The organism is Rhodovibrio salinarum DSM 9154 (assembly GCF_000515255.1).
GTDB lineage: Bacteria > Pseudomonadota > Alphaproteobacteria > Kiloniellales > Rhodovibrionaceae > Rhodovibrio > Rhodovibrio salinarum.
Window position 1 is genome coordinate 1844476 of sequence record NZ_KI911559.1, and the last position, 112460, is coordinate 1956935.

Genomic DNA, 112460 nt, shown 5'->3' on the forward strand with positions numbered 1-112460 from the left:
ACGGCGCGTCCTTCGTCGAATGGTTCGCCGAGGAAGCCAAGCGGATCTATGGCGACACCATCCCGCCGCATCAGTCGGACAAGCGCATTGTCGTGACCAAGGAGCCGATCGGCGTCTCCGCGGCGATTACGCCCTGGAACTTCCCGATCGCGATGATCACCCGCAAGTGCGCGCCGGCGCTGGCGGCCGGCTGCCCGGTTGTGGTCAAGCCGGCGGAGCAGACGCCCTATTGCGCGCTGGCGCTCGCCGAGCTGGCGGAACGTGCGGGGCTCCCGGCCGGGGTGTTCAACGTCGTCACCGGCGATGCCGAGGCCGTAGGCGGCGAACTCACCTCCAACGCCACGGTGCGCAAGCTGTCGTTCACGGGCTCCACGGCCGTGGGCAAGCTGCTGATGCGCCAGTGCGCCGATACGGTGAAGAAGGTTAGCCTGGAGCTTGGCGGCAACGCGCCCTTCATCGTGTTCGAGGACGCCGATCTGGACGCTGCGGTCGAAGGCGCGATCGGCTCCAAGTTCCGCAACACCGGCCAGACCTGCGTCTGCGCCAACCGCATCCTGGTACAGGACAGCATCTACGAGGCGTTCGCCGCCAAGATGGCGGAGAAGGTCGGAGAGATGAAGGTTGGTTCCGGCTTCGACCAGGGCATCAATCTAGGTCCGCTGATTGATGAGGACGGCCTCAAGAAGGTCGAGGACCACGTCCGGGACGCCACCAGCAAGGGCGCCAAGATCGCTGTCGGCGGCGCCCGGCACGAGCTGGGCGGCACCTTCTTCCAGCCGACCGTGCTGACCGACGTCACCACCGACATGAAGGTGACCAACGAGGAAACCTTCGGTCCGGTCGCGCCGTTGTTCCGCTTCGGAAGCGAGGATGAGGCGGTGCGCATGGCCAACGATACGCCGTTCGGCCTGGCCGCCTACTTCTACTCGCAGAACCTGGGCCGTTGCTGGCGTGTCGGCGCCGCGCTGGAGTACGGCATCGTCGGCATCAACACCGGCATCATTTCCACCGAGGTCGCGCCCTTCGGTGGCGTCAAGGAAAGCGGCATCGGCCGGGAGGGCTCCAAGTACGGCATCGAGGAGTACTTGGAGATCAAGTACATGTGCATGGGCGGGCTGTAAGCCCCCTTTGCTGCGGGCGGGCGCAGGGTTAGGGTCAGCGACCCGGCCGAAGGCGCCCGCCCTGCGGCCCGGTTTTTCCGCGCAATCGCCGTCCGTTTGAGGAGACCGACGCATGGCTGCTTCCGCCGCCAACCCAGCATATGACTACGACCTCTTTGTCATCGGCGGCGGGTCCGGCGGGGTGCGGGCCGCGCGGATGGCGGCGATGCAGGGCAAGCGCGTGGGCCTGGCGGAAATGAGCCGCTTCGGCGGCACCTGCGTGATCCGTGGCTGCGTGCCCAAGAAGCTGCTGTCCTACGCCGCGCATGTGAGCGAGGAAATCGCGGACGCGCATGGCTATGGCTGGTCGATCCCGGCGGGGGAGTTCGATTGGCCTACGCTGATCGCCAACAAGGACCGCGAGATCGATCGGCTGGAGGGCATCTACCAGAAGCTGCTGGACAACGCCGGTGTGGAAGCGGTGCGCGCCCAGGCCCGGGTGATCGACGCCCACACGGTCAGCCTGTTCGACATCGAGGGCGGCGAGCGCGGGAGCGTCACCGCGGAAACGCTGTTGATCGCGGTTGGCGGCCACCCGGTGATTCCGGACATTCCTGGCCACGAGCACGGCATCACCAGCAACGAGGCCTTTCACCTGGAACAGCTTCCGAGCCACGTCACGATCGTGGGCGGTGGCTACATCGCGGTCGAGTTCGCCGGCATCTTCAACGGGCTGGGCGCCAAGGTAACGCAGCTTTACCGCGGCGAGCAGATCCTGCGCGGTTTCGATGATGACGTCCGCGCGACGGTGGCGCATGAGATCGTCAAGAAAGGGGTCGACCTGCGCACCCATAGCGATCCCGCCCGGATCACCGAGACCAACGATGGCCGCTACCGCGTCACGCTCAGGGACGGCAGCGGCTTCGACACCGATCTGGTGATGTTCGCCACTGGCCGGCGGCCGAACACCACCGGCCTGGGCCTGGAGCGTGCGGGCGTCAAGCTCGGCCACGGCGGCGCGGTATTGGTGGATGGCTATTCCCGCACGAACGTCGAGAATGTCTATGCCTTGGGCGACGTGACCGACCGGGTCAATCTGACCCCGGTCGCCATCGAGGAGGCGATGGCACTTGTGGACACGCTCTACAAGCAACGTCCGCGTGAAATGGACCACAATAACGTGCCGGCCGCCGTGTTCAGTCAGCCGCCGGTCGGCAAGGTCGGGCTGAGCGAAGCGGAAGCCGCGGCGCAGGGCCGCCGGTTGGAAATCTATCAGGCGAGCTTCCGTGCCATGAAGTACACGCTCTCCGGCCGGGACGAGAAAACCATGATGAAGCTGGTGGTCGATGCCGACACGCGCGCCGTTCTGGGGGTGCATATGGTGGGCGTGGATGCGCCCGAAATCGTCCAGGGCATGGCGGTCGCGGTGAAGTGCGGCGCCACCAAGGAAGACTTCGACGCCACCGTAGGCATCCACCCGACCAGCGCGGAGGAGTTCGTCACTATGCGCGAGCCGGCGCGCACGGTCGAGAAGCAGGCGGCGGAATAGGTTGCGAGCCAGCGTTTTATTCGGCCGCTCTTGGCCCCGCGGGCTTTACAAACCGCACCGCTGTGGAGTTTTCTCGCGCCAGCATGACCAACAGTTAAGAAATGACGGACCGGTAGAGCGATGACGCAGCACACCTGGAGCCCCGACAGCTGGCGCCAGAAGCCCGTGCGGCAGGTGCCCACCTATCCCGACAGCCAGCGGCTGAGCGAGGTGGAGCAACTGCTGTCCGGCTTTCCGCCGTTGGTGTTCGCCGGCGAGGCGCGGCAACTGAAGGACCAGTTGGCCGAGGTCGCCAACGGCAAGGCCTTCCTGTTGCAAGGCGGCGACTGTGCGGAGAGCTTCGCGGAGTTTAACGGCAACAACATCCGCGACACCTTCAAGGTGCTGCTGCAGATGGCCGTCGTGCTGACCTTTGGCGCCGCTTGTCCGGTGGTGAAGGTGGGCCGCATGGCCGGACAGTTCGCCAAGCCGCGCTCGTCGGATACCGAAACGCAGGGCAACGTCGAGTTGCCGGCTTACCGGGGCGACATCGTCAACGCGATCGAGTTCGACGAAGCTGCGCGCAGTCCCGATCCGGATCGTCTGCTGCGCGCCTACAACCAGGCGGCGGCGACCCTGAACCTGCTGCGTGCTTTCGCCCAGGGTGGCTTGGCCGACCTGAACCAGGTGCACCGCTGGAACCTGCAGTTCGTCTCCGGCAGCCCGCAGGGCGAGCGTTACGACGAACTGGCCCAGCGGATCGACGAGAGCCTTGCTTTCATGCGCGCTTGCGGCATCACCAGCGATAAGGTGCCGCAGATGCAGGAGACCGACTTCTACACCTCGCATGAGGCGTTGCTGCTGAACTACGAGCAGGCGTTCACGCGCGTCGATAGCTTGTCGGGCGATTGGTACGACTGCTCGGCGCACATGGTCTGGATCGGCGACCGTACCCGTGACCTCGACGAGGCGCATGTCGAATTCATGCGCGGAATCAACAACCCGATCGGCTTGAAGTGTGGGCCGAGCATGGAGCCGGATGAGCTGCTCAAGCTCCTGGACAAGCTGAACCCACGGAACGAGCCGGGACGGATCACCCTGATCAGCCGTATGGGGGCGGATAAGGTTCAGGAGCGTTTGCCCCAGTTGGTCCGGGCGGTGCAGAAATCCGGCCACAGCGTGGTCTGGTCGTGCGACCCGATGCACGGCAATACGCTCAAGGCCGGTAGCGGCTTCAAGACCCGCCCGTTCGACAAGATCCTGTCGGAGGTGAAGTCCTTCTTCGCCGTCCACCGGGCAGAAGGCTCTTACGCCGGCGGCGTCCATTTCGAGATGACCGGTCAGGACGTTACCGAGTGCATCGGCGGCGCGCAGGCGATCAGCGAGGATCGGCTGGGTGATCGCTACAACACCTATTGCGACCCGCGTTTGAACGCCAATCAGGCGCTCGAGCTTGCCTTCCTGACCGCGCAGGAGTTGAAGGCCGACCGGGAAGCCAAGAACGGCGGCGGCCTGGCCGCGGCCTCCTAGGTCGGGCGGCTGCTGGACGGCCACGGACAAGCCGTTCGGCAGGTGCTTACCGTATTGGGACCGGCGCTGCGCCGTGGCAGAAGCGGGCAGCGATCTTGAAGTTTGGGGGATAGCTGCGTGGCCGAGGACGCAGGCATGCCGGGAAACGGCCCGCGCGATGGGCGCACGGACGAGCCGGATACGCCGGCAGGCACCGGATCGCAAACGGTTGACGTGGCGCGCAGCCCGGCGCGCGGCTGGCCGAAGGACGACCAGGGCATCGCCGACTGGACCGACGTTTACTTCAAGCGCACGAAGGAGGCGGTGCAGCACTTCGGCGACTGTGAGGTGACGTACGCCGTGTTCATGCGCCGGCCCGTAATCTCCGCGCCGCGGCTGGCGCTTGACTGGCTGCACGATGTGGCTGAACGCCGAGGGTTCGAAGTCGAGCTCGACGTGCGCCATCCGGAAGGTACCTGGGTCGGCGCGGGCGAGCCTATTCTCTACCTGACCGGCCCGCTCAGCCATCTGGTCGATCTGGAGACGATCCTGTTGGGCAAGCTGGGGCCGCCGTGCGTGGCGGCTTACAACGCCTATACGATGTGCTCCGACCTGCCGCAGGTTGCCTTCCTGGCGATGGACGCGCGCCACTGCGCGGGTACGGAGATGGCCGATCTGATGGCCTATGCCGCCCACGTCGGCTCCGAACGGGCCCACCGGGAAGTCGGGGCGACCGGTTTCGTCGCCAACGCCACCGACGCGACCGCGCATTATTTCGGGCAGGCGGCCGGCAAGGGAACCATGCCCCATGCCTTTATCGGCTACGCCGGCTCGACCGTGCGTGCGGCCGAATTGTTCGTCGGCGCCTTTCCGAAGGAGCCGCTGGTCGTCTTGGTCGATTACTATGGCCGGGAGATCACGGACACGCTCGACGTCTGCCGCCGCTTCCCGGAGAAAGCAAAGGCCGGCGAGATTTCGATCCGTATCGACGTCGCCGGCAGCCGATTCATGGAGGGCATGGACCCCGCCACCTCCTACGCGGTGCTTGAGCGGAACTGTCCGCAGTGCATCCGTGGCTACCGCACGGAAGATGAGTTGCGCTATCTGGTCGGTGCGGGCACCAGTGCGGCGGCGATCTGGCGGATGCGTGAGGTGCTGGACCAGCACGGCTTTAGCCAAGTGAAGATCGTCGCGTCTTCGGGGTTCGGCCCGGCCAAGTGCCGGGTCATGGCCGCCGCCAATGCCCCGATCGACGTGATCGGCACGGGGAGTTATCTGCCGGAAAAGTGGACCGAGACCTACGCCACCGCCGACGTCGTCGAATACGATGGCAAGCCGAGCGTCAAGCTGGGTCGCGAGTTCCTGCTGCGGAAATAACCTTTGGGCTCGCTCTAAGCGGGCGTGGACTGCCGGGTTCAACGCACGAAGTCGTGTACGCCAGTGGCATGACAGCCGAACCAATCTCCGGTATGATTTGGAATGGAAACGCTCGGCGCGATGCCGTGTTTTTTACGGTACTGAGTCGAACCGCGGCTGGGAAAACACCTCAGACGGCAATATCGTGACCGGCCGAAGCCAGCTTGGCGATTCCGGTGCCAACGGCACGCTCAGGCAGAAACGACAACGACCAGGCACCGACGCAGAACGGGGAGGAAAGCACGATGGCGCGTGAAGCGACCATGCCGCTTGAAGATGCCCGCGAGCACCAGCGTGTGTTCGTTCGTCAGATTACCCGTGACGATCTGCGCGACGCGCTGGACAAGGGGGCGCACGACTTCTTCCAGAAGCCCACCCATGTGGTCTTCCTGGTGGCGATCTATCCCATCGTAGCGCTGGTGCTCAGTCGGCTCACTTTCGGATACGAGATCCTGCCGATCCTGTTCCCGCTGGCAGCTGGCTTCGCCTTGCTGGGACCGGTAGCGGCGATCGGCCTGTACGAATTGAGCCGCCGGCGCGAGAAGGGCGAGCAGCCGTCCTGGTACGACGCCTTCAAGGTCCTGCAATCGCCCGCACTCAAAAGCATCATCGGTCTTGGCGCGATCCTGGCGGTCGTCTTCGTCCTTTGGCTTGCTGTCGCTTGGCTGATCTTTGCGGCGACGCTGGGGGCTGCGCCACCATCGGTGACCGGCTTCCTAGGTGTGGTCTTCACCACCGCCGAAGGCTGGACCATGATGATCATCGGTAATTTGGTGGGGGCGCTGTTCGCCTTCGTCGTGCTGGTGATCAGCTGGATCTCCTTTCCGATGATTATCGACCAGCACGTCGACGTGGCCACGGCCGTGAAGACATCGCTGCGCGCGGTGGTCGGGAACCCGGTGCCGGCGATCACCTGGGGACTGATCGTGGTTGCCGGGCTGGTCCTGGGGTCGCTGCCGCTGTTCGTTGGCTTGGCCATCACCCTGCCGGTGCTGGGGCACGCCACTTGGCACGTCTACCGCAAGCTGGTCAGCTTCTAAGCGCTCTACCCGCAGATCGGTCTGCGATGCCACCACGGCTCACCAGGGCAGCGGGGTACCATCGTGGTTGAAAAAGCCCCCGCTGTCCGCGCTTTCCAATCGATCGATCACGTTGAGAAGGCGTGTCGCTGTCTCTGCCGAAGACCGTACGGTTAGGCCGGTCTTGCTGAAAGGCTCGGACAAGGCGGTGTCCGTCGTTCCCGGGTGGATCGCCACGCACAGCGTCTCCCCCTGTCGGCGCGACAGCTCGATCGCGGCGGTGCGCACCAACTGATTCAACGCCGCTTTGGAAGCGCGGTAGGAATACCAACCGCCGAAATGGTTATCAGTAATCGACCCGACCTTGGCCGATAGGGTCGCGAAGGCGGCTTTGCCGGTCCGGGGTAACAGCGGCAGGATGTGCTTCATCATCATCGCCGGCCCGATCGCGTTGACCGCGAAGGCGTGGGCCATATGCGCGGGGTCGAGCCGTCGGTAGCTCTTCTCCGGGCCGCCGTGGTCGCGATCGTGCAGGAAGCCGGTGCAGTCCAGCACCAGACGGATTGGCAGGTCGTCGGCCTGCACCCATTCGACGGCGGCCTGGATGCTTGTCTCATCGGTAATGTCGATTGGCGGGTTACTGCGCCGGGAAAGCGCGTGCACGATCTTGAAACGGCCGCTGGCCCTGAGCGCGTCGACGCTGGCATGGCCGATCCCGCCGCTCGCCCCGATCACAACTGCAATGCCGTCGTCGGGAAAGCTGGAGAGGTTGGGAAACTGCGCTATCATGCAGGAGTAGCTAGGGCTTTTCGATTGCGTGTCCACGCAAGCCAGTGGGTGCGGCACGTCCATGACGACCGACTCACCGCAGATTCACGACCTTAAGTCCTCTTTAAGTGAACGGCGGGTTACACTTTCGACTGAATCCTATACGAGAGACGGGCGTGAAATTATGCACGCGGCGGGGCAGGGCTTGATCGGCCTAAGCGGCTTGGTGGACTGGATCACACGCGGGTTGCCGGCGGTCGTGGTGGTGATCGGGATCGCCTCGGCCACGTTGCTCGCCCGTGAACTCGACACCCGCGCCAACCAGCGCGCTGCCGCCGAATTCCAGCTGGAAACCGAGCGTGTCACGGCGCTGCTCAGTCTACAGGCCGACCGGCTGGAACAGCTCCTGCGCGGCACGGCCGCCTTCCTGGCAACCGATAGCACGGTCACGGCCGGCGCCTTTCACAATTACGTCGATAGCCTGGATCTGGTCGAACGCTTCCCCGGGGTGCGTGCGCTCGCCTTTAACCGCCGCATGCGTCCGGCAGATGAAACGGCGTTGCGCCGCCAACTTGTGAGCGATCCGACTCGCGCGGAGCTATCGTACCCGGCGTTCGAGGTCTGGCCCGAGACGGAGCAGAAGGTCCGCTTCCCCGCGATCTTGGTCGAACCGCAGCTCGGTAACAGTCAGGTGTTTGGGTATGACATCTGGAGCGATCCCGACCGGCGGGCGGCGGCTTGGCAGGCGCTTGCCACCGGTCGACTTCAGGCGACGGCACCGGTGGTGCTATCGCAGGACGCCGGGCAAAGCCGTGTCAGCCAGGTGCTCGTGATGCCGGTGATCCGGCTCGCCAGCCTTGCGGAAACCGGGGCTGCGAGCGTACCGCAGTTCATCGGGTTCATAACCTCGGGCGTCAGCGTCGATGCGATGGTGTCCGGCGCTCCGGCCGCCGATCTGTTTCGGCGCACGGGCCTGAGCGTGTATGACGCCGGTCCACTCGACGTGCCCGAGGCGCAGCGCCCGCCCGCGCAACCGTTGGCGTTGTTCGACGCCACCGCAAAGGCCGAGGGCGCCCCGGAGCATACCAGCGAGATCACGTTCGCAGGTCGGCGCTGGGTGCTCAGCTTTAACGGCGAGGAGGCCTTCCACACACCTGTTCAGGAAGCGCTGACCTACGGCACTTTTCTGGGCGGCTCGGCGTTGAGCCTGCTGCTGGCTTTGCTCATCCAGCGCCTGACGAGCGAACGTCGGCGGCTGCGTGCCCAGGTGGCCGTCCGAGCGGCGGAATTACGGGGCGTCAACGCCGAGCTGCGCCACCGACTGGAAGAGATGAATGCGGCAATCCACGCCAAGTCACAGTTCCTTGCCAGCGTGAGCCACGAACTGCGCACCCCACTGAACGCAATCATCGGCTTTTCCGAGATGTTGCAGTCGGAAGTGTTCGGGGCGTTGGGCAGCGCCAAGAATCGCGAATACGTGGATGACATCCACGCCGCTGGCGGGCGGCTGCTTTCCCAGGTCAATCAGTTGCTGGATCTGTCGCGGATCGAAGCGGGAGGGCGTGAGCTTCAGGACCAACCAGTCGACGTCGCCGCCGCGCTGTATCGTTGCCGTCAGTTGGTCACCCACATGAGCCATGGCGCTGGTCCTGCCGCCGAGCGGGCCAAGGTCCATGTGGAGGTTCCCCCCGACAAGCCGATGCTGCGCGCGGACGCGGATTCGATCGACCAGATCCTGCTCAACCTGGCGAGTAACGCGGTCAAGTTCTCGCCGCCCGGTGCGCTGGTACGGCTGGTTGCGGACTATGACGACGACGGCGGTATCCGGTTGCGGGTGATCGATCAGGGGCCCGGCATTCCGGCCGATCATCAAGCCAAGATCACCGAACCATTCTATCAGGTCGCCGACCAGCATTCGCGCGCGACCGAGGGCAGCGGCTTGGGGCTGACGATCGTCGACCGGCTGGCCCGGGCGCACGGCGCGCGCTTACTGACCGACAGTGTCCTAGGGCAGGGCACATCCATAAGCGTGCATTTCCCGTCGGACCGGACGATCCGGGAGACGCGGGACACTGCGCATCTGGCCACGGGGTGAACCGACCGTTCGCCAAACTTGGTCTTCCGACTCCAATCCCCATACGATATGGCAGCGTGTCGACAATGGGGTCGATGGGCGAGCCCCTCGTGATCGATGAAAAGGAGGCGCACGGCGTCGTGGCGAGCTATATCGGGCAGGAAATCATGCCGGTCGGCGTGGTGGTGGAGCGTCGGGCGAGCGATCATCCCTGGCTTGACTACAGCTGGCACGCGGTCTCCGTGATCCCCAAGGCACCGGCGCTGGATCCCAAGGGCGACTGGCGCGGCCTGGTCGATGACGGTGCGGTCGCGCAATTCCATGCCGGTACGCTGGATCTCAGCCTGTTCCGGAAGGAGACCGAGGGGTACAAGCTGAACCTTTCGCAGCATCCCCCGCGGCTTTGGGTCGTGCTGCGCCGTGAGACGGAAGGCGAATGTCCGCACGAGGTGCTACCGTTCCACGTCACCGCCGATCCGATGGAAGCGCAGATCTATCTGGACACCGGCGACGACCTGGTCGATCCGGTGGTGATGCCCGATGTTATCGCGGCCTGGATGAAGGACTATGTGGACCGCCATCATGTCGACCGGCCGTTCCATAAACGCAAGCGCACCCCTCACCCGGACAAGCAGGGCGGGGGCCACGGCTTCGAGCCGACGACTGGCAGCAGACGGGGATCTGGTAAGGCCCCCGGAAGCGGATGACTGGTGCGGGTGCGAGAGGTGAGGAGGTCGGCTATGGCGGACAGTCGTGATGAAGGGTTCCTGACCCGTTGGGCGCGCCGTAAGCAGCGCGCCGCCCAGGCACCGGCGGCCAAGCCGGGGGCGCCCGAAACCCCGGCGGAGCCGGTCCCGAGCGCAACGGAGCGTACCGAGACCGAAGCCGCACGTCAGGAATGGATCGATAGCCTGCCCGAGCCGGAACAGCTGGGTCCAGAGGACGATTATGCGCAGTTCCTACAGGACGGCGTGCCGGACGAGCTGCGTCAGCGCGCCCTGCGTCGCCTTTGGAGCTCCAATCCGGTGTTCGCCAACCTGGATGGTCTGAACGACTATGACCTGGACTACACCGACGCGGCGACGGTGGTGGAGAACCTCAAGACCGCTTTCCAGGCCGGTCGCGGTATGGTGACCAAGGAGGAGCGGGAAGCCGAAGCGGCCGCCTCTGCCGCCCCTGGTGAGGAACTTGCCGAGGAAGCGACGTCTGCGGAGACCGCAAACGAGCCCTCGGACGCGCTTTCGGCAGAGGCGGACACCGCGCCCTCAGAGGAAGACAGCGTTTCGATGGCCGGGGAGGGGGCCCCATCCCCGCGGGAACGCTATCGGCCGAGATCAGACGGGCAGAGTCGGGTGAAGGGTGCGGCGGCGCAGCGGCGATGGGGGAGTTAGATATCCCTGCCGTGTATCATGCGTCGTTCTACACATCTCGCTAGTTGTATGTAGGGACTCGATCCCAGATGACCGGATCGATCTGAATACCAAGTATAATGGTTCCTGACATGATTTAGGGTAAGTTACCCTTTCTTAAGTATATGAATCTGGACCTTGGAAGTCGGAATTTCTGCCGCTTGCACTTGGCCGTGCGAAACCTTCGCGGATGCAGCATCAGATTTTGTTGACACCTTGGGTGACAGACGGGCTAATGTGTTCTAGAGACGTTCAAAACAAGGTCTGCGACAAGCGGACGCACCAAGCCGGATTCGGGGCGTAGCCTCACCTAAAACCATAACCGGCTGGAATGAGTTTGCACACGAAGGGCGCCCTGGTTGGGCAGGATGGCGCGCTTCCCTATTGCCTGCTGGCGACGGCACGAGGTGCGCCCGCAGACGATTGAGAAGTGGCTGAGACGCCTCCCTCACCAGCCAGATCAGGTGCTATGAGGAGGTAAGTGCCGTGTCCGACGGCCCGCCCGATTCCGGCAGTCTGGCAGAAGAAGACCAGCTGCGCGCCAACGTGTATATCTTGTTGGCGCAGTTGCTTGCGCGCGCGCCCCAGGCGGACCTGTTGCAGCAGGTGGCTGGCTTGCAGGGTGACGACAGCCCGTTTGGCGAGGCTATGCGCGCGCTCGCGCATCAGGCCCAGCGCGCTACCCCGGATCAGATTGCGGACGAGCACTTCAACCTGTTCATCGGGGTCGGCGAGAGTGAGCTGGTCCCCTATGGCTCCTATTACCTGACCGGTTTCCTGAACGAAAAGCCGCTTGCCCGGTTGCGGGCCGACATGGCCGAGCTTGGTATCGCGCGCGCCGACGGCGTGCACGAGAGCGAGGACCACATCGCTGCGCTGTGCGAGATCATGGCCGGCCTGATCACGGGGGCGTTCGGCGATGCGGCGGATTTGAGCCAGCAACGGCGCTTCTTTCAGCAGCACATCGGGTGCTGGGCTCCGCGTTTCTTCGAAGACCTGGAAGCGGCCGCAGGCGCCGCTTTTTACATGCCGGTGGGAAGTATTGGCCGGCTGTTCATGGAGGTCGAGAGCGAGGCCTTCGAGATGGCCGCTTAACGCGGCGGTCCGTCGGCTGTGTCGCGCAGGAGCGCACGACTTGCCGATGCCCGCGCCCATAGCGCCCACGGGAACCGCCCGTCCGGTCCGGACGCTGGCAAGAGAGGAGAGCACGATGAGCAGGAAGCAGCACAAGACCGGGGCGGATGCCCAAGCCGATCAGCCTGACGCCGCGCGGCGGAAATTCGTGCGTTCGGCCGGCCTTGGCCTCGGCGCGGCCGGGGCGGCGGCGGTCTATTTCGGCCGTGGCGGCAGTGACGAAGCGCAAGCCGCACAGCCGGAGAAAGCTGGCGGCCAAGGCAAGACGCAGGCCGGCTATCAGGAAACCGACCACGTCCGTCGCTATTACCAGTTGGCGCGGTTCTAGGGCGCTTGGCCGACTAAGTCTCCGGCGTCAGCAGGGCCTGAGCCCCGAACCGGGATTGCAGCCCCCGCGCCGAGCCATCTGGCCAAGGGTCTGCCAGCAGATCGCAAGTTGAGGAGTCGAGCGATGCTCACCAAGAAATCCAGCGGCACGACCCGCAGCTCCCGCCTGTCCAAGGCGGCCGTCGGTTTCACCGGCGGGGCGATGGACCGCCGCGCCTTTCTGAAGCGCTCGGGCCTGACCGCCGGCGGTGTGGCTGTCGCCTCCACCATGGACTTCGGGATGGTGAAGAAGGCGCAGGCGCAGTCCGGCGTGGACCCGAAGGCCAAGATCCAGATCAAGAAGTCGGTCTGCAGTCACTGCTCGGTCGGTTGCACGGTGATGGCTGAGGTGCAGAACGGCGTCTGGGTCGGGCAGGAGCCCGGCTGGGACAGCCCGTTTAACCTGGGCACGCACTGCGCCAAGGGCGCGTCGGTCCGCGAGCACGCGCACGGCGAGCGCCGCCTGAAGACTCCGATCAAGATGGAAGGCGGCAAGTGGAAAAAGCTCTCCTGGGAGCAGGCGATCGACGAGATCGGCGACAAGCTGCTGCAGATCCGTGAGGAGAGCGGGCCGGACTCGGTCTACTGGCTGGGCTCGGCGAAGCACAACAACGAGCAGTCCTATCTGTTCCGCAAGTTCGCCGCCTTCTGGGGCACCAACAACGTCGACCACCAGGCGCGCATCTGCCACTCGACCACGGTCGCGGGCGTAGCCAATACCTGGGGCTACGGCGCGATGACCAACAGCTACAACGACATCCATAACTCGGCGGCGATCTTCCTGATCGGCGGCAATCCGGCCGAGGCCCACCCGGTGTCGATGCAGCATCTGCTCAAGGCCAAGGAACAGAACAACGCGCCGCTGATCGTCTGCGACCCGCGCTTCACGCGCACGGCCGCGCACGCCGACGAGTACGTCCGGCTGCGTCCGGGGACCGACGTCGCGTTGGTCTGGGGTCTCCTGTGGCACGTCTTCCAGAACGGCTGGGAAGACAAGACCTACATCCGCCAGCGTGTCTGGGGCATGGACCAGATTCGCGACGAGGTCGCGCAGTGGACCCCGGAAGAGGTGGAGCGCGTTACCGGCGTGCCCGGCAGCCAGCTCGAGCGCGTCGCGCGCACGCTGGCGAACAACCGGCCGTTCACGATCATCTGGTGCATGGGCGGCACGCAGCACACCAACGGCAACAACAACACCCGCGCCTACTGCATCCTGGGGCTGGCGTTGGGCGTGATCGGCAAGTCTGGCGGCGGCACCAACATCTTCCGCGGCCACGACAACGTGCAGGGCGCCACCGACCTGGGTGTGCTGTGCCACACCTTGCCTGGCTACTACGGCCTGTCGGAGGGGGCGTGGAAGCACTGGTCGCGCGTCTGGGACGTCGATTACGACTATCTGCAGGGCCGGTTCCATAACAAGGAGATGATGGAATCGCCGGGCGTGCCGGTCTCGCGCTGGTTCGACCTAGCCCTGGAGGATGCCGAGAACATCGAGCAGCCCAATCCGCTGCGCGCGATGATCTTCGACGGGCACGCGCCGAACAGCCAGACCCGCCTTCCCGACATGAAGAAGGCGATGGAAAAGCTGGATATGCTGGTCGTCATCGACCCCTATCCGACGATGACCGCGGTGATGCAGGACCGCACCGAGGGCACGTATCTGCTGCCCGCCTGCACGCAGTTCGAGACCTACGGCTCGGTCACCGCGTCGAACCGCTCGATCCAGTGGCGCCAGCAGGTCGTCGAGCCGATCTTCGAGAGCAAGCCCGACCAGGAGATCCTGTACCGGATCGCCGAGAAGGTCGGCATAGCCGATCAGCTGTTCAAGCACATCAAGGTTGAGAACAAGCAGCCGGTCATCGAGGACCTGACCCGCGAGTTCAACCGCGGCATGTGGACGATCGGCTACACCGGCCAGTCGCCGGAGCGCATGAAACTCCACATGGCCAACCAGCACACCTTCGATAAGACCACGCTGAAGGCCGTCGGCGGCCCGGCGGACGGCGACTACTACGGCATGCCCTGGCCGGCCTGGGGCACGCCGGAGATGAAGCACCCCGGCACGCCCAACCTGTACGACACCTCCAAGCCGGTGGCCGAGGGCGGCCTGTGCTTCCGCGCCCGCTTCGGCGTGGAGCGCGACGGGCAGAACCTGCTCGCCGAGGGCTCCTATCCGGTCGGCTCGGAGATTCAGGACGGCTATCCCGAGTTCACGATGGCGATGCTCAAGAAGCTCGGCTGGGACAAGGATCTGACCGAGGACGAGCGCAGCACGATCGAGAACATCGCGGGCGACAAGACCAACTGGAAGACCGACCTGTCGGGCGGCATCCAGCGCGTCGCGATCAAGCACGGCTGCGCACCGTTCGGCAACGCCAAGGCGCGCTGCGTGGTCTGGAACTTCCCGGACCCGGTGCCGGCCCACCGCGAGCCGCTGTACACCGCGCGGCGCGACCTGGTAGCCGACTACCCGACCTACGAGGACCGGCGGATGTACCGTCTGCCGATCATGTACAAGTCGATCCAGGCGCAGGACTACTCGCAGGATTTCCCGTTGATCCTGACCTCCGGACGGCTGGTCGAGTACGAGGGCGGCGGCGAGGAAACCCGCTCCAACCCGTGGCTTGCCGAACTGCAGCAGGACATGTTCATCGAGATCACCGCGTTCGACGCCAACAACCTCGGCGTGCGCGACGGGGCGATGGTCTGGGTGCACTCGCCCGAAGGCTCGAAGATCAAGGTCAAGGCCATGGTCACCGAACGCGTGGGCCGTGGCGTGGTGTTCATGCCGTTCCACTTCGGCGGCTGGTGGCAGGGCGAGAGCCTGCGCGACAAGTACCCCAAGGGCACCGATCCGTACGTCCTGGGCGAGGCGTCCAACACGGCGCAGACCTACGGCTACGACTCGGTCACCAACATGCAGGAAACCAAGGCCACGCTGTGCCGCGTGGCGCCGGCGTAACGCGCCGGTTGTCACCGCACGCGGCCGACAGCGGACCTAGGGAGTAGAGATCAATGGCACGCATGAAATTCCTTTGCGACGCCGAGCGCTGCATCGAGTGCAACGCCTGTGTCACCGCCTGCAAGAACGAGAACGAGGTGCCCTGGGGCGTGAACCGCCGGCGCGTCGTCACCATCAACGACGGCAAGCCGGGCGAACGCTCGATCTCGGTGGCCTGCATGCACTGTTCGGATGCGCCGTGCATGGCCGTCTGTCCGGTAGACTGCTTCTACATGACCGAAGAGGGCGTGGTGCTCTGGTCGAAGGACCTGTGCATCGGCTGTGGCTACTGCTTCTACGCCTGCCCCTTCGGCGCCCCGCAGTACCCGCAGGCGGGCAACTTCGGCTCGCGCGGCAAGATGGACAAGTGCACCTTCTGCGCTGGCGGCCCGGAGGAGGACAACTCCGCCGACGAGTTCGCCAAATACGGCTCTAACCGCTTGGCCGAGGGCAAGCTGCCGCTGTGCGCGGAGATGTGCTCGACCAAGGCGCTGCTCGCCGGCGACGGCGACACGGTCGCCGACATCTACCGCGAGCGTGTGGTCGCGCGCGGCTTCGGCTCCGGCGCCTGGGGCTGGGGCACGGCCTACGAGCAGAAGGCTGGCTAGACCGGGAAGGTGTTGGGCGCCCGCCATGGTCTGGATACGCCCCGCTGGCTCGGGCCAGCGGGGCCGTCCTGCGGGTGGGCGTCGGTGCTATGGCGTTGTCACCCACTCTCCGGCCCACGAGATGACGAAAGCCGTATTCAACAGATGATCAGGTCATTCGCCCGTCTGCTGACGCTCGCCATGCTCGGCGGGACCTTGCTGGTTGCGGCCGGCTGCAAGGAAGCGGAGCAGAACCGCGTGCTGTTCCATGAGCCCGGCGTCTACAAGGGGCAGAAGGACCAGGGAATCAGCGACGAAACCTATCAGGAACTGCGCCAGCGCGCCCGCCGGCAGGCGGGTTAGGCGCGCACCTGAGGGCAAGCGTCCGCCGGTTGCCGCTTGGTTGAGCGACCTGCGGTTGGTTGGACGCAACGCTGCCGCATATGACGGGCATATACTGCGGTCTTGCGGGCGTCAGGCGTCCTGCAGATGCGTAAGACCGCCGAATTGAGGTGAGGAACCAGGACACGATGTCCAGTCAGCGCACGCAGTCGGTCGCGCGCCGGCAAGACGCCGGCGGGTGGTTGTTTCCGCTGCTGGCGACTTTGATCGTCGCCGTCTTTCTGACGCTAGCCGCGAGTTCGCCCGCGTGGGCGCAGTCCGGCACCGCGGACCCGTCCGTGACCGCGGAACAGCCGACGCGCGGTCAGATCCCCGGCAACGCGTTGGGCGGCACCAACGACACCGAATTTTGGAAGATGATTCGTCAAGGCCAATCGGGCACGGTGTCGCAGCCGGATAAGAAGCTCGGCGTGCTCGTGGACTCCAGCGGGGAGAACTGGCGCGCAATCCTGAACGGTCCGGTGAAGGTCTATGGCGCCTGGCTGATCCTCGGCGTGTTGGCGCTGTTGGCGCTGTTCTATGCCCTGCGCGGACGTGTTCCGGTGGACGGCGGCTTTTCCGGCAAGACGGTCGAGCGTTTCACCACCCTTGACCGTTTCGCGCACTGGCTGTCGGCGACCTCCTTTGTGATCCTGGCGTTCACCGGCCTGAACCTCGTTTACGGCAAGTACTTTCTGCTGCCGCTGATCGGCCCGTCCGCTTTCTCCTGGATCACGCAGGCCGGCAAGTACGCGCACAACTTCGTCGCCTTCGCCTTCATGGCCGGCGTGATCATGATGTTTCTGCTGTGGGTGCGCTTCAACATCCCGAAGAAGCACGACCTGACCTGGCTGGCGAAGGGCGGCGGCATCTTCGATTCCAAGGTCCATGCACCCTCCGAGCGGTTCAATGCGGGCCAGAAGGGGGTCTTCTGGCTGGCCTGCCTGGGCGGGCTCAGCCTGTCGATGTCGGGGATCGCGCTGCTGTTCCCCTTCGAGTTCGGTTTCTTCGGCAAGACCTTTGCCGCGCTGAACGGTCTCGGTCTGGATTTGCCGGCCCAACTCAGCCCGCTGCAAGAGCAGCAGCTCAATCAGATTTGGCATTCGATCCTGGCGTTCGTGCTGATCGCGGTCATGCTGGCCCACGTCTATATCGGTTCGGTCGGCATGCAGGGGGCCTTCTCGGCGATGGGCTCCGGCCAGGTCGACGTGAACTGGGCGGAAGAGCACCACAACATGTGGTATGCGCGCTTGGTGGAGGAAGGCCGGGCGCCGCCGTCCAACCAAATTCATCCGGCCGAGTGACTGATATGCCGTGTCCAACCTGCCGTCGCGCCGGCCTTCTCGCCGGCGTGGCCGCCGCCCTGCTGCTCGCCGTCAGCCTGCCAGCCAGCGCGGCGCTCGACCGGGCAGACCTCGAACAGCGCGTCGAGAAGGCCTTCCAAGCCCGGGTCCTCAAGATTCGGGAGGGGACGTTGCAGGGCCGCGCGGTTTTGTTCGTCACCATGATGCGCGAGCAGGCCAACTCGAACGCCGCCTTCAAGGTCGATACGCTGGCCTTCGATCCGGAAACGGGGGCGGCGTTGCGGGGGCGTGTGCCGGACGTGCGCAACGACGCAGCCGTGCCCAAGCGCGAGACCCAGATGATCGATCGGCGTCCGGACGTGCTGCGCGGACGGCCCTGGCGCTGAGATGGTGGGACCGGCGGTGGCAGCGCTGGCGCGCGTGTCCCGACGGTTCCGACGATGGGCGACTGCGCTTGCACTCGCCGCCGCGTTTGCCGGCACGTCCATGGCGACGGCCGGCCTAAGCGGCCACGGCGGTCCGGTCACGGCCATCGCGATCTCACCGGACGGTCGGCTCGCCTTGACGGCGTCGTTCGACTACACCCTCAAGCTTTGGGATCTCGATCGACAGGTGCCGCTGCAAACGCTGCGCGGACACACCGGCGCGGTCACCACCGTCGCCTTCCTGCCCGACAGTCGGCAGGCGCTCTCCGGCGGCGACGACGGTAAGCTGCGCTTGTGGGATGCCGCCTATGGCCAGGAATTGCACGTGTTCGACGCGCATCGCGGCAAGGTGGCCGACCTCGCCGTGTCGCCGGATGGCATGCGCGCGGTCAGTGCCGGTTGGGATGGGCAGGTGCGGCTTTGGGACCTGACGGCGCGCCGGTCACTGCGCACGTTGGACGCGGACGCCGGCATGGTGAACGCGGTCGCCTTCACCGCCGACGGCCAGCAGATGGTTGCGGTCGGGGCGCAGGGACATGCCCAGCTGCATGCGCTGGCTCGCGGCGGGCGGTCGAGGGAACTGCCGGGCCAAGGGCTCGGGATCAACACCCTCGCGCTGACAGGGGACGGTCGGGCGCTTGCCGGTGGGGTCGACGGTCGGCTGCACGTCTGGTCCCTCGACAGTGGCACGCGGATCGGCGCGTTGGATGCGCACGACGGGCCGCTCAGCGCCGTCGCCGTTACGGGCGATGGGGCGACGGTGGCGACCGCCGGCACCGACGGTTTGATCCGACTCTGGACGCTGGGGTCGCGGAGGCTGCGCCATACCTTGAGCGCCGTCGCGGCGCCGGTCTGGGATCTGGCCTTCACGCCCGACGGGACGCGCCTGCTTGCAGCGGGTGGGGATGGTACGGCGCGCCTGTTCGACGTCGCAACCGGCAAGCCGATTGGCGGGCAGGTGCGCGGTGTCGACACCCGCCTGCCGGAGCCGGACAGCCGCGGGGCGGCGCTCTTCCGCAAGTGCGCGGCCTGTCACACTCTGACCCGGGACGGGGGCAACCGCGCGGGGCCGACGCTCTACAAGCTGTTCGGCCGCAAGGCCGGTACTGTGCCGGGCTACGACTATTCCCGGGCTTTGGCGCGTGCGGATCTGGTCTGGACGAAGGAGACGGTGAGCCGCCTGTTCGCCCAGGGCCCGCACGTGGTGACGCCGGGTAGCAAGATGCCGATCCAACGCATGCCGGACGCCGATGACCGGCGCGCGTTGATCGCCTATATCGAACGTCACGCGATGCCGGATGGGGCGGCACCCACCGGCTCAGGGACCAGGGAGTAGAAGAGCGATGCGTGCTTTCATCACCGCCGTGGCCGCGCTGCTGGTGCTGTCCGTGGGCGCCGGCGCGATCATGACCGCCGCGAACCCGACGACGACGCAGGAATACGCCACCGACAACGTCCGTCTCGGCGATTAGGCGCAATCGTTATCTCACGCCCGCACGCGTTGTTTTCGCGCCCTCGGGGATGCCGTAGAGCTTCTTGGCGCGGTCGGCGAAAGAGGTGATGACCGTGTTGAAGGTCTGGTTGAAGTAGCGCTCCGCCAATTGGCGCAGCGGGATGTTGCGCAGGCGGTAGCGGGCGTGGGCGATCACCTCGCAGCCGCCGTCGTCCAGGGGGCGGAACTGCCAGCGCAGCACGAAGTACTGGAACGGCCGACCGTTGGCGGAAATGCGCAGGTAGGTTGGCCGTGTGAAGCGGGCATCCGTGTCGAAGCGGAAGCGGATGCCCTTGTCCGCGATCACCTGGTCGACGTGCAGCCAGCCGCGCGCGCGATCTCCGGTGCGTTTGGTGATCCGCACCGCCCGCCAGCCCGGCACGAACTGGGGATAGTGCTCGATGTCGACGACAAGGTCGAACATCTGCTCGGCGGAATAGGGGACTTTGAGCCGTTGATAGACGGTCGCCATGGCACCTCGTCAGTGTCAGGGGCGTTCGGGGCCTTTAAGCTGCGAGCGCGCAGCCGGTGAGCCAGACCGTGCCGGCGTTGTGCGCCAGCATGCTGAACTTGATTCCGCCCGTCATCGCGTCCGGGTCATTCACCTTCGGTAGGCCGCGGGTGGCGAAGGGGGCGATCACGGCAATCGCCACCGGCAGCAGCGGCGTCCAGATCGGGAGCAGCCCGACCAGTGCGGCGACGCTCGTGGCGATGGCGGCGACGGTGTGGACCGCGAGGTAGGCCATATGCGTGCCCTTCGGTCCCAGGCGCACCGCCAACGTGCGTTTGCCGGCCTGACCATCCGAGCGTATATCCGGGATCTCGTTTCCCAGCAGGATGTTGACCACCCAGCAGGCGACCGGCAGCGAGATCAGCACGGCTGCCCAGCTGATCAGTCCGGTTTGCAGCCAATAGGCCCCGACCACAGGCAACAGACCGAAGGCGGTGCCGACCGTCAGCTCGCCCAGTCCGCGGTTGGCGAAGTGCAGCGGCGGCATCGAATAGGCCAGCGCCAGGCCCAGGCCGATCGCGCCGAACGCCAGAACCTCGATCCCGGCGAGCGCGGTCAGGAGCAGACCCAGCACGACCGAGGCGCCGGCCAGCGTGGCGCCCCAGCGCGCCATCTGGTATCGGCTCATCACACCGTTCTGGATGAACCGGGAGCCCCCGGTGAAGGGGTGTAGGCGACTGTCGTTGTCCGGGTCCGTGCCGGAGATGTCGTCGTAGACGTCGTTCAACACGTTGGCCGCGGCGGTGACCAGCAGCGTTGCGGCCATCGCCAGCAGGAACGCAACGCCGGCGAAGCCAAGCGCATGTTGTGCGCCGTAGGCCGTGCCCAACAGGACCGGCAGTGCCGAGGCGGACATGAACGGTGGACGGGTGGCAAGCAGCAACCGCTTGGCGACCTGATGCGGCCGGTCGCCGCCCAGGGCTTCCCACGAGGGTTCGATGGCCAACGCTGTGATTCCCCCAAAGATGGTGTCGGCATGGATGCGGCCGCCTGTCCAGTCGGCGCCACACCGCTAACCTGCCCTTATCTAACCAATGAGGTAAGTCCCGGAATTGCTCCAAATCAGTTTGGGATAGGAAGGATTAAAATCCAGCTATGCCGTGAACGCGGCGTTTCAGGCAGCCTTGCGGGGCGCACCTGGCATCCGGGCGAGCGCCCAGATCAACAGGCCAAGCACGATGGCGTTGAGCACATGCCACATGAAGTGCGTGCCGAACGGGGTGGCGCCGCACAGCGGTTGATCAAGCGTGCGTAGGGTGATCGATGCAACGAACACCCCCGCGGCCACCAGCAGCCAACGTCCCGCCGACACCCCGCGCGCCAGCAACCAGCCGCCGGCGATCACGAGCGCGGCGAGCGCGGGCAAATAGCCGCTGGAGCCGCCCAGCGCGTCACCTAGCAGCCGCTCGACCCCGGCTTCGAAGCCCATGCTGGCGGGCAGGAAGGCGAGTGTGAGGCCACCGGCCCAGACCCAGTTCAGATGGAAGCCACGGCGTAGCGTAAGCGCCAGGTACGCCAGGATGAACAGCATGATCGGCAGCACATCGGCCAGCGCCGCCCAACGGGTCGCCACCGTGTGGAACAGGAAGGAGCCGATCCCGATCGTCGTCAGCAGGACGAGCAGGAGGCCCGTACCAGCCTCCAGCCGCCCGTCACGGCGCAGGCTGGCGAATACCAGCGCGGCCGCGATCAGGAAAGCCGCGTTGGTCAGCGCGTTGACCGGTTCGGCCCAGAAGGTCGGACCCATCCGCTCGCAATAGATGTCAATCTGCTGAGACCACCCGTCCACGTGCGCGCTCCCGCTGTGTGTCCGTGGGTGAGCTACGGTGCACAGGGGCGGGCGTCAAGGTGACGGGCAGGTAGGTAGCGGACGCCAGGCCGGGCTCGACCTACGCCAACGGGACTTGCCCCGCCTTTGGCCTACTCCGCCGCCTGTTTCTCCTTATCCAGCTCGATCCGGGCGGCGCAGAACTTGAACTCGGGGATCTTGCCATCCGGGTCGATCTGCGGATTGGTCAGGACGTTGGCGGCGGCTTCGGCGTAGGCGAAGGGGATGAAGATCATGCCTGATGGCACTTCCCGGTCGGCGCGCAGCACGAGCGCGATCGAGCCGCGACGGGTGGTGACGCGCACCCGCTGGCCGGCGCGCCAGCCGCGCTTGCCGATTTCGCGCGGGTGCATCGAGACGATCGCCTCCGGCTCCAGGTGGTCGAGCACACGCGCCCGGCGGGTCATCGCGCCGGTGTGCCAGTGTTCGAGCTGCCGGCCGGTGGTCAGTACCAGCGGATAGTCCTGGTCGGGCAACTCGGCTGGCGGGGTGATGTCGACCGGCTTCATGCCGCCGCGTCCGCTCGGTGTCGGGAAGCCTTCGGAGAACACGATCGGTTCGCCCGGATGGTCCGGGGCCGGGCAGGGGTAGGTGACCGACCCCTCGCGCTCCAGCCGGTCCCAGGTGATGTTGGCGAGCGACGGCATGATACCGGCCATTTCGGCGTAGACCTCGCGCACCTGGGCGAAGCCGAAGTCGTGGCCCATTCGCCGGGCGATCTCGTGGGTGATCCACCAGTCCTGGCGCGCCTCGCCGGGCAGCGAAATCGCCGGGCGGCCCAACTGCACCTGCCGGTTGGTGTTGGTGTAGGTGCCGGTTTTCTCCTGCTGGGCGGAAGCGGGCAGGACCACGTCGGCGTGGAAGGCCGTTTCGGTCAGGAAGATCTCCTGCACCACCAGATGCTCCAGCTTGGCGAGCGCGGCGCGGGCGTGCGTCTGGTCCGGGTCGGACATCGCCGGGTTTTCGCCCATGACGTACATGCCCTTGATCTCGCCGTCGTGGGCCGCGTTGACGATCTCCACGACCGTCAGACCCTTCTGCCCGTCCAGTTCGGTGCCCCAGTAGTCCTCGAACTGCTGCTTGAAGTCGGCGTTGGTGACCGGCTTGTAGTCCGGGAAGACCATCGGGATCATCCCGGCATCCGAGGCGCCCTGGACGTTGTTCTGCCCGCGCAGCGGATGCAGGCCGGTTCCCTTGCGCCCGATCTGGCCGGTCGACAGCGCCAGGTTGATCAGGCTGCGGGAATTGTCGGTGCCGTGGACGTGCTGGCTCACCCCCATGCCCCAGAAGATGATCGAGGCGTTGGAGGTCGCGTAGGCGCGCGCACACTCCTTGATCGTCTGGGCGTCGACGCCGACCAGTTCCGCCATCTCTTTCGGCGGGAAGTCCTTGACCTTCTCGCGCAGCGCCTCGACGCCGTCGGCATGCGCCTGGATGTACTGCGTGTCCTCCAGCCCCTCGGCGAAGATGGTGTGCAGCATGGCGTTCAACAGCGCCACATCCTGGCCTGGCTTGAACTGCACGTTGCGCCAGGCGTAGCGGCCGAGCTGCACCTGATAGCGTGGGTCCATCACGATCAGCTTGGCGCCGTTCTTGGCGGCCTGTTTCAGGTAGCTCGCCGCGACCGGATGGTTTTCGGTTGGGCGGGCGCCGATCACGATGATGCACTCGGCGTCGCTGGCCGCGTTGAACGGTGCGGAGACGCCGCCGGAGCCGAGGTTCTCCATCAGCGCCGCGACCGAGGAGGCGTGGCACAGCCGGGTGCAGTGGTCGACGTTGTTGGTGCCGAAGGCGACCCGCACCGTCTTCTGGAACAGGTAGGCTTCCTCGTTCGTGCCCTTGGCGGAGCCGAAGCCGGCCAGCGCGCCCGATCCGTCGCGGTCGCGGATGCGTTGCAGGCCGCCCGCCGCGACCTCCAGCGCTTCCTCCCAGCTGGCTTCGCGGAAGTGGGTCCAGGGGTTGGCGGGATCGACCTTGTCGTCGCCGCGCTTGGGCGCGTCCGCCCGGCGGATCATCGGCACCTGCAGGCGATGCGGATGGCGGCTGTAGTCGGTGCCGAAACGGCCCTTCACGCACAGCCGCTGTTCGTTGGACGGACCGTTGCGCCCGTCGACCGAGATGATCCGGTCGTCCTTGACGTTGTAGGTAACCTGGCAGCCGACCCCGCAGAAGGGGCAGACGCTCTCGACCTGCGTGTCGGGCCATTCGGTGCGGGTCTGCTGCTCGTCCAACAGCGCGCTTTCCATCAGCGCGCCGGTTGGGCAGGCCTGCACGCACTCCCCGCAGGCCACGCAGGTGCTCTCGCCCATCGGGTCGTCGAAGTCGAACACCACCTTGGCGTCGTGACCGCGGTGGGCGAGGCCGATCACGTCGTTGACCTGGACCTCGCGGCAGGCCCGGACGCACAGGTTGCAATGGATGCAGGCGTCCAGGTTGACCGCCATCGCCGGATGGCTGGTATCCGGCTGCCACTGCTCGCGCTCGGGAAAGCGGGACTGCGCGACGCCGACCTGGTCGGCCCAGTGCCAGAACTGGCTGGTCGGGTCGTGGCTGGTCTCCCGCGCGGGCTGGTCAGAAACCAGCAACTCGAACACCAGCTCGCGGGCCCGGCTGGGGCGGTCCCCAGCCACGGACACTTTCATGCCCTCGCTTGGCTTTCGGATGCAGGAAGCGGCCAGCGCGCGCTCGCCTTCCACCTGCACCATGCAGGCCCGGCAGTTACCGTCCGGCCGGTAGCCGGGCTCCGGGCGGTGGCACAGGTGGGGAATCTCGATGCCTTCGCGCTTGGCGACCGTCCAGATGGTCTCACCGGGCGCGGCCTCGACCGTCCGGCCGTCGATCTCGAATCGGATGGTGTCGGTCATGTTTCGAGATCCTCAGGGAAGTACTTGAAGACGCAGTCGATCGGGTTCGGAGCTGCCTGGCCAAGGCCACAGATCGAGGCATCACGCATGACCTGCGACAGGTCGGCGAGCAGTTCCTGGTCCCAGCGGTCGCGTTCCAACAGCTTGACCGCCTTCTCGGTGCCGTTGCGACACGGCGTGCACTGACCGCAGCTTTCGGCCTTGAAGAAGCGCATCAGATTGCGCGCGGCGGCCTTGATGTCGTCCTGGTCGCTCAGGATCACGATCGCCGCGGAGCCGATGAAGCAGCCGTATTCGTCCAGCGACCCGAAATCGAGCGGGATGTCGCTCTTGCTGGCCGGCAGGATGCCGCCGGACGCGCCGCCCGGCAGGTAGGCCTTGAAGCTGTGCCCCTCGGCCATGCCGCCGCAGTACTCGTCGATCAGCTCGCGCACCGTGATCCCGGCCGGGGCGTGCTTGACGCCCGGCTCCTTCACCCGGCCGGAGACGGAGAAGAGACGTAGGCCCGAGCGCCCGTTGCGGCCCTTGCCGGCGAACCATTGCGGGCCGTGCTGGATGATGTCGCGCACCCAGTACAGCGTCTCGACGTTGTTGGTCAGGGTCGGCTGGCCGAACAGGCCGACCTCGGCGGCGAACGGCGGCTTGTGCCGGGGGAGGCCGCGCTTGCCCTCGATCGATTCCAGCATCGCCGATTCTTCGCCGCAGATGTAGGCGCCTGCGCCACGGCGCAGGTAGACCGGGCAGATGCGGTCGATGTAGCCAGCGCGCGCGACCCGGTCCAACGCCTCCTGCAGCAGGCGGTTCACTTTCGGATATTCGTCGCGCAGATAGATGTAGCAGGCATCGGCCTGTACCGCGGCGCTCGCGATCAGCGCGCCCTCCAGGAAGCGGTGCGGGTCGCGCTCCATGCACCAGCGGTCCTTGAAGGTGCCGGGTTCGCCCTCGTCGGCATTGATCGCGACGTAGTGGGGATGCGGCTGCTGGCGGACGATTCCCCACTTCTTGCCGGCCGGGAAGCCGGCGCCGCCCAGGCCGCGCAGATTGGCGTCGGACAGCGCGCCGACGATGCTGTCAAACGTGCGTCGTCCGTCCAGCAACTCCTGCAGTACGGTATAGCCGCCGTGGGCGACGTAGGTCTCGTAGTCGACCGGCGTGGGCTCGTGCAGCTCCATCGGTCCGCCGGCCGCCGCGATCGCCAAGCTGGAGAGGGTGGCGTGGTGCATGTGCCCCTGATGGCCGATTTCGGCCACCGGGGCGGTGTCGCAGCGGCCCATGCATGGGCCCGAAAGCACCCGGATCTTGTCGCTGACCGCTTGCGGCAGCTTGGCCAGCAACTCCTGGGCGCCGGCCATCTCGCACGCGATGCCGTCGCACACGCGGATGGTCAGATCCGGTGGCGGTGTCTCGCCGTCATCGACGATGTCGAAATGGGCGTAGAAGCTGGCCACCTCGTAGACCACCGCCATCGGCAGGCGCATCTCCTCCGCCAGCGCATGCAGGTGGCGGGCGTGCAGGCAGCCGAAGTGGTCCTGTAGCAGGTGCAGATGCTCGATCAGCAGATCGCGTTGACGGGAGCGGTCGCCCAGCAGTGCACGCACCGCGTCAGCGGCTTCAGGGTCGAGCTGCCGGCCCTTGGGGGTCGGCGGTGCGTTACGCCGCCCAGATCCGGGGGCGATCTGACGCTCTAGGGGGCGCTGCGGGGGAGGTGGGTTGCCGTCGGCCATGGGGTTGGCCTCATCCTTCTGGCGGTAGTGGGCGTGACCCGGGCAGCTTGTCGCGTCTCGTTGCGGGCCGCAGCCGGGCTCCCGGTTCGGGCAAGCTGGCTCAGTCGGCGTTGGCGTCGATGACGTCCAGACGGGCGTGGGTCATATCGATCAGCTGTTTGCCCTGGTGCTCGAAGTTGACGGTTACGCGGGCGCCGATCACCGATTGGACCTGACCGAGCCCCCAGTCCGGGGCGTCCGGGTTGCGCACCAGCATGCCGGGCGCGAGATGGTCGTCGGTCATGTTGGCTCCTCCTATTTGCTACTCTACGCGCCTCAAGGGTGCGACAATCTGACCAAGAACGACACCGATAGGGGTTGATGCGACACACACCACAACGCACAACGGGGCCAGTCAGCCGCCGCGCGTCCGTCTTCCGAGGCTTCCGAACGCCTCATCCAGGGAGGAACCGATGCAGGATATCCAGATCGATCTTCGGGTCGCCGAGTTGTTGGCCTCGCGGCTGTGCCATGACTTGGTCTCGCCAGTGGGGGCGGTAAATAACGGCCTGGAGTTGATGGCCGAGGATTTGGACCCGGAGATGATGCAGGACGCGCTCGCGCTGGCCGATAAGTCGGCCAAGCAGGCCTCGTCGACCGTCCAGTTTTTCCGGCTTGCCTATGGCCAGGCCGGGCGGCAGGTCGACATGGGCCCGGCGGAGTTGAGGCGTCTGGCCGAGAGCTTTTTGAGCACACACAAGGCCGAGCTTTCCTGGGATGCGGACGCGTTGGTCCTGAACGGACCCGACGGCGGCGGTAAGCTGCTATTGAATTTGATCGCGCTTGCGCTCGAGACGCTGCAGCGCAGTGGCACGATCCGGGCGGACGTATCGTCCGCCGGCACGGCGATCCGTGTGACTGGGAGCGGGGCCAAAGCGCGTCTGCGTGATGAGACCCGGGCGGCAATGTCCGACGACGTTGACGTCGCCGAACTCAGTCCCCGCGCGGTCCAGGGCTATTTCACTCGGCTGATCGCCCGGCGGATGGGCGGCGATCTTGGGGTGCACGAAGAGCCGGACGCCGTGACGTTCGAGGTGACGGTCCGCGCGGACTGACCGTCGGTTATGGCGGTGAGTTGATCGGTATTCTTGTACTGAACGAGAGCGGCTAGATTATTTCGAGGTGGTTTGAAGCTGACGTCGTAGCGTTTCGACCATAAAGGGCACCTCAGTCGCCGTCAGACGCCCGTGGTGCGTTAGAAACGCCTCGATATCCCGGTCCGTGTAGCGGCCGACGAGCTTGTCATCTTGTATGAACAGCTTCAGCCGGGCCAGTTCATAGGCACGGTCATGGCAAATGCGGCACTTGTCTTCGAACAGTCCATGGCCGCGGTTAATCGCGGCCAGATGATCCAAGATAATGTCAGTTTCTTCTGTGTTCAAACCGCCGTGGCCGCTTTTAAGAAACATTTCTAGCTTTAAGCCATTTTGACTGACAAGCGCGCCGTCATCGTCCAGTGAGAGCTTCTTCTCCACGAATTCACGGGCATGTTCTTCGTGGCAGCGGCCACAGCTTCGCTCATAGAGCTGATGCGGATCGAGGTTTTGCGCCATCCCCCGGACTGGAAGCAAAGCGAGAACCATGAGGAGCAGGGCACACGCGATGCGCAGCCGATACAGCATTCGTAAGATTCCGACCAACGTCGCTCATGTGGCTCGATATGAGGAGATCTGGATTGTACGAGAATCCCCATTGAGAAGGTATGTCAGAATTCTCGATCCGGCCCAATCAGGAGGACGCCTGCATCGAACAGCCGGGCCACGAACCTAACTTCTTTGTCCACTTATCGTCGTAGTAGCTACATGGGATCGCCGGCACTGCGATCACGCCCTGCAGGTGGGGTGAAACCGTCGGCATACAGCCGTTTCTCGAAGCATTGAGGCGGAACGCCGCACCCTGCGATATTGCAAGTGAAAATCATTTGCATTACTAGAGAGGCAGTGTGGCGCTACGGTTGTCCTGCCCGGCGCCATCTTGACGCGCGACCTGTGAAGGGCGCGACCACCTGACCGAGGGAGACACGCAGATCATGCGCGCATATGCGATCACCGCAGCGGCCGCCACGCTCGCCGCCGGACTTGCGGTCACCAGCGCCGCCCACGCGCAAGGCGAGGTGAATATCTATTCCGCCCGCCACTATCAGACCGACCAGCGGCTCTACGACGAGTTCGAAAAGCGCACGGGCATCGAGGTGAACCGCCTGCAGGGCAAATCCGATGCCCTGATCCAGCGGATCAAGAGCGAGGGGCGCAACACCCCTGCTGACGTTCTGGTCACGGTCGATGCCGGCCGCTTGTGGCGCGCCGAGCATGAAGGTCTGTTCGCCCAGATCGACAGCGAGGTGCTGAACGACCGTATTCCGGCCAATCTGCGTCACCCGGACGGCGAATGGTTCGGCTTCTCCAGCCGCGCGCGGATCATCCTGTACAACAAGGATCGTTTCGAGGAGCCGCCGGTCACGACCTACGAGGGGTTGGCGGATGACAAGCTTGAGGGCGAGGTCTGCATCCGGTCGTCTTCCAACATCTACAACCAGTCGCTGCTGGCCAGCCTGATCGAGCATCACGGTGCCGAGGGCGCACAGGAGTGGGCCGCGAACGTGGTCGACAACTTCGCCCGTGAGCCGGAAGGCGGGGACACCGACCAGATCATGGGCGTTGCCGCTGGCGAGTGCGGCGTGGCCGTCGCCAACCATTATTACTTCGTGCGCGTGCTGCAGAATCAGCCCGAGGCGGTCGAGAACGTGGGCTACGTCTTCCCGAACCAGGACGGGCGGGGCACACACGTCAATATTTCCGGCGCTGGCGTGATCAAGAACAGCCCGCACCGCGAGAACGCCGTGCGCTTCCTGGAGTTCCTGGCCAGTGACTTCGCCCAGCGCTACTTCGCGGACGGCAACAACGAGTACCCGACCGTGCCCGAGGTCGCGCCGAATACCAAGCTGAAGAAGCTGGGCGACTTCAAGATCGACGACATCAACGTCTCCGCCTATGGCGAGAACCAGCCAGAAGCCCAGCGAATCTTCGACCGCGTCGGCTGGAAGTAGCACCCTCCCTCTAGCCGGCCCGCACGCCCGCCCGGAGAGGCCCATCCGGGCGGGCGTTTTTCGTATTCAAGTCGCCGCGTGCCGTGGCTCGCTGAACACCAGTCGGACGAAGTCGCGATAGAGCCGGACCTGTCGCGCCAGGCTCGGCGGATCGCGTGTGACCTTTGATAGAATGATTCCCCCATCGACCACGACGGTCACCATGTCCGCGAGATCGTCCAGGTCGACCGGGATGCGCGGTGGGTAGAGGGCGGCGATCGCCTCCAGTCGTGCCCGAAACCGCTTGCGCCAGCCGAGCACGGCGGCAGTGTTGACCTCCTGGACTTGTCTGGCGAACAGCTGTTCGTGGTAGCAGACCGAGGCCACCAGGCAGCCGGGGTGCCCGTTTGGGAGGTCGGCGAACATGTCCGCCAGTAGCTTGAGCGTGATCAGGAAGGCGTGCAGCGGGTCCTCGCTGAGTGCGTCGCCGCGGGATTCCAATTGGTCGAAGATGGCGTCGTCCTCGCGCACATAGCGCTCCAGCAGCGCCTTCGCGAGTTCGCTCTTGTCCCGGAAATGGTAAAAGAAACCGCTTTTCGAGATGCCCACGGCGGCGATCAACTCGTCGATCGAGGTGCCGCTGAACCCCTTTGCCAGAACAGCATCCTGCGCCGCGTCGAGCAATTGCTCGCGCGTGGGGAGGGCGGTCCTGGGCGGTTGCGTGGCCATGATCTGGGTACATCCGTAAGGCGGTTACTGTACCACCGGTACAGTCCCCGGTGTCGGCGCAAACGGGTAGGCGGCCATCTCGGCTGGGCGTCGAGCGCTAAAGTTTTGTTTTAATAGCAGATTTGTTGGCGACGCGCCCTGTACCGCAGGTTCACTACCGCCCGCAGCGCGGCCCTCGTATCTCTTGGGTCCGCGATCCCAAGCCTTGCGGCGTGGTCGATCGCATGTTCCCCCACCAGGAGATCGACTTATGCTGCAGGATCGACAGGGTAATCCTCTGACCGGCGCCAACGCCGAAGCCGTGGCGGCTTTCGATGCGGGCGTTCGGGCATTCAACATCTACCGCGGCGACCCGCTTGCGCATGCGGATGCGGCGTTGGCGGCCGCGCCGGCCTGCGTCATGGCGCACCTTCTGAAGGCCCATCTGCTTTTAATGGCCACCGAGCCGGCGGCCGCTGAGGAGGCTGGGGGGATCCTTGGTCACGTTCGGAACTTGCCGATGTCTGATCGGGAGGCCGGCCACCTGGCCGCGTTGCAGCAGGTGCTGGCGGGCGATTGGTCGCGCGGCGCCGAGACGTTGGACCGGCTCAACATGCGCTATCCGCACGATTTGCTGGCGCTGCAGTCCGGTCATCTGATGGATTTCTACCGGGGCAACGCCCGCAACCTGCGTGACCGCGTCACGCGCGTGCTGCCGGCCTGGACGGCGGATGTGCCGGGTTACTCGATCGTGCTTGGCTTTCAGGCGTTCGGGTTGGAGGAATGCGGCGACTACGCCCGGGCGGAGGCGGCCGGGCGCGAGGCGCTCGCCCGGGAGCCGCTGGATTGCTGGGCGCACCATGCCGTGGCGCATGTCATGGAGATGCAGGGCCGGGCGGAGGATGGCATCGGCTGGATGCAGGTCCGGCAGGCGCAATGGGACGGCGACGACAACTTCTTCAAGGTGCACAACTGGTGGCACAAGGCGCTGTTCCATCTGGACCTCGACGATGCCGAGGGCGCGCTTGCGTTGTACGACGGCGCGGTTCGGCGGGAGGCGAGCGAGGTTGCGATGGATCTCGTGGATGCTTCGGCGCTGCTGTGGCGGTTGCATGCGGCGGGTGTCGACGTCGGCGGACGCTGCCTCGAGGTCGCGGAGGTCTGGCGCGCGCATGCCGACGGTAAGCTTTACCCGTTTAACGACTGGCACGCGGCGATGGCTTATCTCGGCGCCGATCAGGTGGTCGAGGTCGACCGCCTGATCGCGGCGTATGAGAACGCACCGTCGGCAGGCGAGGTCGGGCGTTGGCAGGCGCAGATCGGGTTGCCGCTGCTGCGCGGCTTCCGGGCATTTGCGACCGGGCACTACGCCGAGGCGGTGAGCGATCTGCACACAGGTCGGGCGATCGCCAACGGCTTCGGCGGCAGCCACGCCCAGCGGGACGTGATCGACTGGACCCTGGCCGAAGCCGCGATTCGCGCCGGTCTGGGGGCCGAAGCCGTCGCCTTCGCCCAGGAGCGGGTTGCGGTGAAACCCCACAGCCCGATCAGCCGGCGCTCCCTGCAGCGGGCCCGCTCCATTTCCGCCGCACCAGCGGCCGCGGCTTGAGCCGAGTGCTCGGGAGATTTCCGGCCTGAGCATGGCGGGTGTAGAGGGCACGAGGGCCTTCTACGCCCGCTAAGGCTTCATAGAAGTCGGTAAGTGGAGAGAGGTGAGGATGGCTGGGGCGGAGCCGATCACGCCCCGATGGCCGGTACCTGAGCGATTTTCGGCCCTGTGGCGGCCCCGGGTTAGAGTCTTGGTAACCCTAGATGTGCAGTCTGCGCGATGGCTTCGTCTAAAAAAGAGTGAGGTTCGGAGAGACGATGGCGGCGGAATCGGTCGAGCAGTTGCACGGAGAGATGCTGGCGCGCTTGGAGAAGGGCAGCGGCCGGTTCAGCAACCTGTTCAAGAACTGGATGAAGTTCGAGAACAACAGCGAGCGGATGTTCAAGGCTCGTGCGGCCAACGGGGGAAGCTATCTGCTCGCGCGCCTGGCCGATTACGAGGTCTCCAGGGCCCTCGTCGTGCTCGAAACCGTGATGGAGTTCTGGGATCGCGAGCGCTTCGCCCTTTACGTCAACGCCGAGGACAACGACGGCAACGGCATCTGGCACTATCTTGCCGACAACCTGCGGCTCAACGAGGGTCGGGATACGCTCAAGTTCGCGCACATCCTGATCAAGCTCGACGTCGACTTCGCCCGGCGCAACAAGTACGGCATCAGCCCGCTCGGCAAGATGTTGGTGCCCGAGCCGAAGTGGCAGTCGATCAACGCGCTGATCCAGACCAAGCACCTGCAGATCGTCAACGTCGAGAACGCGGTGGCCGAGCAGGCGAAGGGCGATCAGGGGAAGCTCGCCAACATGATGTGCGGCATCTTCGCCGCGGACCTGTCCGACAACCGCGCGCTACTCTCCCAGCACTGCCTCAAACAGGCGGTGCAGTCCAACACCGACAAGGAACAGCGGCAGGCGACCTGCCGGCTGTTTTTTGATTACATTAATGCCGAGGACGGCACGACGGCCTTCCACAAGCTACTGGGGCACGCCAATACGGCGATGTTCGAGGATCTGCTGGGTCTGTTGTTGCAGCAGACGGAAGAGACGGTGGTCGGGATGTCCCCGCCGGATGTCGCGACCAAGAAGGTCTACCGCCAGGCGGTGCTGTGCCGGCGGCTGTTGAAGCGCGACAAGGCGCGCCGCACGCTGTTCGTGCACTGCCTGCTGCTTGGCAAGACCGCTTATTTGCGCAAGCTGACGGGCATGCTTTTGAATGACGAGCTGGCGATCAAGAAGCTGGTCCGCGGCGAGCCGCAGCCCCAACCGGTGGTGATCGACAAGACCTCGCCCGCGCCGTCGAACCCGCTGCTGTCTGCCTTGCTGGCGCGCGACCGTCGCGGCGATACGCTGATGCATTTGGCGATTCTGCAGGGGGACAAGGGGGCCCTGGAAGTGGCCTTGCATGGCCTCGCCTCCAACGACGTGCACGCCATGCTCACCAAGGTGCCAGACGCCTCAGGGGCGTCTCCGGTGGAGATGGTCGATTTGGAGAAGGCGAAGGCCCGTTTGGGGCGTGCCGTGAAATCGGGCCGTCTGCCGATGGAGGTCGCCAACGCCCGGATGAAGCGTCTGGCCAAACTGGACAAGGGCCTGCGCAGTTACATCAACGACAAGATCGCCGAGATCGAGGCGCTGGCGAGTGACACCAAGGGCGGGGCGCCGGTCGCCCCCAACTTCGACGTGCGCAAGATGGCCGGCGCTGCGTAAACGCGGGTGCCGGCCCAGCCCTCGTCAAACAAAAAAGCGCCGGCCAGGGGAACCCGGCCGGCGCCAGTCAAAGCTGAAGGCGGAAAGATCAGGCCGCCGGATTAGCCCTCCAGGGCACTCATCACGGCCTTCTTCGGATCGCCGCCATCACGGGTCTTTACGCCGGTGAACACCAGCGGACCGCCCCGATCGAACCAACGATCGAGGATCTCGGGCTTCTCCTGGATCAGCTTTTTGCCGGCTTCCAGGTAGTCCATCTCCTCGTTGATCACGTACTTGCCGAGCAGGTTCTGTTCGTCGAGTGTGAAGGTGTAGTTGGTCAGCAACTGGCCGACGTTCGGGCACTCCCAGGTGTAGCCGCTGCGCACGGCGGTGTAGACCGTGGCGCCGCCCTTGTTCGGGCCCCAGTAGTCCGCGCCGCCGGACAGGTACGCCATGTCGATGTTCAGGTTCATCGGGTGCGGCTCCCAGCCCAGGAAGACCGCCCACTTGTCCTGACGGGCGTCCTTCTTCACCTGGGTCAGCATGCCGGCGGAAGAGGAGGGCAGCAGCTTCCAGTCGCCCAGCCCATAGGCATCGTCGGCGATCATCTCCTTGATGATCTGGTTGCCGTCGTTGCCGGCCTCGATGCCATAGATCGTGCCGTTGAACTTATCCTTGTACTCGTCGAGGTCGGAGAAGCTCTGCACGCCCGCATCATAGGCGTTCTTGGTCACCGCCAGCGTATACTTCGCGCCTTCCAGGTTGGCGCCCACGATATCGATTGAGCCTTCCTTCATGTACTTGCCGATCATCGACTTCTGGGTCGGCAGCCAGAGGCCGAGGAAAGCGTCCCGCTCGTTCTTGGCGAGCGAGTTGAACATGATCGGCACGGAAGCCGTGATCAGGTCGGTCTCGTACCCGAGCTGCTGCAGGACCCAGGCCAGGGTCTCGGTCTTGGCCGTGACGCCGGTCCAGTTGACCTGCTCCAGGCGTACGGTGCCGCAGGAATCGCCTTCGTCCTGCGCGGTCGCCGGTCCGGTGACCAGGGCGGTGCTTGCCAGCGCAAGCGCGCCGGCGGCGAAAAGGCTCTTGAAGTTCATGTGAAGTCCCCTCGTTTCAAGCCGTTGTTGTCGCGGTTGTCGGGTCTTCTTGGGCTTCGGTTGTCGGGCGCGGCCAACGCCCGTTGCGATCCGGCGCGGCTGCGTTTGCAACCGAGGCCCTTTATTTCTCGCACGTCCATCTCGCCGACCGCTTCAGCGAAATAGCCAGGATGGTCGAGAAGGCGCGCCGCCGATCGCGTGCACGGCCGTATCAGTCCCTCTCGATCATGGCGACCATGCGATCAGATCGGCGCGCGGGCTGACGCGCCCACGGCCAAGCGGCGAACCCAGCTTACGGGGTCACCGTCGTCGTCGCCACGATACGGTTTTTGATTGAACGTTCAATCAAAAAAAGATACATGGACTGTGGAACGGGCGTTTCTGGGGCGTTCAGCGCCAACGGCGCCCCTGTGCGACTCGGCATAGGGTCAGCGGTTCGATCGGAAGCGATCGTGGACGATAAGCAGGGGAGAGTGGGGCGATGCCCAAGCTCGGGATGGAGCCGGTGCGTCGGCACCAGATGATCGAGGCCACGATTCGCGCGATCCACGAGGTTGGCTTTCCGAATACCTCGCTCGCGCAGGTCGCTCGGCGTGCCGGCGTCAGCCAGGGGCTCGTCGCACATTACTTCCGCGATAAGGCCGGCCTGCTGGAGGCCACGATGCGCCACATTGCCGCCGAGCTGAAGGCGGATGTCGTGCGCTACCGCCGCGGCCTGACCGATCCGCTGGCGCGCCTAGATGCGGTTCTGGAGGCCAACTTCTCCCCGCGCTCCTTCGCGCCGGAAAGCCTCAGTGCCTGGGTCGCCTTCTGGGGGCAGACCCACCGAAACCCGCAACTCGGCCGCATCCAGCGCGTCTTGCGGGTGCGGCTGAAAAGCAACCTGGCCTACGACCTGCGTCAGCTTCTGCCGGATGCGGAAGCCCGGCGCATCGCTCTGGGCCTGTCGATCTTCGTCGACGGTCTGAGCCTGCGCACGGCGATGGGCGAGCGCGCCCTCGACCGGGAAACCGCGCGGGCTCTCGCCTTCGACTATCTGGACACGGAACTCGCCAAGAACGGCGTCAAACGGGAGCCCAGCCATGCAGCGCAAGGATGATCTGAAGCTCTACATCGGCGGCGGCTACGTTGCCGCGCAGAGCGGGCAGACGTTCGAGACCGTCGACCCCGCGCACAACGCGCCGATCTGCAACGTGCACCTGGCCGGCAAGGCCGACGTCGACGCCGCCGTCGGCTCGGCGCGTCAGGGCTTTGAGGTCTGGTCGCGGATGACCGGCGCGGCACGCGGTCGGGTGCTGCAGAAGGCGGCCGACCTGCTGCGCGCGCACCGCGACGAGCTGGCCCGGCTGGAGACGCTGGACGCCGGCAAGCCGCTGTCGGAAACGCCGGAGGCGGACGTCGATTCCGGCGCGGATTGCCTGGAGTACTTCGCCGGTCTCGCCAGCAAGCTGGGCGGCGAGTATCAGGAGGTCGACGACGCCTTCTTCTATACCCGGCGCGAGCCGCTCGGCGTGTGCGCCGGCATCGGGGCCTGGAACTATCCGCTGCAGATCATCTGCTGGAAGGCCGCCCCCGCGCTCGCGGCCGGCAACGCGATGGTGTTCAAGCCGGCCGAACTCACCCCGCTGTCCGCCCCGCGCATGGCCGAGCTGATGACCGAGGCCGGCCTGCCGGATGGTGTGCTGAACGTGGTGCAGGGCTTCGCGGAAACCGGCCAGGCGCTGGTCAATCATCCGGGCGTGGCCAAGGTCTCCCTGACCGGCGAGGCGGAGACCGGCAAGGTGGTCGCCAGCGAGGCCGCGCGCAGCTCGCTCAAGCACGTGACGATGGAGCTTGGCGGCAAGTCGCCGCTGCTGGTGTTCGACGACGCCGATCTGGATAACGCGGTGTCGGGCGCGATGCTGGGCAACTTCGCAACCCAGGGTGAGGTCTGCACCAACTGCACGCGCGTGTTCGTCCACGCGGATGTGGTCGACGATTTCCTGGACCGGCTGGTCAAGCGCACCCAGGCGATCAAGCTGGGCGACCCGTCCGATCCCAGCGTCCAGATGGGCCCGCTGATCAGCCGCGAGCATCAGAAGGTCGTGCTCGACTACATCGAGACCGGCAAGCGCGAGGGCGCCAACCTGCTGGTCGGCGGCGGCGTGCCGGAGGCCTCGGAGCTTGCCGACGGCAATTACGTGCTGCCGACGATCTTCGATCGCTGCACCGACGAGATGACGATCGTGCGCGAGGAGATCTTTGGGCCGGTGATGTCGGTCCTGACCTTCCGCGACGAGGACGAGGTGCTCAAGCGCGCCAACGACACGCGTTACGGGCTCGCCTCCGGTGTCTTCACCCGCGATCTGAACCGCGCGCACCGCTGCGCACGCGAGCTGCAATCCGGCATCTGCTGGGTGAACCACTACAACGTCACCCCGATCGAGATGACCTTCGGCGGCGCCAAGCAGTCCGGGCTGGGCCGGGAGAACGGCCGCCAGGCGATCGAATACTACAGCCAGTTGAAGAGCGTGTTCGTCGCGACGGGCGACTGCGAAGCGCCGTTCTGAGCGTGCGTTTGCCCGTTACGCGATCGAGCCTCATGGGAGCCTAAGCATGAGCGATACCGAAACGTTCGATTACGTCATCGTCGGGGCCGGCTCGGCCGGGGCCGTGCTGGCCCACCGGCTGAGCGAGGACCCGGAGACCTCCGTCCTGCTGCTGGAAGCCGGGCCGCCGGACTGGTCGGTGTTCATCCACATGCCGAGCGCCTTCGCCGAACCGCTCAAGGGGCGGACGTTCAACTGGGCGTACTTCTCCGAACCCGAACCCTACATGGACAACCGGCGGATGTACTGCCCGCGCGGCAAGACGCTGGGCGGCTCCAGCGCGATCAACGGCATGGCCTATATCCGCGGCCATGCCCGCGACTACGACCGCTGGGCGCGCACCAACGGCATGGAAGGCTGGGCCTACCGTCACGTGCTGCCCTACTTCAAGAAGGCGGAGACGCACGAGACCTTGGGCGGCGACCCGTATCACGGCGATTCCGGGCCGCTCTACGTCACCCGCGGCGAGCGCCGGAACCCGCTGCACCGTGCCTTTATCCAGGCAGGCCAGCAGGCGGGTTACGCTTATACCGACGACATGAATGGCTACCTCAACGAGGGCTTCGGCCCGATGGACCGCACAACCAAGAAGGGCGTGCGCTCCTCTACGGCCAACACCTACCTACGGCCGATCAAGGGCCGGTCGAACCTGACGATCCGCACCCGGGTGATGACCCACCGCGTGCTGTTCGAGGGCACGACCGCGACCGGCGTCGAGGTCACCTATCGTGGCCGCACCCAGACGATCCGGGCCGAGCGGGAGGTGCTGGTCTGCGCCGGCGCGATCAACTCGCCGCAGTTGCTGCAGCTCTCCGGCGTGGGCGCGGGCGACCACCTGAAGGCGATCGATGTGCCGGTCGTTTCCGAACTGCCGGGCGTGGGCGAGAACCTGCAGGACCACCTGGAGGTCTACGTCCAGCACAAGTGCAAGGAACCGATCACGCTCTATTCCGCGACCAAGCCGCTCAACAAGGCGATGGTCGGCCTGCAGTGGCTGGCGACCCAGACGGGGCTGGGCGAGAGCAACCACTTCGAGGCCGGCGGCTTCATCCGCTCGGAAGCCGGCGTCGAGCACCCGAACGTGCAGTACCACTTCATGCCGGTGGCTGTGAACTACGACGGCTCGGACGCCGCCGATTTCCACGGCTATCAAGCCCACGTCGGGCCGATGCGCCCGGAAAGCCGCGGCCACGTCAAGGCGCGCTCGAATGATCCCCGGCAGGCGCCGGAGATCCTGTTCAACTACAACCAGAGCGATCGCGACGTGAAAGAGATGCGCGACAGCATCAAGCTGACCCGCGAGATCCTGGAGCAGGAAGCGTTCGCCCCTTACAGCGACGGCGAGCTGGAACCGGGCCCGGACGTGAAGACCGACGCCGAGATCGACGCCTGGGTCCGGCAGAACGGCGAAAGCGCCTACCACCCGTCCTGCACCTGCCCGATGGGCCATGACGAGATGGCGGTGGTCGATGGCGAGGGCCGTGTGCACGGGACCGAACGGCTGCGCGTGGTCGACGCCTCGATCATGCCGACGATCGTTTCGGGCAACCTGAACGCGCCCACGATCATGCTGGCGGAAAAGATCGCCGACCAGATCCGCGGCACCCAACTACCGCCCGAGGATCCGGCGATCTGGATCCACCCGGCGTGGCAGACGCAGCAGCGGTAGCTGGCATGTCAGTCAGGTGATTGAGGATCGTCAGCGCCCTTTAACCGGGCGCTGGCACGCCCCTTTCACCCCCGCACCACCGCCAGCGTCGTCTCGGCGCCTTTCGCGCAATCTTCCAGATACCGCCAGACGTATTCGGCGAAGGAGCGCCGGCAGTAAAGGTCGAGGCTCGGCGTGTCGTCCTTGAGGTGCAGGGTCACGCCGGTGTGGCGGCCGAACAGGGTCTGCTTGACCTGGCCCGGCTGGAAGGCGCGCGGATGCATGTCGAGCGGGACGGCGCGTTCCAGAACCTCACGGGCGTCCGGCCCGGTGATCCCGATCGTGGTCTGCGCGCCGGAGACATCGAGCACCTGAGCGAACACGCCGTCGAGCACGCCGGTCAGCTTGGTGAGCAGGTCGGCGCCGGCGTCCGGGGCCGGGTCGTCAACCACGAACAGCCACTCGTCCGGGCCAAGCCAAAGGATGTGCAGCGGTCCGGCGCTGGCGGCCGTGTTGGGGGTGGTCGGCAGGTCCAGGCCGGTCGCGTCCTTGACCGCCTGCTGGGCCGTGGGCTCGCGCGTCAGGTCGACGCGCAGGGTTACTAGGCCCCGGAAGTTGCATGGGATCAGGCCGATACCGGCGCCCTGCAAGCCGTCCTGCGTGCGCGCGGCGAGGTGGAGTGGGTCAAACGGGCTGTGCCGCAGGCTAGCCGCGGTCGTCATCATGCTGTCAGGCACGGAGGCGCTCCCCTTCCGGATCGAAGAACACCGGGTTCGTGATGGTGCAGGCGATCGTCTTGCCGCCCGGCATGGGCGCGAAGATCTTCTGGCCGTGCTTCTGGTGACCGCCCTCGACCAGCGCAAGCGCGAAGGAGCGTTCGAGGTTCGGGCTCATGTAGCTGGACGAGACGTGGCCGACCATCTGCATCGGCGGGGCGTCCTTCAGCGTCTCGACCAGTTGCGCGCCTTCTTCCAGCACCTCGCCGGGGTCGTCGGGCAGCAGACCGACGAACTGCTTGCGCTGCGGGTCCTGCATGTCGGGGCGGGAAAGCGAGCGCTTGCCGATGAAGTCCTTCTTCGAAGAGCATAGCTTGTCCATGCCGAGGTCGATCGGCGTCACCGTGCCGTCGGTCTCCTGGCCGACGATGATGAAGCCCTTCTCGGCGCGCAGCACGTGCATCGTCTCGGTGCCGTAGGGCGTGATGTCGTACTTCTCGCCTACGCTCATCAGCGTCTGCCACATGTGCAGGCCCTGGTCCGCCTGGACGTTGATCTCGAAGCTGAGGTCGCCGGAGAAGGAGATCCGGAATACCCGCGCCGGCACGCCCGCGACCGTGCCCTCGCGGAAGGTCATGAACGGGAACGCCTCCGGCGACAGATCGATGTCCGTAACCTCCTGCAGCAGCTTGCGGGCGTTCGGCCCGGCGATCGCGGCGGTGGCGTACTGCTCGGTCACGGTCGTCAGATAGACGCGCAGGTCCGGCCACTCCGTCTGCAGGTATTCCTCCAGATGCGCCAGCACGCCGCCGGCGCCGCCGGAAGTGGTGTGCATCAGGTAGTGGTTCTCGCCCAGGCAGGCGGTGACGCCGTCGTCCATCACCATGCCGTCTTCGCCCAGCATCAGCCCGTAGCGGGCCATGCCGGGCTTCAGGGTCTTCCAGCCGTTGGTGTAGACGCGGTTCAGGAACTCCACGGCGTCTGGGCCCTGGATGTCGATCCGGCCCAGGGTGGTGGCGTCGAGGATGCCCACGCTCTCGCGCGCCGCCTTGCTCTCGCGCTGCACCGCGTCGTGCATGCTCTCGCCCGCCTTGGGGTAGTACCAGGGGCGCTTCCAGTGGCCGACGTTCTCGAACTCCGCCCCGGCGCGCACGTGCCAGGAGTGCATCGGGCTGTGCCGCTCGGCGTCGAACAGGTCGCCCACGTCGCGCCCGCCCCAGGCGCCGAAGGTCACGGGCGTGTAGGGCGGGCGGAAGGTGGTCGTGCCGATCTCCGGGATCGGCAGGCCGCGCGCCTGCGAGACGATGCCGAGCGCATTGACGTTGGACGTCTTGCCCTGGTCGGTCGCCATCCCGGTGGTGGTGTAGCGCTTGACGTGCTCGATCGAGGTATAGCCCTCGCGGATCGCCAGCAGCAGGTCGGCGGCGGTCACGTCGTTCTGATAATCGACGAAATGCTTGCCCTTGTGGCCGAGCGGCTTCTCGCCCGGCACGGTCCACAGCCAGCGTGCCGGCAGGAAGCCGTCGTCGCCGGCCTTGGGCGTGGTGCCGGCCTTGGTGTCCGGGAAACCGGCGGCCTTCGCCGCCTCCGCGCCGGCGGTCAAGCCGTCCTTCAGGCAGCCCTTGAGGCCCCAGGTGCCCTGGCAGCAGCCGGCCGAGCGTTCGCGCTGGACCGAGCGATCGGGCACGAATGCCGCCGTCTCCGCGTCGAAGCGCAGCTTGCCACGGGATTGGCTGAACAGGTGAACCGTCGGGTTCCAGCCGCCGGCGTTGGCCACGAAATCGCAGGCGATCTCTTCACTGTTACCGCTGGACAGGCTCTCGCCGTCGTCGGCAAGCGGTGCGGCCACCAGCGCGCGCACTCGCTTGGCCCCTTTCACAGCGGCCACGCCGTGGTTGGCCAGGATACGGATGCCTGCCTGCCTGGCCCGCTCGGTATAGGGGCCGCTCGCTTCCGCGCGGACGTCGATCGCCGCGGCGATCTCGATCCCCGCCTCGTGCAGGTCGAGCACGGCCTGGTAGGCGCCGTCGTTGTTGGTGACCAGCACGCAGCGCTCGCCGGGCTTGACCCCGTAGCGGTTGACGTAGGTCTGCGCCGCGCTCGCGAGCAGGATGCCGGGACGGTCGTTGTCGACGAACACCAGCGGCCGTTCGATCGCGCCGGTCGCGAGCACGACCTCCTGCGCGCGCACCTTCCACATCCGCTGGCGCGGCCGGTCGGTCGGCTTCTCGGCGAGATGGTCGGTCCGGCTTTCCAGCAGGTCGATCCAGTTGTGGTCATAGTAGCCGAACACGATGGTGCGCGGCAGAATCCGCACCTCCGGATGCTGGCGCAGTTCGTCCAGCGTCGCCTGCACCCACTCCATCGCCGGCTTGCCGTCGATCATCTCGCGTGACGACAGCAGTGCGCCGCCGAACTCCGGGTTCTCGTCGGCCAGGATTACGCGCGCGCCGCTGCGTGCCGCCGTCAGCGCGGCGGCCAGGCCGGCTGGCCCGCCGCCGGCGACCAGCACGTCGCAGTGGGCGTAGCGCTTGTCGTAGAAATCGGGATCCGGTTCCGTCGGCGCCTTGCCCAGGCCGGCGGCGTGACGGATCACCTTTTCGTAAAACGGCCAGGCCTTCCCCGGCCACATGAAGGTCTTGTAGTAGAAGCCCGCCGGGAAAAGCTTGGAAAACAGTTGGTTGACGGCGTTGACGTCGGTTTCCGGCCCCGGCCAGGCGTTGACGCTCGTAACCGACATGCCGTCGTACAGCTCGGCCTGGGTGGCCCGGATGTTGGGCAGGGTGCGCGCGCCGCTTTCGACCTGCAGCAGGGCGTTCGGCTCCTCCGCGCCGGCGCCCAGGATGCCGCGCGGGCGGTGGTACTTGAACGACCGCCCGACCAGGTGAATGCCGTTCGCCAGCAGCGCGGAGGCGACCGTGTCGCCGGCATACCCGCGGTAGCGCTTGCCGTTGAAGGTGAAGTCGATGGGGCGTTGCAGGTCGACCCGGCCCCGGTCGTTCAGGCGGAAGTTCTGCGCCATGCCCGGCGTATCCTCAAAAACAGCGTGCCTCTCGGCCCGCGCGTCTCGCGCGGGCGGCGCGGGTTAGACGTAGGTCTTCTCGTCCACCTTGGGCGGCTCCTCGCCCATCTTGTAGGAGCCGTGGACCTCGTTGGTCAGGGTGTCGCGCACCACGTTGAACCAGCGCCGGCAGCCGTAAGTGTGGACCCAGCGCTCGTAGAACGTGCCCTTGGTGTTCTTTTGCAGGAACAGGTAGTCGGCCCACTGCGCGTCGGAGACTTCCTCGGGGCGTTCCGGACGCACCTTGTGCGCCTCGCCGCCGTAGGAGAACTCGTTCTCAGTGCGCTCGCCGCAGTAGGGGCAGGGGATTCGCAGCATCGTCTCTGGTCCTCGTCTCGCGCAGGGAACGCGTCGGCGTGTCGGGTCGAAAAAAGGCTTGGCTAGTGCGCGACACCGGCGGCGGCGTGTTCGTCGATCAGGAAGCCGGTGCGGAAGCGGTCCAGGGCGAACGGGGCGGCGATCGGGTGCGGACGGTTGTTCGCCACCGTGTCCGCGAAGATGTGGCCCGAGCCGGGCGTCGCCTTGAAGCCGCCGGTGCCCCAGCCGCAGTTCAGGTACATGCCCTTGACCGGCGACAGCCCGATGATCGGGCTCGCATCCGGGCAGGTGTCGACCACGCCGCCCCACTGGCGCAGCATGCGCATGCGCTTGAACAGGGGATACAGCTCGCAGATCGCCGCCAGCGTGTCCTCGGTGACCGGGTTGGAGCCCCACTGCGAATAGCCGTTGTAGGCGTCCGTGCCGGCGCCGATCACCAGCTCGCCCTTGTCGGACTGGCTGATGTAGGCGTGCACCGCGCCAGCCATCACCACGTTGTGGACGATCGGCTTGACCGGTTCGCTGACCAGCGCCTGCAGCGGCCGGGAGTTCACCGGCAGCTTGAACCCGGCCATGTTGGCGAGGACGCCGCAGTGCCCGGCGACCACGAGACCCACCTTGTTGGTCTTGATGTGGCCTTTGGAGGTGCGCACGCCGGTGACCTGGCCGCCTTCGATGTCGAAGCCTTCGACCGCGCACTGCTGGATGATATCGACCCCCATCTCGGAGCAGGCGCGGGCATAGCCCCAGGCCACCGCGTCGTGGCGCGCCGTGCCCGCGCGCCGCTGGATCGAGCCACCCATCACCGGATAGCGACCGCCACCGCGTAGGTCGATGATCGGCACCTCGCGCTTGACGTCCTCGGGCTCCAGCCACTCGCTGTCGATGCCGTTCAGGCGGTTCGAGTTGATCCGGCGCTTGGTGATCCGCACTTCGTTCAGGGTGTGGGCGAGGTTGAGCACGCTGCGCTGGGAGAACATCACGTTGAAGTTCAGCTCCCGGGTCATGTTCTCCCAGAGCTTCAGCGAGTGCTCGTACAGCGCGGCGGACTGGTCCCACATGTAGTTGGAGCGCACGATCGTGGTGTTGCGGCCGGTGTTGCCGCCGCCCAGCCACCCCCGTTCGATCACGGCGATGTTGCGCAGGCCGTGTTCCTTGGCAAGATAGTAGGCGGTCACAAGGCCGTGGCCGCCGCCGCCCACGATCACGGCATCGTACTGCTTCTTCGGCTCTGGCGAGTGCCAGGCCTGTTGCCAGTTCTCGTGATAGGACAGGGCGTTCTTGACCAGCGAGAAGATCGAGTAGCGAGCTGTCATGCTCTTGCCGCGCGCTCCCATCCAAGCGGTGAACCGGATCCCAGGACCCCGCGTCACTGCCCGCCTGGACGGCGCGGAAATCGGGATGCCTGCAGGGTTCAGAACACGCTGGCCAGGCTTGAGGGGCTAGCCGATCTCCGGCAGAAAACTTTCAGATCGCGACACCCGATCTTATGTGCTTGAATCGAGTCATCTGATTGCAACGAAATAGGGACGCTGCTGGGTCAAAAGCATGCTGGGTACCGTGCCGCGGGAGCTTCCGCAGAAGATCGGCTTCGTAGTCGTGCCGCGCTTCTCAATGATCGGGTTGATGAGCGCGATCGAGACCCTGCGGCTTGCTAACCGCTTGGCTGGCAAGACTCTTTATCGTTGGCCGTTGCTAACGATATCGGGCGAGCCGCTGGCGGCATCGAACGGCTTTCACCTGACGCCCGACGGGGATCTGGAGTCGGGCAACGATCTGCAGACGGTGGCGGTCTGTGCGGGAATCGACGCGCACAAGGTAACCGACAAGACCCTGATAAACTGGCTGCGCAAGCTGGACCGCAAGGGGGTCGACCTGGGGGCGATCGGGACCGGAAGCTACGTCCTGGCGCGTGCCGGTCTCTTGGAAGGGTACAACTGCACGATCCACTGGGAAGCGTTGGCGGCCTTCGCAGAGGATTTCCCCGAACTCGAGGTCACCACGGAACTGTTCGAGATCGACCGTCAACGCTTCACCTGCGCTGGCGGGACTGCGGGCATCGACATGATGTTGAACATGATTGCCATGCAGCACGGCCACGAGTTGGCTGCGCGGGTGGCCGACCAGTTCATGCACGAGCGTATCCGCGACCGCCACGACCACCAGCGGATTTCCTTGCCGGCGCGCCTGGGGGTCCGTCACCCCAAGCTGCTGTCGGTGATCGACCTGATGGAAAAGCATCTGGAGGACCCGCTGTCGCGCGCCGACCTCGCGCGCACCTCCGGCTTGTCGACGCGCCAGCTGGAGCGGCTGTTCCGCAAGTACCTCGGCCGCTCGCCGGCGCGCTATTATCTGGAGTTGCGGCTGAACAAGGCGCGTCTCTTGCTGCTGCAGACCAACATGTCGGTGATCGACGTCGCGCTTGCCTGCGGCTTCGTCTCCGCCAGCCACTTCTCCAAGTGCTACCGCGACTTCTTCGGCCGCACGCCGCGCAAGGAGCGCGGTCTGCCCAGCGAGGACGAGGGCGGCTCGGCCGAACTCGACGAATTGGACGCCAATCAGGCGCGTGCCCAGGTGGATAAACAGGCCAACAGGAAGTCCGGAAAGCAAGTCGGCCCGCAGACGCCGGTCGCCGGGAAATAGCCCCGCCGGGCGGCATCCCGTCGGCAATCCTGACAACAGAATCAGAGTTTTATGGGGAGAGTTTGATGTATCGGTCGGATCTCCTGCAGGACAAGCGCGTGCTGATCACCGGGGGTGGCAGTGGGCTCGGCAAGTCGCTCGGCCGACGGGTCCTGGAACTCGGCGCGCATCTCGTGATCTGCGGCCGCCGGGCGGATACGCTGGATGCGACCCGGGCGGAGTTCGACGCCGACTTTCCGGGGCGCACGGCCAGCCACGTCTGCGACATTCGCGATGCGGACGCGGTCGAGGCGATGCTGGAGACGATCTGGCAGGACGGGCCGCTGGACGCGCTGGTCAACAACGCCGCTGGCAATTTCCTGGCCAAGTCGGAGGAACTGAGCCCGCGGGCGTTCGACGCGATCACGGGCATCGTCCTGAATGGGACGGCCTACGTCACGCTCGGATGTGGGCGGCGCTGGCTGCGCGACGGGCATGTGGGCACGGTGCTGTCGATCGTCGCCACCTACGCCTGGACGGGCAGTGCCTACGTCGTGCCCAGCGCCTGCGCCAAGGCCGGCGTACGCGCGCTCACGCAGTCGCTGGCGGTGGAATGGGGCGACCGGAACATCCGTCTGAACGCGATCGCGCCGGGCCCGTTCCCGACCGAGGGGGCCTGGGACCGTCTGGTTCCCACCCAGGAGCTGGAGGACACCTGGCGCAACCGGATTCCGGCCAAGCGCTTCGGGGAGCACGGCGAACTCGCGGACCTTGCGGTGTTCCTGTTGGCCGACCAGTCCAGCTACATCAACGGCGAGGTGGTCGCGATCGACGGCGGCGAGTGGCTGAAAGGTGCCGGCCAGTTCAACTTCATGGACGCCCTGAGCGAACAGCAGTGGGATGCCATGAACCCGAAGCGGAAAAAGGGGTAGGCGGGGGCGCCCATGCGGCGTCCGGGCGCGCCGCGCACGGGCTTTGCAAGGGGGCGCGCGCTTGGCTAGGGTGACGCGCGCTTTCAGCCCGCCGCTTGCAAGCTGTGCGGTGGGCTGCTTTATGACGCACCAGATTGACGCACATCCGCGCATCCGTCCGCTTGCGGGCAGCGCGCCAACCCGGGCACGAGGGCCGATACCGCCGTGAGTGATATCTTCCGCGAGGTCGACGAGGAGATCCGCAAGGAACGTTACGCGACCCTGTGGAAGAAGTACGGGGTCTTCGTGATTGCCGCCGCCGTGGTGCTTGTCCTGGCGGTCGCGGGCTATCAGGGCTGGCAGCAATGGCAGCGCAGTCAGGCCCTTGATGCATCCGACAGCTACAACGCCGCCGTTCAGTTGCTGCAACAGGATGAGACCGAGCAGGGCCTGCAAAAGTTGGCCGAGATGTCCGATCCGTCCGGCAGCGGCTATGCCCTGTTGGCGGCCTTCCGCCGCGCGGAGCTGCTGGCCGAGCAGGGGGAGACGGAGCAGGCCGTCCAGATCTGGGACCGGATTGCGGATAGTGGCGGCAACGATCCGCTGCGCGAGCTTGCCACGGTGTTCGCGGTCGTCCATCAGGTCGACAGCGGCGATCCCGAGCAGCTGGCTGAGCAGTTGCAGCCGCTCGCCTCTCAGGAAAGCCCATACCGCTGGACGGCGCTGGAGCTGCAGGCAACGCTCGCCCACAAACAGGGCGACGACGCGAAAGCCGTCGAGTTGTTCAAGCAGATCGCCGACGGTAGCGATGTGCCCCCGGCCCAGCGCCGCCGTGCCACCCAAATGCTGGAGCTGCTGCAGGAATGATTCGCGCGCTACTGCGCCATGGCGCCCTCGCCGGGCTTGTACTCACACTGGCCGCCTGCAGCTGGTTCGAAGAGGATCCCGACCGTCTGGAAGGCGAGCGGATCGACGTGCTCGGCCCCGAACAGCGGTTGAGCCCGGACGAGACCATCCAGGACCGACAGGTTCAGCTGCCGCGTCCCTACGTCAACGCCGAATGGCCGCAGCCCGGCGGCAATCCGAGTCATGCCATGTTCCATCTGGAACTGGGCGATTCCCCATCGCGCGATTGGTCGGTGGACGTCGGCGAATCCTCCGACGACCGTCAGCAGATCATGAGCCAGCCGGTCGTGGCGGATGGCCGGGTCTATGCCATGGATGCCGTGGCCACGGTCGGCGCCTATGACGTCGAAGATGGCGCAACTGTTTGGCGGCGCGAGCTGATCGAGGACGCCGATGGGGTGTTCGGCGGCGGGGTCGCGTTCGCCGACGGTCGGCTGTTCGTCACCACTGGCGCCGGCCGGGTGTTCGCGCTCGACGCCGAGACGGGCGAGACCGTCTGGACCTATGACGCCAGCGCGCCGATGCGCGCTGGCCCGACGGTACGTGATGGGCGCGTCTATGCGGTGACGATCATCAACGAAACGGTCGCTCTGTCGACCCGCGACGGCAGCGAAATCTGGACCCACCAGGGGATCGAGGAGCAGGCGGGCCTGCTCGGCTCCGCCAGCCCGGCGGCCACCGGCGCTTCTGTCCTGGTCGCTTATTCCTCGGGCGAGCTGTACGCGCTCCTGCCGGAGAACGGGCGCTCGCTGTGGAGCGACAGCCTGGCCGGGATCGCCCGGACGGACTCTGTCGCCAACCTGACCGATGTGCGTGCCAAACCGGTGGCCGACGGCAACCGTGTCTACGCCATTTCCAACGCCAACCGCATGGCCGCGATCGACACCCGCCGTGGCGCACGCGTCTGGGATGAGCGCCTGGCCGGGATGGAGATGCCCTGGATCGCCGGCGACTGGCTGTTCATGGTGACTGTTCGCAGCGAACTCTTGGCCTTGGAGCGCGAGACCGGCCGGATCCGCTGGGTGACCCAGCTGGCGCAATGGGAGGACCCGGACGATAAGGACGGGCCGATCGTCTGGCAGGGGCCGGTGCTGGCTGGCGACCGACTGATCCTGCTAGGATCCAACGGCAAGGCGGTGTCCGTGTCGCCCTACAATGGCAAGGTGCTGGGGGCGATCGATCTTCCGGGGGCACCAGCCGCGCCGCCCGTCGTCGCGGACGAAACGCTTTACATCCTGACCGACGACGCCACCCTGGCGGCTTACCGCTAGCCCGCGCCCGGCAGCGATCCACCGACGAAACGCAACCGGTGTTCCCGTGACCCTGACCGTCGCCATCGTCGGCCGGCCGAACGTCGGCAAGTCGACCTTGTTCAACCGCCTGACCGGCCGGCGCAGCGCGCTGGTCGACGATACCCCGGGCGTGACCCGCGACCGGCGCGAGGGCGAGGGCAAGCTGTTCGACTTGACCTTCCGGCTGTTCGATACCGCCGGGTTGGAGGACGTCGACGACGATAGCCTCGAGGCGCGCATGCGCCGGCAGAGCGAGATCGCGATCGAGGAAGCCGACGTCGTCCTGATGATGCTGGACGCGCGCGCCGGCGTCACCGCCACGGACGAGATCTTCGCCGACAAGCTGCGCCGCGGCGACAAGCCGGTGCTGGTGCTCGCCAACAAGTGCGAGGGGCAGGCGGGGGCGGCCGGTCTGGCGGAGGCGTTCACGCTCGGCCTCGGCGATCCCGTGGCCTTTTCCGCCGAACATGGCATCGGCCTGGAAGAGGTACACGAATTGCTGAGCGAGGTCGCGCAGACGACCGGCCATGCCGATGAGCTCGCAGCCGACGCCGAAGCCGAGGACGCTTCGGAGGAAGCCGATGCGGGGCCGCTGCGCCTCGCCATCGTCGGCCGGCCGAACGCCGGCAAGTCGACGCTGGTCAACCGCCTGCTCGGTGAGGAGCGACTGCTGACCGGGCCGGAAGCCGGGATCACGCGCGATTCGATCGCCGTTGACTGGGTCTACAAGGACCGCGAGATCAAGCTGGTCGATACCGCCGGCCTGCGCCGCAAGGCGCGGGTTGACCAGAAGCTGGAGAAGCTCGCGGTCGCGGATGCGCTGCGGGCGGTGCAGTTCGCCCATGTGGTCGTGCTGGTGATCGACGCCGAACAGGGTCTGGACAAGCAGGACCTGACGATCGCCAACCAGACGATTGAAGAGGGGCGGGCGCTCGTCCTCGCGCTCAACAAGTGGGATGCGGTCGGCGAGAAGGAGCCGGTGCGCAGCGCCGTCTCCGATCGCCTGACCCGCTCGCTGCCGCAGGTCAAGGGCGTCCCCGTCGTCCCCGTCTCGGGGCTCAAGGGGACGGGCATGCAGAAGCTGCTGGATCAGGTGCTGCGGGTCTACGACCTGTGGAATCGCAAGTTCGCGACCCCTGATCTGAACCAGTGGCTGTCCGAGGTTGAGGCCGCCAATCCGCCGCCCAGCGTCGGCGGCAAGCGCTGCCGGCTGAAGTACGTCTCCCAGCCCAAGGCCCGGCCGCCGACCTTCGTGCTGTTCTGCTCGCGTCCGAAGGACCTGTCGGATTCCTACCTGCGCTATCTGGAAAACGAGCTGCGGCACGACTTCGACCTGCCGGCCGTGCCCGTGCGCTTCCACCTGAAAAAGAGCAAGAACCCCTACGCGTAAGGGGCATGCGTGCCAGCCGCAAAGGACGTCGCCGTCAAGCGGCCGTGGCTACCGGTGCTTGCGTTACGGCAGGTGCAGCAGCACCGGCAGATAGCCTAGGCGGTGCAGCGCCTCGATGCCTTCGGCGACGGGGAGTGCTAGCAGCATCAGGCTGGCGTCCCGCAGGGTGATGAGCAGGAGGCGCGGCCGAACCTCGACGGTTTCCGCGTCATGCCAGTGCGCGTCGGGGGAGAGCCAGCGTGGCACGCTGCGCATGTATTCGAGGTAAGCAACCGGGAAGTGTTCGGTCAGATATGCCTCTTCACGGCGGATCACAATGTCCAGAATCGCTGCCGCCGCCGCGGCAAGCAAGGCGCCCATGACGATGCTGCCGCTGGTTGCACCGATCCCAAATGCCCCCATGACGGAGAAAACGTAGAGGGGATTGCGGCTCAGGCTGTAGGGGCCTTCGGTCACGAGCGTGCGCTTCTTGCGTCCCCCGATGTAGAGGGTACACCACGTGCGTCCGAGGACAGCGAGCGCGATGACCGCAAAGCCGGCGATCTCGATCGTTTGTTCGCTGGGGCCTTCAGCTGTCCAGGCCGGTACGCTTGCGAGAAACGCGGCGTTGAAGCTGGCGGCGACAAGCCACAGGGCACGCTTGCGAGCGTGTTGAAGTTTTGACAGTCGTGAGGCCTCGCCCTTCATGCGCCATTACCTCGTCTGGTTTTGGGGGGTATGGGGTGATGTTGTGGGGGCGTCGCTGGGAGCGGCAGGCACCCCCGCCGCCGGGGCGGGCACGGCGGCGGGGGCCGACGGACGCGCGGGGAGTCCAGACGCGCGTCAGTCGTTGTCCTCGCGGCTCAGGACCTTGCCGGTGACGGCATCGACCTTGAGCTCGACCCGGCGGCCCTCGGCATCGCGGGCGTCGACCTCGTAGCGGTCCGGGCCATCGCGCTCGACTTCGCGGATGTCGCTGTAGCCTTGCCGGCTGAGCTTCCCTATGACCTCTTCCATCGGCATTGTCCGCTGACCGGTCTGGAGCTTGTTCGTATCATCGCGACTCTGCTGCTGGACGCTTTGGCCGGTGTCCCCAGCGCCGCCGCTGCTGGCGGCGTGGGTGGCCTGGATGCCGTTCAGGGCAACTGTGCCCGCAGCGCTGGCGAGCACCAGGGCACTGGCCAGAAGAAGCGAACGGGTACGCATGGTGCGCCTCCTTTGATGACGATGTCGTGTGATTGAGAGCAGGGGGCTATGGCTAACTAGGTGAGGGCGGTTGGCTCAGTCGTCCTCGTACGCCTCGTATTCCTCTTCCTCGCCGTAGCCGGTTTCTTTGTGGTCCTCGGCCTCCGCCTGTTCGTGCTCTTCGCTTTCGAACGCGGCTTCGGTCGGGGGCCAGGGCGTGGCGCCGCTGGTGACGCCGGCAACGGCGGCGATCCCGACCGCAGCGAGCGAGGCAAGGACGCGGCTGGCGCCGGCTGGCTGGCTGTCTTGAGCACCATCGGTGTCTTCGGGCAGCTTCTTGCGGCCGTGGATCATCGCGGGCACCAGATTTTCGCCAGTCAGGATGGTCTCGGCGATCACGCCGATGACGTGCACGATCGCGATGATCAGAATCAGGTTGGCGAAGGTTTCGTGTAGCTCCTCGCCGCCGCCGAACAGGCCGGTGTAGAGGGTTGCGAGCAGAACCGCGATCATGGCGAAAATCGCGAGCCCGCCGACCGGGTTGTGGCCGACGTAGTGCTTCGGTTTGCCCGACAGCAGACCCTGGATGTGCGTCTTCACGGCATTGGGGGTGGGCAGGAAGTCGCGGAAGCGGCTGTGTTCGCTGCCCAGGAAGCCCCAGACGATGCGGAAGATCAGTAGTGCAGCGACCAGGTAGCCGGCGCCAACGTGCAGCGTAAACTCGAAGCCGTCCTCTTCGCCGCCGGTGATGTAGGCGACCGTGACGGAGGCGACCAGCAGCCAGTGAAAGGCCCGTGTGGGTAGGTCCCAGACGAAGAAGCTTTTGATCCGAGCCGGGGTCGGCATGGTCCGGTTTCCTCCTAATGGTTGTGTGGGGAGTTGCGAGCAATGTCGCGTCGGACCCTGCCGAAGCGTGGCTGAACGCAGCTTGAATGGGCTGTTCAGTTCACGTTCATCCGCGCCCGGGGTAGAAGGGCGGTTGCCATGACCCGTCTGTCACCTTTTCTGCTCGCCGGCCTGCTGTTGCTTGCTCTGGGCGTTGCACCGCACGCCAGCAGCGACCATGAGCAGGCGCGCGAGGCCGTTCAGCGCGGCGAAATCCTGCCGCTGGAGGAGGTCCTCGCGCGCGTACGCCGCGATTTTGCCGGCGAGATGCTGGCGGTCGAGCTGGAGCGGGAGCAACATGATCCGTTCGACGGACAACTGGTCTACGAGGTGAAGATGCTGTCCGACGACGGGGCGGTCACCGAGCTGTACTACGACGCGCGGACGGGGGAGCTGCTGAAGGCGCGCGGTCATGGCTTGGAAGCGCACGACCGCGACGACCGCGAGCATGAGGATGGCGACGACGATCACGACAGCTGGGACTGGTTCGGCGACTGATGCGTTTGCTGGTGATCGAGGATGACGCGGATCTGCAGCGCCAGCTATGTGCGGCACTGACCGACGCCGGCTATGCGGTGGATCAGGCCTTTGACGGTGAGGCGGGCGAATTCCTGGGACAGACGGAAAGCTACGACGCCGTCGTGTTGGATCTGGGGCTGCCCAAGTTGGATGGGTTGTCCGTCCTGCGTTCCTGGCGCGAGAGCGACAACCACGTTCCCGTCCTGATCCTGACGGCGCGTGGTGCCTGGACCGAGCGGGTGGAAGGCATCGATGCGGGGGCCGACGACTATCTCTCGAAGCCCTTCCAGATGGCCGAGCTGGTCGCTCGCGTGCGCGCACTGATTCGTCGGGCGAGCGGGCACGGCTCCGCGGAGCTGACGTGCGGACCGGTGACACTGGACACGCGCGCCAACCGTGTGACGGTCGATGGTGCGCCGGTAAGCCTGACCGCGCACGAGTACCGCGTGCTGTCCTACCTGATGCACCACCAGGGGCGCACCGTCTCCCGCATGGAGTTGAGCGAGCACGTCTACGCCCAGGATCTCGATCGTGATAGCAACACGATCGAAGTGTTCGTCCGCCGACTGCGCAAGAAGCTCGGGCAGGCTCTGATCAAAACGGAACGCGGGCTCGGCTACCGGATCGAGGCGGACGGTGAGCCGTACCGCGGCGGGGCTGGGCGGTGATGGGGCTGCGCTGGCCTGTGGGAGTGCGTCCCGGCTCGCTGTCGTTCCGCTTGCTGCTCGGCGCCATGCTGTGGATCGCGCTCGCCCTGGTCGTCACGGGCGTCGTGCTGACCCGTATTTTCGCAGCGCATATCGAAGACCAGTTCGCCCAGCGGCAGGAAGCGTTGCTGAATCAACTCGCGGCCAATCTGGAGGTCGGTCCGCAGGATAGCCTGACCCTGACTGGAAGCCTCAGCCCGCCACAGTTCGAGCGGCCCTATTCCGGCACCTACTGGCAGGTCCAGGCGAGCGACGGGGAGGTGCTGCTGCGCTCCCGCTCGCTATGGGACGCGGCGCTCCCGTTGCCGTCGGATACGCTGTTGAACGGTCAGGTGCACCGTCATCGCCTCACCGGACCTGGTGAGGCCGCGCTGATCGCATATGAGCGCGCGGTCCGCCTGCCGGGTCGTGACGACCAGCTACGCTTGGTGGTTGCCCGCGACGCGGTGGTGCTGGATACGGCCGTGCAGCGGTTCGCGCGGGTGCTGACGGTGTCGTTGTCGGTACTCGGGCTTGGGTTGATCGCTGCGGCTGGGGCGCAGATCGCTGGCGGCCTGCGCCCGCTCGGCCGCTTGCGCCGAGCGCTGGGCGAGGTGCGCGCGGGGCGGGCACAACGGCTCGAAGGCACCTATCCAGCGGAGATTCAGCCCCTGGTCACGGACCTGAATGCCGTCTTGCAGCGCAACGCGACGGTCGTGGAGCAGGCGCGCACGCAGGCCGGCAATCTGGCCCATGGCCTGAAAACCCCGCTCAGCGTGCTGTCCAATGAAGCCGCGGTCCTGGAAAACACCGGCCAAGCCGCCTTTGCTGCGCGGATCGCCGAGCAGACGCGCATCATGCAGCGCCAGATCGACTATCACCTCGCCCGTGCCCGCGTGGCCGCGACGGTCGACGTGCCGGGGAGTCGGGCGGACGCGCAGGCGGCGCTGCAACGCCTGGCCCGTACGATGTCCAAGCTCTACGCGGCCAAGCAGCTATCGGTTGAGGCTGACGGGCATACCGTACCCGCCTTCCGCGGCGACCGGCAGGACCTGGAAGAGATGCTGGGCAACCTGGTCGACAATGCCTGCAAGTGGGCGCACGCTCAGGTACGCCTGTCCGCCCGGCCCGCGGCGACGGAGGGCTGGCTTGTGATCGCGGTGGACGACGACGGCCCCGGCCTGCCGGAGGACCAGCGCATGGCCGTGTTCGACCGTGGCCGCCGTTTGGACACCCGCGTCGACGGGTCCGGTCTCGGCCTGGCGATCGTTGTCGAGCTGGCGGAGCTTTACGGCGGCACGGTCGCCCTCGGCGACTCCGATCTTGGTGGCCTGTGCGCGACGCTCACGCTGCCGGCGGCTGGGGACGCGTAAAACCGGGCGTGCGCACGGCTCTATGCCACGATCAGACGTGCACCACCTCGCCGTGGTGCGTGCACGCCGGTTCGGCCAGCTCGACGAAGCGTTCGGTGATTGCGGCCGGTTCGGGATGCTGGTTTGGGTCCTCGCCGGGGAAGGCATGGGCGCGCATGCTGGTGCGGACCACGCCTGGGTCTAGCAGGTTGGCCCGGATGTTGGTCTTGTTCAGTTCTGCCGCCCAGACCTTGACCATATGCTCCAGCGCGGCCTTGGAGGCGGCGTAGGCGCCGAAGTAGGCGAACGGCGTGCGGGCGACACCGCTGGTGGTGAAGATCGCCCGGCCGGCATCCGATTGGCGCAGCAGCAGATCCAGGCTGCGGATCAGGCGGAAGTTCGCGGTCACGTTGATGTCCATCACCTCCTGCCAGGTATCCGGCGGGATGTGGCTCATCGGGCCCAGCTGGCCGAGCGCGCCGGCGTTGCCGACCAGGATGTCGACCTTTTGGTAGCGGTCGAACAGCGAGCCGCCCAGCCGGTCCAGCGCGTCGAAGTCGCGCAGGTCGAGCGGCACCAGGACCGGCGATGGACCGCCGGTCGCAGCGATCGCGTCGTCCAGTTCTTCCAGCGCGCCCTTGGTGCGCCCAATCGCGACGACGGTCGCGCCCTCGGCGGCGAACCGCTCCGCGACCGCGCGGCCGATCCCGCGGGAGGCGCCAGTGACAACGGCGATGCGGTTCTGCAGGCGGCCCTGCTGTTCGGTCATGTCCGGGTCTTCTCCTGCCTCGCGTTGAGCGTGGGCGTCTTGGCCGACGCGTCGCGCGGTGTGTGTGTCGTGTGTTGTGCCGGAGCGGCCTGTCCGGGGTCCAGGGCGCTTTCCGCCGCAGGCGTGCGCGCGGGCAGCAAGCGGGGCTCGCGCCGCGTGCCTTCGGCGGGGCCGAGCGGCGCTATTCTGCTCGCTGCGTCGGCGGTTTGCCGGCGCAGCCGGCGGACATGTCGGCGCCGGCGCACCGCAAGCGCCGGACGCTCCAACGTCCACACCGCGAGCAGCCCGAGCAGCAGTCCCGCCAGCGCGTAGCCGCCGCCCTCCACCGTCAACGGCAGGGCCGGGGCGAAGCCGTGGAGCGTGCCCTCGACGATCTGCATGTCGAGATGGCGGGCAAGCGCGAGCGGACGGTCCAGCGGGCCCGCGTCGGTCAGCGCCTGATGCGCGGCCTGCAACCGTTCGAACGCCTGATAGGTGGAGCGATAGCCCGCCACCAGCGTGCCGGTCAACTCGCCGCCTTCGGTCGCCGCGCGGTCCAGATAGTCGCTGACGGAAAGACCGCGCGCCTGCGCGTCCTGGATTACCGGGGCGAGGTCGTCGCGCGCCTGCGCAAGCCGGCCGGAGAGGTGCTGCAAGTACTGTTGGTAAAAGGCCGGGAACTGCGCCGCGCTGGCGGCCCCGGCGGCCGCGAACAGACCGTTGGCGAGCCGTGCGAACACGGCTGTCAGGCTAACAGGCCGCTCGGGGCCCGGCGGTGCGGTGTCAGAACCCGCAGGCCTGTGCCGTCGAGCGCCGGTCGGAGGTTCAGGTCAGTCAAGCTCCCTCCTTTGAGGGGACGGCGACGGGGCGCGCGTTCAGCCCTCCGCGAGCAAGTTCAGTTGGCGCTGGCGGCTTTCGCCTTCAACCTGGTCGGTCAGGCGGATCGGGTATTCGCCCGTGAAGCAAGCGTCACAGAATTGCGGCTGCAGCGCGTTGCGCTTGGGATAGCCCATGGCGCGGTACAGCCCGTCGTCGGAGATGAACGCCAGGGTGTCGCAGCCGATCTCCTCGGCCATCCCGTCGACGTCGAAGCGCGCAGCCAATAGTTCCGACTCGTCCGGTGTGTCGATGCCGTAGAAGCAGGGATGCCGGGTCGGCGGCGCGGCGATGCGCATGTGCACCTCCGCCGCGCCGGCCTGGCGGACCATGTTCACGATCTTGGCGCTGGTGGTGCCGCGAACGATCGAATCGTCGACCAGCACGACCCGCTTGCCGCGCAGTAGCGCGCTGTTGGCGTTGTGTTTGAGCTTCACGCCCAGGTGGCGGATCGAATCGGTCGGCTCGATGAAGGTGCGCCCGACGTAGTGGTTCCGCACGATGCCGAGCTCGAAGGGGATATTCGCCTGATTGGAATAGCCGATCGCCGCTGGCACGCCGGAGTCCGGCACCGGCACCACGAGGTCGGCGTGGGTCTCCTTTTCGCGGGCCAGCTCGGCGCCGATGCGCTTGCGCGCTTCGTAGACGCTGGTGCCCTCAATCTGGGAGTCGGGGCGGGAAAAGTAGATGTACTCGAATACGCACATCCGTTGGCGCTGGCGCGGGAAGGGGCGTAGCGAGCGCAGCCCTTCCTTGTCGATCACCACCATTTCGCCCGGCTCGATGTCGCGCACGAAATCCGCGCCGATGATGTCGAGCGCGCAGGTCTCCGAGGCGAGGATGTAACTGTCGCCCAGCGTGCCCAGTACCAACGGCCGCACCCCGAGGGGATCGCGTACGCCGATCAGCTCGCTGTCGGTCAACGCGGTGAAGGAGTAGGCGCCCTCGATCTGCTTAAGCGCGTGGATCAGCCGCTCGATCACGGTGTGCGCCGGGGCGGTCGCCATCAGATGGATCACCACCTCGGTGTCGGTGGTCGACTGGAACAGCGAGCCGCGGCGCACCAGTTCCCGGCGCAGCTTGCGGGCGTTGGTCAGGTTGCCGTTGTGCGCGACCGCGAAACCGCCGAAGTCCATCTCCGCGAACAGGGGCTGGACGTTGCGGATCACCGTGTCGCCGCTGGTCGAATAGCGGTTATGGCCGATCGCGCAGTGGCCTTCCAGCCGGCGCATCCGCTCCGGGCTGGAGAAGATGTCGCCGACGTGACCGGCGTCACGGTAGGCGTTGAACTGCGTGTCGTCGTAGCTGACGATGCCGGCGGCTTCCTGTCCGCGGTGCTGCAGGGCGTGCAGGCCGAGCGCGGTGTGCTTCGCGGCGTCTGCATTGTTGAAGATGCCGAAGACGCCGCACTCCTCATGGAGTTTGTCGTCGTCGAACGGGTTGGTCGTGATCATTGCTCGCCGCTCCCGTTTTCGGACGCTTGGTTTTCGAATAGACGGTCCAAGTCCTGCCGCTGCTCCTCGTTATAGCCCGGTTCGCGTTTCGGGTCTTGCGCTTCCGTCTTGGGCCGACTGAGTACGTCGTAAGCGTCCTTAAGGTCCTGCGCATCCTTGGCACCCTGCTGGGCCTGGCCGGCCGCCGAGCTTCCCTGATGGCGCAGGGATTCGGGCAGGGCGCTTTCCAGAGCCGAGGCCGTCGCCGCGACCAGGCGCGCGCTCTTCGCCTCCTGCAGGTAGCTGGGCCGTTCGTTCGGATTGGGAAGGGCCCAGGTCATCAGCATCCAGGCGACCGCGACCAGCAGCACGCCGCGCACCAGGCCGAACACCAGGCCAAGCGAGCGGTCGAGGGCGCCCAGCGAGCTTTCCCGTACCCGGTTGGAGAAGACCCGGGAAATGATCGACAGCACGACGAGCGTGACCACGAAAATCACCACGCCGGCGACGATGTCGGCCAGCAGGTCGATCGCGATGATATCCCGGGCGAATGGCTGAGCCGTTTCGAAGCCGTACAGCGTCGCCAGGCCCGCGCCGACCCAGGCGCCGACCGAGAGCACCTCGTGCACGCATCCGCGCATGAACGCGAGCGCGCCGGAGAGCAGCAGCACCGTGAGCACCGCGATATCGATGAAGTTGATCGGCAAGTCGGCCATCGGGGCGTCCTGTTAGGCGCGTCGGGCGCTAGGGGGCTTGGTGGGATGGCTGCGCGGTCGGCGCTCGATCGATCGCACGGCCTGGGAGCGCGCGGCTGTCCATGAACCGACCGAACCTCTCAGGCGCGGCCGCCGTCGGCGAAGCGCGCAACCAACTCCTCCAGGTGGCTCAGCTCCTCCAGGCCGAGTCCATCCGGTCCGGGCGGTGCCTTGGCTTTACCGCCTCTGCGCGGCGGCGTCCAGGCGCGCTCGAAACCGAGTTTGGCGGCTTCCTTCAGGCGCTGCTCGCTTTGGCCAACCGCGCGGATCTCGCCTGACAATCCGATCTCGCCAAAGATCACTGTATCCTCCGGCACAGGCCGGTCGTAGGCGGCGGAGACGAGGGCAGCGGCGACCGCGAGGTCGGCAGCCGGCTCACCCACCCGCAAACCGCCCGCGACGTTTAGGTAGATATCCTTACCGGCCAGTAAAAGCCCACAGCGCGCTTCCAGGACCGCCAGCACCATCGACAGGCGGTTGCCGTCCCAGCCGACGACGGCCCGGCGCGGCGTCGCGAGCGGCGAGGCGGACACCAGCGCCTGGATCTCGACCAGCACGGGGCGCGTGCCCTCCATCCCAGCGAACACGCTGGCGCCGGAGACCTGGCCGTTGCGTTCCGCCAGAAACAGGGCAGAGGGGTTGGCGACCTCCACCAGTCCGCCGTCGGTCATCTCGAACACACCGATCTCGTCGGTCGCGCCGTAGCGGTTCTTGACCGCGCGCAGGATGCGGAACTGATGGCCGCGCTCCCCCTCGAAGTAGAGGACGGTGTCGACCATGTGCTCCAGCACCTTCGGGCCCGCGATCAGCCCCTCTTTGGTCACGTGGCCGACCAGTAGCAGCGTGAAACCGCGCGCCTTGGCCAACCGGATCAATTCCTGCGAGGCGGCGCGGACCTGGCCGACCGTGCCGGGCGCGCTTTCCAGGTTGTCGACGTACATCGTCTGGATCGAGTCGACCACGACGACGTCCGGGGCGTCGGCGCTATCCAGCGCGGCGGCGATGTCGCGGACGTTGGTGGCGGCGGCCAGCTGTACCTGACTGTTCGCCAGGCCCAGGCGACGGGCCCGCAGGCGCACCTGATCGATCGCCTCCTCGCCGGAGATGTAGGCGCAGCTCGTGCCCTCGCGCATCGACAGCGCCGCGGCGGCCTGCAGGGCCAGGGTGGACTTGCCGATGCCGGGGTCGCCCCCGACCAGCACGGCGGAGGCTTCGACCAGTCCGCCGCCGCACACCCGGTCGAACTCGGCGATCCCGGAGACCCGGCGCGGTTCCCGGTCGGCCTGACCGGCGAGGTCGACGAACTCCAGCCCCCGCCCGCGTTTGCCCCGTTTGGCGGACAGCCCGCCAGGCGCGGCCTGGGCGATCTCTTCCTCGGCGAGCGTGTTCCATTCTCCGCAGCCATCGCAGCGCCCTTGCCACTTGGCATGCACGCTGCCGCAGGACTGGCAGACGAACTGGGACTTCGGCTTGGCCATCGGCGGCTCGGGACTATTCCTGGCGCACCGGCATGCGGATCGGCCCTTCGGCGCGGCCGTGGACGAACTGCTGGACGTAGGGATTGTCGGTCGTGTCGACCTCCGCGACCGGGCCCTGCCAGATGATCTTGCCTTCGTAGAGCATCGCGACCCGGTGGGCGATCTTACGCGCGCTCGCCATATCGTGGGTGATCGACAGCGTGCTGGCGCCCAGCTCCTGCACGCAGGAGACGATCAGATCGTTGATCACGTCGCCCATGATCGGATCGAGACCGGTCGTGGGCTCATCGAAAAAGATGATTTCCGGATCGGTCGCGATCGCTCGGGCGAGGCCAACGCGCTTCTTCATGCCGCCTGACAGTTCCGCCGGGTAAAGGTCGGCGACGGTTTCCTGCAGGCCGACCTGGGCCAGCTTGTCGATCGCCGCCGCCCGTGCCCGTTTCTTGTCCATCTTCTCGCGCTGGACCAGGGCGAAGGCGACGTTTTCCCAGACGCTCAGCGAGTCGAACAGGGCGGCGTTCTGGAACAGCATGCCGAACTTGCGCAGCAGTTCGTCGCGCGCGGGACCCTTGAGGCCGACCACGTTCTGCCCGTCGACCTCAATCGTGCCGGCGTCCGGCTCCAGGATGCCCAGGATGCATTTCAGGAGCACCGACTTGCCGGTGCCGGAACCGCCGATCACCACGACCGACTCCTGCTCGGCCACGTCGATGTCCAGACCGTTCAGCACCTGATGCGTGCCGAACGCCTTGTAGAGGCCGCGCACGCGGATCTTCGGGGGCTGTTGGGTCGTGCCGCCGTTCGTCTCGGTCATCGGGCGAAGAACAGCTCCGTGATCACGTAGTTGAACGACAGGATCAGGATCGAGGCGGACACCACCGCGTTGGTGGTGGCGCCGCCGACACCCTGCGCACCGCCGCGGGAGTGGTAGCCGTGGTAGCAGCCCATCAGCGCGATCAGGAACCCGAACACGCCCGCTTTCACGAGGCCGGAGACGACGTCCATCACCTCCAGGAACTCGCGCGTGTTGTTCAGGTAAACGGCCGGGTTGAAGCCGAGCTTGTAGGTCGACACCAGATAGCCACCGAAGATACCGATCGCATCCGCCGTCAGCACCAGGACCGGCAGGGTGATGATGCCGGCCCACAGCCGGGGGGCGACCAGGTACTTGAACGGGTTGGTCGCGAGCGTGGTCAGCGCGTCGATCTGCTCGGTCACGCGCATCGTGCCGATCTCAGCCGCCATTGCCGCGCCAACGCGTCCGGCGACCATCAGGCCGGCCAGCACCGGGCCCAGCTCGCGGGTGATCGAGACCACGACCACGTTCGGGATCGCGCTTTCCGCGGAGAAGCGGGCGAAGCCGGTATAGGACTGCAGCGCCAGCACCATGCCGGTGAAGATCGCCGTCAGCCCGACCACCGGCAGCGAATAGAAGCCGACGTCGAGCATCTGCCGGCCCAGGCTGCGCCAATAGAACGGCGGGCGCACCATGTGCGAGACGGCCTGGGCGGTGAACAGGAACAGGCGACCGGCGGCGGCCAGGAAGTTGAGGAAGGCCCGCCCAACGATTTGCAGCAGCACCATGCCGGTTTAGCCGCCCCCGCCGGTATAGACCCGGTGGTAGCGCGACCCGAGGGCCGTCAGCATTTCGTAGCCGATCGTTCCGGCCTCTTCGGCGAGCGCGTCCTGGTCGTGGCCGTCGCCGATGACATCGACGAAATCGCCTACAACCGGCGCGTTTGCGCCGAATTCGGTGACGTCCACCGTAATGGAATCCATGGAAACCCGTCCGACCACGGGCGCGCAGCGGCCTTGCACCGCTACATGCCCACTGTTCGAGAGATGGCGCAGCAGCCCGTCGGCATAGCCGACACCAATCGTAGCGATCCGGGTCGGCCCCTGGGCGCGGAAGCTCGCACCGTAGCCAACCCCCCGTTGAGCGTCAATCTGACGGACTTGCAGGATTCGCGCTTTCAGCGTGACCACCCGCTGCATCGGGTTGGGGTGCCCGGGTGTTGGATTGACGCCGTAAAGCGCCACGCCCGGCCGGGCCAGGTTGCGATGATAGTCGGGCCCCAGGAAGATGCCCGAGGAGTTGGCAAAGCTGACCGGTGCGGCCGGCAGGCGGGCGAGCGCGGCGTCGAAGCGCTCGAGTTGCGCGGCGTTCTCTGGATGGCCGGGATCATCCGCGCTGGACAGGTGGGTCATGATGTGGGCGAGCGCGACCTCGTCGAGCGGCGATGGGTCCGCGGCCAACCGGTCGACCTCGTCGTCCGGCAGGCCAAGGCGGCTCATCCCGCTGTCGACATGCAGGGCTGCAGCCGGGCGTACGCCCGCGGCCTTGCCGGCCGCGCGCCACCGATCGAGGTCGCCTAGGCTGTTCAGCACCGGGGTCAGGCGTGCGTCCAGCAGGTCCCGCTCGGTACCCGGCAGCGGGCCGCTCAGGACGTGGATCGCCGCGTCCGGCCAACCCGTCTCAGTCAGCACACGGCGCAGGTGCAATCCTTCATCGATCGTGGCGACGAAGAAGGTGCGCGCCCCGGCGCGCGCGAACGTCGGGGCCATGCGCTCAATGCCCAGGCCGTAGCCGTTCGCCTTGACCACGGCCGCGCATTCGGTTCCGGGCGTCAGCTGATCACACAGCCGGCGGTAGTTCCAGGCAGCGGCGTCCAGGTCGACCTGCAGGAGCGCGCAGGCACGTCGGGCGGCCGGGTCGGCGAGCAGAGTAGCGTCGAGCCCGGTCGGATGCGGCGTCCCGCCGCTGGCTTCAGCCGATTTCATCAGGCGTCTGGTCTTCACGCGCGAGGTTGCCGAATTTCGTCGTTGCGCCGTCGAAGGCGAGTTCGACCTTGCCGGTCGGGCCGTGGCGCTGCTTGGCGACGATGGCTTCCGCCTTGCCCCAAGCTTTTTCGAGCCGGTCGCGCCACTTGTCGTAGCGCTCCTGGTGCTTTTCCTCCGACTCGTCGGGGCGCTGGGTCGGTTCGGCGCGCTCCAGGTAATACTGCTCACGATAGACGAACATAACCATGTCGGCGTCCTGCTCGATCGTGCCCGATTCGCGCAGATCGGCCAGCTGCGGGCGTTTGTCCTCGCGCTGCTCGACTGCGCGCGACAGCTGCGACAGCGCGATCACGGGGATGTTCAACTCCTTGGCGATCATCTTAAGCCCACGGGTGATCTCGGAGATCTCCTGCACACGGCTTTCCGGTCGGCTGCCGGCGGTCGGCTGCATCAGCTGGATGTAGTCGACGATGATCATGCCCAGGTCCTGCTGGCGCTTCAGTCGCCGGGCACGCGTGCGCACTTGGCCGACCGACACCGCCGGCGTGTCGTCGATATAGAAGGGCAGGGTGGAGAGTTCGTGACTCGCCTGGACAACCTGCTCGAAGGAGTCGGGGGAGAGCTTGCCACGACGGATGTCCTCACTCGGCACCATCGAGGATTCCGAGAGGATACGCGTGGCGAGCTGCTCGCTCGACATTTCCAGCGAGAAGAAGCCGACGACCGCGCCGTCCTCGCCGCCGCTGTCGCGGTGGCGCCGGGCGGCGTTGAAGCCGACGTTGGTGGCGAACGCGGTCTTGCCCATGCCCGGCCGGCCGGCGAGCACTATCAGGTCGGAGTTGTGCATGCCGCCCAGCATCTCGTCGAGGTCGACGAAGCCGGTCGGCACACCGGCGATCTGCCCCTCGCGGCGGTGGGCGCTCTCCGCCATCTCGATCGCGCCGGAGAGCGCGTGCCGGAACGACTGGAAGCCGCCTTCGGTCTGGCCGCTTTCCGATAGGTTGAACAGCTTCTGCTCGGCGACCTCGATCTGGGTGGTCGCCGGGCTGTCCAGGTCGTAATCGAACGCCTCGTTGACCACGTCCTCGCCCAGCTCGATCAGCTGGCGGCGCAGGTAGAGGTCGTGGATCGCCTTGCCGTAGTGCTCGGCGTTGATGACGGTGACGTAGGCGCTCTGCAGTTCGGCCAGGTACTGCGCGCCGCCGACGTCTTGCAGGTCGCCGTCCTGCTCGAAGACGTTCTTCAAGGTCACCGCGTTGGCCATCTGCCCGCGGTTGATCAGCTTGCCGCACGCCTCGAAGATCCGGGAATGCACGGGATCGGCGAAATGCCCGGCGTGCAGGAAGTCGGCGACCCGCTCGTAGGCTTGGTTGTTGGCCAGCACCGCGGCGAGCAGCGCCTGCTCGGCTTCGTAGTTGACCGGCGGGGCACGGTAGCCTGTCTGATCGCCGTCGCCGCCTTCCGTGCCCGGCAGGTGCGCGATGTTGCTGCTGTCATTCATGGCCACGAGCCTAGCAGAGTCGGGGCGCTACGCTAACGGCAAACCGGCTTGTCTTATTGCGCCACTTCGAAGCGCTGATCTTGGGAAATTTATGGCTTAAACCACAACTATTGCAATAGTATAAATCAAGGTATATTGTGCATAAATTGTAAGTCTGAAGGTAAAGGCCTGACATAAAAGATTTTTATGTGTGAATTCAGATATCTGAAGGTCTTTGTAATAAACTCAGTAACCTTAACCGTATAAATCCGGATAAACGCCTTTCTTCCAAAAACAACTTAGCGAGGCAGGTATGAAATATTCCTACGAGAGTGTGTTTACGTTAGATTCCCCGTTCGACCTTATACGTAAACTCGAGAATGAAGTATGTCGTATAAAAGATGCTGATAAGTTAAATGAATTGATTGAGCATGTCCTAAATTTTGCGCTTACGGCTAATCATATTCCGGAGTGGATATGGGCGAAAATTGAAATGGAGCCACATTCTCCTGGGGATAAGTTTGAGCGAGATGTTTGGCTTACAGATTTGGGCGGCAAGCCAGAGAATTTCGCGAGCTTGCGCAGAAACATAACGTCCTCCTGTCCAGGGATGGAATTATGTCGACAAATTTCAAATTGTAGCAAGCATATGTCTACTTCCGTTCATAACCATCATGACGGGTTTAAGAGGTTTAATGTTATTAGGACATCGAAGTATGAGGAAACACTTGCGAAGAGACCTTTCGTAGCAGTGCTGGAGCACGATAAAGCAGAGAATTTCCGTCTAGTAGCTGAGAGCGGTTCTAGGCAGTTGGATGTGGTTAAAATCCTCTGCGAAGAGGTGTTCCCATATTGGTCGGAGAAAGGGTATCGCTTATATATCGGAGTTTAGGCCGCCAAAAGTCACCGGCCTAAACTCCGCCATAGAATTGAAGATATTGACGTTTTACTCCGCCGCGGCGCTTTGGCGGCCGTCCATCTGGGCGCGTTCCCAATCGGTAATGTAGTCGCGGGTCAGGGGGACGGCATCCTGCTGGCGGGTGAGTTGCATCTGGAAGACCATTTGCCCCATCTCCCGGAACGAGAGTTCGCAGCCGATCAGATAAAACTCCCACATCCGGCAGAAACGTTCGTCGTAGAGTTCGCGCACCCGATCGCGGTTGGCCTGGAAACGGTCATACCAGCGTCTGATGGTTTCGGCGTAGTGCAGGCGCAGAATCTCGACGTCGGTGACCCAAAGATTGCGGCGTTCGATCACGCCCAGCGTTTCCGATAGGGCGGGGGTGTAGCCGCCAGGGAAGATGTACTTTCGTAACCAGGCGTTGGTGGAGCCGGGCGGACTCATCCGGCCGATCGAATGCAGCAGCGCCACCCCATCGTCCGCCAGCAAGTCGTGTATTTTCTGGAAGAACTCGTGGTAGTGGCGGGTGCCGACGTGCTCGAACATGCCCACCGAGACGATCCGATCGTAGCGGCCGGTCAGGTTGCGATAGTCCTGCAATTGGAACTGTACCTGCTCGTCCAGGCCGGCGTCCTTGGCCCGCCGACGGCTTTTCTTGATCTGCTCTTCCGACAGGGTGACGCCGGTGACGTTCGCGCCGGCTTCCTGGGCCAGGTACATGCCGAGCCCGCCCCAGCCGGAGCCGATGTCCAGCACTTCCAGGCCCGGGCGGTCGAGCAGCAGCTTGGCGGCGATGTGCCGCTTCTTGTTCTGCTGCGCCTGCTCGATCGTTTCGCCCTGGGGATCGTAGAAGTAGGCACAGGAGTACTGCCAGTCGTCGTCCAGGAACAGGTCGTACAGTTCGCCCGACAGGTCGTAGTGGTGGGCGACGTTCTTCCGCGCCCGGCCGACCGGATTGTAGTACAGGAGCGGGCGGAGCAGGGCGCCGGCGCGTTCGAACACGCCCCACAGCGGGTGGTTCTCCAGCCGGAGTACGTTGCGCCCGCAGATGTAGAGGAAATCGTAAAGTGTCCCTTCCTCGATCACCAAGCGGCCGTCCATGTAGGCTTCGCCCAGGTAGAGCTTGGGGTGGGCGCCAATCTTGAACTCTGTCTTGCGGTCTGTGACTCGGACCGTGACTGCAGGATCGCCTTGACCGAACGTAAAACGCTGGCCCTGGGCGTCGATCAGCGTTAGGCGCCCCTCCCGGATAATTTGCCGGAACAGAGTTGCGGCAAGCATAGTGTCAGGCCCTCCGCTGCTATCTGTTTCGCCGCGTAACTGTCTATAGTGGCGGCTACCGGCGAACATGTTATCAAATCTCAACTCTCCTTGAACTCTAGAAGCTGTCCAGGGGGCCGTCCTTAACCCATGAAAGTCGTCGGTGAATCGGCAGTGTTGGTGTTTAATGTTTTAAGGGTGATGCTTGAAACATCAAGATAGCATGTATACCCTGTAACGCTCTGATTTGCTTTGAAGGATCACGAATGCTCACGGCGGCCCAACTCCGCGCGGCTCGGGCGTTGCTCGGACTCGACCAGAAGACCTTGGCCGAGCGGGCTGGTGTGTCCGTGCCCACGATCCAGAGGATGGAAGCCAGCCCAGGCAACGTCCGTGGCGTGGTCGAGAGCCTGACTCGGGTGGTGCAGGCGCTCGAGGCGGCGGGAGTCGAGCTGATCGGAGAAGGAACGGAGAGCCGCGGTCACGGGCGCGGGGTTCGCCTGAAGGCCTCGGCAGGGCCATCGGGGAGCGCACCCGTGCCGGGAGACAAGTCGGACCACGGCTGATCTCCGTCGCCGTGCAGGCGCTGCCTGTGTCGTTTTTTGAAGATAGAGCCCAGCGATGGCGACCGTCTGGCCCGGCCGGCGATCCCGCCGGGTCAGAAGGAGTGTGCCTTGCCGAGCAGGACCGATCCTGTCACTCGCACCGCCGCCACATCTGGTGCTGCGGGCTTCGTCGAGTTGTTCACGCCGAAGCTGGTCACCGTTCTGCGGGAGAGCTACGACTTCAGGAAGTTGCGGGGCGACGCGCTGGCTGGTCTGACCGTCGCGATCGTCGCGCTGCCGTTGTCGATGGCGATTGCGATTGCTTCCGGTGCCAGTCCGGCGCAGGGGCTCTATACCGCGATCGTGGGCGGGTTTCTGGTGTCGCTGCTGGGCGGCAGCCGTTTCCAGATCGGCGGGCCGGCGGGCGCTTTTATCGTGCTGGTTGCTGCCACGGTGCAGGCGCACGGGCCGGATGGACTGATCCTGGCGACGCTGCTTTCCGGGGCGATGCTGGCGGTCGTCGGGCTGTTGCGTCTGGGGACCTACGTGAAGTTCATCCCCTATCCGGTGACGGTCGGCTTCACCGCCGGTATCGCGATCATCATCTTTGCCAGCCAGCTTCGCGCCCTGCTGGGCCTGCAGCTCGACGGGCCGGAGCCGGGCCCGTTTCTGGAAAAGCTGCTAGTGCTTTGGGACGCGTTGCCGACGGCAGACCCGGCGACAATCGGGCTCGCGCTTGCGACGATCCTGGCGATTGCCGGGTTGAAGCGTCTGCGCCCGCACTGGCCGGGGATGTTGCTGGCGATCGCTGGTACGGCGGCGGCGAGCGCACTGCTGGATCTGCCGGTCGCGACCATCGGCAGCCGCTTTGGTGGTATTCCAAGCAGCCTCCCGATGCCGGCACTGCCCGACGCAACGCTCGACAAGGTGCTGGCGGTGCTGCCGAACGCGCTCGCCTTCACGCTTCTGGGCGCGATCGAATCGCTGCTCTCGGCCGTGGTGGCCGACGGCATGACCGGGCGGCGCCACCGCTCGAATTGCGAACTGGTTGCCCAGGGCGTGGCCAACGTCGGCTCGGCACTGTTCGGCGGCATTTGCGTCACCGGTACGATCGCGCGCACCGCGACCAACGTGCGCGCCGGCGCGCACGGTCCGGTGGCGGGCATGCTGCACGCGCTGTTTCTGCTCGCCTTCGTTTTGGTGGCGGCCCCGCTGGCCAGCTACATCCCGCTCGCCAGCCTTGCCGGGGTGCTGGCCGTGGTCGCCTGGAACATGATCGAGCGCGATGCGATCGCGAGCCTGTTGACCGCCTCGCGCGGGGGCGCGGCGATCCTGCTTGCGACCCTACTGCTGACCGTTTTCCGGGACCTCAGCGAGGCGATCGTGGTTGGCGTGGCGATGGGATCGCTGCTGTTCATCCACCGCATGTCAGAGACCACGGCGGTACATAGTCACACGCCGTTCGTCCGAGAGGACCGCGCCGACGACGATTACGGGCCGGCCGGCCGCACGCCCTATGATGGGCATAATGCGACAGACCCGGACATCGTGGTCTACCGGATCTCCGGCGCTTTCTTTTTCGGCGCGGCAGCCTCGATCGGCTCGGTGCTGGAGCGGATCGCCGACACCCACCGCCTGCTTGTGGTCGACTTCGCGGCCGTGCCGTTCCTGGATTCCACCGCGGCGAATACGATCCACGGCCTCGCCCAGAAGGCGCGCCGGCGCGGCATCTCGGTGGTCCTGACCGGAACCACGCGAGAACAGCGCCGGGAGCTGTTCCAGCACGGCGTGCGGCCGCCGCTGGTTGGCTACGCGGCGCGGCTGGAGAGCGCACTACCGCGGTTGCGCCGCCGCCTGGCCGCTGCGGACTGAGGGCCGCAACGCATACGCCCCCGGAAAGCATGAGCCTTCCAGGGGCGTTATTGATGGGTTTGGGGCGATGGCAAGCGGTCGCCCGAGTGTGGGCTGCTTGCCACCGACCGGCCATCACCACGTCATGCGAAAACGCATTAGTGCTTGGTCACGCCGCCCCGCGCCGGTTCACTCGGCCGGGCCAGCTGGTCGACCTCGGTCTCCTCGACCACCTCGACCGGGGTGGGCTTGGTGGTCAGCGCCTTGTCGAGCACCTCGTCGACCGTATCCACCGGAATGATTTCCAGGGCCCGCTTGACGTTCTGCGGGATGTCGGCGAGGTCCTTCTCGTTCTGCTTGGGGATCAGCACCGTCTTGATCCCGCCGCGCATCGCCGCCAGCAGCTTCTCCTTCAAGCCGCCGATCGCAAGCACGCGGCCGCGCAGCGTGACCTCGCCGGTCATCGCCACGTCGTGGCGCACCGGGATGCCGGTCAACGCGGAGACGATCGAGGTCACCATGGCGATGCCGGCGGACGGGCCGTCCTTGGGCGTGCCGCCCTCGGGCACGTGCACGTGCACCGACTTGCGGTCCAGAAGGTTCGGCTGGATGCCGAACTCCGGCGCGCGCGACTTGATGAAGTACTCGCTCGCCTGGATCGATTCCTTCATCACGTCGCCCAGCTTACCGGTGGAGGTCACCTTGCCCTTGCCGGGCACGGTCACGCTCTCAATCGACAGCAGCTCGCCGCCGACTTCGGTCCAGGCCATGCCGGTGGCGACACCGACCAAGTCCTCGGTCTCCGCCTCGGTGTGCTTGAAGCGCGGAACGCCCGCGTACTTCTCAAGGTTCTGCTTGGTGACATGCACCTGCTTGGCCTTGGAGAGCTGGATCTCCTTGACCGCCTTCCGGGCCAGGGTGCCGATCTCGCGTTCGAGGTTCCGCACGCCGGCCTCGCGGGTGTAGCGCCGGATCAGCTCACGCAGCGCGGTGTCGGAGATCGACCACTCCTGCTCGGTAAGGCCATTTTCCGTGCGCTGCTTGGTGATCAGGTGGCGCTTGGCGATCTCGACCTTCTCGTCCTCGGTGTAGCCCGGGATCCGGATGATCTCCATCCGGTCGAGCAGGGCCGGGGGCATGTCGAGCGTGTTGGCCGTGGTGATGAACATCACCCCCGACAGGTCGTACTCGACATCCAGGTAGTGGTCGACGAACTGGTTGTTCTGCTCCGGGTCCAGGATTTCGAGCAGCGCGGAGGTCGGGTCGCCGCGCCAATCCGCGCCCAGCTTGTCGACCTCGTCGAGCAAGAACAGCGGGTTGGTCGCGCCGGCCTTCTTCATGCCCTGGATCACCTTGCCGGGCATCGAGCCGATGTAGGTGCGGCGGTGACCGCGCATCTCTGCTTCGTCACGCACGCCGCCCAGCGACTGCCGGACGAATTGCCGGTTGGTGGCGCGGGCGATCGACTTGCCGAGCGAGGTCTTGCCGACACCGGGCGGGCCCACCAGGCACAGGATCGGTCCCTTCACCTTGCCCATGCGCTGCTGCACGGCGAGGTACTCCAGGATCCGGTCCTTCACCTTGGTCAGGCCGTAGTGGTCGGAATCCAGGACCTGCCGGGCGTACTCCAGGTCGTTCTTCAGCTTGGAGCGTTTCTTCCACGGCACCGCCAGGATCCAGTCGAGGTAGTTGCGCACCACCGTCGACTCGGCCGACATCGGGCTCATGTTCTTGAGCTTCTTGAGCTCCTGATCGGCCTTTTCGCGGACCTGCTTGGGCAGCTTGGCCTTCTTCAGGTTGTCCTCAAGCTCCTGCAGCTCGTCCTGGCCGTCGTCGCCCTCGCCGAGCTCCTTGCGGATCGCCTTCAGCTGCTCGTTGAGGTAGTACTCGCGCTGCGTCTTCTCCATCTGCTTCTTGACGCGGTTGCGCACGCGCTTTTCCGCCTCGAGGCCGCCGATCTCGCCTTCGATGTAGCCGTAGATCTTCTCCAGCCGCTCGGCGACCGTGTCGGCCTCGAGCAGTTCCTGCTTGTCGGCGATCTTGAGCGACAGGTGCGAGGCGACCGTATCGGCCAGCTTCGAGGGTTCCTCGATCTGGCTGACGGTGTTCAGCACCTCCGGCGGGATCTTCTTGTTCAGCTTGATGTACTGCTCGAACTGCGAGACCACCGAGCGACGGAGCGCATCCAAGTCGCGCTCTTCGCTGGATTCGTCCTCAGCGATCACGTCCGCTTCAGCTTCCAGGAAGCTGTCGTTCTCGGTGAACTGTTTGACGCGGGCGCGCTGACCGCCTTCGACCAGCACCTTGATCGTGCCGTCGGGCAGTTTGAGCAGTTGCAGAATCGACGCCAGCGTGCCGACCTCGTAGAGATCGCCCGACTGCGGGTCCTCCTTCTGTGCGTCCTTCTGGGCAACCAGAAGGATCTGTTTGTCCTCGCGCTTCACTTCTTCCAGCGCGTTGACCGACTTCTCCCGGCCCACGAACAGCGGGACGATCATATGGGGGAAGACGACGATGTCGCGCAGGGGAAGGACGGGGTAACGGTTGCCTTGGGACAGCTCCAGCATGGTTCCTCGTGCTCTGCCGCGTCCGGTGTTGAGTGCGGCCGTTGCGGATCGCCCCCGTCGCAGAGGGGGGATCCAAGTTCCTGACTGCTAACGCGTATCTTGGCCCGCACGGGAAGTGCTTCAAGCCCGTGACGCCGGCGGCGTGTCCAAGGTGTGCGCGTCGTCACACGTTCTTGCGTCCAGTCGCCGGAGTAGGGCGCGCGTTGGCGATCCCCGGTCCGGTCTGTTGTTCCATTGGGCATCCTGGCACATCCGACTGCCGCCACGCCATGGCGAGACGGACCCTTGGATGCTATGTAGCGTTAGTTGCCAATACGCTGACGCCCGTGCTGCCGTTTTTCACCGCCAGTCATCCCAGACCACAAATCTCAAAGGAACTGAAATGGCCGACGACAATTTGGAGTGGCACGCCGTTGTTAAAGCGAGCGAGCTTGAGGAGCAGGAGCCGGAACACGCCCGGATTGGCGATACGCTGATCTGTGTGGTCAAGCTGGATGATGGCATTTTCGCCATTAACGATGTGTGCAGCCACGAGTTCGCTCAGCTCTCCGAAGGCTTCGTCGAAGGCGAGGAAATCGAATGCCCGCTGCACCAGGCGACGTTCAACCTGAAAACCGGTGAGGCCACCGCGCCGCCGGCGGACGATCCGGTCGAGACCTATCCGGTGAAGGTCGAGAGCGATCAGGTCTACGTCGGTTTCAAGAAACAGGCCTGAGGTCGCGTTGGCCGACAGCAATTCCAGCCAGACCTTCGTTGTCATCGGCGGCGGTCAAGCCGGTGGCCGTGCCGTCGAGGGTATCCGCAAGGCCGGCTTCGACGGGCACGTGATTCTGTTGAGCGAGGAAGAGCGGGCGCCTTACGAACGCCCGCCGCTGTCCAAGGAGGTGCTGACCGGGGCGGCCGAGCCGGACAGCGCCGCCCTGCGCACGCACGATTGGTACGAGGACCAGAAGATCGACCTGCGTTTGTCGACGCGGGCCGGGCGAATCGACCGAGCGCGTAAGCGGGTGGTGCTGCAGGACGGGCAGGAGCTCGCCTATGACCGGCTGCTGCTGGCCACCGGCGCGCAGCCAAAGGTGCCCGATTTCCCCGGTGTCGAGCTGGCGGGTGTGCACGTGCTGCGCGACGTGGCGGATTGCCTGGCGATCCGCGATGCGATGCGCAAGGGGGCCCGTGTCGCGCTAGTCGGCGGTGGCTACATCGGCCTTGAGGTCGCGGCTGCCGCCCGCAAGCTGGGCTGCGAGGCGACGGTGCTGGAGGCTGCGTCCAGCCTCATGCGCCGGCAGGTCGCCCCGGAGTTGGGCGATTGGTACGCCCGATTGCATCGCGACCACGGTGCGGACGTTCGCACCGAGGCCGAGGTTTCCCGGCTGCTCGGCAGCACGCACGTCGAGGGCGTGGAACTTGCCGACGGCACGCGTGTCGACGCCGATCTTGTTGTGATTGGCGTGGGCATCCAGCCGAACGTCGAGCTCGCCCTGCAGGCCGGGCTTGAGGTTGGCGATGGGATCGAAGTCGACGATCAGGGGCGGACCAGCGATCCCGATATCTTTGCCGCCGGCGACGTCACCCGTCACCCGAACCCCTACACCAACGGCAAGCTCCGGCTGGAATCCTGGCAGAACGCCCAAAATCAGGCGTTGGTGGCAGGGCAGACGATGGCCGGGGTGGCAGACGTCCGCCACGATGACGTGCCGTGGTTCTGGTCCGACCAGCATGGGGTCAATCTGCAGATGGTGGGGATGCCGAGCGGCCAGCCGCGCCAGGTCTGGCGTGGCGATCCGGAACAAGGGGCCGGCTTCACGCTGTTCTACCTGGACGATCAGGGGCGGCTGATCGGCGCCAATGCGGTGGACCGCCCGGCCGATATCGCCGCTGCCCGGCGGATGATCGAGCGCGGCGTCAATCCCGATCCCGACAAGCTGGCCGACCCGGATGTATCGATGAAGAAGTTGCTAAAAGGGCAGGCCTGAGGTCAGGGCGGCCAGGGGGTGCCCCGTCAGCACCCCAAGCGCCGCCCGCGACATTTCCTGCTGGATCGTCTCGCCAGCCTCCACCAGCCCGGCCACGACCGCGACGAAAACGGCAACCGCCCCAGCGCCAACGGCGAGGCCGCTGGCCACGATCATGCCGTCGCGCTCCAGCAAGCCGAGCGCGACGATCAGCAGGGCGGCTCCCGGCAGCCAGCCGGTCAGCGGTAACGGCGCCAGCGAGACCAGCGAAATCACGACGCAGCAGAGGCCGACCAGCCGGTCGCCGGGCGGCTGCCAGATGTGTCGCCAGCGCGGACGGATCACCCGCTCGATCCGGCGCATCATCGGTACCATGCGTCGGCACGCACCAAGCACCTTGTCGCGCGTCACCGGTCGGTTCAGGACCCACTCGGGCAGCCAGGGCTGGCTGTTGCCGGCCGCCATCTGGAGGGCGATCAGCACGATCGGCAGGGCCAGCGCATTGGAGACGCCGAGCGGCAGGGGCAAGAGCTGTGGTGCGGTCAGCAGCAACAGCGCCGAGGCCATACCCCGATCGCCCAGCGCATCCAGTAGGCGGCGCAGGGGAATGCGTTGCTCGTTGAACAACCGCGGGAAGGTTTCCAGCAAATCCGCGGTCGACGGCGCCGTGCCGCGATTGTGCTGATGTTCCAAGCTCGTGCCTCCAGGCTCGCTGCCGCGCGAGCGCGCCGACGCGGACACGTGGGCCTGCGTGTCGGCTTGCGCGTCCGTCGCGCCGCGCGGCGCGACGGACGGCGCGCGGTTATGCTCGGCATACCGCGTACGCGTCATGGCACGGATGCAATCCTAGGAACAAGCTCAAGGCAAGCCGTAATTGGCGTACGCCTTACGGCGTTTGTGTGTACAGTACAGTCGTGCGTGCGCACAGATGACACCATGCGAACACCCACGTACACTTATGGCGTGCGTAAGCGTACAGCCGTGGCGTGCCACATAAGTGCCGGCTTACCGCTCATGCTCCTCGGTCGAGCGATCGCGCAGGGATGCGCGTACACCCCTGTGTGACACGCGTTTTCATAGGGCAGACGTAAAAAACTTCGGCAGCAGAGGGTTAGCGCCGGTTCAGACCGGCCAGGGTCTCGAAGTCCTGGCGGACCTCCCGGCTTTCGCGGAAGGCGCCGAGCATGCGGCTGGTGGTCATCATGGCACCGGTCTGGCGTACGCCCCGGCTTGCCATGCACTGGTGCTGACTGCGCAGCACCACCGCGACGCCGCGCGGGTCGAGTACGTCTTCGATCGCATTGGCCACCTGTGCGGTCAGGCGCTCCTGAATCTGTAGACGCTTGGCGTAGATTTGCAGCACGCGGGCGAGCTTGCTCACGCCGACCACCCGAGTCTTTGGCAGGTAGCCGATGTACGCCGTGCCGACGATCGGAACCATGTGGTGCTCGCAATGGCTGGTAAACTCCACGCCATCGAGCACGATCATCTCGTCATAACCGTCCGTCTCTTCAAAGGTCCGTGCCAGGATATCCTCGGGATCCTGGGCGTAACCGCCGAAGAATTCGTCGTACGAGCTGACGACCCGCTTGGGCGTGTCCACCAGCCCCTCCCGGTCGGGGTCCTCGCCGATATAAGTTAGCAGGGTTCGGACGGCCGCTTCGGCTTCCGCGCGGTCGACCTGCGCGCCGGGACCGTGGGCGTAATGATGGCCATTGCTGGCGCCAGGATGCTGGCAACCGGAATCCTGTACATCCGCCTGCGGCGTCCGCAGGGCGTCGTGCGGCTCAAGCGGCGCCATTGCGCGCGTCCTCTCGCTGTGCGTCCACGAATTCGTACTGGGAATTAGGTGGATCAGCGCGTGCGTCCACCCCCTTCGCCGGTCAGGGCATGGCAGCGCGGCAAACTGAAAGCGGGTGACCACGCCGTGGCCGGCCGGCGGAGGGGCATACGCGCAGGACGCCCTGGATCGGATGCGGTCCGGCTAGCGTGCCGCCAGGAAGGCGTCGATCCCCGCCTGCGCACAGTCACCGTCCTGATCCGGCGTACCAGAGGAGCAGCCGACCGCCCCCACGACCTGTCCATCGACGCTTACCGGGATGCCGCCGCCGACCACCGAAAAGCGGCCGCCGATCGCGGTGTGGATCCCGAAGGTCAAGCTGCCTTCTGCCTGCACGGCCTTGTTGTAATCGGCCGTCGACTTGCGCTGGGCGGACGCGACCATCGCCTTGTCGCGGGCGATGTCGATCGACAGCACTTTGGCGCCGTCCATCCGCTCGAAGGCGATCAGGTTGCCACTTTCGTCCGTCACGGCAATGCACATGGGCACGCCGATCTCCTCCGCGCGCTTGGCGGCCCCGGCGATCAGGGTGCGGGCATCGCTCAGCGACAAACGGGCGATCTGCAGCATGGCGGGCGAACTCCTGTCATGGGAATCAGAGAAAACTCGGGGGGAGCGTAGTGTCGCGTCCGGCGTTTGGCCACCCGCCGGCTGCCGGTGGCGGCGCTCGGGGGTGCCGCATGGCAGCGCGCGCATGCTAGAAGCGCCTGTGCGATCAAACGTGCGTGTAAGACGAGATAAGCAATCCAAGGGAGGTCACGCCATGGCGAAACCGAGCATTCTGGTGACCCGCCGCCTGCCAGAGAAGGTGCAGGCGCGGATCGCCCGTGATTACGCGGCGGAGTTCAACGACGACGACCATATCTTCACATCCGATGAGCTGCTCCGCCGGTGTGCGGGCAAGGATGCGGTGCTGCCCTGTCATTCCGAGCATTTCACCGCCGAGGTGATTGATCAGCTTCCGGACAGTGTGAAGATCATCGCCAACTTTTCCGTCGGCGTGGATCACGTCGATCTGGAGGCGGCGACGCGGCGCGGCATCGTCGTCACCAACACACCGGACGTGCTGTCGGATGCCACCGCCGAGATCGCCTTGCTTTTGACCTTGGGCGCCGCGCGCCGCGCTAGCGAGGGCGAGCGTCTGGTTCGCAGCGGCGGCTGGAAGGATTGGAGCCCGTCCTTCATGGTCGGCACGCAGGTGACCGGCAAGACCGTCGGCATCGTCGGCATGGGCCGTGTCGGGCAGGTGGCGGCCCAGCGCTTCCGCGGTTTCGACATGCAGGTCCGCTACCATAACCGCAGCCGGCTCGATCCCGCGAAAGAGCAGGGGGCGGTCTATCACCCCGATCTCGACGATCTGCTGGGCCATTGCGACGTCGTCTCGTTGCATTGCCCGGCTACGGCCGACTCTCGGGGGATGGTCAACGCGGACCGGCTGGCGCGCATGAAAGACGGTGCGATCTTAGTGAATACCGCCCGCGGCGCGCTGATCGACGACGATGCGCTGCTGGAGGCGTTGACGTCCGGTAAGTTCGCCGCGGCCGGACTGGACGTCTTTAACGGGGAGCCGGGCGGGGATCCTCGCTACCGCGAACTAGAGAATGTCTTCCTGCTGCCGCACATCGGCTCGGCAACGGTCGACACGCGCAATGCGATGGGCGACCGGGCGTTGGACAATCTGGACAGCTTTTTTGGTGGCCGCGAACCGGGCGATCGGGTTGCGTAGAGGCCATCCTCAGCCTGCGGGCTTCCGCCAAACTATCGCTGTATCCCGCCAAAAACGCATGATCCTGGCTTGTTAAGCGATCCTGCCATCGCTAAGCTCCAGGCGCGCAGGTCCGCGGTGCGGGGCTGCCGGGGCCGGGCTGTGACGCCATGTAACGTCCAGCGTGGCTCGGCTTTAGGCTACAGGCTGTAAAAATAAAAATCCGGTAGTGCCGCGGCTCAAACCGCTGGCCCACCGGGTCGGAAGATGGCCGTTGCTTATGCGGTCGAACTCCGGCCCAGCCAAGGCAACAGGGAGGTTGATACCGCTATGACCGATCAGAAGGTCACGCAGGCAACTGGCGAAACATCGGAAACGCCGACCAACGCTAACCGTCGTAAGTTCCTTACAGGTGCCGCCGCAGCTGGCGCCGGTGCGGCCGCCTCGATCGCAGCGCCGCAGATTTCGCGTGCTCAGACGACCACCATCAAGATGCAGGGCGCCTGGGGCTCCGGCGATATTTTCAACGAATATGCCGAAGACTACGCCCGGATGGTCAACGAGATGGGCGAGGGACGCCTGAAAATCGACTATCTGACGTCCGGCTCGGTCGTGAAGGCGTTCCGTGTCCAGGATGCCGTCGACAAGGGCGTGCTCGACGCAGGTCACCAGGTGGCGGCCTACTGGTACGGCAAGAATAAGGCCGCCTCGCTGTTCGGCACGGCGCCGGTGTACGGCTGGGACGCGCACATGGCGCTCGGCTGGATCTGGCAGGGCGAGGGCCTGGATCTCTACCACGAGCTGGTGCAGGACATCCTGGGGCTGAACATCGTCGGGTTCTTCGCGATGCCGATGCCCGCGCAGCCGCTCGGCTGGTTCAACCAGGAGATCAACTCCGCCGAGGACATGGAGGGCCTGAAGTACCGCACGGTCGGCCTCGCCACCGACGTGATGCAGGCGATGGGTGTCAACGTCACCCAGCTCCCCGGTGGTGAGATCGTGCCGGCGCTGGAGCGTGGCGTCATCGACGCGTTCGAGTACAACAATCCGACCTCGGACCGCGCGTTCGGTGCCCACGATGTCGCCGACCACTACTATCTCGGTTCCTATCACCAAGCGATGGAGTTCTTCGAGATCCTGTTCAACAAGGACATGTACGAGGGGCTGGCCGACGAGCAGAAGGCGATCCTGCGCCACGCCGCCAAGGCTGCGTCCTCGGACAACTACTGGAAGGGACTGGATCGCTATTCCAGCGATCTGCAGTGGATCCAGGACGAAGGTGGCGTGAAGGTGCACCGCACCGACCCGTCGATCCTGAAGGCTCAGTTGGATGCGTGGGATCAAGTTCTTGAAAACCTGCGCGCCGAGGATGCCTTCTTCAAGAAGGTGACCGACTCTCAGCGTGCCTGGGCCGAACGGGTCGGCTACTACCTGCACAGTGACCAGCCGGACTACGTCATGGCTTGGGAGCACTACTTCGGCAAGCTGCCCTCTTAAACGGGCGGCGCGGCCACATCGCCGGCAGGCGCCGGACTGCGCCTGCCGGCTTCGGCGCATTCACGGGGCGGCGGCCCGCACCGTCGCCCCGTGTCTGTGAGGGGCAACGACCGGTGGCTCGGATGACTGCTGACCGGCAGGACTCCAAGCGGCCGAAGCGTTGTGTCTCGATTCCGACGCATGCTCCTTCTCGCCGGCGCCGTACCGTCCCGATGATTCGGTCGTTCACGAACGCTCTTGCGAACGGCCGACCCGAGCGCTTCCACCCGCCGGAACCATCTCTCCGGGCCATCCGCATTCCAGCGTGGGGTTACCGCGCATGCAGTACCTGTATTTCGTCGACCGGCTCAGCATGTTCACCGGCAAGGCGTTTGCCTGGTGCATCATCATCCTGACGTTGGGCGGGAGTTACGAGGTCTTCGTTCGCTACCTGCTGAACTCGCCGACCGGCTGGGCGTACGACATGAGCTACATCATGTACGGCGCCCTGTTCCTGATGGCCGGGCCCTATGCCCTGTCGCGCGACGGGCACGTTCGTGGCGACGTCGTCTACCGGTTGTTTCCGCAGCGCGTGCAGGCAGGCATCGACATGCTTCTGCACATCGTCTTCCTGCTGCCGGGCGTGGCCGCGATGATGTATCAGGGTGCGTTTTATGCGCAGGAGAGCTGGACGTACATGGAAACGTCCATCTTCTCGCCGATGGGCATCCCGATCTATCCGCTTAAAACCCTGATTCCGTTTGCCGGTCTGTTGCTGTTTCTGCAGGGCACAGCCGAGGTCACGCGCTGCGTGTGGTGCATGAAGCACGGCTATTGGCCGCAACGTTTGCGCGACGTCGAGGAAACCGAGACCGCCATTATGCACCAACAAGAAGCCGAGCACGGTGACAAGCTCGGGACGGGAGGCCAGGCATGACCGATCCCCAGGTCGGCATCCTGATGATGGTGTTGTTCATCTTCACCATCCTGTTGGGGTATCCGATCGCCTTCACGCTGCTCGCCATGGGCCTGATCTTTGGCTTCTACGCCATGGGCGACCGCGTCTTCGACCTGATGGTCCAGAACACCTTCGACGTGATGGCCAACGACATTCTGACGGCCATCCCGTTGTTCCTGTTCATGGGCTACGTGATCGAGCGCGCGAACATCATCGACCGCTTGTTCTTCTCGATCCAGGTGGCGGCCCGGCGCGTGCCGGCGTCGATGGCGGTGGCCGCGCTGCTGACCTGCGCGGTGTTTGCAACGGCCACGGGCATCATCGGCGCGGTGGTGACGCTGATGGGGCTGCTCGCCTTCCCGACGATGCTGAACGCCGGTTACGATCAGCGGTTCGCTTCGGGCGTGATCTGCGCCGGTGGCTGTCTTGGCATCCTGATCCCGCCGTCGATCATGCTGATCGTTTATTCGGCGACCGCCGGGGTCTCGGTGGTACAGCTCTACGCCGGCGCGTTGCTGCCGGGTCTGATGCTGGCCAGCATGTACATCGCTTATGTGATCGGCCGGGCGGTGCTGAACCCCAAGCTGGCCCCCAAGCCGGCCCAGGAAGAGTTGGACATGCCGATCGGCCAGGTGCTGCGGCTGATGGCGACCAGCTTCTTCCCGCTAGCTGTTTTGATCATGTGCGTCCTCGGCGCGATCCTGGCGGGGCTGGCCACGCCGACCGAGGCGGCGGCCGTGGGCTCGTTGGGCGGTCTGGTGCTGGCCGCGGCCTACCGGGCGCTCTCGTGGGAGCGGTTGCGTGAATCTGTGTTCCTGACGGCCCGGACCAGTGCGATGGTCTGCTACCTGTTCATCGGGTCCTGGACCTTCGCGTCGATCTTCTCCTACCTGGGGGGGCACGATCTGATCGAGCATTGGATCCTGAACGCGAACCTGACCCGGGTCGAGTTCCTGATCATCGCGCAGTTGATCATCTTCCTGCTCGGCTGGCCGCTGGAGTGGACGGAGATCATCATCATCTTCGTGCCGATCTTCCTGCCGCTCCTGGAGCCGTTCAACGTCGACCCGCTGTTCTTCGGCATCCTGATCGCGTTGAACCTGCAGACCTCCTTCCTGACCCCGCCGATGGCGATGTCGGCCTACTACCTGAAAGGGGTCGCGCCCCCGAACGTGGAGTTAATGAACATCTTCCGCGGCGTGATCCCCTTCGTCGGCATCGTCATTCTGGCGATGGTGCTGCTGTACGTCTTCCCGGGGGTGGCGCTCTACCTGCCGGAGGTGATGTACGGTTAGAGGCTGAAGGCATCCCCCGGGACCGGGCCGGTTCAGGGCCGGTCCCGGGGGACGTATTGGCGGTGGTTTCGGGCGTCCTGACGTCTTGAAATCTGCGAAGCAAACGAACGGATCGAGGAGTCGTGTTTCCGTGACCAGCGGCGAGACGTCGAGCGGCACCGCTCAGACCAACAGTGCGAGCGCCCTCGTGCAGCGCATCCGCGACGGCGAGATCACCGCGAGCGAAGCGTTGGAAGCCTACCTCGCGCGGATCGACGAGTCCGAGCCGACGGTGCAGGCGTGGGACTATCTGGCGCGCGACAACGCCCGCAAGCAGGCCGAGATCGCCGATAAGGCGCGTCGTCGGGGGGCGCCGATGGGGGCGTTGCACGGGGTGCCGTTGGGCGTGAAGGATATCATCGATACCTTCGACATGCCGACCCAGTACGGCACGCCGCTGCACAAGGGACGTCGTCCGCGCACGGACGCCTATGCCGTCGAGCGCTTGCGTAGCCAGGGGGCGATCCTTCTGGGCAAGACCTCGACGACCGAGCTGGCGACCTATGCGCCGGGTGTCACCAAGACCCGTAATCCGCACAATCCCGAGCACACGCCGGGCGGCTCGTCCAGCGGCTCCGCGGCGGCTGTGGCAGCCGGACACGTGCCCGCGGCGTTGGGGACGCAGACCAACGGCTCGGTGATCCGTCCGGCCAGCTTCTGTGGCGTTTGGGGCTATAAGCCGACTTTTGGTGCGATCTCGCGCACCGGCGTGTTGCGTCAGTCCCCGGCGCTGGATCATGTCGGCGTGCTGGCGGCAACGCTGCAGGACGCCGGATTGGTGGCGCAGCAGATGATGGCGTACGACAGTCGCGACAGCGCGATGCGCCCGTGTGCAGCCCCAGACCTGCACCAGGCCGCCAGCGAACTGCCGCCGGTCGCCCCACTGATGGCCTTCGTCAAGACGCCCGTTTGGGATCAGGCGGACAGCGAGACCCAGAACGCATTCGGCGAACTGGCGCAGGCGCTAGGCGACGCGGTTACAGAGCTCGCCCTGCCGGATAGCTTCGCGCACATCCATACCATGCACAAAACGGTGATGGAGACGGAGATCGCGCGGAACTACCACCGTGACTATGAGCGCGGTGCGGATCAGCTCTCCGACAGTCTGCGCGCTCAGATCGAGCGCGGTCGGGAAGTCCGTGCGGTCGACTATATCCGTTCGACCGAGTCGATCGGTGCCCTGGCGGCGATCGCGGATGAAATCCTGAACGATTACGATGTCTTCCTGACACCCGCGGCGCCCGGCACGGCGCCGCACGGTCTGGACAGCACGGGCAGCGCCACCTTCTGCACGATCTGGACGTACCTGGGGTTGCCGGCGCTCTCGATCCCGTTGATGACCGGCGCCAACGGGCTGCCGATCGGTGTCCAGCTGGTGGGCGCGCGCGGTGACGACGCGCGGCTGTTTCGGATGGCTAACTGGTTGGTGCGGTCTGTCAGCAACTGACGGCCGGCCCAGCGACCTCGCAGCGAAACGGGGCGCCTCGGATGGGGGCGCGGACCTTACGAGCCCGAGCCCTCCTCTTTGGCTGCCTGATAGAAGTCGAACACCAGCATGCCCATCGTCACCACCATGACGATCCACAGCGGCAGGGAATTCACCGAAACCATCATCCAGCCCAGGAATAACACCGCCGCCAGAACAGAAATCACGCCCGCGAGCAGAGCTGCGTTGCGATACATGGCGGAACTCCCTTGATCGTTGTCGGTCCGGTTCCCGGCCGGCAGGGCGGAGGACGCCGCGCACGATCACGCGCGCCCCAGCATAACTCACGGCGAATTGAAGCATTTAAGCTGCAAACTGACAAGCACGTGCCGCGCACGATAGAGGCCGTCCAACGCCGGTTGGGACGGGCGTGGCCGAGGGATAACCGGAAAATCGCTTAAGGAGGCGAACGGTATGAAAATCGGTTTCATCGGATTGGGCATCATGGGCCGCTGGATGGCCGGTCATCTGGCTGATGCGGGCCACGAGTTGTTCACGGTTACCCATCGCAGCCCCGTACCGGACAATCTGAGCGGCCGGATCACGGAGTGTGGCAGCGGCAAGGAGGTCGCCGAGGCCGCCGAGGTGATCATCCTGATGGTCCCCGATACCCCGGACGTGCAGAAGGTCCTGTTCGCCGACGGCGGCGTGCATGACGGGTTGAGTAACGGCAAGATCGTGGTCGACATGTCCTCGATCTCGCCGACCGAGACCAAGGCGTTCGCCGCCAAGGTCAAGGAGGCTGGTGCGGGTTACCTCGATGCCCCGGTTTCCGGTGGCGAAGGCGGCGCCAAGAATGCCCAGCTGACGATCATGGTGGGCGGCGCGCAGGAAACCTTCGACACGATCAAGCCGCTGTTCGATATCATGGGCAGTTCGGTGACGCTGGTCGGAACGGCCAATGGCGATGGCCAGACCTGCAAGGTGGCCAACCAGATCGTCGTCGCCCTGACGATCGAGGCGGTGGGCGAAGCGCTCACCTTCGCGTCCAAGGCGGGTGCCGATCCGGCCAAGGTTCGTCAGGCTCTGTTGGGCGGGCTGGCGCAGTCCAAAATCCTGGATGTGCACGGCCAGCGCATGATCGACCGTAGTTTTGACCCCGGATTCCGGATCGAGCTGCACCAGAAGGACCTGAACCTGGCCCTGCAGTCGGCGAAGCAGATCGGCGTTTCGCTGCCCAACACCGCCACGGCGCAGGAACTATTCAACGCGTGTAACGCGCTGGGCGGTCAGGCTTGGGACCACTCGGGCATGGTCAAGGCGCTGGAGCAGATGGCCCAGCACAAGGTAAGCGAAGACTAGCCCTCTCGGGCGGTAAGTCGCCGGGGTCAGCAGGCGGCCGACGCGTTTTGCGTTGGACGCGCGTGTCAGGCCCCGGTACGCTTCCGATGCAATCGGTCCGTGCAGACCCTTGTTCTCATCCTTATCCGGCCGTCCTCGAACGATTCCGCCAGCGTGCGACACAGACGTCTAACCCTTCCGGTCCTCCGATACGCTGCCCGACGCGCGGTTTTGCTATTCCGGCGCCGACCTAGCGCGTTGCATCACAAGGCCCGACTCGCCCTGTCACTATCGGCAGCGGTGTTGCTCGCCGTATTGGTCGCGGTACCGACGATCCGCAGCGACGCCGCGATTTCCCGCGACGTGCTTAAGATCGGCATCTTGAACGACCAGTCCGGGGTGTATGCCGAGCTGGCCGGGCAGGGGTCGGTCGAGGCCGCGCGTATCGCCGTTGAGGATTTCGGTGGCGAGGTCATGGACCGGCCGATCGAGATTCTGTCGGCCGACCATCAGAACAAGCCCGAACTGGGCGCCTCGATCGCGCGGGAGTGGATCGAGGTCGACGGCGTCGACGTCATCGTCGATGTTCCCGCCTCCGATGTTGCGCTCGCCGTGCAGGAGGTGACCGAAGACACCGACACGGCCTTCCTGATCAACGGGGCGGCCGCCTCCAGCCTCACCGGTGAAGCCTGTTCGCCGACCAGCGTGCATTGGGCCTACGACACCGATTCGCTCGCCGCCGGCACGGTCCGCGCGATGCTGAAGGAAGGGCTGACAAGCTGGTTCTTCGTCACCGCGAACGACGCTTTCGGCACGACCCTGCAGCGCGCCGCCCAGCGGGTGATCGAGGCCAATGGCGGCGAGGTGCGTGGAGCCGCCAAGCACGCGCTCAATACCGACGATTTCACCGCGCTCCTGATGGAGGCACAGGGCTCCGAGGCGGACGCGATCGGGCTTGCGAATGCGGGCCAGGACGCGGTCCGGGCGATTGAAAAAGCGCACGAGTTGGGGGTCCAACGCGGGCCGCAACGGGTCGTCCCGCTGCTCCTGTTTCTGAGCGACGTCAAAAAGATGGGGCTGGAGGTCGCGCAGGACCTGCCGCTTACCACCGCGTTCTACTGGGACCGCACGGATGCCAGCCGTGCCTTCGCCGAACGGTTTGCTGCCCGACGCGATGGTCAGCGTCCGACCATGGTGCAGGCCGGCGTCTATTCCTCCTTGATGCATTACCTGCAGGCGGTTGCCGCGGTGGGCGACGACAGCGGTCGTACAGTGGTTGAGCAGATGAAGAAGATGCCGGTCGACGATTTCTTCGCCACTGGTGGTCGGGTGCGCGCGGATGGGCTGATGGTGCACGAGATGTACCGCGCGCGCGTGAAACGCCCGTCGGAGTCAACTGGACCCTGGGATCTCTACGAGATCGTTGAGACGATCCCGGCGGAACTCGCCTTTCCTCCGCTGTCGGAAAGCGCCTGCCCGCTGGTCGAGGATTAGTTGTAAGTCGCTGGACGTGGCCAACCAGACCGACCACCTTTGAAGCAGGCGGCGCGCCCTTGAGCGTGTGCGATCGAAGCCAAGGAGGGCAGGTGCCATGACGATCGATCCAAGTCGCGATTTGGGCTCAGCGGACGCACTCCTGATCGTCGACGTCCAGAATGACTTCTGTCCTGGTGGGGCGCTACCCGTGCCGGGAGGCGACCGGGTCATCTCGATCCTGAACGAGTGGGCGGATGCGGCGCAACGCGCCGGGGCACGTGTCTACGCCTCGCGCGACTGGCACCCGGGCGATCATCTCAGCTTCCAGTCCGAAGGCGGCCCGTGGCCGCCGCATTGCGTGCAGGACACCGCCGGCGCGGCTTTTCACCCGGAACTTCGGTTGCCGGAATCGACGGTCGTGGTGTCCAAGGGCACACGCTTCGACCAGGACCAGTACAGTGCCTTCGACGAGACCGGCTTTGCGCACGAGTTGAGTCGCAAGGGGGTGCGCCGGGTCATCCTGGGCGGGTTGGCCGAAGACGTGTGCGTGCGTGCCAGCGCTTTGGACGCCGTCAAGCTCGGCTTCGAAACCGTGTTGATCCGTGCGGCCACCCGCGCCATCACCGATGACGGTCGCGAACAGACCGAACGCGAACTCGCCGAAGCCGGCGTGGCCTTCACGTAAGGCCTGCCTGGAGGGCGCGGCGCTAAGGGGCGTCGCGCTCGGACAGGCCGGCGACCTTTGTCCGTAAGGCATCGGCGACCGCTTCCGGCGTCGCGTCCGCGCCGGCGAGATCGATGGCGGAGACAGGCGCGCCGAAGCGCACCGTGACCTTGCGGGCACGGGGCAGGCGGGCGCCGCGGGGCATCGCCTCGAAGGTTCCGTCAATGTAGCAGGGGACTGCCTGCGCGTCCGTGTCCAGCAGCAACCGGCCGATGCCGGGCCGGAAACGCTGCAGACGGCCATCGGGCGCACGCCATTCCTCCGGGAACCAGACCAGGATATGGCCCTGGCGCAGCACCTCGGTCGCCACGGCCAGGCTGGCGCCGGGCGCGCGGTCGTCGACCGGGACCATGTGGGCGACCCGTGCCAGGACGCGGCCGGGCGCGTTGGTGAACAGCCGTTCCCGGATCGCCCCCCAGACGACGTGACGCGCCCGCGCGCCGTCGAGCGCGCCGCCGAGGACGACGGGGTCGAGGTCGCTGACGTGGTTGGGCGTGATCACCACGGGGCCCTGCGTTGGCACGTTCGCCAGCCCTTCGATCCGTAGCCCCAGGATCAGGCGGGTCAGACCGCGGGCGACCTGATGCAGCATGCGGCCTGCGGTCATCGTCACGATTCCGCGCGGACGCAGCCAGTGGCGCGCTTCCGCCACCAGAGTTTGACTATGCGCGTCCTGATCGGTGCCTTCGGCTGCCGGGGCGCGGTCGACTTCCTGCAGCAGGTCGCGCAGGGTCAGCGTGCGCGCGATCGCCTCCTCCGACAGGGCGATGCCGAAGCGCTCTTGGATTTCCAGGCCCAAGGTGACCCAGGCCAGCGAATCGATGCCGAGATCGAGCTGCGGGCTGGTATCTGGATGTAAGGTCTTGTTCGGGAACTTGCTCTGCAGCCAGTCCCAGACCTGCCGGCCGCGCGCGGTTTCGAGCAACGCGCGGTCCGCCTCCGACCAGGGTGCGTCGGCTGGGTCGTGGCCGCGTTCGGCGCGCTCCAGGACGGCGGCCAGCTTGTGGCGTTGGTACTTGCCGAGTTGGGTGCGCGGCAGCGGTTCGCGCACCAGCGCCCAGTCGCTCAGCCGTTTGTAGGCCGGCAGACGCGGGCCGAGTTCGGCCAGCGAAACGCGGATCACGTCGGTGACGCTGTGCCCCGCCCCACGCAAGGTATCCACGTCCGGTACCACGAGACCGATCAGCTGGCCTTGCTGCTCCATCACCGCGATCTCGCGGATGTAGGGGCTTTCGGCGTAGACGGTCTCGACCTCGTCCGGCGCGACGTTCTTGCCATCGGGCAGGACGATCATTTCCTTCACCCGCCCGACGATCACCAAGTAGCCGTCCTCGTCCAGATAGCCGAGATCGCCCGACTTGAACCAGCCATCCTGCGTGAAGGACTTGGCGTTGGCGTCGGCGTTGTTGCGGTAACCGGGGAAGACGTTCGGACCGGTGATCTGGATCTCGCCTTGTTCTTCGGGCGCGTCGGGGGCGCTGGCGTGGTCGATGCGCAGCTGCGCGCCGGGCGCCGGTTTGCCGGCGGTGCCGAGCTTGGCCGCGCCGGGCGGATTGAAGGTGGTGATCGAGGCGGTTTCCACCAGCCCGTAGCCGGATAGCACCATCCAGCCAAAGGCCTCCAGCGTCTGTGCCGTCTCAGCCTCCAGCTTGGCGCCGCCGGAGGCCATCAGCCGCAGGTTGGGCGCCAGACGCTTGTGCAGCGGGCGCAGCAGCGTGCGCCCCCGCAGCACGCCGAAATGCCGGCGGAGCCACCCCGACAGACGCAGCAGACGGTACATCGCCTTCTCCACCGCGCCGCCGTCGCGCAGCCGGGCGGTCAAGCCCTGGGCGAGCGTGTCGTACAGGCGCGGGACGCCGACAACGATGTCGACTTCGCCTTCCGCCAGGGCCTGACGAATCTCCGGTCCGCTGACGCCGGCCGGCTGAATCTGCGTGGCGCCGGTAATCAGCGGCATCATCAGGCCGACGATGAAGGGGTAGGAGTGGTGCAGGGGCAAGGGCAACAGGATGCGATCGCCCGGTCCCACGACGTTCAGCGCCTGGATCGCCCGCAGGTTGCCGACGATGTTGCGATGAGTCAGCGGGACGCCCTTGGGCGGGCCGGTGGTCCCACTGGTGTAGAACAGCGAGGCGGTCTGGTCCGGGTCGACCCTGGGCAGTTCGTCGATGGGCGCCCCCAGCAAGTTGCGCCAACTTCGCGCGTCTTCCCCAGGTTCGGCGTCGAGCAGCCAGAGGTCGCGGCCGTCCAGCACACCGGCGGCGTCGAGGTCGTCCAGGTGGGCCCGGACGGTGACGACCACCTTGGGATCGCTGTCCGCGAGTTGCAGGGCAAGGGCCTCCCGGCCCAGGTCGCTGTCGAGCGACACGGCAACGCCGCCGGCCATCAGCACGCCGAGACGCGCCTGGACCCAGCGCGGCGAATTCGGCGCATAGATCGCGACGAAGTCGCCGACTTGGAGCCCGCGCGCTTGCAGGCCGCCGGCCAGTTGCCGTGCGCTTTCGTCGAGCTCCCGATAACTCAGGCTTTCCGCACCGTCGGCGGTGAACGCGCGCACGGCCGTCCGGGTGTCGCCACGGCCCAGGTCGCCCAGCAGGTCGAGCAGGGTTTCCCCATCCCCGGTGGTGGGAGCGTTGGTGTCGAACATGCGTGTGCGCCCTTTCTCGCTCTGCGTGTCCTGTGCCGCGTCCTGGGGCAATGTGACGCGTATCAGAAGCGGTTCATCCGCTCCCCCGAACTTGGGGGCCCATATCGGCGTTCATAGGGGCAGCCGACGAACCGGGGCTGGAACTGCCCCCTTCGGCGTCTTAGATTCAGATAAGGGCGCACGTTCGGTGCGCGGGCCGCCCGCTGTGGTCACTGCGACAATCTGGCGGGCACAATCATTCCCAACAACTGGTGGGTCCCGCTGCGGGGCTTCCCAAGCAGGCGCGACAGGCAATATCATCAGAGAACCACACAGGAGCCGGCTGGCAGCCCGAGAGGCCCGGCTGGCACGCGGACGCAACGGGCAGGTCGAACGCACGGCCATGAGCGAACGCAAGGATCAAGACCAGACGCCAGGCGGTGGCACGTCGACGAACGTGGTCGTCAAGACCCGGGCGAAGACGAAAAAGCCGTCCATGTACAAGGTCTTGATGCTGAACGATGATTACACTCCGATGGAATTTGTCGTTCACGTCCTGGAAAGTTTCTTCAGCAAGAGTCGTGAGGAAGCGACCGAGATAATGCTGCATGTGCACCATCGAGGCGTGGGAGTCTGTGGTGTCTACAGCTACGAAGTGGCTGAGACGAAAGTAACCCAGGTGATAGACTACGCCCGTAAGCACCAGCACCCTCTGCAATGTACGCTAGAGAAGGAATAGGCCGCGGATGCTCTCGGCAAACCTCGAACAAACGCTCCATCGCGCCCTGGCCTACGCCAACGAGCGCCGGCATGAGTACGCCACGCTCGAGCATCTGGCTCTGGCGCTGATCGAGGATCCGGACGCGGTGGCGGTGCTGCGCGCGTGCGGCGTCGATCTCGACCGCTTGCGCAACGAGCTGAATGACTATCTGGACAACGAACTGTCCAACCTGATCACGACCCAGGTCGGCGATGCGAAGCCCACCGCCGGGTTCCAGCGCGTACTGCAGCGCGCGGCCATCCACGTCCAGTCGAGTGGGCGTGAAGAGGTGACCGGCGCGAACGTCCTGGTCGCCATGTTCTCCGAGCGCGAAAGCCATGCCGTGTACTTCCTGCAGGAGCAGGAAATGACCCGGCTGGACGCGGTCAACTACATTTCCCACGGCATCGCGAAGGTGGCCGGTCGCAGCGAGGCACGGAACGTGGACGGTGCGGACGAGGAGCAGCAGGGCGAGAAGGTCGTTCGTAAGGGGCACGAGGCGCTGGACGCCTACTGCATCGACCTCAACCAGAAGGCCGAAGACGGCAAGATCGACCCGCTGATCGGCCGCGACCACGAGGTCGAACGCACGATCCAGGTGCTCTGCCGCCGGACCAAGAACAACCCGCTCTACGTCGGTGATCCCGGCGTCGGCAAGACCGCGCTGGCCGAGGGGCTGGCGCGGCGGATCGTCACCGGCGACGTGCCGCACGTGCTGTCCGACGCGCAGATCTTCTCGCTCGACATGGGCGCGCTGCTGGCCGGCACGCGCTATCGCGGCGACTTTGAGGAACGCGTCAAGGCGGTTCTGCAGGAGTTGGAACAGCAGGATCACGCGATCCTGTTCATCGACGAGATTCACACGGTGATCGGCGCGGGCGCGACCAGCGGCGGGGCGATGGACGCTTCCAACTTGCTCAAGCCCGCGTTGCAAAGCGGCACTCTGCGGTGCATCGGCTCAACCACCTACAAGGAATACCGCAACCACTTCGAGAAGGATCGGGCGCTGGTCCGGCGCTTCCAGAAGATCGACGTCACCGAGCCGACGGTCGAGGACGCGGTGAAGATTCTGCGGGGGCTGAAGCCGCACTACGAGAAGCACCACCGCGTCAAGTTCACCAACGAGGCGATCCGTTCGGCGGTCGAGCTGTCGGCGAAGTACATCTCCGACCGCAAGCTGCCGGACAAGGCGATCGACGTGATCGACGAGGTCGGCGCAGCGCAGATGCTGTTGCCGGACTCCAAGCGCCGCAAGACCGTCGGCGTGAAAGATGTCGAGGGCATCGTCGCCAAGATCGCCCGGATTCCGCCGAAGTCGGTGTCCAAGGACGACAAAGCCGCGCTGCAAAACCTGGAACGCGATCTCAAGACCATGGTTTTCGGTCAGGATCAGGCGATCGAGGCGCTGTCGAGCGCGATCAAGCTGTCCCGCGCCGGCCTGCGCGAGCCGGAGAAGCCGATCGGCAACTATCTCTTCTCCGGTCCGACCGGCGTCGGCAAGACCGAGGTGGCCAAGCAGCTGTCGCGCTCGCTCGGCATCCAACTGACCCGCTTCGACATGTCGGAGTACATGGAGCGGCACTCCGTCAGCCGCCTGATCGGCGCGCCTCCGGGGTACGTCGGCTTCGACCAGGGCGGCCTGCTGACCGACGCGATCGATCAGCACCCGCACTGCGTCCTGCTGCTGGACGAGATCGAAAAGGCCCATCCGGACCTGTTCAACGTTCTGCTGCAGGTCATGGACTACGGCAAGATGACCGACCACAACGGCAAGACGGTCGACTTCCGGAACGTCATCCTGATCATGACCACGAACGCGGGCGCGGCCGAGATGGCCAAGCCGGCCATGGGCTTCGTCAACGAGGCGCGCGGCGGCGACAGCGAGGAGGCGATCAACCGCCTGTTCACGCCGGAGTTCCGCAACCGCCTCGACGCGGTGATCCCGTTCCGCAACTTGGATCAGGAGATCATCACGCGGGTCGTCGACAAGTTCGTCATGGAGCTGGAGGCGCAGCTCGCCGACCGCAACGTGACCATCGAGCTGACCGACGAATCCCGCCAGTGGCTCGCGGACAACGGTTACGACATGCTCTACGGCGCGCGTCCGCTGGGCCGCGTGATTCAGGATCACATCAAGAAGCCGCTCGCCGAGGAGCTGTTGTTCGGCAAGCTCGCCAAGGGCGGGGTTGTCCGGGTGTCGATCGATCCGGAGACCAACAAGCCGACTTTCGAGTTCTTCGAACCCGGCTCCGGCCGCGGCAACAATGGCAATAGCGGGGGCGGCGGTGGTCGCCGCACCAAGGGCACGGACGACAATTCCGGCTCCGGCGGCGGCGGTGCGCAGGAAGAAAACAAGCCCGAGTTGGTGGAATAGTCCACTGCGGGCCTACGACCCCCGCATGCTTCGAAAAGCGCCCCCGTCGGCAAAAGCCGGCGGGGGCGTTTTCGCCTTTGATGTCGTTGTGGCCTGGCTAACGTGGCCCCAGCTTTAGCTGTCCGCGTGTTTGTAGGGGCTATGCTGTTCGCGTAAGCCCACGATCTGAGCTTCGACAGCGCGGCGTTCGCGTTTTAGGAAGTCGTCGACCGCCTGTTCCAGGGCCGGGTCGGTGATCCAGTGAGCCGAGTGGGTCGCGACAGGCAGATAGCCGCGCTGGATCTTGTGTTCGCCCTGTGCCCCGGCCTCCACGCGGGAGAGACCGCGTTCAATCGCGAATTCGATCGCTTGGTAGTAGCAGGCCTCGAAGTGCAGAAAGTCGTAGTCCTCGATTGCGCCCCAGTTGCGTCCATACAGCGCGTGCCGCCCGATCAGGTTGAGGGCGCCGGCGACCGGCGTGCCATCGGCCTCTTCCGCCATCACGAGCAGGATGCGCTCCGGCATGCGTCGGCCGATTTCGTGGAAGAATTCCTCTGTTAGGTAGGGGAAGCCCCAGCGCTTGTCGGCGGTGCGCAGGTAAAAGGCATAAAAGGCATCCCAATGCCGGGGCTCGATGTCGCTGCCGGTGAGGCGGCGCAGCTTCAAGCCGGCATCCGCGACTTCGCGGCGCTCGCGTTTGATCTGCTTGCGCTTGCGGCTCTGCAGGGCCGCAAGGAAATCGTCGAAGCTTTGATACCCCGGATTGTGAAGATGGTACTGCAGACCGATCCGCGGTAGGAAATCCGCTTCGGCGAGGTGCTCGCGTTCGTCCTCGGTGGGGAAGGTGACGTGGAGGGAGGATACGTCGTGTCGACGGGCCACCTCTGTCAGCCCGGCGATCAGCGTATGCGCGACCTCGTTGCGAGATGCCGCCGGTAATTCCTGGTTGATCAAGAGCCGGGGCCCAGTGACCGGCGTGAACGGTACCGCGCACTGCAGCTTGGGGTAGTATTGTCGCCCGGCGCGTTCGTAGGCATCCGCCCAGCCCCAGTCGAACACGTATTCGCCGTAGGAATGGCTTTTCAGATACAGCGGTGTTGCGCCGAGCACCCGGCCGTCGCTGTTGCGCGCGACTAGATGCTGCGGCAGCCAGCCGCGCTCGCCCACCGCTGAGCCGCTTTGTTCCAGCGCGTCCAGGAAGGCGTGGGAGATAAAAGGATCATCGTCGCCGGCGCACGCGTTCCAGTCGGCCGCGTCGACTTGGGCGATTTCCGAGATGACTTCGATGTGGATTGCGTCGGCGCCGTCGGGCATGGCCCCAAAATGGTGCCGTACGGCCGGTCGGGCAAGCGCCTGTCACGATACCGGCCGATAACCCGGATCAATAGTTGTCGCTGGTCCGGAAGGCGTTGTTGTCCAGTCGCTCATGCGCCTGCTCGTTCCTCTCGGCGTCGCTTCTGCGATCGTCGTGCCGGACCTCGTCCAGACTGCGGATCGGCTTGCGCAGATAGGGACTAAACGCCCGGTTCAGGCTACTTTTCTGCTGATTGTCCACAGGGCTTTCCCCAGCTTCGTCCACAAGTAACTGCGTTTGCACTAAGCTCACCAGCTAAATGTGGCAGGTCACGGCTTAAAAGCACGTTAAGCCGCTGCAGGTTCAAGACGGGAGCGTGAACCTGCAGCAGGTGCTCAATATAGAAGTCGAAAACTTAATCTGCTTGCAGATACCACCGATACTCAAGCGGCGACGGCTCGCTTTCGAACTTGTCCATCTCCGCCTGTTTGCAGGCAGCGTAGGCGTCGATGTACGCCTCGCCTAGATAGCGCCGCAGGATCGGAGCATCGGCGAGCCCCTCGACCGCCCGGCGTGGGCGCCATGGCAGCGTGGCGTCGAAGGCGTGGCCGGCGTTGCCGGTGTCGGGCGTGCCTGGCTCCAGCCGGTTGGCGATCCCGTGGTGCACGCCGGCCAATACGGTAGCCAGCGCCAGATAAGGGTTCGCATCCGCGCCCGCCACGCGGTGCTCGATCCGTCGGGCATGGCCCGCGCCATGGGGAATGCGCAAGGCGACCGAACGGTTTTCGAAGCCCCAGGATCGGCGGATCGGCACGAAGATGTCCGGTTGGAAGCGGCGATAGCTGTTCAGATTCGGCGCCAGGATCGCCATCGCTTCCGGTAGGCTCTCCAGGATGCCGGCGATGGCCTGATGCAGCGTTGGGCTCGCCGGACCGGCCTCGCCCCCGTCGAACGCGTTGTTTCCGTCCTGATCGAGCAGAGACAGGTGCATATGCATGCCGGACCCCGCCTGCTGTGGGTACGGCTTGGCCATGAAGGTCGCCTGCAGGCCGTGGCGCTTGGCGACCCCTTTGACCACGCGTTGGAACAGCACGCAGTGATCGGCCGCCATCAGTGGGTCGGCGACATGGCCCAGATTGATCTCGAACTGGCCCGGCGCGTACTCGGCGCTGATCGCGCCGGTCGGCACGCCCTGGGCGGCGCAGGCGCGGGTGATCTCCTCCAGCACGGTGTCGAACGCGTCGACATCGGCCATGCCGTACACCTGCGTGCCGGTATCGCGCGTTCCCGTCAGGGGCGAGATCGGCGGCTGCGGCGCGTCGCCGGGCGCGCGCTCGGGGTCGATCAGATAGAACTCGAGCTCGAACGCCACCACTGGGCGCAGGCCGAGCGTCTCGACCTCGCGGGCGACGCGGGCAAGGACGTTGCGCGGTTCGTAGGGGTAGGGACCGCCGTCGCCGCTGCGGAACGACAGCAAAACCTGCGCCAGCGGCTTGGGCGCCCAGGGAACCGGCGCCAATGTGTCGGGGATCGCGACCGCCGGCACGTCCGGGTCGCCATCGGAAAAGCCCAGACCCATGGGATCGTGGCTTTCGCCCACCACATCCAGCATGAACGCCGACCCCGGGAACGCCAGCCCTTGCGTGAAGATCTTGTCCAGATCGTCGATTGGGTAGCGCTTGCCGCGAACGACGCCGGATAGATCGGCGAAGATGGCGTCGACGGCGCGGGTCTCAGGGTGGGCTCGCAGGAAGTCCGCGACCTCCTGCGGGCGTTCCGGCGGGTGGGCGTCGCTCATGCGCGGAACATTGGGCTGTTGGATTTTATGGGAGGATGGGGGACGTATCGGCTATTCGCCGTCCCCGTCCTTGTCGTCACTGCCCTGCTGGTCGGCGCTCGGCTGGCTGAAGGCGCCGTTGCGAACCTTCTCCGGCAGGGTCTCGATGATGCCCGCGGTGGCTTCCTCGCCGTAATCGTTGACGAAGTTGGTGACGGCGGCCGAGAGCGTGACCAGCTTGACCACGTCCGGTTCCACGCCCTCGTCGATCGCGCTCTGCATCGCCTCGAGGACCTTCTTGGCGGCGACGTCGCGCTGCTGCTGCTCGTCCATGGGGTTAGGGGACCTTGTCTCGCGGTTCATGGAAGGATGGTTGCGGACACAACCGGGCTGTTACCGGTTGCGACCGCAGCAGGTCTAACGACGGATCGTCCCACGGTCACGGACGAATCGCAAATCGGCTTCGGGGTGGGCGAATTCGCTCACCCCTGCTTGATCTGCTGGAAGGCGTCGAGCGCGCGTTGACGGGCCGCTTTGTGGTCGACGATCGGCTGGGGATATGTCGTGCCGAGGCGCACGCGCGCATCGGCCAGCACACGGTCCGGCGCGGTCCAGGGGGCGTGCAGATACTTGTCCGGCAGGCGGGCGATCTCGGGGACCCAGTGGCGGACGTAGGCCCCCTCGGGATCGAACTTCTGGCCCTGGGTTACGGGGTTGAATATCCGGAAATAGGGCGCGGCATCGGCGCCGCAGCCGGCGATCCACTGCCAGGAGGCGGCGTTGGAGGCAAGGTCGGCATCGACCAGCGTGTCCCAGAACCACGCTTCACCTTCCCGCCAGTGGATCAGCAGGTCCTTCACCAGGAAGGAGCCGACGATCATCCGCACCCGGTTGTGCATCCAGCCGGTTCGGTAAAGTTCGCGCATGCCGGCATCGACGATCGGATAGCCGGTGATGCCGCGTTGCCAGGCGCGCAGCCCGTCGGGATCGTCGGCCCAGGGAAAGCGCTTGAAATTGTCCTTCCAGGTCTCCTCCGGAAGTGACGGCCACCAGTACAGGAGGTGGTAGGAGAATTCCCGCCAGCCGATTTCCTGCAGATACGCCGTGGCGGCGTTCTGAGCGTCGTTGCGCGCGTCCATGCGATGCTGCACCGCCGCCCAGATCTGACGCGGGCCGATTTCCCCGAAATGCAGATGCGGCGACATCCGGCTGGTGCCGGGCTTGTCCGGACGGTTCCGGGTCTCGTCGTAGTGCGGCAGCCAGGTGTCCAGAAAGGCGTTCAAACGTTCGCGTGCGCCCTGCTCGCCGGGCGTCCAGTGCGCGCGCAGGCCGCCGGCCCAGTCCGGTTCCTTGGCCTTGGGCGTGCCTGGCAACAGCCCCCAGTCGGCCAACCGGTCGCTTTTGATCGTTGGACCGGTCGGAACGGTGGCGGGTGCGGGGAGGGGAGCCGGCGGCGGGGCCAGCTTCTGCAACGCTTTCCAGAAGGGCGTGAACACCTTGTAGGGCTGACCGCTGCCGGTCTTGGGCGTCCAGGGTTCGAACAGCAGGCGGGCGTTGAAACTCTCGACCTGCACGCCGCGCTGCTTGAGGTCGGCTTTGATCTCGGCGTCGCGCGCATTCGCCCAGGGTTCGTACAGCCGGTTCCAGTAGACCGCCGCGGCGCCGGTTTCCTGCGCGACCTGTGGCAGCACTTCCGCCGCGTTACCGGTACGCAGGACGAGGCTTGCTTCGTGGCGCTGCAGCGTCTCCGACAGCGCTTCGAGCGACTGGTGCAGCCACCAGCGCTGTGCGCCACCGGGCGCCCAGGCGCCAGGCGTGTCGTCGTCCAGTACGAACAGCGGGACGACTGGCCGGCCGCTCTCGATGGCGGCGCTGAGCGCCGGGTTGTCCGCCAGGCGCAGGTCGCTGCGGAACCACAAAATCGCGGGGGCTTGGGCGGTGCGAGGGTCGGTCATCGGGAGCCTTGTCGCTTGTGTGCGCCTGCGACTTGGGTCCGCGACGGGGGCGGGCAACCCCGACCCGTCTGTCTCGCGCCTCTCCGGTTCAGCCGCCGTAGGATTGCACCAGCGAGCCCGCGACCAGGTACCAGCCGTCGACCATGACGAAGAAGATCAGCTTGAACGGCAGGGAGATCATCACCGGCGGCAGCATCATCATGCCCATCGACATCAGGATCGAGGCGACCGTCATGTCGATGATCAGAAAGGGCAGGAACAGCAGGAACCCGATCTCGAAAGCGCGCTTCAGTTCGGAGATCATGAACGCCGGGATCAGCGCGCGCATTGGCACGTCCTGCGGATCGTCGGTCAGCTCGACCTCTGCCATGTCCATGAACAGCTGCAGGTCCTGCTCGCGCACCTGGCCCAGCATGAAGCTGCGTACCGGGGCCGCCGCCGCATCGAGGGCTTCCATCTCGTCGATCTGCTGATCGACCAGCGGAATCACTGCGTCGTCGTACACCTGTTCCAGCGTGGGCATCATGATGAACACGGTCAGGAACAGCGCCAGACTGATCAGCACCGAGTTGGGCGGCGTCTGCTGGATGCCGAGGGCTGAGCGCAGGAACGACAGCACCACGACGATCCGGGTGAACGACGTCACCATCACCAGGATCGACGGTGCGAGCGAGAGGACCGTCACCAGCGCGATCAGTTGGATCATGGTCGAGGCCGTGCTGGCCCCGCCCTGGCCGAAGTCGAGGTTGAGCGACTGCGCCGCCGCCGGGCTGGTCAGGGCGACGAGTCCGGCCACGCCCAGGAACAGCCCGCTCAACCCGGCCACCAACCAGCGACCGCGTCCTGCGGTTTTGAAGGTGCGTGTCAGCCGGCTCATGCGCCCGTCTCCCGCTCGAGTTGGGCGGCAAAGCTGTCGCCGGCGCCGATCCGGGTTTCCACTACCGTCTCCGTGTTCTGGCCGAGGATCACCAGATGCTCCCGATCGTCGCGCTTGATCAGGACGAGCTTGCGCCGGCCGTCCAACGGCTGGACCTCGACGATTCCCAGTCGGCGGTCGCGTCCGGCGTTGGTCGGGGCCATCCGGCCGCCCAGGCCCAGTCGCTTGGCGAGGTAGGCGAAGCCCCCGATCAATCCCAGGACGAACACCAGGACGAGCAGGAAGCGCAGGTAGGTTTCGATTTCCATGTCTGGGAACGCGCGCTCGCTCTGCGGTTACCGGCGGCCGGTCGGCGTGGAACTGGTGCTGCCTGCCTTGCCATAGGCACGCACGGCCGTCTTGCGTGCGCCGTGCTGTTTCAGTTCCGCGCTGAGGCCGTCGAGGCGTCCGCGCATCGTCCCGCTGATGCGATCGAGCGCGTCGGTAAGGTCCTGCAGGCGGGGCAGGTAGGTCCGTGCGCTTTCCCGCGGCAGGGCGGCGATGTCCGTGCAGATATTCTGGATGCCGGTTTCCAGCTCGGTGGCGTCCTGCTCGTGGCCTGCTGCCAAGGCGTTTTCGATCCCGCGCGCCTCGGCGAGCAGGTCGTCCAGGCGCGTGTCGATCGCGCTGTCAGTCGAGCTGGCGGTCATCGGGGGTCCTCGTCGTTTCTCGGGTCGTCGTCGCTTGGCTCTGGGCCGCTGGCGCCAGCCTGCGGCGGTGCGGCCGGATCCGGCACGGCCTCGCCGTTGGCCCGGTAGATGTAGGTCAGGATTTCCGCCACGGCGGCGTAGGCCGCGTAGGGGATTTCCCGGTCCAGCTCGGCGGCGCGCAGCACCTCCGCAAGATCGGCGTCGGTGCGCACCTTGACCCCGCGGTCGAAGGCCACCCGCAGGATCTGCTCGGCCAGCGCGCCTTCGCCCTTGGCGGTCACCGTCGGCGCATCCCGGCGTTCGGGGTCCCACTGCAGGGCAACGGCGACCTGGCGGCGCCGTCGTCCGTCGCTGCTGTCGTCGCTGTCGCCGGTCATGGTCTGCGCCTAGCCGCTGGTAGGGAGGGCGCCGGCCGGGGGTGCCGACGCCGTCGAGCAGGAGACTGCGGGAATCGTGTTTAACGCGGCGTAAACGGCGTTAACGAATTCGCGCCGATCGGAAGATGTCTGCACTCCGGTGCAGGTTATTGCCCTGCGCGGGCGATCTACCTAGCTATTCTGACGGAAGGCCCGTGTATCGGCCTTGCCGTGGTTCCAACCGATCGAGCGCACACCCATGAGCGAGCAACCCGGATTCACGGTCGAAGCGGCGCACGCACGCGATAAGGAAAAGACGACCGTCTACCCGCCGATGCCGGTTGCGGAGACGCCGGAGTACGAGACGCTGCGCGCGCGGGCGCTGCAGGCAACGCAGGAAACGCGAGGCAACCTTGGCGACGCATGAGGCGACCTTCACGCCCGGCGGCGAGCCGCACTGGCTGCCGCCGGAGCAACTGACCCAGTTGAATGCCGAGGCGCTGGGCGAGGGTGCGCAGGGCCCGAAACTGGCCGACCTGAGCGGGGTCGAGCGTGCTCTGCAACGTCCGCGTCAGCTCTACAGTTATCATGACGAGCGCGACGTCGTGCGGCTGGCCTGCGCGATCCTGGTCGGCCTCATCGAGGAAAAGCCGTTCGCCCAGCACAACCTAGGGACCGGCGTGGCCGCGTTGATGCTGTTCCTGGAGGTTAACGGCTACCGCTGGGCCGGTCCGGACGGGCCCGTACTGGCCGCGTATGTGCGGGCGCTTGCGGACGGCCGCTACACCGAAGAGGGCCTGGCCGAGACCCTGCGCCCGGACATTTATCCGCTGCAAACCGCGGCTTGAGGTCTGGACCGTAGGGGAGGCGCCACCGTGTCAGTGGTAACTGCCGCGCGAACCGTGGCCTGCCGCGCATCTGCATGACGGTGACGTTCTGGCGCGGGGTCGCCCCTACGGCGCTCTAACTCTCGTTCTTATCGCTGTTGCCACTCTCATCGCCGGCGTCGGCCGGTTGCTCGCCGTCGGTGCCGAAGGTGGCGGCGAAGGTTTCCGCGCCGCCAGCGGCCGCACGGTTTTCTTCCTGGATGCGCTCGTGGACCTCCCGGCGCAGGACGCTGGCATCGGCCGGAAAGTTGAAGCCGAGTTTGATCGACTTGCCACGGATGTCGACGACCGTGACCTCGATCTCGTCATTGATAATGACGGATTCCCCGATCTTTCGGGTCAGGTAAAGCATCCGGGCACATCTTCTCCTAAGGTGGCCGCCGACCGCAGCCTCGGGACGGTTCCCCGTAGCCGCCGGCTCGGCGCAATTTAGCCGGCTTTACCGCTTCTTAACAAGCAGACTGCGAAGGTTCGCCTACGCGCAGACCCGGTACGCGCCGTGTCGGGGCCGCCGCGTGCTGAGGACAGGTTAACGAAGGTCGGCAGCGACATGGGTGTGCAGAACTTCACGGTATTCGACGCGTTGCAGCGCAAGATGGGCTGGCTCAGCCAGCGCCAGGGTGTGCTGGCGGACAACATCGCCAACGCCGACACGCCGGGCTACAAGCCGCGCGACGTGAAGGAAGCCCCGTTCCAGCGGGTGATCGAGCGGATGCTGAAGCCGATGGCCCCGCGCGTCACCCACGAGGGGCATGTCGATGCGTCGATCCCCGGTGAGCCGCGTTTGGACGTCGACGAGGCGAAAGAGAAGTACGAGACCTCGCCGGTTGGCAACGCGGTCGTGCTGGAAGAACAGCTGGTCAAGGTGTCCGAGACTCAGATGGACTACCAGACCATGACCAATCTCTACAAAAAGCACATGGGTATGTTCCGCATCGCGCTCGGCCGGGGCCAGTAGGCCGCCGCGCGCCGCAATAGACCCTGATGCGCCAGAGCGCAGGACGCCAGACGATGGATCTCTCCAAGGTTCTGCATATCTCCGCCGCCGGCATGAAGGCACAGGGCGTGCGTCTGCGCGTGCTGTCGGAGAACGTTGCGAACGCCGATTCCGTGGCGCGGACGCCCGACGGCGAGCCGTACCGACGCAAGCTCGTCACCTTCGCCAACGAGGTGAACAAGGAGCTCGGCATCAACCAGGTGAAGATCGACCAGATCGAGCCCGATCCGAGCGAGTTCGGCCAGGAATACCGGCCCGGCCACCCGGCGGCCAACGAGGAAGGCTACATCCAGACGCCGAACGTCAACAGCTTGATCGAGATGTCCGACATGCGCGAGGCCCAGCGCAGCTACGAGGCCAACCTGAAGGTCATCGAGAGTTCCCGCACGATGTTATCACGTACGATCGATCTGCTGCGCTAATCCGCTGACTTTGCATCATCCTGGTGGCCAGGAAGGCTGCCGCCTGAAGGGTCATCGCCGCGCTCTAGGCAAGGCACGCCTTTGCGCCCGCGGCGCTTAACGAAGAGAGAGACCGGTTCCGATGTCCGTGTCCTATAGCGAGGCGCTCGCCGCCTACAAGCGGGTCGCCGAACAGGCCAAGGTTCAGCCGTCCAAGTCCGAGGGAACGGAGGCGATCACCAGCGATTTTGCGCAGATGCTGCGCAGCGCGGGCGAGGACGCGATCCAGGATCTCAAGGGCGGCGAGCGGATGTCGCTGGCCGCGGCCGCCGGCAAGGCGGACATCAACGACGTCGTGATGGCGATGTCGCAGGCCGAGCGCACGCTGCAGACCGTCGTGACCCTGCGCGACAAGGCCGTGCAGGCCTATCAGCAGATCATGCGCATGCCGATCTGAGGCGCCCTGAGACCTCAAGCGACCAAGCCCTCAACTTAACCGGGCCCGCGCGATCGGCTGCCGCCGAGCGAATCGACGCGGGCTTCTTTCGAAGCTGGATTGTTAACCATGAATCAGACCGAGGTCATCGAGGTCGGCCGCGAGGCGGTCTACGTCATGCTCAAGGTATCCAGCCCGATCCTGCTGGCCGCGCTGGGAATCGGCATGGTGATCGCGCTGTTCCAGGCGCTGACCCAGATGCAGGAGATGACGCTCACCTTCGTGCCCAAGATCCTGGTCGTCATGGTCGCGCTGATCGTCTTGGCGCCGTTCATGCTGAACGCGCTGTCGGCGTTCACGCTGGAGCTGACGGACAAGATCATCGCGGGCGGCTAAGACCTAAAGGCGCCGCGCCCGTGCTCCAGGAACTGCTGCCCGCCACGCTGTTTTCGGTGCTGCTCGTCTTCGTGCGCGTCGGCGCGGCGCTGTCGACCCTGCCGGGGTTCGGTGAGTCCTACGTCAGTCCGCGTGCCCGGATGATCCTGGCGCTCGCGGTATCGTTGCTGGTGACGCCGCTGGTCCAGGACACGCTGCCGGGCGAGCCGGACCAGGTGAGTGTGCTGCTGGCCTTGATGGCTGGCGAGCTGTTCATCGGCCTGTTCATCGGCACGCTGGCGCGGGTGTTCATGTCGGCCCTGGTCACCGGCGGCATGGTGATGGCCTACATGTCGAGCCAGGCCAACGCCTTGGTGAACGACCCGGCCAGCCAGCAGCAGGGATCGATCATCGGCGCGTTCCTCAATATCACCGCGTTGGTGGCGATCTTCGGGCTCAATATCCATCACATCATGCTGGCGGCGGTGGTGGATAGCTACGTGGTGTTTCCGGTCGGAGTGGCGCCGCCGGTGGCCGACTTCGCCCAGTTGATGAGCCAGACGGTGGCCCGTTCCTTTCTGATCGCGATGAAGCTGGCCGCCCCCTTCGTGGTTGCCGGTTTGGTTCTTTTCCTCGGGGTCGGTCTGCTGTCGCGTCTGATGCCACAGGTGCAGATCTTTTTCGCCACCATGCCCTTGCAGATCATCAAGGGGATCTGGCTGCTGATGATCTCCCTGCCGGCCATAATCAGTTACTTCACGGGCCAGTTCGCCGACCTGTTCATGGTCTTTCAGCAATAGGGGAGGGGCGGCGTGTCCGACGACCAAACGGATAAGAGCCAAAAGACAGAAGACCCGACCCCGAAAAAGCTGGAGGAAGCCCGCAAGAAAGGGCAGGTCGCCAAGTCGCAGGAGGTCAACCACTGGTTCATCATCCTCGGCCTTGGTCTGATCCTGACCATCATGGCGCCCGCGATGGCGAGCGGCGTCAGCGACACATTGCGCCGCTTTCTGGCCAAAGCCGCTCTGCTGCCCACCGGCGGTGGGCTTGGTCCAGTTCTGACCGACACCATGATCGACATGCTATGGGTGCTGCTGTTGCCCATGGGCCTTCTGATGATCGCAGCCGTCGCGGCGAATTTCGTCCAGATCGGGTTTCTGGTCAGCGTGGAGAGCCTGAAGCCTAAACCGGAAAAGATTTCGCCGATTAAGGGCGCCAAACGGCTGTTTTCCACCCGCGCCCTGGTCGATTTTGCCAAGGGCATCGCCAAGTTGACCTTGGTCGGCTTGGTCGCTTTTCTGGTGATCTGGCCGGAGCACGACACCCTGCCGCAGCTGATCGAGATCGGAATGACGGCGCAGCTTGAGGTGCTGCGGGTCTACGCGCTCAAGGTCACAGGCGCGGTGTTGGCGGTGATGACCGTGATCGCGGCGCTGGACGTCGCCTACCAGCGCTACAAGCACCACGAAGAGATGAAGATGTCCAAGCAGGAGGTGAAGGACGAGTTCAAGCAGTCCGAGGGCGACCCGCAGGTCAAGCAGCGCTTGCGTCAGCTGCGCATGGAGAAGTCGCGCAAGCGCATGATGGCCGCTGTGCCGCAGGCCGACGTGGTGGTCACCAACCCGACGCACTACGCCATTGCCCTGTCCTATAGCCACGGCGAAATGGCGGCGCCCAGGGTTGTGGCGAAGGGGGTCGACGAGGTCGCCCGGCGCATCCGCGAAGTGGCCGAGGCGAACGATGTGCCGCTGGTCGAGAACCCGCCGCTTGCCCGCGCGCTGCATGCCAGCGTGGAACTGGATCAGGAGATCCCGGCGGAGCACTACAAAGCGGTTGCCGAGATTATCGGCTATGTGATGCGCCTGAAGGGCCGCATGCCAGCAACCGCGGGGCGCTAAGGCGGTGCGGAAGCTGGATGCGTCTTGCCGGGCAAGAAGCCCTTTGCACCATCCCCGGTTCAGCGCGACTGTGAGGCGGCACGGCGTTCGGAGGTGTGTGGGATTGGGTGGGCGAACCGTTCTGAGGAGAGGCCGGCTCTTGATTGGCAAATGGCGAAGCGCAGTGGCTATCGCGGTGGCAACCGCCGGCCTGATCGGGGGCACGACGCCCGTGCGTGCGCAGGCGGTGGCTGGCGCGGCGGCGGCTGGCGGTTGGGGCAGCCCGCTGGTCCTGCTGCTGGCGGGGCTGGCCGGTGCGCTTGCGTTGGTGGCTGGTGGCCTTGCGGTTATCCTGATTCGGACCCAGCGCGGGCGCGTGCGCATGCAGGCGGCCTTCAACGCCATGCCCTGGCCGCGCCAACTAGGCCGCCGGGATGGCACGCCACTGGTCAACAACCCGGCGTTCGTCGAGCGGTTCGGGGATCGCCGTCGGGCGCTGCCCGAGGTGCTGGCCGAGCAGGTCGACGACGATGGCGCGCGGCAGGAGCTTCGCCGCTTGGCGGCGAACGCCGCCGCCGGGATCGGAGGGCACGTCGAGGCGCCGGTGTGGGACCCCGATAGTGGCGAGCGGATCTGGCTCGACGTGCGGGCTCAGCCGATGCCGGACCAGGATGGCCTGGTCGCCTGGCTGACCGAGGACATCACCGCGCGCCGGCAGATGCAGGACATCCTGCGCACCGAAATGGCGCGCTTCGTCGATCTGCTGGAGCACGCGCCGGTCGGTTTCTATTCGGTGGATGGCGATGGCCGCTTCCTGTTCGTCAACAAGACGTTGACCGACTGGCTGGGCACCACACCGGAGAAACTGACCGACGGCCATATCCGACTGCACGATCTGATCCCCGAGGCCGCAACGGAAGGGGCGCCGGCGCATGTCCCGTTCGCGTCGGAAGAAACCGTCCACGCTGCCAGCGGCGATGCGGTGACGCTCGGCCCCCGCGAGGTCGTCCTGGTTGGCCCCACGGGGCAACGGATCGAGACCTACATCACGCAGGAGGTTGTCGGCGGTGAGGACGGGCAGCCGATCTCGACCCGTTCGGTCGTCCGCAACCTGTCGGACGAGCGCCAGGTGCACGACGCCTTGGAACGCTCGGAACGTCGGTTCCGCCGATTCTTCCAACAGTCCCCGGTGGGCATTGCGCTATTGGACGCTGACGGGCGCGTGCAGGAATGCAACGCCGCGTTCTCTAAACTGATGGGCGTAAGCCGCGACGCCGTGGTCGGGCAGCCGGCGCAGCAACTGGTGCGGCCTGGCGATCGGGCCGCGCTTGGGCAGGCCTTGTCGCGCGACGGCGGTGGAGGTCGCCCGGAGGTCCGGCCGGCGGCCGAACCAGACACCGTCTGTCGAGTCTTCGCCACACCTTTGGACGCGGAGGGCGCCGGCGGTGCCCGCGGGCTGGAACGCGAAGGCCATGTTCTGCACCTGATCGACGCGACCGAGCAGAAGAACCTGGAAGAGCAGTTCGCCCAATCGCAGAAGATGCAGGCGGTGGGCCAACTGGCTGGCGGCATCGCGCACGACTTCAACAACCTGCTGACCGCGATGATCGGCTTCTGCGACTTGCTGTTGTTGCGTCACAGGCCAGGCGATCAGTCGTTCGCCGATCTGATGCAGGTCAAACAGAACGCCAACCGGGCGGCCAATCTGGTGCGTCAGCTGCTCGCCTTCTCCCGACAGCAGACGCTCCGCCCGACCGTGCTGTCCGTGACCGACGTGCTGCAGGAGTTGATGCATCTGCTGCGCCGTCTGATCGGCGAGAACATTCAGCTCGACGTGATCCACGGCCGCAGCCTGTGGGAGGTCAAGGTCGACCAGGGTCAGCTCGAGCAGGTGATCATCAATCTCGCCGTCAATGCCCGCGATGCCATGGCGGATGGCGGCGGCGAACTGGCGATCCGCACCAGCAACCAGCAACTGAGCCGCCCGCTGAAGCGCGAGGGCGAGACCGTGCCGCCGGGCGACTACGTGCTGATCGAGGTCGCCGACAGCGGCTGCGGGATCGCGCAGGAGAACCTGGACCGGATTTTCGAGCCGTTCTTCTCGACCAAGGAGGTGGGCGCCGGCACCGGTCTGGGCCTGTCCACCGTGTATGGCATCGTTAAGCAGACCGGTGGCTTCATCCTGGTCGACAGTGCGCCCGGCGTGGGCACCAATTTCCAGATTTACCTGCCGCGCCACCAGCAGATCGCGAGCGAGCACGCGCCGACAAAGAGCGGGCAGGGGCAGGTGACCGATCTGACCGGCATGGGCACCCTGCTGCTGGTCGAGGACGAGGAGGCGGTGCGCGCCTTCTCTGCCCGGGCGTTGCGCAAGAAGGGATACACCGTGTTGGAGGCCAGCTCCGGCGAGCATGCGCTGGACGTGATGGCGGACCAGGGCGACCAGGTCGATCTGCTGATCACCGACGTGGTGATGCCGAATCTGGATGGGCCGGCGCTGGTCAAACGGGTGCGCGAGACGCGTCCAGACGTGAAGGTGATCTTCATCTCCGGCTATACGGAGGATTCCTTCCGCCGCAACCTGGGTGAGGAAGCCGACACCCATTTCCTGGGCAAGCCGTTCACCCTCAAGCAGCTGGCCGGAATGGTGAAGGACGTGCTGTACGCCGATGCGCGCTAAAGTGCGATCGTTTGTGCGTGTCGCCGGAACCGAGTGATTCCGCGGAGTCGCAGGGTGGCGCCCTTTGGAGTTTCTCTTTTGTTCTTATTAAGTGAGAACGAAAGCAGTACAACGAAACCTGCTTGAACCCGTTCACCACGCGTTGCCCCGGCCGCGAGGGCTGTGGGATAAGGGGGCATCCACTCATGGCGCAGCAGAACGTTCTATCCTTGGCCAGCAAAAAATCTTCCACCAAGCAGCAGGCTCCCGACCAGGACAAGAGCAAGGCGCTGGACGCCGCGCTCGGGCAGATCGAGCGCGCGTTCGGCAAGGGCTCGGTCATGCGGCTGGGCGATCGCGAACAGGTCGTGGAGGCGGAGACGGTTTCCACCGGGTCCCTTGGGCTCGACATCGCGCTTGGGATCGGCGGTCTGCCGCGCGGGCGCGTGGTCGAGATCTACGGCCCCGAATCCTCGGGTAAGACGACGCTGGCGTTGCACGTCGTCGCCGAGGCGCAGAAGGCGGGCGGCACCTGTGCCTTCGTCGACGCCGAGCATGCGCTCGACCCCACCTACGCCAAGAAGCTCGGCTGCGACGTCGAGGAACTGTTGATCTCCCAGCCGGACGCCGGTGAACAGGCGCTGGAGATCGCCGACACACTGGTGCGCTCGGGGGCGCTCGACGTGCTGGTGATCGACTCGGTCGCCGCTCTGGTGCCGCGGGCGGAGCTGGAAGGCGAGATGGGCGACAGCCAGCCGGGCCTGCAGGCGCGTTTGATGAGTCAGGCGCTGCGCAAGTTGACCAGCTCGATCGCCCGCTCCAACACCATGGTGATCTTCATCAACCAGATCCGGATGAAGATCGGCGTGATGTTCGGCTCGCCCGAAACCACCACCGGCGGCAACGCGCTCAAGTTCTATAGCTCGGTACGTCTGGACATCCGCCGGATCGGGTCGATCAAGGACCGCGACACCGTGGTCGGCAACCAGACCAAGGTGAAGGTGGTTAAGAACAAGATGGCGCCGCCGTTCCGCACGGTGGAGTTCGACATCATGTATGGCGAGGGCGTCTCGAAGACCGGTGAACTGCTCGACCTCGGCGTTTCCGCCAATATCGTCGAGAAGGCGGGTGCCTGGTTCTCCTACAACGGCCAGCGGATCGGCCAGGGGCGTGAGAACGCCAAGAAGTTCCTGAAGGACAATCCGCAGGTCGCCAAGGAGGTCGAGGACAAGATTCGCGAAAACGCCGGTCTCGTCGCCTCCAATATGCTTGAAGGGCCTGACGACCCCAGCGGCGAATACGACGCCCAGGGCTGATGTTAGGCAGACCCTGTCGGACTTGTTGACCAGGGTTTGTGGGTTGACGGCGCGGCGCGCATCCTGAGGCATAAGGGTGCGCGCCCGTTTGCTTTGTGTCCCCAGCCAAGGCCGGTTCTGTGATACGCACCGGCAGTTCGCGCGGCGTTCCGCTACGCCCTGAACGCTGTCGTCTTCGCGCGCGGGTGGACAGCGCGGCGGGGCACTGGCTACATACCCGGCCAAGACGACGGTAGCTGCGCCGCCCCGTGCCACGGGGCCGGAAAATCGCGCGCGAGGTACGCGAAGGGGATCATGACCACCACCAACGAAATTCGCCGCAAGTTCCTGGACTACTTCGGTCGGCACGACCACGAGATCGTTCAGTCCGCGCCGCTGGTGCCGCGCAACGATCCGACGTTGCTGTTCACCAACGCCGGCATGGTTCCGTTCAAGAACGTCTTCACCGGCCAGGAACACCGTGGCTACTCGCGCGCGGTTTCCTCGCAGAAGTGCGTGCGCGCCGGCGGTAAGCACAATGATCTGGAGAACGTTGGCTACACCGCCCGACATCACACCTTCTTCGAGATGCTGGGCAACTTCTCGTTCGGCGATTATTTCAAGGAGCGCGCGATCGAGCTCGCCTGGCTGCTGGTCACCCAGGAGCTGGGTCTGCCCAAGGAGAAGCTGATCGCGACCGTCTACGCCGATGACGAGGACGCCTATCAGCTTTGGCGCAAGATCGCTGGCCTGCCGGACGACCGGATCATCCGAATCGGCACCTCCGACAACTTCTGGTCGATGGGCGATACCGGTCCCTGCGGCCCCTGTTCCGAGATTTTCTTCGACCATGGCCCGGACCTGCCGGGCGGCCCGCCCGGCAGCCCGGACGAGGATGGCGATCGGTTCATCGAGATCTGGAACCTGGTGTTCATGCAGTACGACCAGCCCGAGCCGGGCCAGAAGGTCGATCTGCCGCGCCCGTCGATCGACACCGGCATGGGCCTGGAGCGCATTGCCGCCGTGCTGCAGGGCAAGCACGATAACTACGACATCGACCTGCTGCGCTGCCTGATCGAGAACTCGGCCGAGCTGTCCGGCGTCGATCCGGACGGCGAGTTCCGCGCCTCCCACAAGGTGATCGCCGACCACCTGCGCGCCACCACCTTCCTGATGGCCGATGGTGTGCTGCCGTCCAACGAGGGCCGCGGCTACGTGCTGCGCCGGATCATGCGCCGGGCGATGCGCCACGTGCACAAGCTGGGCGTGCGTGAACCGATGATCTACAAGATGGTGCCCGAACTGACCCAACTGATGGGCGAGCACTTCCCGGAGATCCGCCGGGCCGAGGCGCTGGTCACCGAGACCCTGAAGATGGAGGAAGGGCGCTTCCAGGAGACGCTCGACCGCGGCCTGCGCCTGCTGGAGGACGAGACGGCGAAGCTCGGCCAAGGTGGGACCCTGCCGGGCGACGTCGCCTTCAAACTCTATGATACCTACGGCTTCCCGCTCGACCTGACCCGGGACATCCTGCGCGGCGAGGAGCTGGGCCTGGACGAGCAGGGCTTCGAGGCTGCGATGGAAGAGCAGCGCCGTAAGGCCCGGGCCGCCTGGGCAGGCTCCGGTGAGCAGGCGGATGAAAAGGTCTGGTTCGCCATTCGCGATCACTTCGGCGCGACCGAGTTTCTGGGCTACGACACCGATGCGGCCGAAGGTGCGATCCTGACCCTGGTCAAGGACGGTCGGCAGGTGGACCAGATCGCCGAGGGCCAGCAGGGCTTCCTGATCGTCAACCAGACGCCGTTCTATGGCGAGTCCGGCGGCCAGGTCGGCGATACCGGCATGGTCACCACCGAAGGCGGCGCCAGGGCCCGGGTTACCGATACCCAGAAGAAGGTCGGCGACCTGCATGTCCACGCGGTCGAGGTCGAGCACGGCACGCTGAAGGCTGACGAGCCGGCACACCTGGCGATCGACGGCGCGCGGCGCACGCGCCTGCGCGCGCACCACTCCGTCACCCACCTGCTGCACGAAGCCCTGCGCCGGCGCCTGGGCGAGCATGTGATGCAGAAGGGCTCGCTGGTCGCGCCCGACCGGCTGCGGTTCGACGTTTCCCAGCCCAAACCGATCCAGGAAGACGATCTGCAGGCCGTCGAGGCCGAGGTGAACGCCCGGATCCGGGGTGATACGCCGGTGGAGACCCGCTTCATGGGCAAGGACGAGGCCATGGAGGCGGGCGCTATGGCGCTGTTCGGCGAGAAGTACGGCGAAGAGGTCCGTGTGATCTCCATGGGCGGTTTCGACGAGGGCGCCAACAAGCCCTATTCGATCGAGCTGTGCGGCGGTACGCACGTGGCGCGCACGGGCGAAATCGGCTTTTTCAAGATCCTCCGCGAGGAAGGTCCAGGCGCTGGCGTGCGCCGGATCGAGGCGGTCGCCCACGATGCCGCCGAACGCTTCGTGCGCGCGCAGGAGCAGCAGATCAAGACAGCGGCCAGTCACCTGCGCACCACGCCTGGCGAGCTGACCAACCGGATCGATCAGTTGCTGGAGGAGCGTAAGCGCCTGGAACGCGAGCTGGCGGAGACACGCAAGAAGCTCGCCACTGGCGGCTCCGGCGGCCCGGCCGTTGAGACCCGCGAGGTCGGCGGCATCAAGTTCGCCTGCCAGGTCGTTGCCGACGTGCCCCCGGGCGAGCTCAAGGGCATGGCCGACGCGTTGAAGAAGCAACTCGGCTCGGGCGTTGCGGCCGTGGCGACGGCCTATGATGGCAAGGCCTCGCTCGTGGTCGGTGTGACCAGTGATCTGACCGGCACCGTTTCCGCCGTTGACTTGGTGCGCGCGGGTTCGGCCGCGCTGGGCGGCAAGGGCGGTGGCGGCCGTCCCGACATGGCCCAGGCGGGTGGCCCGGATCCCGACGCCGGTCAGCAGGCGATGGAGGCGATCGAGAACGTGCTGAAGGAGACGGTGGCGGCGTAACCCCGCTAGCTGTCTCCTGATCCCGTCCGCTACCCCTCTGGCGGTGGTACAGCCTCGGCGAGCAGCGGGTCGTCGGCTTGGTCGCGGGCCTGTTCGACCAGCCAATCGACCATCGTGCGCACCCGTGGCTGTGGTGCCATCGCCGGGGTGGTGACCGCGTAGTAGCTGTAGCGTGTGCGTGTCACGGGGCCGAACGGACGCACCAAACGGGCGCTTTCAAGGTCTTCGCGGACCAGCGACAGACGGGCGAGCGCCACGCCCTGTCCGGCCGTCGCGGCCTGCAGTACCAGTCCCGCATCGGAATAGTGTCGGGCCGGCGAGGCGGGGCGCGCGATTCCGGCGGCCCGGCACCAGACCGCCCAGCCGGGGTCCTCTGGCGTATCGTCGACCTTGTCGTGTAGCAGCACGTGGCCCCGCAGATCGCCCGGCGTGCGCAACGGCGGCTCGGCTTCTGTCAGAACAGGCGCACAGACCGGGAAGATCGCTTCGTCCATCAGGTGGGTTGCGACCAGGCCTTGCGCTTCCACCCGGTCGCGCGTCGTGAACCGCAGGGCCAGATGGAAATCCTCCCGATACAGGTCGACCGGCCGGTCACCCGCCGACAGCAGGACGTCGAGCGCGGGATGTTGGGCGTGAAAGTCGGGCAGGCGCGGCAACAGCCAGCGCGAGGTCAGGGATTGTAGCGCGGAGATATGGACCGGTCCTTGGCGTGTCCGGTCGGCGACCGCCGCAGTGCTGGCCGCGATTCGGTCCAGACCATCACGCAGCCCCGGGAGATAGGCCTGTCCTGCCTCGGTTAGCGTGATCCGGCGATTGCCCCGATGGAACAAGGCCACGCCCAGCCAATCCTCCAGCGCGCGCACCTGATGGCTGACGGCGGTTTGCGTCACCGCAAGTTCGTCGGCGGCGCGCGTGAACGACAGGTGCCGTGCGGCGGCCTCGAACGCCTTGGCGGCGTTGAGTGGGGGTAGGCGGCGTGCCATCAGCTGGCCTCCGGAACCGCATGAGTTTCATTCATGCGGTCCGGAGATATCGTCGTTTGTGGACATATGCAATTGCGCCGATCTTCTCCTCAGAGCAGCGGACACGCGGTCCGGGCCAACATGAGGAGAGTTGTCATGACTTGCGGCCAACTGGACGCCGAGCGCGGACGGTCTGGGATCGCTTATGCGCCATGGGGCCCGCGCGGCGTCTGGATGACGTTGCGGTGCTGGCGCCGGCGCGCGGCCGAACGTCGGCAGCTGGCGGCGATGCCGTGGGAGCGGTGGGATGACATCTCGGCCGATCCCGATGCCATCCGGCGCGAGATCGCCAAGCCGTTCTGGCGGGCGTGAGCGAAGAAAAAAAGCCCCGATGACGTGGTCATCGGGGCTTGGACATGCCGTGCTGTCTGGTGCCGGCGCCGTTACGCGTCGGCCGCCACCGTGGCCTTCTGCAGATGGTCTGGATCGTCGACCGCACCGGACTGACGGCCGGCAGGGGCCTTCTTGAGCGCGTCGACGGCGTCCATGCCGTCCAGCACTTCGCCCCAGACGGTGTAGGAGCCGGTCAGGAAATCGCAATCCGCCAGACAGATGAAGAACTGGCTGTCGGCCGAGTTCGGATCCTGCGTACGGGCCATGCCGCAGGTGCCGCGCTTGAACGGCTCCTTCGAGAACTCGCCCTTGAGCTTTTGGCCGGACCCGCCGGTCCCGGTGCCCTTGGGGTCGCCGCCCTGGGCCATGAAGCCCTCCATCACCCGGTGGAAGGGCGTGCCGTCGTAGAAGCCCTGACGGACCAGTTCCTTGATCCGCGTGACGTGGCTGGGCGCCAGGTCCGGACGCAGACGGATGGTCACGCGCCCGGCCGGCAGGTCGAAGTACAGGGTGTTCTCGGAATCGTCGGTCATGGCGTTCACGCGTGGCCCAGGGCCTGCTTGAGGTTGGCGTCGACCGCATCGAAGAATTCGGCGGTGGTGAGCCAGGTCTGGTTCTCGCCGACCAGCAAGGCCAGATCCTTGGTCATCTTGCCCTGCTCGACCGTCTCGACGCAGACCTTTTCCAGCGTCTCGGCGAAGGTGACGACCTCCGGCGTCTCGTCCAGCTCGCCACGGAACTTAAGCCCACGGCTCCAGGCGAAGATCGAGGCGATCGGGTTGGTCGAGGTCTCCTTGCCCTGCTGATGCATCCGGTAGTGCCGGGTCACCGTGCCGTGGGCGGCTTCCGCCTCGATCGTCTTGCCGTCGGCGGTCATCAGGACGGAGGTCATCAGGCCGAGCGAGCCGTAGCCCTGCGCCACGGTGTCGGACTGCACATCGCCG

105 protein-coding genes and 1 pseudogene (2 of these 106 only partly in view) are annotated in these 112460 nt (G+C 65.8%); 59 read left to right on the forward strand and 47 right to left on the reverse strand.

Features of this window, described 5'->3' with window-relative positions:
* The 5 genes from gabD to RHOSA_RS0108590 form a co-directional block, all read left to right on the forward strand.
* Positions 1–1121, forward strand: partial view of an NADP-dependent succinate-semialdehyde dehydrogenase gene (gene gabD, locus RHOSA_RS0108570; protein WP_037255957.1) — the 3' portion only. 361 nt of this gene lie to the left of the window's left edge; 1121 of the gene's 1482 nt are visible here — the last part of the coding sequence; its start codon lies off the left edge, out of view; it ends in the stop codon at positions 1119–1121.
* Between the two features lie 112 nt (positions 1122–1233).
* Complete coding sequence (gene gor / locus RHOSA_RS0108575; protein ID WP_027288348.1) at positions 1234–2649, forward strand: glutathione-disulfide reductase; 1416 nt, start codon at positions 1234–1236, stop codon at positions 2647–2649.
* A 120-nt stretch (positions 2650–2769) separates the two neighbouring features.
* A complete protein-coding gene (locus RHOSA_RS0108580; RefSeq protein WP_027288349.1) occupies positions 2770–4158 on the forward strand; it encodes a class II 3-deoxy-7-phosphoheptulonate synthase in 1389 nt (462 codons plus the stop codon).
* A gap of 117 nt (positions 4159–4275) precedes the next feature.
* Positions 4276–5514: a nicotinate phosphoribosyltransferase gene (locus RHOSA_RS0108585; RefSeq protein WP_215904999.1), complete on the forward strand. Its 1239-nt coding sequence runs from the start codon at positions 4276–4278 to the stop codon at positions 5512–5514.
* A 284-nt stretch (positions 5515–5798) separates the two neighbouring features.
* The gene (locus RHOSA_RS0108590; RefSeq protein WP_242468838.1) at positions 5799–6593 is read left to right on the forward strand and encodes a DUF2189 domain-containing protein; all 795 of its coding nucleotides are present in this window, start codon (positions 5799–5801) and stop codon (positions 6591–6593) included.
* A gap of 39 nt (positions 6594–6632) precedes the next feature.
* On the opposite strand, the gene RHOSA_RS0108595 is transcribed toward RHOSA_RS0108590, so the two are convergent.
* Positions 6633–7361 (reverse strand): SDR family NAD(P)-dependent oxidoreductase, encoded by a 729-nt coding sequence (locus RHOSA_RS0108595; RefSeq protein ID WP_027288352.1) that lies wholly within the window; start codon positions 7359–7361, stop codon positions 6633–6635.
* A 163-nt stretch (positions 7362–7524) separates the two neighbouring features.
* On the opposite strand from RHOSA_RS0108595, the gene RHOSA_RS24145 reads away from it, so the two are divergent.
* From RHOSA_RS24145 to RHOSA_RS25890, 12 genes are all read left to right on the forward strand, one after another.
* Entirely contained in the window at positions 7525–9435 is a 1911-nt protein-coding gene (locus RHOSA_RS24145; RefSeq protein ID WP_051431962.1) for a CHASE domain-containing protein, read from the forward strand.
* A 74-nt stretch (positions 9436–9509) separates the two neighbouring features.
* Entirely contained in the window at positions 9510–10121 is a 612-nt protein-coding gene (locus tag RHOSA_RS21395; RefSeq protein ID WP_081728591.1) for a DUF3305 domain-containing protein, read from the forward strand.
* 33 nt (positions 10122–10154) lie between these two features.
* Positions 10155–10805, forward strand: coding sequence for a DUF3306 domain-containing protein (locus RHOSA_RS21400; protein WP_051431963.1), 651 nt, complete (start codon positions 10155–10157; stop codon positions 10803–10805).
* 504 nt (positions 10806–11309) lie between these two features.
* Positions 11310–11918, forward strand: coding sequence for a TorD/DmsD family molecular chaperone (locus RHOSA_RS0108615; protein ID WP_027288353.1), 609 nt, complete (start codon positions 11310–11312; stop codon positions 11916–11918).
* A gap of 115 nt (positions 11919–12033) precedes the next feature.
* Entirely contained in the window at positions 12034–12285 is a 252-nt protein-coding gene (locus RHOSA_RS0108620) for a hypothetical protein (RefSeq protein WP_027288354.1), read from the forward strand.
* 123 nt (positions 12286–12408) lie between these two features.
* The gene (locus RHOSA_RS0108625; protein WP_027288355.1) at positions 12409–15285 is read left to right on the forward strand and encodes a formate dehydrogenase subunit alpha; all 2877 of its coding nucleotides are present in this window, start codon (positions 12409–12411) and stop codon (positions 15283–15285) included.
* Positions 15286–15338: 53 nt separating this feature from the next.
* Entirely contained in the window at positions 15339–15932 is a 594-nt protein-coding gene (gene fdh3B / locus RHOSA_RS0108630) for a formate dehydrogenase FDH3 subunit beta (RefSeq protein ID WP_027288356.1), read from the forward strand.
* Between the two features lie 144 nt (positions 15933–16076).
* Complete coding sequence (locus RHOSA_RS0108635) at positions 16077–16274, forward strand: hypothetical protein (RefSeq protein ID WP_027288357.1); 198 nt, start codon at positions 16077–16079, stop codon at positions 16272–16274.
* Positions 16275–16441: 167 nt separating this feature from the next.
* Positions 16442–17596 carry a formate dehydrogenase subunit gamma gene (locus RHOSA_RS0108640; protein ID WP_081728592.1) on the forward strand — a complete coding sequence of 385 codons (1155 nt, stop codon included), beginning with the start codon at positions 16442–16444 and terminating at the stop codon, positions 17594–17596.
* Between the two features lie 5 nt (positions 17597–17601).
* A complete protein-coding gene (locus RHOSA_RS0108645; protein WP_027288359.1) occupies positions 17602–17982 on the forward strand; it encodes a hypothetical protein in 381 nt (126 codons plus the stop codon).
* Between the two features lie 16 nt (positions 17983–17998).
* The gene (locus RHOSA_RS21405) at positions 17999–19357 is read left to right on the forward strand and encodes a c-type cytochrome (RefSeq protein WP_169816617.1); all 1359 of its coding nucleotides are present in this window, start codon (positions 17999–18001) and stop codon (positions 19355–19357) included.
* A 7-nt stretch (positions 19358–19364) separates the two neighbouring features.
* Positions 19365–19493: a hypothetical protein gene (locus RHOSA_RS25890; RefSeq protein WP_276570074.1), complete on the forward strand. Its 129-nt coding sequence runs from the start codon at positions 19365–19367 to the stop codon at positions 19491–19493.
* A 9-nt stretch (positions 19494–19502) separates the two neighbouring features.
* On the opposite strand, the gene RHOSA_RS0108660 is transcribed toward RHOSA_RS25890, so the two are convergent.
* The 6 genes from RHOSA_RS0108660 to RHOSA_RS0108685 form a co-directional block, all read right to left on the reverse strand.
* On the reverse strand, positions 19503–19985 hold the full coding sequence (locus RHOSA_RS0108660) for a type II toxin-antitoxin system RatA family toxin (protein WP_027288360.1): 483 nt from the start codon (positions 19983–19985) through the stop codon (positions 19503–19505).
* Between the two features lie 34 nt (positions 19986–20019).
* Positions 20020–20970, reverse strand: a complete 951-nt coding sequence (locus tag RHOSA_RS21410; protein ID WP_051431965.1) for a prenyltransferase — start codon at positions 20968–20970, stop codon at positions 20020–20022.
* A gap of 168 nt (positions 20971–21138) precedes the next feature.
* Positions 21139–21813 carry a ceramidase domain-containing protein gene (locus tag RHOSA_RS0108670; protein WP_027288361.1) on the reverse strand — a complete coding sequence of 225 codons (675 nt, stop codon included), beginning with the start codon at positions 21811–21813 and terminating at the stop codon, positions 21139–21141.
* 131 nt (positions 21814–21944) lie between these two features.
* Entirely contained in the window at positions 21945–24716 is a 2772-nt protein-coding gene (gene fdhF / locus RHOSA_RS0108675; RefSeq protein WP_027288362.1) for a formate dehydrogenase subunit alpha, read from the reverse strand.
* Positions 24713–26440 (reverse strand): NADH-ubiquinone oxidoreductase-F iron-sulfur binding region domain-containing protein, encoded by a 1728-nt coding sequence (locus RHOSA_RS0108680; RefSeq protein WP_051431966.1) that lies wholly within the window; start codon positions 26438–26440, stop codon positions 24713–24715. The genes fdhF and RHOSA_RS0108680 overlap by 4 nt, the downstream gene beginning before the upstream one ends.
* A gap of 100 nt (positions 26441–26540) precedes the next feature.
* Entirely contained in the window at positions 26541–26723 is a 183-nt protein-coding gene (locus RHOSA_RS0108685) for a DUF3553 domain-containing protein (RefSeq protein ID WP_027288364.1), read from the reverse strand.
* Positions 26724–26892: 169 nt separating this feature from the next.
* Here RHOSA_RS0108685 and RHOSA_RS21415 point away from each other — a divergent pair, with 169 nt between their 5' ends.
* Positions 26893–27534, forward strand: a complete 642-nt coding sequence (locus tag RHOSA_RS21415) for a histidine phosphotransferase family protein (protein ID WP_051431967.1) — start codon at positions 26893–26895, stop codon at positions 27532–27534.
* A 57-nt stretch (positions 27535–27591) separates the two neighbouring features.
* Here RHOSA_RS21415 and RHOSA_RS0108695 read toward each other — a convergent pair whose 3' ends face one another.
* Positions 27592–28101 (reverse strand): hypothetical protein, encoded by a 510-nt coding sequence (locus tag RHOSA_RS0108695; protein WP_027288365.1) that lies wholly within the window; start codon positions 28099–28101, stop codon positions 27592–27594.
* A gap of 407 nt (positions 28102–28508) precedes the next feature.
* On the opposite strand from RHOSA_RS0108695, the gene RHOSA_RS0108700 reads away from it, so the two are divergent.
* The gene (locus tag RHOSA_RS0108700; protein WP_027288366.1) at positions 28509–29525 is read left to right on the forward strand and encodes a Fe(3+) ABC transporter substrate-binding protein; all 1017 of its coding nucleotides are present in this window, start codon (positions 28509–28511) and stop codon (positions 29523–29525) included.
* A 66-nt stretch (positions 29526–29591) separates the two neighbouring features.
* On the opposite strand, the gene RHOSA_RS0108705 is transcribed toward RHOSA_RS0108700, so the two are convergent.
* Positions 29592–30233, reverse strand: a complete 642-nt coding sequence (locus RHOSA_RS0108705) for a TetR/AcrR family transcriptional regulator (RefSeq protein WP_027288367.1) — start codon at positions 30231–30233, stop codon at positions 29592–29594.
* Positions 30234–30483: 250 nt separating this feature from the next.
* Between RHOSA_RS0108705 and RHOSA_RS0108710 the strand changes: the two genes are divergently transcribed.
* Positions 30484–31821 (forward strand): tetratricopeptide repeat protein, encoded by a 1338-nt coding sequence (locus RHOSA_RS0108710; RefSeq protein ID WP_027288368.1) that lies wholly within the window; start codon positions 30484–30486, stop codon positions 31819–31821.
* 257 nt (positions 31822–32078) lie between these two features.
* Positions 32079–33521, forward strand: coding sequence for a hypothetical protein (locus RHOSA_RS21420; RefSeq protein ID WP_037255962.1), 1443 nt, complete (start codon positions 32079–32081; stop codon positions 33519–33521).
* A gap of 101 nt (positions 33522–33622) precedes the next feature.
* On the opposite strand, the gene RHOSA_RS0108720 is transcribed toward RHOSA_RS21420, so the two are convergent.
* Entirely contained in the window at positions 33623–34603 is a 981-nt protein-coding gene (locus tag RHOSA_RS0108720) for a glycine betaine ABC transporter substrate-binding protein (protein ID WP_027288369.1), read from the reverse strand.
* A 481-nt stretch (positions 34604–35084) separates the two neighbouring features.
* Between RHOSA_RS0108720 and betI the strand changes: the two genes are divergently transcribed.
* The 3 genes from betI to betA are packed head-to-tail and all read left to right on the forward strand — an operon-like array spanning position 35085 to position 38860.
* Positions 35085–35702 (forward strand): transcriptional regulator BetI, encoded by a 618-nt coding sequence (gene betI / locus RHOSA_RS21425; RefSeq protein ID WP_051431968.1) that lies wholly within the window; start codon positions 35085–35087, stop codon positions 35700–35702.
* Positions 35686–37152 carry a betaine-aldehyde dehydrogenase gene (gene betB, locus RHOSA_RS0108730; RefSeq protein WP_027288370.1) on the forward strand — a complete coding sequence of 489 codons (1467 nt, stop codon included), beginning with the start codon at positions 35686–35688 and terminating at the stop codon, positions 37150–37152. The genes betI and betB overlap by 17 nt, the downstream gene beginning before the upstream one ends.
* Positions 37153–37198: 46 nt before the next feature.
* The gene (betA, locus tag RHOSA_RS0108735; protein WP_027288371.1) at positions 37199–38860 is read left to right on the forward strand and encodes a choline dehydrogenase; all 1662 of its coding nucleotides are present in this window, start codon (positions 37199–37201) and stop codon (positions 38858–38860) included.
* Between the two features lie 65 nt (positions 38861–38925).
* On the opposite strand, the gene RHOSA_RS21430 is transcribed toward betA, so the two are convergent.
* The 4 genes from RHOSA_RS21430 to RHOSA_RS0108755 all read right to left on the reverse strand — a co-directional run bounded on the left by RHOSA_RS21430 (position 38926) and on the right by RHOSA_RS0108755 (position 44250).
* Positions 38926–39576 (reverse strand): sarcosine oxidase subunit gamma, encoded by a 651-nt coding sequence (locus RHOSA_RS21430; RefSeq protein WP_156092624.1) that lies wholly within the window; start codon positions 39574–39576, stop codon positions 38926–38928.
* Complete coding sequence (locus tag RHOSA_RS0108745) at positions 39569–42577, reverse strand: sarcosine oxidase subunit alpha (RefSeq protein ID WP_027288372.1); 3009 nt, start codon at positions 42575–42577, stop codon at positions 39569–39571. Before RHOSA_RS0108745 ends, RHOSA_RS21430 begins: the two co-directional genes overlap by 8 nt.
* Positions 42578–42640: 63 nt before the next feature.
* Positions 42641–42934: a sarcosine oxidase subunit delta gene (locus tag RHOSA_RS0108750; protein ID WP_027288373.1), complete on the reverse strand. Its 294-nt coding sequence runs from the start codon at positions 42932–42934 to the stop codon at positions 42641–42643.
* A 62-nt stretch (positions 42935–42996) separates the two neighbouring features.
* Positions 42997–44250, reverse strand: coding sequence for a sarcosine oxidase subunit beta family protein (locus RHOSA_RS0108755; RefSeq protein WP_027288374.1), 1254 nt, complete (start codon positions 44248–44250; stop codon positions 42997–42999).
* Positions 44251–44482: 232 nt separating this feature from the next.
* Here RHOSA_RS0108755 and RHOSA_RS21435 point away from each other — a divergent pair, with 232 nt between their 5' ends.
* The 5 genes from RHOSA_RS21435 to der all read left to right on the forward strand — a co-directional run bounded on the left by RHOSA_RS21435 (position 44483) and on the right by der (position 50055).
* Complete coding sequence (locus tag RHOSA_RS21435) at positions 44483–45577, forward strand: GlxA family transcriptional regulator (protein WP_081728593.1); 1095 nt, start codon at positions 44483–44485, stop codon at positions 45575–45577.
* Between the two features lie 65 nt (positions 45578–45642).
* Positions 45643–46488 (forward strand): SDR family oxidoreductase, encoded by an 846-nt coding sequence (locus RHOSA_RS0108765; protein ID WP_027288375.1) that lies wholly within the window; start codon positions 45643–45645, stop codon positions 46486–46488.
* A gap of 204 nt (positions 46489–46692) precedes the next feature.
* Entirely contained in the window at positions 46693–47334 is a 642-nt protein-coding gene (locus tag RHOSA_RS21440) for a tetratricopeptide repeat protein (RefSeq protein ID WP_051431970.1), read from the forward strand.
* Positions 47331–48644 carry a PQQ-like beta-propeller repeat protein gene (locus RHOSA_RS0108775; protein ID WP_027288376.1) on the forward strand — a complete coding sequence of 438 codons (1314 nt, stop codon included), beginning with the start codon at positions 47331–47333 and terminating at the stop codon, positions 48642–48644. Before RHOSA_RS21440 ends, RHOSA_RS0108775 begins: the two co-directional genes overlap by 4 nt.
* Before the next feature lie 46 nt (positions 48645–48690).
* Positions 48691–50055, forward strand: coding sequence for a ribosome biogenesis GTPase Der (der, locus tag RHOSA_RS0108780; RefSeq protein ID WP_027288377.1), 1365 nt, complete (start codon positions 48691–48693; stop codon positions 50053–50055).
* A gap of 63 nt (positions 50056–50118) precedes the next feature.
* Here the strand turns inward: der and RHOSA_RS0108785 are convergent, their stop codons facing one another.
* From RHOSA_RS0108785 to RHOSA_RS21450, 3 genes are all read right to left on the reverse strand, one after another.
* The gene (locus RHOSA_RS0108785; RefSeq protein ID WP_027288378.1) at positions 50119–50742 is read right to left on the reverse strand and encodes a methyltransferase family protein; all 624 of its coding nucleotides are present in this window, start codon (positions 50740–50742) and stop codon (positions 50119–50121) included.
* Between the two features lie 135 nt (positions 50743–50877).
* Entirely contained in the window at positions 50878–51240 is a 363-nt protein-coding gene (locus tag RHOSA_RS24150) for a PepSY domain-containing protein (protein WP_051431971.1), read from the reverse strand.
* Positions 51241–51315: 75 nt separating this feature from the next.
* Complete coding sequence (locus RHOSA_RS21450) at positions 51316–52065, reverse strand: cytochrome b/b6 domain-containing protein (protein WP_051431972.1); 750 nt, start codon at positions 52063–52065, stop codon at positions 51316–51318.
* Between the two features lie 138 nt (positions 52066–52203).
* Here RHOSA_RS21450 and RHOSA_RS21455 point away from each other — a divergent pair, with 138 nt between their 5' ends.
* Genes RHOSA_RS21455 through RHOSA_RS0108810 form a run of 3 tightly spaced genes read left to right on the forward strand, consistent with a single transcriptional unit; the run spans position 52204 to position 54682 of the window.
* Complete coding sequence (locus RHOSA_RS21455) at positions 52204–52602, forward strand: PepSY domain-containing protein (protein ID WP_081728594.1); 399 nt, start codon at positions 52204–52206, stop codon at positions 52600–52602.
* Entirely contained in the window at positions 52602–53291 is a 690-nt protein-coding gene (locus RHOSA_RS0108805; RefSeq protein WP_027288379.1) for a response regulator, read from the forward strand. The genes RHOSA_RS21455 and RHOSA_RS0108805 overlap by 1 nt, the downstream gene beginning before the upstream one ends.
* Positions 53292–53308: 17 nt before the next feature.
* Entirely contained in the window at positions 53309–54682 is a 1374-nt protein-coding gene (locus tag RHOSA_RS0108810; RefSeq protein WP_200372057.1) for a sensor histidine kinase, read from the forward strand.
* A gap of 31 nt (positions 54683–54713) precedes the next feature.
* On the opposite strand, the gene RHOSA_RS0108815 is transcribed toward RHOSA_RS0108810, so the two are convergent.
* The 9 genes from RHOSA_RS0108815 to RHOSA_RS21465 all read right to left on the reverse strand — a co-directional run bounded on the left by RHOSA_RS0108815 (position 54714) and on the right by RHOSA_RS21465 (position 64233).
* Positions 54714–55430: an SDR family NAD(P)-dependent oxidoreductase gene (locus tag RHOSA_RS0108815; protein WP_027288381.1), complete on the reverse strand. Its 717-nt coding sequence runs from the start codon at positions 55428–55430 to the stop codon at positions 54714–54716.
* Positions 55427–56149, reverse strand: coding sequence for a DUF2937 family protein (locus tag RHOSA_RS24155; RefSeq protein ID WP_051431973.1), 723 nt, complete (start codon positions 56147–56149; stop codon positions 55427–55429). Before RHOSA_RS24155 ends, RHOSA_RS0108815 begins: the two co-directional genes overlap by 4 nt.
* A gap of 135 nt (positions 56150–56284) precedes the next feature.
* The gene (gene purF, locus RHOSA_RS0108825) at positions 56285–57739 is read right to left on the reverse strand and encodes an amidophosphoribosyltransferase (RefSeq protein WP_027288382.1); all 1455 of its coding nucleotides are present in this window, start codon (positions 57737–57739) and stop codon (positions 56285–56287) included.
* Complete coding sequence (locus RHOSA_RS0108830) at positions 57736–58434, reverse strand: CvpA family protein (RefSeq protein WP_027288383.1); 699 nt, start codon at positions 58432–58434, stop codon at positions 57736–57738. The genes purF and RHOSA_RS0108830 overlap by 4 nt, the downstream gene beginning before the upstream one ends.
* A 119-nt stretch (positions 58435–58553) precedes the next feature.
* Complete coding sequence (gene radA, locus RHOSA_RS0108835; protein WP_027288384.1) at positions 58554–59951, reverse strand: DNA repair protein RadA; 1398 nt, start codon at positions 59949–59951, stop codon at positions 58554–58556.
* Between the two features lie 13 nt (positions 59952–59964).
* Complete coding sequence (locus RHOSA_RS0108840; protein WP_051431974.1) at positions 59965–60765, reverse strand: ABC transporter ATP-binding protein; 801 nt, start codon at positions 60763–60765, stop codon at positions 59965–59967.
* A complete protein-coding gene (locus RHOSA_RS0108845) occupies positions 60762–61535 on the reverse strand; it encodes an MlaE family ABC transporter permease (RefSeq protein ID WP_027288386.1) in 774 nt (257 codons plus the stop codon). Before RHOSA_RS0108845 ends, RHOSA_RS0108840 begins: the two co-directional genes overlap by 4 nt.
* Positions 61536–61541: 6 nt before the next feature.
* On the reverse strand, positions 61542–62732 hold the full coding sequence (gene alr / locus RHOSA_RS0108850) for an alanine racemase (protein WP_081728596.1): 1191 nt from the start codon (positions 62730–62732) through the stop codon (positions 61542–61544).
* Positions 62719–64233 carry a replicative DNA helicase gene (locus RHOSA_RS21465; RefSeq protein ID WP_051431975.1) on the reverse strand — a complete coding sequence of 505 codons (1515 nt, stop codon included), beginning with the start codon at positions 64231–64233 and terminating at the stop codon, positions 62719–62721. Before RHOSA_RS21465 ends, alr begins: the two co-directional genes overlap by 14 nt.
* Before the next feature lie 292 nt (positions 64234–64525).
* On the opposite strand from RHOSA_RS21465, the gene RHOSA_RS25070 reads away from it, so the two are divergent.
* Positions 64526–65104 (forward strand): hypothetical protein, encoded by a 579-nt coding sequence (locus RHOSA_RS25070; protein ID WP_156092626.1) that lies wholly within the window; start codon positions 64526–64528, stop codon positions 65102–65104.
* Positions 65105–65158: 54 nt separating this feature from the next.
* Here RHOSA_RS25070 and RHOSA_RS0108860 read toward each other — a convergent pair whose 3' ends face one another.
* Positions 65159–66394 (reverse strand): SAM-dependent methyltransferase, encoded by a 1236-nt coding sequence (locus RHOSA_RS0108860; protein WP_027288388.1) that lies wholly within the window; start codon positions 66392–66394, stop codon positions 65159–65161.
* A gap of 245 nt (positions 66395–66639) precedes the next feature.
* On the opposite strand from RHOSA_RS0108860, the gene RHOSA_RS21470 reads away from it, so the two are divergent.
* Positions 66640–66939: a helix-turn-helix domain-containing protein gene (locus tag RHOSA_RS21470; protein WP_051431976.1), complete on the forward strand. Its 300-nt coding sequence runs from the start codon at positions 66640–66642 to the stop codon at positions 66937–66939.
* A 108-nt stretch (positions 66940–67047) separates the two neighbouring features.
* Positions 67048–68790 carry a SulP family inorganic anion transporter gene (locus RHOSA_RS0108870; RefSeq protein WP_027288389.1) on the forward strand — a complete coding sequence of 581 codons (1743 nt, stop codon included), beginning with the start codon at positions 67048–67050 and terminating at the stop codon, positions 68788–68790.
* 137 nt (positions 68791–68927) lie between these two features.
* Here RHOSA_RS0108870 and lon read toward each other — a convergent pair whose 3' ends face one another.
* Complete coding sequence (lon, locus tag RHOSA_RS0108875) at positions 68928–71336, reverse strand: endopeptidase La (protein ID WP_027288390.1); 2409 nt, start codon at positions 71334–71336, stop codon at positions 68928–68930.
* A 382-nt stretch (positions 71337–71718) separates the two neighbouring features.
* Between lon and RHOSA_RS0108880 the strand changes: the two genes are divergently transcribed.
* Both RHOSA_RS0108880 and RHOSA_RS0108885 read left to right on the forward strand, forming a co-directional pair.
* On the forward strand, positions 71719–72051 hold the full coding sequence (locus tag RHOSA_RS0108880) for a non-heme iron oxygenase ferredoxin subunit (RefSeq protein WP_051431977.1): 333 nt from the start codon (positions 71719–71721) through the stop codon (positions 72049–72051).
* A gap of 7 nt (positions 72052–72058) precedes the next feature.
* On the forward strand, positions 72059–73309 hold the full coding sequence (locus RHOSA_RS0108885; protein WP_027288392.1) for an NAD(P)/FAD-dependent oxidoreductase: 1251 nt from the start codon (positions 72059–72061) through the stop codon (positions 73307–73309).
* Here RHOSA_RS0108885 and RHOSA_RS21475 read toward each other — a convergent pair.
* From RHOSA_RS21475 to RHOSA_RS0108900, 3 genes are all read right to left on the reverse strand, one after another.
* Complete coding sequence (locus RHOSA_RS21475) at positions 73292–74119, reverse strand: exopolysaccharide biosynthesis protein (protein ID WP_051431978.1); 828 nt, start codon at positions 74117–74119, stop codon at positions 73292–73294. The genes RHOSA_RS0108885 and RHOSA_RS21475 overlap by 18 nt on opposite strands.
* Positions 74120–74399: 280 nt before the next feature.
* A complete protein-coding gene (folE, locus tag RHOSA_RS21480) occupies positions 74400–75089 on the reverse strand; it encodes a GTP cyclohydrolase I FolE (protein WP_037255969.1) in 690 nt (229 codons plus the stop codon).
* Between the two features lie 183 nt (positions 75090–75272).
* Positions 75273–75698, reverse strand: a complete 426-nt coding sequence (locus tag RHOSA_RS0108900) for a GlcG/HbpS family heme-binding protein (RefSeq protein WP_027288393.1) — start codon at positions 75696–75698, stop codon at positions 75273–75275.
* 193 nt (positions 75699–75891) lie between these two features.
* Between RHOSA_RS0108900 and RHOSA_RS0108905 the strand changes: the two genes are divergently transcribed.
* From RHOSA_RS0108905 to RHOSA_RS0108925, 5 genes are all read left to right on the forward strand, one after another.
* A complete protein-coding gene (locus tag RHOSA_RS0108905) occupies positions 75892–76854 on the forward strand; it encodes a 2-hydroxyacid dehydrogenase (RefSeq protein ID WP_027288394.1) in 963 nt (320 codons plus the stop codon).
* A 309-nt stretch (positions 76855–77163) separates the two neighbouring features.
* Positions 77164–78330, forward strand: coding sequence for a TRAP transporter substrate-binding protein (locus RHOSA_RS0108910; protein WP_027288395.1), 1167 nt, complete (start codon positions 77164–77166; stop codon positions 78328–78330).
* Between the two features lie 319 nt (positions 78331–78649).
* Positions 78650–79246 carry a TRAP transporter small permease subunit gene (locus RHOSA_RS0108915; RefSeq protein WP_027288396.1) on the forward strand — a complete coding sequence of 199 codons (597 nt, stop codon included), beginning with the start codon at positions 78650–78652 and terminating at the stop codon, positions 79244–79246.
* Entirely contained in the window at positions 79243–80562 is a 1320-nt protein-coding gene (locus RHOSA_RS0108920) for a TRAP transporter large permease (protein WP_027288397.1), read from the forward strand. Before RHOSA_RS0108915 ends, RHOSA_RS0108920 begins: the two co-directional genes overlap by 4 nt.
* A 130-nt stretch (positions 80563–80692) precedes the next feature.
* On the forward strand, positions 80693–82048 hold the full coding sequence (locus RHOSA_RS0108925; RefSeq protein ID WP_081728598.1) for an amidase: 1356 nt from the start codon (positions 80693–80695) through the stop codon (positions 82046–82048).
* 56 nt (positions 82049–82104) lie between these two features.
* Here RHOSA_RS0108925 and RHOSA_RS0108930 read toward each other — a convergent pair whose 3' ends face one another.
* Positions 82105–82284: a hypothetical protein gene (locus tag RHOSA_RS0108930; protein ID WP_027288399.1), complete on the reverse strand. Its 180-nt coding sequence runs from the start codon at positions 82282–82284 to the stop codon at positions 82105–82107.
* 217 nt (positions 82285–82501) lie between these two features.
* On the opposite strand from RHOSA_RS0108930, the gene RHOSA_RS0108935 reads away from it, so the two are divergent.
* From RHOSA_RS0108935 to RHOSA_RS0108945, 3 genes are all read left to right on the forward strand, one after another.
* Positions 82502–83389: a 2-hydroxy-3-oxopropionate reductase gene (locus RHOSA_RS0108935; RefSeq protein ID WP_027288400.1), complete on the forward strand. Its 888-nt coding sequence runs from the start codon at positions 82502–82504 to the stop codon at positions 83387–83389.
* Positions 83390–83626: 237 nt separating this feature from the next.
* The gene (locus RHOSA_RS0108940) at positions 83627–84862 is read left to right on the forward strand and encodes an ABC transporter substrate-binding protein (protein WP_200372059.1); all 1236 of its coding nucleotides are present in this window, start codon (positions 83627–83629) and stop codon (positions 84860–84862) included.
* 97 nt (positions 84863–84959) lie between these two features.
* On the forward strand, positions 84960–85529 hold the full coding sequence (locus tag RHOSA_RS0108945; protein WP_027288402.1) for a nicotinamidase: 570 nt from the start codon (positions 84960–84962) through the stop codon (positions 85527–85529).
* 22 nt (positions 85530–85551) lie between these two features.
* Here RHOSA_RS0108945 and RHOSA_RS0108950 read toward each other — a convergent pair whose 3' ends face one another.
* A complete protein-coding gene (locus tag RHOSA_RS0108950) occupies positions 85552–88215 on the reverse strand; it encodes an AMP-binding protein (protein ID WP_051431979.1) in 2664 nt (887 codons plus the stop codon).
* Between the two features lie 382 nt (positions 88216–88597).
* Here RHOSA_RS0108950 and clpS point away from each other — a divergent pair, with 382 nt between their 5' ends.
* A complete protein-coding gene (gene clpS / locus RHOSA_RS0108955; RefSeq protein WP_027288404.1) occupies positions 88598–88933 on the forward strand; it encodes an ATP-dependent Clp protease adapter ClpS in 336 nt (111 codons plus the stop codon).
* Between the two features lie 7 nt (positions 88934–88940).
* Positions 88941–91328, forward strand: a complete 2388-nt coding sequence (clpA, locus tag RHOSA_RS21485; RefSeq protein WP_081728599.1) for an ATP-dependent Clp protease ATP-binding subunit ClpA — start codon at positions 88941–88943, stop codon at positions 91326–91328.
* Positions 91329–91442: 114 nt separating this feature from the next.
* Here the strand turns inward: clpA and RHOSA_RS0108965 are convergent, their stop codons facing one another.
* From RHOSA_RS0108965 to RHOSA_RS21500, 10 genes and pseudogenes are all read right to left on the reverse strand, one after another.
* Positions 91443–92621: a GNAT family N-acetyltransferase gene (locus RHOSA_RS0108965; protein ID WP_027288405.1), complete on the reverse strand. Its 1179-nt coding sequence runs from the start codon at positions 92619–92621 to the stop codon at positions 91443–91445.
* 67 nt (positions 92622–92688) lie between these two features.
* A complete protein-coding gene (locus RHOSA_RS25075) occupies positions 92689–92862 on the reverse strand; it encodes a hypothetical protein (RefSeq protein ID WP_156092628.1) in 174 nt (57 codons plus the stop codon).
* 154 nt (positions 92863–93016) lie between these two features.
* Complete coding sequence (locus RHOSA_RS0108975; RefSeq protein ID WP_027288406.1) at positions 93017–94399, reverse strand: glutamine synthetase family protein; 1383 nt, start codon at positions 94397–94399, stop codon at positions 93017–93019.
* A gap of 51 nt (positions 94400–94450) precedes the next feature.
* The gene (locus RHOSA_RS21490; protein WP_051431980.1) at positions 94451–94711 is read right to left on the reverse strand and encodes a hypothetical protein; all 261 of its coding nucleotides are present in this window, start codon (positions 94709–94711) and stop codon (positions 94451–94453) included.
* Positions 94712–94860: 149 nt separating this feature from the next.
* Positions 94861–95583, reverse strand: coding sequence for a cryptochrome/photolyase family protein (locus tag RHOSA_RS26050; protein WP_437123685.1), 723 nt, complete (start codon positions 95581–95583; stop codon positions 94861–94863).
* 240 nt (positions 95584–95823) lie between these two features.
* Positions 95824–96333, reverse strand: a pseudogene (locus RHOSA_RS26055) (deoxyribodipyrimidine photo-lyase); the annotation flags it as partial.
* Between the two features lie 88 nt (positions 96334–96421).
* Complete coding sequence (gene fliP, locus RHOSA_RS0108990) at positions 96422–97210, reverse strand: flagellar type III secretion system pore protein FliP (protein ID WP_037255974.1); 789 nt, start codon at positions 97208–97210, stop codon at positions 96422–96424.
* The gene (locus tag RHOSA_RS21495) at positions 97207–97518 is read right to left on the reverse strand and encodes a flagellar biosynthetic protein FliO (RefSeq protein ID WP_037255976.1); all 312 of its coding nucleotides are present in this window, start codon (positions 97516–97518) and stop codon (positions 97207–97209) included. Before RHOSA_RS21495 ends, fliP begins: the two co-directional genes overlap by 4 nt.
* 27 nt (positions 97519–97545) lie before the next feature.
* A complete protein-coding gene (locus tag RHOSA_RS0109000) occupies positions 97546–97899 on the reverse strand; it encodes a hypothetical protein (RefSeq protein ID WP_027288409.1) in 354 nt (117 codons plus the stop codon).
* Complete coding sequence (locus tag RHOSA_RS21500; RefSeq protein ID WP_051431981.1) at positions 97896–98276, reverse strand: EscU/YscU/HrcU family type III secretion system export apparatus switch protein; 381 nt, start codon at positions 98274–98276, stop codon at positions 97896–97898. The genes RHOSA_RS0109000 and RHOSA_RS21500 overlap by 4 nt, the downstream gene beginning before the upstream one ends.
* A gap of 238 nt (positions 98277–98514) precedes the next feature.
* Between RHOSA_RS21500 and RHOSA_RS25080 the strand changes: the two genes are divergently transcribed.
* Together RHOSA_RS25080 and RHOSA_RS24160 are read left to right on the forward strand one after the other, a co-directional pair.
* Positions 98515–98682, forward strand: coding sequence for a hypothetical protein (locus RHOSA_RS25080; protein WP_156092630.1), 168 nt, complete (start codon positions 98515–98517; stop codon positions 98680–98682).
* Entirely contained in the window at positions 98669–99103 is a 435-nt protein-coding gene (locus RHOSA_RS24160) for a type II toxin-antitoxin system death-on-curing family toxin (protein ID WP_051431982.1), read from the forward strand. The genes RHOSA_RS25080 and RHOSA_RS24160 overlap by 14 nt, the downstream gene beginning before the upstream one ends.
* Positions 99104–99218: 115 nt before the next feature.
* Here the strand turns inward: RHOSA_RS24160 and csrA are convergent, their stop codons facing one another.
* Positions 99219–99494: a carbon storage regulator CsrA gene (csrA, locus tag RHOSA_RS24690; protein WP_081728600.1), complete on the reverse strand. Its 276-nt coding sequence runs from the start codon at positions 99492–99494 to the stop codon at positions 99219–99221.
* A gap of 198 nt (positions 99495–99692) precedes the next feature.
* Here csrA and flgB point away from each other — a divergent pair, with 198 nt between their 5' ends.
* The 9 genes from flgB (at position 99693) to alaS (ending at position 110161) form a co-directional block, all read left to right on the forward strand.
* Positions 99693–100100 (forward strand): flagellar basal body rod protein FlgB, encoded by a 408-nt coding sequence (gene flgB, locus RHOSA_RS0109025; RefSeq protein WP_027288410.1) that lies wholly within the window; start codon positions 99693–99695, stop codon positions 100098–100100.
* Between the two features lie 53 nt (positions 100101–100153).
* On the forward strand, positions 100154–100561 hold the full coding sequence (flgC, locus tag RHOSA_RS0109030; protein WP_027288411.1) for a flagellar basal body rod protein FlgC: 408 nt from the start codon (positions 100154–100156) through the stop codon (positions 100559–100561).
* Positions 100562–100682: 121 nt separating this feature from the next.
* A complete protein-coding gene (fliE, locus tag RHOSA_RS0109035; RefSeq protein ID WP_027288412.1) occupies positions 100683–100997 on the forward strand; it encodes a flagellar hook-basal body complex protein FliE in 315 nt (104 codons plus the stop codon).
* Positions 100998–101105: 108 nt separating this feature from the next.
* Positions 101106–101372 (forward strand): flagellar biosynthesis protein FliQ, encoded by a 267-nt coding sequence (gene fliQ, locus RHOSA_RS0109040; protein ID WP_027288413.1) that lies wholly within the window; start codon positions 101106–101108, stop codon positions 101370–101372.
* A gap of 20 nt (positions 101373–101392) precedes the next feature.
* On the forward strand, positions 101393–102151 hold the full coding sequence (gene fliR / locus RHOSA_RS0109045; RefSeq protein WP_027288414.1) for a flagellar biosynthetic protein FliR: 759 nt from the start codon (positions 101393–101395) through the stop codon (positions 102149–102151).
* Positions 102152–102163: 12 nt separating this feature from the next.
* Positions 102164–103249, forward strand: a complete 1086-nt coding sequence (flhB, locus tag RHOSA_RS0109050; RefSeq protein WP_027288415.1) for a flagellar biosynthesis protein FlhB — start codon at positions 102164–102166, stop codon at positions 103247–103249.
* A 163-nt stretch (positions 103250–103412) separates the two neighbouring features.
* Entirely contained in the window at positions 103413–105908 is a 2496-nt protein-coding gene (locus RHOSA_RS0109055; RefSeq protein ID WP_051431983.1) for a hybrid sensor histidine kinase/response regulator, read from the forward strand.
* 185 nt (positions 105909–106093) lie between these two features.
* On the forward strand, positions 106094–107203 hold the full coding sequence (recA, locus tag RHOSA_RS21515) for a recombinase RecA (protein WP_081728601.1): 1110 nt from the start codon (positions 106094–106096) through the stop codon (positions 107201–107203).
* Positions 107204–107497: 294 nt separating this feature from the next.
* A complete protein-coding gene (gene alaS / locus RHOSA_RS0109065; RefSeq protein WP_027288417.1) occupies positions 107498–110161 on the forward strand; it encodes an alanine--tRNA ligase in 2664 nt (887 codons plus the stop codon).
* Between the two features lie 29 nt (positions 110162–110190).
* On the opposite strand, the gene gcvA is transcribed toward alaS, so the two are convergent.
* A complete protein-coding gene (gene gcvA, locus RHOSA_RS0109070; protein ID WP_027288418.1) occupies positions 110191–111144 on the reverse strand; it encodes a transcriptional regulator GcvA in 954 nt (317 codons plus the stop codon).
* Positions 111145–111279: 135 nt separating this feature from the next.
* On the opposite strand from gcvA, the gene RHOSA_RS21520 reads away from it, so the two are divergent.
* On the forward strand, positions 111280–111495 hold the full coding sequence (locus tag RHOSA_RS21520; RefSeq protein ID WP_037255981.1) for a DUF1127 domain-containing protein: 216 nt from the start codon (positions 111280–111282) through the stop codon (positions 111493–111495).
* Positions 111496–111566: 71 nt separating this feature from the next.
* On the opposite strand, the gene RHOSA_RS0109080 is transcribed toward RHOSA_RS21520, so the two are convergent.
* The gene (locus tag RHOSA_RS0109080; RefSeq protein WP_027288419.1) at positions 111567–112049 is read right to left on the reverse strand and encodes a peptidylprolyl isomerase; all 483 of its coding nucleotides are present in this window, start codon (positions 112047–112049) and stop codon (positions 111567–111569) included.
* A 5-nt stretch (positions 112050–112054) separates the two neighbouring features.
* Positions 112055–112460, reverse strand: partial view of an NADP-dependent isocitrate dehydrogenase gene (locus RHOSA_RS0109085; RefSeq protein WP_027288420.1) — the 3' end only. The gene runs 815 nt beyond the window's last position; only the last 406 of its 1221 coding nucleotides appear in the window; the start codon falls outside the window, past its right edge; the stop codon is at positions 112055–112057.

What these genes read in the sequence shown, in the direction of transcription:
- RHOSA_RS0108625 (WP_027288355.1), top strand. Translation starts at nt 12,409, where the DNA reads ATGCTCACCAAGAAATCCAGCGGCACGACCCGCAGCTCCCGCCTGTCC.
- RHOSA_RS0108590 (WP_242468838.1), top strand. Translation starts at nt 5,799, where the DNA reads ATGGCGCGTGAAGCGACCATGCCGCTTGAAGATGCCCGCGAGCACCAG.
- RHOSA_RS0108765 (WP_027288375.1), top strand. Translation starts at nt 45,643, where the DNA reads ATGTATCGGTCGGATCTCCTGCAGGACAAGCGCGTGCTGATCACCGGG.
- RHOSA_RS0108745 (WP_027288372.1), bottom strand. Translation starts at nt 42,577, where the DNA reads ATGGCGCAGAACTTCCGCCTGAACGACCGGGGCCGGGTCGACCTGCAA.
- RHOSA_RS21450 (WP_051431972.1), bottom strand. Translation starts at nt 52,065, where the DNA reads ATGCCGACCCCGGCTCGGATCAAAAGCTTCTTCGTCTGGGACCTACCC.
- RHOSA_RS0108805 (WP_027288379.1), top strand. Translation starts at nt 52,602, where the DNA reads ATGCGTTTGCTGGTGATCGAGGATGACGCGGATCTGCAGCGCCAGCTA.
- RHOSA_RS21395 (WP_081728591.1), top strand. Translation starts at nt 9,510, where the DNA reads ATGGGCGAGCCCCTCGTGATCGATGAAAAGGAGGCGCACGGCGTCGTG.
- RHOSA_RS0108645 (WP_027288359.1), top strand. Translation starts at nt 17,602, where the DNA reads ATGCCGTGTCCAACCTGCCGTCGCGCCGGCCTTCTCGCCGGCGTGGCC.
- fliE (WP_027288412.1), top strand. Translation starts at nt 100,683, where the DNA reads ATGTCCGTGTCCTATAGCGAGGCGCTCGCCGCCTACAAGCGGGTCGCC.
- RHOSA_RS0108920 (WP_027288397.1), top strand. Translation starts at nt 79,243, where the DNA reads ATGACCGATCCCCAGGTCGGCATCCTGATGATGGTGTTGTTCATCTTC.
- RHOSA_RS0108910 (WP_027288395.1), top strand. Translation starts at nt 77,164, where the DNA reads ATGACCGATCAGAAGGTCACGCAGGCAACTGGCGAAACATCGGAAACG.
- RHOSA_RS25080 (WP_156092630.1), top strand. Translation starts at nt 98,515, where the DNA reads ATGAGCGAGCAACCCGGATTCACGGTCGAAGCGGCGCACGCACGCGAT.
- RHOSA_RS0108695 (WP_027288365.1), bottom strand. Translation starts at nt 28,101, where the DNA reads ATGCTGTATCGGCTGCGCATCGCGTGTGCCCTGCTCCTCATGGTTCTC.
- RHOSA_RS0108660 (WP_027288360.1), bottom strand. Translation starts at nt 19,985, where the DNA reads ATGGCGACCGTCTATCAACGGCTCAAAGTCCCCTATTCCGCCGAGCAG.
- gcvA (WP_027288418.1), bottom strand. Translation starts at nt 111,144, where the DNA reads ATGGCACGCCGCCTACCCCCACTCAACGCCGCCAAGGCGTTCGAGGCC.
- gor (WP_027288348.1), top strand. Translation starts at nt 1,234, where the DNA reads ATGGCTGCTTCCGCCGCCAACCCAGCATATGACTACGACCTCTTTGTC.
- RHOSA_RS21520 (WP_037255981.1), top strand. Translation starts at nt 111,280, where the DNA reads ATGACTTGCGGCCAACTGGACGCCGAGCGCGGACGGTCTGGGATCGCT.
- fliP (WP_037255974.1), bottom strand. Translation starts at nt 97,210, where the DNA reads ATGAGCCGGCTGACACGCACCTTCAAAACCGCAGGACGCGGTCGCTGG.
- RHOSA_RS0108965 (WP_027288405.1), bottom strand. Translation starts at nt 92,621, where the DNA reads ATGCCCGACGGCGCCGACGCAATCCACATCGAAGTCATCTCGGAAATC.
- clpS (WP_027288404.1), top strand. Translation starts at nt 88,598, where the DNA reads ATGAGCGAACGCAAGGATCAAGACCAGACGCCAGGCGGTGGCACGTCG.
- RHOSA_RS0108620 (WP_027288354.1), top strand. Translation starts at nt 12,034, where the DNA reads ATGAGCAGGAAGCAGCACAAGACCGGGGCGGATGCCCAAGCCGATCAG.
- folE (WP_037255969.1), bottom strand. Translation starts at nt 75,089, where the DNA reads ATGGCGCCGCTTGAGCCGCACGACGCCCTGCGGACGCCGCAGGCGGAT.
- RHOSA_RS0108685 (WP_027288364.1), bottom strand. Translation starts at nt 26,723, where the DNA reads ATGACCGACGACCATCTCGCGCCCGGCATGCTGGTGCGCAACCCGGAC.
- RHOSA_RS25890 (WP_276570074.1), top strand. Translation starts at nt 19,365, where the DNA reads ATGCGTGCTTTCATCACCGCCGTGGCCGCGCTGCTGGTGCTGTCCGTG.
- RHOSA_RS0108720 (WP_027288369.1), bottom strand. Translation starts at nt 34,603, where the DNA reads ATGAACTTCAAGAGCCTTTTCGCCGCCGGCGCGCTTGCGCTGGCAAGC.
- RHOSA_RS21465 (WP_051431975.1), bottom strand. Translation starts at nt 64,233, where the DNA reads ATGAATGACAGCAGCAACATCGCGCACCTGCCGGGCACGGAAGGCGGC.
- RHOSA_RS0108830 (WP_027288383.1), bottom strand. Translation starts at nt 58,434, where the DNA reads ATGGCCGACTTGCCGATCAACTTCATCGATATCGCGGTGCTCACGGTG.
- RHOSA_RS0108905 (WP_027288394.1), top strand. Translation starts at nt 75,892, where the DNA reads ATGGCGAAACCGAGCATTCTGGTGACCCGCCGCCTGCCAGAGAAGGTG.
- RHOSA_RS0108945 (WP_027288402.1), top strand. Translation starts at nt 84,960, where the DNA reads ATGACGATCGATCCAAGTCGCGATTTGGGCTCAGCGGACGCACTCCTG.
- RHOSA_RS0108935 (WP_027288400.1), top strand. Translation starts at nt 82,502, where the DNA reads ATGAAAATCGGTTTCATCGGATTGGGCATCATGGGCCGCTGGATGGCC.
- RHOSA_RS21495 (WP_037255976.1), bottom strand. Translation starts at nt 97,518, where the DNA reads ATGGAAATCGAAACCTACCTGCGCTTCCTGCTCGTCCTGGTGTTCGTC.
- RHOSA_RS21475 (WP_051431978.1), bottom strand. Translation starts at nt 74,119, where the DNA reads ATGACGCGTACGCGGTATGCCGAGCATAACCGCGCGCCGTCCGTCGCG.
- RHOSA_RS0108860 (WP_027288388.1), bottom strand. Translation starts at nt 66,394, where the DNA reads ATGCTTGCCGCAACTCTGTTCCGGCAAATTATCCGGGAGGGGCGCCTA.
- RHOSA_RS21470 (WP_051431976.1), top strand. Translation starts at nt 66,640, where the DNA reads ATGCTCACGGCGGCCCAACTCCGCGCGGCTCGGGCGTTGCTCGGACTC.
- flgB (WP_027288410.1), top strand. Translation starts at nt 99,693, where the DNA reads ATGGGTGTGCAGAACTTCACGGTATTCGACGCGTTGCAGCGCAAGATG.
- RHOSA_RS24145 (WP_051431962.1), top strand. Translation starts at nt 7,525, where the DNA reads ATGCACGCGGCGGGGCAGGGCTTGATCGGCCTAAGCGGCTTGGTGGAC.
- csrA (WP_081728600.1), bottom strand. Translation starts at nt 99,494, where the DNA reads ATGCTTTACCTGACCCGAAAGATCGGGGAATCCGTCATTATCAATGAC.
- RHOSA_RS0108930 (WP_027288399.1), bottom strand. Translation starts at nt 82,284, where the DNA reads ATGTATCGCAACGCAGCTCTGCTCGCGGGCGTGATTTCTGTTCTGGCG.
- alr (WP_081728596.1), bottom strand. Translation starts at nt 62,732, where the DNA reads ATGAAATCGGCTGAAGCCAGCGGCGGGACGCCGCATCCGACCGGGCTC.
- RHOSA_RS21500 (WP_051431981.1), bottom strand. Translation starts at nt 98,276, where the DNA reads ATGACCGGCGACAGCGACGACAGCAGCGACGGACGACGGCGCCGCCAG.
- betA (WP_027288371.1), top strand. Translation starts at nt 37,199, where the DNA reads ATGAGCGATACCGAAACGTTCGATTACGTCATCGTCGGGGCCGGCTCG.
- RHOSA_RS0108845 (WP_027288386.1), bottom strand. Translation starts at nt 61,535, where the DNA reads ATGGTGCTGCTGCAAATCGTTGGGCGGGCCTTCCTCAACTTCCTGGCC.
- RHOSA_RS21435 (WP_081728593.1), top strand. Translation starts at nt 44,483, where the DNA reads ATGCTGGGTACCGTGCCGCGGGAGCTTCCGCAGAAGATCGGCTTCGTA.
- RHOSA_RS0108595 (WP_027288352.1), bottom strand. Translation starts at nt 7,361, where the DNA reads ATGATAGCGCAGTTTCCCAACCTCTCCAGCTTTCCCGACGACGGCATT.
- alaS (WP_027288417.1), top strand. Translation starts at nt 107,498, where the DNA reads ATGACCACCACCAACGAAATTCGCCGCAAGTTCCTGGACTACTTCGGT.
- betB (WP_027288370.1), top strand. Translation starts at nt 35,686, where the DNA reads ATGCAGCGCAAGGATGATCTGAAGCTCTACATCGGCGGCGGCTACGTT.
- RHOSA_RS24150 (WP_051431971.1), bottom strand. Translation starts at nt 51,240, where the DNA reads ATGCGTACCCGTTCGCTTCTTCTGGCCAGTGCCCTGGTGCTCGCCAGC.
- RHOSA_RS0108710 (WP_027288368.1), top strand. Translation starts at nt 30,484, where the DNA reads ATGCTGCAGGATCGACAGGGTAATCCTCTGACCGGCGCCAACGCCGAA.
- RHOSA_RS26050 (WP_437123685.1), bottom strand. Translation starts at nt 95,583, where the DNA reads ATGTCGCCGCATCTGCATTTCGGGGAAATCGGCCCGCGTCAGATCTGG.
- RHOSA_RS0108750 (WP_027288373.1), bottom strand. Translation starts at nt 42,934, where the DNA reads ATGCTGCGAATCCCCTGCCCCTACTGCGGCGAGCGCACTGAGAACGAG.
- RHOSA_RS25070 (WP_156092626.1), top strand. Translation starts at nt 64,526, where the DNA reads ATGAAATATTCCTACGAGAGTGTGTTTACGTTAGATTCCCCGTTCGAC.
- clpA (WP_081728599.1), top strand. Translation starts at nt 88,941, where the DNA reads ATGCTCTCGGCAAACCTCGAACAAACGCTCCATCGCGCCCTGGCCTAC.
- RHOSA_RS0108815 (WP_027288381.1), bottom strand. Translation starts at nt 55,430, where the DNA reads ATGACCGAACAGCAGGGCCGCCTGCAGAACCGCATCGCCGTTGTCACT.
- RHOSA_RS0108975 (WP_027288406.1), bottom strand. Translation starts at nt 94,399, where the DNA reads ATGAGCGACGCCCACCCGCCGGAACGCCCGCAGGAGGTCGCGGACTTC.
- RHOSA_RS0108785 (WP_027288378.1), bottom strand. Translation starts at nt 50,742, where the DNA reads ATGAAGGGCGAGGCCTCACGACTGTCAAAACTTCAACACGCTCGCAAG.
- betI (WP_051431968.1), top strand. Translation starts at nt 35,085, where the DNA reads ATGCCCAAGCTCGGGATGGAGCCGGTGCGTCGGCACCAGATGATCGAG.
- RHOSA_RS21400 (WP_051431963.1), top strand. Translation starts at nt 10,155, where the DNA reads ATGGCGGACAGTCGTGATGAAGGGTTCCTGACCCGTTGGGCGCGCCGT.
- RHOSA_RS0108700 (WP_027288366.1), top strand. Translation starts at nt 28,509, where the DNA reads ATGCGCGCATATGCGATCACCGCAGCGGCCGCCACGCTCGCCGCCGGA.
- fdhF (WP_027288362.1), bottom strand. Translation starts at nt 24,716, where the DNA reads ATGACCGACACCATCCGATTCGAGATCGACGGCCGGACGGTCGAGGCC.
- fdh3B (WP_027288356.1), top strand. Translation starts at nt 15,339, where the DNA reads ATGGCACGCATGAAATTCCTTTGCGACGCCGAGCGCTGCATCGAGTGC.
- RHOSA_RS0108755 (WP_027288374.1), bottom strand. Translation starts at nt 44,250, where the DNA reads ATGACAGCTCGCTACTCGATCTTCTCGCTGGTCAAGAACGCCCTGTCC.
- flgC (WP_027288411.1), top strand. Translation starts at nt 100,154, where the DNA reads ATGGATCTCTCCAAGGTTCTGCATATCTCCGCCGCCGGCATGAAGGCA.
- RHOSA_RS0108635 (WP_027288357.1), top strand. Translation starts at nt 16,077, where the DNA reads ATGATCAGGTCATTCGCCCGTCTGCTGACGCTCGCCATGCTCGGCGGG.
- RHOSA_RS0108640 (WP_081728592.1), top strand. Translation starts at nt 16,442, where the DNA reads ATGTCCAGTCAGCGCACGCAGTCGGTCGCGCGCCGGCAAGACGCCGGC.
- RHOSA_RS21455 (WP_081728594.1), top strand. Translation starts at nt 52,204, where the DNA reads ATGACCCGTCTGTCACCTTTTCTGCTCGCCGGCCTGCTGTTGCTTGCT.
- RHOSA_RS0108775 (WP_027288376.1), top strand. Translation starts at nt 47,331, where the DNA reads ATGATTCGCGCGCTACTGCGCCATGGCGCCCTCGCCGGGCTTGTACTC.
- RHOSA_RS0109080 (WP_027288419.1), bottom strand. Translation starts at nt 112,049, where the DNA reads ATGACCGACGATTCCGAGAACACCCTGTACTTCGACCTGCCGGCCGGG.
- fliQ (WP_027288413.1), top strand. Translation starts at nt 101,106, where the DNA reads ATGAATCAGACCGAGGTCATCGAGGTCGGCCGCGAGGCGGTCTACGTC.
- RHOSA_RS0108705 (WP_027288367.1), bottom strand. Translation starts at nt 30,233, where the DNA reads ATGGCCACGCAACCGCCCAGGACCGCCCTCCCCACGCGCGAGCAATTG.
- lon (WP_027288390.1), bottom strand. Translation starts at nt 71,336, where the DNA reads ATGCTGGAGCTGTCCCAAGGCAACCGTTACCCCGTCCTTCCCCTGCGC.
- RHOSA_RS21415 (WP_051431967.1), top strand. Translation starts at nt 26,893, where the DNA reads ATGCAGGATATCCAGATCGATCTTCGGGTCGCCGAGTTGTTGGCCTCG.
- RHOSA_RS0108580 (WP_027288349.1), top strand. Translation starts at nt 2,770, where the DNA reads ATGACGCAGCACACCTGGAGCCCCGACAGCTGGCGCCAGAAGCCCGTG.
- RHOSA_RS0108950 (WP_051431979.1), bottom strand. Translation starts at nt 88,215, where the DNA reads ATGTTCGACACCAACGCTCCCACCACCGGGGATGGGGAAACCCTGCTC.
- RHOSA_RS0108680 (WP_051431966.1), bottom strand. Translation starts at nt 26,440, where the DNA reads ATGGCCGACGGCAACCCACCTCCCCCGCAGCGCCCCCTAGAGCGTCAG.
- RHOSA_RS0109000 (WP_027288409.1), bottom strand. Translation starts at nt 97,899, where the DNA reads ATGACCGCCAGCTCGACTGACAGCGCGATCGACACGCGCCTGGACGAC.
- RHOSA_RS21490 (WP_051431980.1), bottom strand. Translation starts at nt 94,711, where the DNA reads ATGGACGAGCAGCAGCAGCGCGACGTCGCCGCCAAGAAGGTCCTCGAG.
- radA (WP_027288384.1), bottom strand. Translation starts at nt 59,951, where the DNA reads ATGGCCAAGCCGAAGTCCCAGTTCGTCTGCCAGTCCTGCGGCAGCGTG.
- RHOSA_RS0108880 (WP_051431977.1), top strand. Translation starts at nt 71,719, where the DNA reads ATGGCCGACGACAATTTGGAGTGGCACGCCGTTGTTAAAGCGAGCGAG.
- recA (WP_081728601.1), top strand. Translation starts at nt 106,094, where the DNA reads ATGGCGCAGCAGAACGTTCTATCCTTGGCCAGCAAAAAATCTTCCACC.
- purF (WP_027288382.1), bottom strand. Translation starts at nt 57,739, where the DNA reads ATGATCACGACCAACCCGTTCGACGACGACAAACTCCATGAGGAGTGC.
- RHOSA_RS21420 (WP_037255962.1), top strand. Translation starts at nt 32,079, where the DNA reads ATGGCGGCGGAATCGGTCGAGCAGTTGCACGGAGAGATGCTGGCGCGC.
- RHOSA_RS0108900 (WP_027288393.1), bottom strand. Translation starts at nt 75,698, where the DNA reads ATGCTGCAGATCGCCCGTTTGTCGCTGAGCGATGCCCGCACCCTGATC.
- RHOSA_RS0108840 (WP_051431974.1), bottom strand. Translation starts at nt 60,765, where the DNA reads ATGACCGAGACGAACGGCGGCACGACCCAACAGCCCCCGAAGATCCGC.
- RHOSA_RS0108915 (WP_027288396.1), top strand. Translation starts at nt 78,650, where the DNA reads ATGCAGTACCTGTATTTCGTCGACCGGCTCAGCATGTTCACCGGCAAG.